Origin of the sequence: Vibrio gazogenes (assembly GCF_002196515.1) — a bacterium.
GTDB classification, from domain to species: domain Bacteria; phylum Pseudomonadota; class Gammaproteobacteria; order Enterobacterales; family Vibrionaceae; genus Vibrio; species Vibrio gazogenes_A.
Genome location: NZ_CP018835.1, coordinates 2,997,846 through 3,113,188, shown reverse-complemented (window position 1 = coordinate 3,113,188; position 115,343 = coordinate 2,997,846). Strand labels below are relative to the sequence as shown.

Genomic DNA, 115,343 nt, shown 5'->3' with positions numbered 1-115,343 from the left:
TACAAGAGGCGACACAGCAGGACTATGGTGAATTGATGCAGACGATTGAGCACCAATTCGGTCGTCTGGACGGCGTTCTGCATAACGCGGGGTTACTGGGCGATCGTTGCTCGATTGAACAAATCGAACTGGCGACTTATGACACAGTCATGCAAGTAAATGTCCGTGCTCAGCTCATGATGACTCAGGCACTATTACCGCTATTACGTCAATCAGATGATGCACGACTTGTGTTTACAAGTTCAACGGTCGGACATCAAGGGCGCGCTCATTGGGGCACCTATTCAATCTCAAAATTTGCCACGGAAGGGATGATGCAGATTCTGGCGGATGAACTCCGTGAGACCAATATTCGTGTCAATGCAATCAATCCGGGCGGTACTCGCACCGGCATGCGTGCACAAGCATTTCCATCTGAAAATCCGGATACCTTGAAAACACCAGAAGATATTATGCCGCTGTATCTTTATCTGATGGCGCCCGAAGGCCGGGAAGTTCATGGCGAATGCCTCGCCGCGCAGTCGAAAGATTAACGGCTCTTTCAGATGTGCCATTGTGTTTTAACATCGGCACAAATTCGAGATGTTCAATACGAAACCGGGCCATCTCATCGATGACCCGGTATTTTAAAAATGCTTAACCGACAGATCAGGGTAAAATTTCACGTAATCGGTCTTGTGCAACCTGAACTAACATATCCGGCTGAAACTTTGATATAAACCGGTCACATCCAACTTTTTTCACCATCGCTTCGTTAAAACTACCACTTAATGATGTATTTAAGGTGATATGCAGATCTTTCATTCGCTCATCGTTACGAATTTCATAGGTGAGTTTGTAACCATCCATTTCCGGCATCTCTGCATCCGTGATCATGAACAGAATCTCTTGGCTGACATTCTTGCCGTCATCGCACCATTTTCGCAACAGGTTATATGCTTCTAATCCATCCCGACATTCGATGATCTCTAACCCCAACTGAGACAAGGTGCCTTTGATTTGATTTCTGGCTGTTGCCGAGTCATCAACAATCAACACCTTACGCCCCACCATTTCTGGCATGAGGTTCTCATCCAGAACTTCCGCAGAAATCGACACATCATAATGTACGATTTCGGCCAGTACCTTCTCGACATCGATAATTTCAACGATATGAGCTTGGTCCTGTTCTTTCACCTGTGTGATTGCCGTCAGGTAATTAGCCCTTCCCGCGGTTCGTGGCGGAGGCTGAATCTCTGTCCAGGCGGTATTAATAATATTGCGCACTTGCCCGACTAAAAAACCCTGAACAGACCGATTATATTCCGTAATAATTAAGTTCTGTTCTTCTGACTCTATTTGAGAGGCAGGAAAACCAATCGCCCTTCTCAAGTCGATAACAGGAACCGGTTCTCCGCGCAAAGAAGCGACACCCGTAATGTGGGGATGTGCTCCGGGCATTTTGGTTAACACCGGAACTTTGATCACTTCTTTGACTTTAAACACATTAATCGCAAAAATCTGTCGACTGTTCAATCTGAAAAGGAGCAGTTCAAGGCGATTTTCTCCGACGAGATTCGTGCGCTGGTCAACCGTATTTAAAACACCTGACATACGAGATTCCACCAATTAAAAACTGTTAATAGTATATACCTAAACGCTTTCGGGTGCTGTGTAATACACTTTAGTACCCAGTACTTTGTATTGATTGACACGAAACATCTGACTTTCCGTATCTGTATATGCAAACCATCGCCAATTAACAGAGTGATCTGACAGGTCGAGAAAGTCATCAAAATGCCTGATTATAACTGTGAAACATATTAAGCGATAAAGCTAGGAGAATACATCAGAAAATAGACAACGGTGGGGAAACTCGCAGTGATCTTACCTCTGACCTGTTACTTCACTTAACGATCAACAATAGTCATCAATAATGAACCATCGTATAAAGCTTGCTTGATGAGCGCAGCTCCGGGCATCGTTGACTGTTTATAAAACCGTGATTCCATGATTTTGACCTGCTCCCGGTAAGCAGGGTTACATTGGCTTTCGATATACTTAAGCATCGGAGGATAGACAATCGCTTTAGCCTGATTAATGACACCACCGATGAGCACCTTCTCCGGATTAAACATATTAATGACGATAGCAATGGCCTGACCGAGGTGTCTGCCCAGTCGATCCATAATATCACACGATAATGGATCCCCTTGAGCGGCTGCGATACAAATATCCTCAATTGAAATTTCCGTCAGACGACTCAACGACGATTGTTCGCCGTTCGCAATTCTTGACATGGCTTGCTCACGTAAAGCCTTTGAACTCGTCACTGTTTCCAGACAACCACGATTCCCACAATCGCAAAGTAAACCTTGCGGATCAATCTGGATATGTCCCAAATCACCGATGTTGCCATGTTTGCCCTGCAATACGCGTCCATTCACAATCACACCCGCATTCAAACCATTGTGAATGGAAATTAATACAGAGTTATCGTCATCCTGAGAGTGGCCGAACAGCTTTTCGGCCAGTGCCCATGCCCGAGTATCATTCGCAATGAAGACCGGTAACCCCGTCACCTGATAAATCTCAGCCCCCAGCGCAAGGTGATTCACATGATAATGAGGCATTTGCAGAACAACCCCATTCTCTGCATCGACCAATCCTGGGAGTGTCACTGCAATCGCGGTCACACGCTCAAGTTGCTGAGTGTAGGTCAGAAAAAATTCTTCGATCTCGTGAAACAATCGGGCCAGTAAATCATCCTGATCCACTTCATGAATATCAATTTTGGTATCGATCAGCACATCACCACTTAATTCATGTAGTGCTATTGTCAGATAGCCCCGCCCCAGACGAATCGAGAGAAATTGCCATCCTTCATTTCTGGTTTGCAGGCCAACCGCAGGACGGCCACGACTAATTGCTTCTTGAACAGTTGTTTCATGGATAAGATGAGCATCAATGAGCTCACGCGTGATCTTGGTGATACTCGCCGGAGCAAGCTCACTCTCTTTAGACAGATCAATACGTGAAATAGGACCTTTTTGATCAATCAATTTGTAAACACGACCAGCATTAATTTGCTTGATGTGGTCAATATGGCCGGGCTGAGCCGTATACATGATGTGCTCCAGAAATCAACAACCTGCTAATTTTTTTACTTTGCAAAGTAATTGTGAAGCGATTTGGTATGTGACCGTGACAAGCATCACGTACGATCAATCAAGTTTGTGTTGAGAGTCAAATGTTCACTCATCCGAAGCATTCTAAATTTACGATGATTTTTACAAAAATGTTAAATTTTTATTCATTCCGCCAGCGCTTTGAGCGTTCTCACGTATACTTACATGGCTCACTCTATGATTCTCAGTCAGGAGCAAATCATGCAAAAAAAAATCCAACGAAGAACGAAAATCGTAACAACTCTTGGTCCTTCAACTGATCATGGTAATAACCTTGAAGCTCTGATCAATGCGGGCGCCAATGTTGTTCGTCTGAACTTTTCGCACGGAACCGCAGACGATCATCGCCTTCGAGCAAGAAAAGTCCGTGAGATTGCGGCCAGACTTGGGCATCACGTGGCCATACTGGGAGATCTTCAAGGGCCAAAGATTCGTGTGTCTACTTTTACTCATGGGAAGATCACACTGAATGTCGGCGATCGATTTACACTAGATGCTGATATGCCCCCCGGTGCGGGTCATCAAGACGCTGTCGGAATTGATTACAAAAACCTCCCCAACGATGTTCAATGCAACGATATTCTTTTGTTAGATGACGGACGGGTTCAACTGCAAGTCATCATGGTTGAAGGACACAAAATTCATACGACCGTCACGGTCGGTGGACCACTCTCCAACAATAAAGGTATCAACCGTCAGGGTGGTGGTCTTTCCGCTCAGGCGCTCACCGAAAAAGACAAACAAGATATTCTGCTGGCAGCCGAGCTTGATGTGGAGTACCTGGCTGTTTCGTTTCCCAGAAATGGTCAAGACATACAGTATGCACGAAGTCTGGCTCGGGATGCCGGGTTAGAAGCCAAGATTGTCGCCAAAGTAGAACGCGCAGAAACAGTCTCAAACCAAACCAATATTGACGATATCATCATGGCATCTGACGTGATTATGGTCGCACGGGGAGACTTAGGCGTTGAAATCGGTGATCCGGCATTAGTCGGAGTACAGAAGAAACTCATTTACCGAGCAAAAGCGCTGAATCGCGTTGTGATTACCGCCACCCAGATGATGGAGTCAATGATTGAGAACCCGATGCCAACCCGGGCAGAAGTAATGGATGTCGCCAATGCTGTCATCGATGGCACTGATGCAGTGATGTTATCCGGAGAAACGGCAGCAGGGAAATATCCTGTCGAAACGGTAAAAGCGATGGCCGAGGTCTGTATTGGTGCAGAAAGTGTGATGGAAGTGAAAACTCAGAGCTATCGCCTAGAAAGCACATTCGTCACGGCAGAAGAAACCGTCGCCATGTCGACGATTTATGCTGCCAACCATATGGATGGCATCCAAGCGATTGTGACGATGACTGAGTCAGGCAGAACAGCATTAATGACTTCGCGCCTGAATTCAGAACTTCCCATCTTTGCCCTGTCAAATAATGAAAAAGCGTTAAACCGTTGTGCGCTGTATCGCGGGGTGATTCCTTGGTATTTCGATAGCCACCAAGAATCAGCCTATGAAATTGCGCTCGAAGCCCTTTCCGGTCTCAAAGAGAAAAAGCAACTGGCATTTGGTGATATCGTGATTATCACTCAGGGTGATGTGATGGGCGTCGAAGGGACGACAAACTGTATGCGGGTTTTGCCTGTCTTTTAGATTCTTCTTTCATTTGCAGATAATTGAGCCCCATAGGGCTGCTATGATTCCAGCAGCCCTGATTTTGAGGCTTTCAATGACTGACCGCTCAATGCCCGGGCATTATCCCAACTTCGTATAAAGTTGTAGCCCGCTTGTAATCCTTGCTCATAGTCCCATAGTAAATCGCTTTTCCTACTCAGCAACGTGTTGGAGCGAAGTGGCTGTTCCGGTGCAATCTGAATCACGAACACATCATCTGGCGGACGTTTTAAGAATTCAAGGGTTAAAGCATATGTCTGGTAATGAACCATCAACATATCCGTCAGACGTGTATCCATAGAACCACCAATTAAATGACTCATTCGATACAGTTGTTCCGAACCAAATAACCAACGCCCGCCATTCAACATTTCTTCCTGAGGAACCAGCGACATTTTCTGACGTAAATAATTACGCCAGTCTTGACGCCACTGTGTGACTTTCTGCTGCCATTGATTTTGCAGGTAGCTAAACGACTGGTGCAACCAAGCCTCACTCGGTTTCGGGGGTAACTCCGCAGACTGTAATCCTGCTTTGTTATTGGTGACAGATTCAGTCCGAATCACAGCGATAAAACGGGCTCCCTGCCGCCATGCTTCCTGAACAGGAATCGATGCTGAAATTCCGCCGTCAACGTAGGATTCACCATTGATATTGATTGGATGGTGGCATAGTGTCGGGATGGCACAGGAAGCCAACAGTACCTCTTTCCAGTTTGGCTGAACCATGGGTAAGTAATGATCGATTAACGTCTCTGAACTGGTGACTGCCGCATATGCCTTTCTTTCTCCTAAGACCTGACGCCCCATATCCAAATCGAGCCGATACGGATAATCAACGATCCGCTCAAGTGCCCACGACAAATCGACGTACTGCTTTTTCCTGATGTAAGCAAACAGATTAAAAAATGAAGAGTCTGTGGTTAAGTCGGTAATAAACGCTTTACCAAGCCCATGCTGACGGCAGAGAAATGCACAAAGGTTTAATGCGCCGGCAGATGTACCGTAATAGACATCAAACGGGTCAAAATTGGACAGATTAAATGCATCCAGAACACCGGCAGTAAAAATGCCCCGCTGACCGCCACCTTGAGCAACCAAAGCATTTTTCCCACCAATGAACCGAGACAAGCGGTCACAATCATCAATGACCTGCTGTTCAGAAATTACACCAACGTTTTTTCCCATAGGCGGCTGTTGTAATTTAGTTAGCAATGGCAATCAAACCAGAACCAATTAATACCGCAAAAATAATGCCTGTAATGACAACAGCATATTTCAGATCGACGTCCATACACACCTCCAGTATCTCGGGTTATCAGACCCTATTCATGAAAAGAAGAAAGATCATGCTAGTTATGGCACCAGCATCTATATCTATCTAATAAGATGGCAATTACTGTCAATTATTTAATCATACTTATGAAAAGGATATCACAAATATGACTCGAATAAATCTATCCCCTTGACACCAGACGCTCCCATAAATCCGGCTTGGACATAATGACATAACAATCAACACGACTAAGAATTTGCGGTGCAAACGAGTAATACACTAGTTCTTGAGTAGAAAGCAGACAGAGCGACAATGATATTGATAAGGATTAAAAAACCACATAAAACACCAAAAACAGACATACTTATCACTTAAATACAAAATAAATAATACCATCACCTATATATGACTTAAAAAACAAAATATAAAACCACAACATAAAATATTCATTATGTTTACAATCTATTGCCTTTCTATTTATAAATCTGTAATCTCGATAGCGTTGTACAGGTGAACATCTCACATGTCGCACACACACATCACAATACACAGAACAATATTCTGAGATATCACTTAGAAATAAAAATATAATTCTAAATATTAGTGATTATAAGTAACAAAAATAAGTTAAGGGGATCATTCACCTTTCCTATATTTTAACTAACTATAATCTAATAATTAATGATCGATGCAAGTTCATCACTCAGAAAAGCATTACCAAAGGAGTATCAAATGAAGCGAGAACAATGGGGATCTCGTGCCGGTTTTATCTTAGCTGCGGTCGGATCCGCTATTGGTTTAGGTAATATCTGGCGCTTTCCGTATATGGCTTATGAAAATGGAGGTGGCGCATTTTTTATCCCTTACCTTTTCGCCATGCTCACAGCCGGCATCCCCTTCATGATTCTAGAATTCAGTATGGGGCAGAAACACCGCGGTTCCGCACCGAAGACAATTTCCCAGATTCATTCAAAATTTGAGTGGCTTGGTTGGTTCCAGGTCGGCGTTGCTGCTGTCATCGGTGTTTATTATGTAGCCGTAATCGGCTGGGCTATCTCCTATTTTGGTCTTTCGTTCACCCAAGGTTGGGGAACAGAAACCAATACTTTCTTCTTCAGCAATTATCTAGGACTTGGTGAAAATACGCCAACAAACTTAGGTGGTATCCGCTGGAACATTGCCTTGACTGTTGCACTCGCTTGGGGGATTACCTACATAGCGATTATTAACGGTGTGAAATCAGGGATTGAGCGCGCATCTAAAATTATGATGCCGATTCTATTCATTATGGTACTGGTCTTGATTGGGCGTATGTGCATGCTCCCCGGCGCATTAGATGGCATCAATTATATGTTCAAACCAGACTTCAGTAAGATATGGGACGTTAAAGTTTGGGCAGCCGCATACGGTCAAATATTCTTTACCCTGAGTATCGGCTTTGCCATTATGCTGGCTTACTCCAGTTACTTACCGGAAAAATCAGATATCACAAACAATGCATTTATGACGGTATTGATTAACTGCGGATTTTCGATTCTTGCAGGTATCATGATTTTTTCCGTGTTAGGCTATATGGCCCAAGAGCAAGGAAAAGAGCTCACGGATGTCGTTTCATCTGGGGTTGGACTTGCATTCGTTACTCTCCCTGCTGCAATCAATTTATTGCCAGCACCCTATATTTTCGGCCCATTACTGTTTTTTGCACTCGTTGTTGCCGGTTTAAGCTCTCATATATCGATTATGGAAGCCGTCACATCAGCTATCATTGATAAAACCAAATGGCGTCGTAACAAGGCCGCAAGTATTGTCATCGGGACAGGCTTTATTGTGTCAATGGCTTTCGTCACTGATGGCGGTATCTTACTGCTCGATCTGGTCGATCACTTTGCAAACAATATCGGCATCATGACTGGCTGCTTTGTCGAGATTGTGATGATGACTTGGTTATTCAAAGTATCTGATATCCGTAAGTATGCAAATGCTAAATCTGACTTTTCTATTGGTGCCTGGTTTGATATTTGTCTGCGCTTTATTACGCCGGTCATATTGGCGACGATTCTGGCGACGAAACTTCACACATTATTGACGGAAGGTTATGGCGGCTACGATCTCACTATCGGTTGGGTTCTGATTCTTGCTCTGCTCGTTGTCGGTATTTTAATTAACCTGAAAAGTCGTCCTCAGGAGGGATAATATGGATATCAGCGCAATCATTATGATGGTTATTGGTCTCGGTATTACATGGGGTGGTGCATTCATCTGTATGAAGAAAGCAATGCGTCAGTCTGACTAAGTTTCAATAACAACGCACAAATGATTAAGGCCGATAGACGAACATCTATCGGCCTTTTTGATGATTCACGCTGAGAACACAGTGGCACTCACCCAGCGATTTCGATGTCTGACAACATTCGATGCTCTAGAATTGATAACTTACACCGGCTGCGGCACCAAGCTGAAGCTCGACATCATCATGTAAATCAAGCTCTGGATGAACCTGTCCATAAACATGAATGCGATTTTTATAGGTCCAGTCCACTCCGAGAGGCAACCTGACACCAAAATCGTTATCGTCATCCCCCCACTCAGTCCATCCACCAGCACCTACATACCAATCAACAGGTATATTCGGCTGTTCAAATTGTCCTTTTTTAAACAAATAGTCAGCACTCATACCATCGTTACCTGCGGAGATACGATATTGATCATTCAACTCCAATACAGCACTCAATCCCTGATCGATACCAATCCCGACAGCAACTTGGGGAGATGATGTGGCTGATGATGCAGCATAAGCAAATGATGACAACGTCAGGGCACCGATAGCAATAGTCATTATTCTCATCACACGACTCTCTTATCAACATGTATAAATCAGAGTTACTTTACTCACTGAAGAGTCATTAATGTCATGAATGAGTCAACGTAAAACAAAGATATTCATAGAATTCAATTTATTGTCTCTGTGGGAATATCTCCAGCATGAAAGAAATAATATCACCGGGTATACGAAGATGTCGTCGGCTACTTTAATCTTCAGGCTCTGGATAGAAACCAGTGATCACACGCTTACAGTTCACTGAAATTCACCATTAAAAAAGGGAGCCGAAGCTCCCTTTAGTAACAGAATGAAATACATCAAGCCATTAGTTATGGCCGCGCATCCACTCGTCCATTTCTGTTCTTAATACATCAGAACGAGTACCGAAGATAGCCTGAACACCACCTTTCACAACGACAACACCAGCAGCACCCAGTGATTTCAGTTTATCTTGGTCAACAGCATCAGTATTATCAACTGAAACACGTAAACGAGTGATACATGCATCCAAGTTTGTGATATTCGCTTTGCCACCAAATGCAGCAACAAGAGCAGACGCCATTTCCGAATCACCAGTCACCACGTCATCTACCGTATCGTCTTCACGACCAGGTGTTTTGATATCCAGAGTGCGGATAACAACAGTGAATACAACATAGTAAATCACTGCATAAACAAGGCCTACGCCGACAAGCAGAAGCATTTTCTGTGCATGTGCTGATTGCACGACAAAGTCAATGAAACCATTAGAGAATGTATGGCCGTGAACTATACCCAAATAGTTAGTGATGACATATGCCAAACCAGCCAGAAGCGCATGAATACCATACAGTAGTGGTGAAACGAACAAGAATGAGAACTCGATTGGTTCAGTAATACCTGTCAGGAATGAAGTCAATGCAGCAGATGCCATGATACCCATGATTTTTGCACGGTTTTCAGGTTTCGCACAACGCGCAATTGCAAAAGCAGCAGCAGGTAGACCAAACATTTTAAACAAATAACCACCAGCAAGCTGACCAAACCCATTACCCGCTGCACGAGAAGCATCATCAGCAGTCAAGAAACAAGTCATGATACCGTGAACCACTTGACCTGCATTGTTTGTACATGTGCCTGCTTCATAGAAGAATGGTACGTTCCAGATGTGGTGCAAACCAAAAGGAATAAGAGAACGTTCAACTACGCCGTAGATACCAAATGCCAATACTGGGTTTTGTTGCGCTGCCCAGTCAGAGAACGCTGCAATGGCAGAGCCAACTGGAGGCCAGATAAACGATAGTACCACACCTAGGATAATCGATAGGAAACCGGTGATAATTGGCACAGCACGCTTACCGGCAAAGAAACCTAGATAATCTGGTAATTGAATCTTGAAGAAACGGTTAAATGCCCATGCGGCAAGGGCCCCCGACAGGATACCACCAAGAACCCCTGTATTGATGGATTCTACACCCATCACAGTTGCCATGACTTTCAATGTCGCAACCATGATACCGTAACCAACGATCGCAGAAAGTCCAGACACCCCGTCATTGTTTGTAAAACCTAATGAAACACCGACAGCAAACAACAACGCCATCTGTCCGAATACCGAACCACCAGCCTGCTCCATCAGATGAGAGATGACTTCTGGTAACCAACTAAAATTAGCGGCACCAACACCAAGTAATATACCTGCAACCGGCAACACTGATACGGGTAGCATCAGTGATTTACCAACTTTTTGCAGTTCCGCAAAAAGGTTCTTAGACATATTTTATGCTCCTGAGTAAGTTATTAGAATTTAATTAAACGAGAACTTCATGGCCACCCCCGTCGCCATTCCCCAAGTTCTCGTGGAAAGTTAATCACATAGGCATTATATTTTCCGGCTCTAAATATATATTGACGTCTCTCAAACTTTCCAGAAAGTTAGCAACTTTAGTTTCAAAGTAATATATAGATCACAGTCACAGTAAGCACTATGAAATGGATTACAGCACATGTAACTCATTAATAAATATAAAATATTTTACCAAACGATCTAATTTTTCATCAAAAATAAATACCCTTCTTATGTTAATTATCATTACAAATTAACTTTTATCTGATTTGTGTCGACTAAATCAGTGAAACAACTAGCTAAAAATCTATTTTTTTGAGTATCAAATTAATTTAATGCACCATTACGGTGCATGGTAATACTTTTAACAACAAACTTTATTTCTATAGAAAAAAAAGATCCAAGAAATTCTTGGTGGTTTGATGCGCAACTTCACTGACAGGTATATCTTTTAACTGCGCAATACACTTCGCCACTTCAGTCACAAAAGCCGGTTGATTCTCTTGTCCTCGATGTGGGACAGGCGCCAAATAAGGAGAATCTGTTTCAATCAACAAACGCTCTAGCGGCAGGTCTTTCACAACAGATTTCAATTCCATCGCCTGACGGAAAGTCACGATCCCAGAAATTGAAATATAAAAACCAAGATCCATCGCTGCCTGAGCAAATGCCATATCTTCGGTAAAACAGTGAATCACACCACGACATTGCTCCGCTTTTCCTTGACGCAACAATGCCAGCGTATCTTCTCTTGCGTTACGAGTATGAATAATCAGAGGCTTATTCAGCGCAACCGCAACTTCAATCTGCTGCATGAATCTCAGTTTCTGTAACTCTGCCGTCTCCGGACGATAATGGTAATCAAGCCCCGTTTCACCGATAGCAATAACTTTGGCATGATTGGCATATTCATAAAAAGTATCTAGCGCAAAATCACTCTCAACATCTAGTGGGTGGACACCACAGGAAGCATGAACCCAGTCGAATGGTTCGATCATTTTCAGCATTTGGGGGAAGGATGCCAGCGTCACGCCCACAGAGAGGATTTGCTCAACCTGAACATGACGCGCTTTATTTAAAACATCCTGGATATCCAGATGTAACTCATCGTAATTGAGTTTATCTAAATGACAGTGGGAGTCGACAAACATGGGGCTCCTTTAAATTTTGATAACCAGTCAAAAACCAGTAGTTCTGAGTTTAAACCACGGTGTATTTCCAAACGATGCCGTAGCGTAATCAATTCTCGGTATTGTTGGTAAAGCATACTATAAGAAAGGTATTGCGCAACTTCTTCACTCTTTGGTAGCACAATCTTATCTTGGGTCTGAAAATGAAATTTCTGCGCATCAGTCAGTAAATACCATAGCCAAGTCAAGCGTACTAACGGAGACGTCTGGATTTCGTCAACCAGTGCATGTATAGATTGCAAAGGTGAACGCAGAAAGTGACAGAACAATTCAACCAACCGTAAATAATTTTCGTGCTCTTGTGACTGAATAAAATGAAGGACTCGAATCGGGGCATAATCATTTAGTTTAACCATGTATGGTGCAATTTCCTGCCCCGTTTCTTTTGCGAGCCATTCTGTGACCACAGTATGGGCAGGCTCAGACACATGTAACTGACGGCACCGACTTAAAATGGTTGGTAGTACGCGATCAATACAATCCGTAACCAACATAAAGCAACAGTGGCTTGGTGGCTCTTCCAGGGTCTTCAGTAAGGCATTTGCCGCAGATTCATTCATAAGATGTGCAGGTTGAATCACAATCACCCGATAGCCACCAAACTGAGAAGACTCCTGCGCAATCTGATTGATCTGTCGCACCAAATCAACGGTAATTGATTTCCCCGCTTGTTCCGGCTTCACCCAGTGAAAATCAGGATGACTTTGAGAATCCATCAATTGACACCCATGACAATAACCACATAATTCAGAGCCATGAGCACATAAAAGTGAACGAGCAGCAGCTTCGATAAAAGTCGCTTCTCCCATTCCTTCTTTAACAACCAGCAAGGTCGCCGGTGAGACCGAGTGATGAGCAAGCACCTGACACCATTGTTGCCAGATTTGCTGAAACCAAGGGTATAGTGACATTTGTATGCGTCCCTATTGTGCAGATAACCAATTCATTAACACATGTCGTATATCTTTCTGCACCAGCGCTAACGGTTGCTCCGCAGAAATCACCTGAATTCGTTCATCATGATTTGCTAACTGTAAATATCGAGCCCGAGTCCGCTCAAAAAAACTCAAATCCATTTTTTCAATGCGATCAAGTTCTCCGCGACCTCTGGCCCGCTCCAGCCCAATTTCAGGATTGATATCAAGATAGAGCGTGAAATCTGGTTCAAACTGAGCCAGAACCGATTCTCTTAAGGTTTGGATCATCGCTGGGTCAATCTGCCGCCCGCCGCCCTGATAAGCCTGAGACGACAAATCATGCCGATCACCAATCACCCACTGTCCGGCTTTGAGCGCGGGTTTGATGACACCTTCAACAAGTTGTACCCTGGCAGCATAAATCAGCAATAATTCAGTCATATCATAAATGACCTCACCTTCATGCTCTTCCTTGACGAGACGACGTAATTTCTCAGCAATCGGTGTTCCTCCCGGCTCTCGTGTTTTTACGACAGAAGAGACACCGAAATCTTTCAGCGTATCAACTACGGTTTGGATCGCTGTGCTTTTCCCAGCACCTTCTAACCCTTCCACTACAATAAATTTCGCTTTCATTTCTTCGTTCTTAATTGTTTCAAATAACGTTTTACCGCAGCATTGTGTTCCGCCAATGATTTAGAAAAAACATGGCCGCCATTTCCACTTGCGACAAAATACAGATAATCACTGACTTCAGGGTTTAACGCAGCATGAATGGCGCTCCTCCCGACCATCGCAATCGGGGTCGGTGGCAAACCGCGAATCACATAAGTATTGTAAGGTGTGGGAGTGAGTAAATCTTTTTTCCGGATATTCCCATCATAGCGTGAACCCATCCCATAAATGACCGTCGGATCGGTCTGCAACCTCATTCTTTTATTCAGTCGATTAATAAAGACAGAGGCAATCAGTTGTCTCTCATCTTTGATCGCTGTTTCTTTTTCAATAATAGAAGCTAATGTCAATGCTTCGTAGGGAGAATGCAAAGGTAAACCATTTTGTCGCTTCTCCCAGGCATGCTGAAGTACCGAGTTTAACTTTTGATTCGCTCGTTTCAAAATGTCGATATCACTGGTACCAGCCGTATAGTGATATGTCTCTGCAAGGAATAAACCTTCTAATTTTGGCTCGTCTATCGACAACCGTTTGGCAATGTCGGTTTCTGACATCGACTGGATTTTATGTGTCAGATGAGATTCTGTCGCCAACTTCTTCAAGACATCTTGAAAACGGCTGCCTTCAATCAGGGTAATCGTGAATTGATATTCATCTCCGGCGGTGAACCGTTGCAGTACATTGTGCAACGTTTCTCCTGACTGCACTTGATAAGTCCCGACTTTAATTTTGGCCAGTGCAGGATAGAATCGATGCATCAGATGAGCAGCAATAGAAGGGTGTAACCAAGATTTGTCTTCAAAAGTTCTCAGAACAGAGCGCAATGACTCACCCTGATGAATCGTCACAAATTGCTGTTCCGTTGGTAATTGGAGTGGCTGAGTGAGGTAACTATCCACTTTTTGATAAAGGAAGATAACACTACCAATCACGATCAACGCAACAAGACCGCATCCAAATAATATTTTTTTTAACACCAGTTCACTCTCTTTTGTAAATCTCGCACCCGCTCTCCCAGCACAAAGCACGCTGATTGAATCTGAACGACAGGTGCAACCCCCAGAATTGAATTTGTCATAAAAATTTCATCAGCACTAAGCAGATCATCCAGAGAAAAGTGGTTGATATTGAGTGCGAGCCCCTGCTGAGTCGCGCTATCGAGTACCACTCGTCTCATCACTCCGGCAACACCAGCCAAGGTTAAATCCGGTGTATGGAGCACATTATCCCGAAACCAGAATAGATTTGCCATTGTTGTCTCAATCACTTGATCGTGCAAATCCAGTGCAACTGCATCTATGTAACCGGATGTCTCAGCTTCAGCCTTGAGTAAAACCTGTTCTAAACGATTATTATGTTTATGCCCAGCCAACAATGGGTTATGCCCGAGACGTCGCTGGCAGACACCTAACGAAACACCATCTGAAATCAGTGCATCATAATGTTTCGGGTAATCAAATGACTGGACGGTGACTCGCGGTGAGGGAATTGCGCTAGGGCTATATCCCCGGCCGCCACTCCCACGACTGATATGAACTTTGACGCCTGCTTTAGGAGCGACCACCACAACCTGACTGATCCATCGCGTGACTTCATTCCAATCCGGATATGGGATCTGTAATATATCCAGACAATCTTCCATTCTTTGCTGATGATACAGCCAGTGCTGCACCTGACCATCGATGGTCAGAATCGTTGAAAAACAACCGTCTCCGTATTGAAAAGATCGGTCATCCGCAGGTATCGATGAAACTGGCATCCCGTCAATCAAAATCATATCTGCATCCTACAAAAAGAAAACGGCTTAATGCTATGCATCAAGCCGTATCAATACAAGTAGATAAGTGACAACTTACACTTTTTTAAAGATTAAAGTGCCGTTGGTTCCACCAAACCCGAAAGAGTTACAAATCGCATATTCCATATCGACCACCCGACGTGCAGTGTGCGGTACTAAGTCAATATCCAAATCATCTTCCGGATCATCGAGGTTAATGGTCGGCGGAACGATTTGATCGACAAGCGACATGATAGTGATAATGGCTTCAACAGAACCAGCTGCACCAAGAAGATGCCCTGTCATCGATTTTGTCGATGATACAAGAACCTGTTTAGCACCTTCCTCACCTAACGCACGTTTCACACCTTTTAATTCAGCAAGATCACCTGCTGGTGTCGACGTTCCGTGGGCGTTGATATAACCAACTTGAGTACCGGTAATTCCTGCATCACGCAGTGCTGCTTCCATCGCCAGTGCACCACCAGAACCATCAGTACTTGGTGAAGTCATGTGGTAAGCATCACCAGACATGCCAAAACCAACCAATTCTGCATAAATTTTTGCACCGCGAGCTTTCGCGTGTTCATATTCTTCAAGCACGATAACACCAGCGCCATCACCAAGAACGAACCCATCGCGCCCTTTATCCCATGGACGAGATGCTTTTTCTGGTTCATCATTGCGAGTTGATAGTGCTTTCGCTGCGCCAAACCCTGCGATACCGAGCGGTGTTGAAGCTTTTTCTGCACCACCTGCAACCATTGCATCAGCGTCACCATACGCGATCATACGCGCGGCATGTCCGATATTATGCAACCCTGTTGTACAGGCAGTGGAGATAGCAATATTTGGTCCGCGTAATCCGCGCATGATTGATAAATTTCCGGCAACCATATTCACGATTGTCGAAGGCACGAAGAAAGGACTGACTCTACGTGGCCCTTTCTCAACCAGAACCTGATGACCAGCCTCAATCAGATCTAAACCACCAATACCAGAACCGATCGCAACACCAACCCGTGCTGCATTTTCTTCGTTTATTACAAGACCTGAATCGTCTAATGCTTGTATACCCGCGGCTATACCATATTGGATAAATAAATCCATTTTTCGGGCATCTTTTTTAGACATATAGTCTTCACAGTTAAAGTTCTTCACTAATCCTGCAAAACGAGTTGAAAAGCCTTCAGTATCAAAGTGATCAATGCTAACAATACCACTTTGTCCTGCAAGCAAAGCTTTCCAAGAAGATTCTACTGTGTTGCCTACTGGTGATAACATCCCCATACCAGTAACAACGACACGACGCTTGGACACAATCATATTCTCCGGAATTGAAAAAGTTCTATAGAAGAGATGAGACGAGTTAATTAAAACTCAGGCGGCCAGATAGCCGCCTGGAGAGATAGATTACTGAGCGCTATTAACGTAATCGATCGCAGCTTGAACAGTTGTGATCTTCTCAGCTTCTTCATCAGGAATCTCAGTGTCGAATTCCTCTTCAAGAGCCATAACCAACTCAACTGTATCCAGGGAATCTGCACCTAGATCTTCAACGAAAGAAGCTTCGTTTTTAACTTCCGCTTCGTCTACACCTAGCTGTTCAACAATGATTTTCTTTACGCGTTCTTCGATGTTGCTCATTTTTCTTTTCCTTTACAGATTTCGCTTAATGCGATGTCCCGTAGTTTATTAGAACTAGGGAAAGTTGCAAGAGGGTCATCGCTGGTCAAACCACAATTTTTACGATTTTAACCGAAGTTCAGACCATTTTTGATATAAATCATGCATAAATACTAAACACTCACGGTGATAGTGCTTATAAACATCGATAATTGCATTTTATCCACTTTTACAAACACTTTCACCATTGGCTTAGATCATGTACATGCCACCATTGATATGTAACGTTTCTCCACTGATATACGCTGCTTCTTCAGAAGCTAAAAACGCAACAGCCGCTGCAATTTCACGAGGAGAACCTAATCTGCCTGCGGGAACTTGAGCGAGTGTAGCAGCTCTTTGCTCATCATTCATAGCGTTTGTCATATCAGTTTCGATAAAACCAGGTGCAACAGTATTGACTGTAATACCACGAGAAGCAACTTCTCTAGCCATCGATTTACTAAAACCAATTACACCAGCTTTCGCAGCAGAATAGTTTGTTTGTCCCGCATTCCCCATGGTTCCCACAACAGAACCCACATTGACAATACGACCACAACGTTTCTTCATCATGCCACGTAGTACTGCTTTTGAAAGACGATAGATAGAAGTCAGGTTGGTCTCCATGATTTCTAGCCACTCTTCATCTTTCATGCGCATCAGTAAGTTATCGCGAGTAATGCCGGCATTGTTCACGAGAATATCGATCACTCCAAACTCCTCACCAATGGCCTTCAGAACTGACTCGATAGAATCAGGATCTGTGACATTCAGTTTGAAGCCTTTACCCTTTTCACCTAAATACTCACTGATTGCAGCGGCACCATTGTCACTGGTTGCTGTTCCGATAACCGTTGCACCACGTTCTACAAGCAATTCAGCAATAGAACGACCAATACCTCGGCTGGCACCTGTAACCAATGCAATCTTACCGTCTAGATTCATGAAATTACTCATGTTTCTTTTTCCCTATGATGACTGAACTGAACTCAATGAAGCAGTATCGTTTACTGCCCCGGCAGTCAGTGTTTTAACAATTCGTTTTGTCAGCCCCGTCAGAACCTTTCCCGGGCCCACTTCAAATAATTTTTCGACACCTTGGTCATGCATTTTTTGTACAGTTTCAGTCCACCGGACTGGATTATACAATTGACGAACAAGTGCATCTTTAATCTTTTCCGGATCGGTTTCAGCAATCACATCAACATTATTGATCACTGGAATTTCAGGTAAATTGAACGTCATCGCTTTCAATGTCTCAGCAAGCTTATCCGCTGCTGGCTTCATCAATGCGCAGTGAGATGGTACTGAGACTGGCAATGGCAGAGCACGCTTCGCACCCGCTTCTTTACAAAGTTCGCCTGCCCGTTGCACGGCATCTTTTTCACCGGCAATCACGACTTGTCCCGGAGAGTTAAAGTTTACCGGAGATACAATCTGTCCATTTGCAGCCTCGATACATGCATTCGCAATAGCATTATCGTCGAGGCCAATGATAGCAAACATCGCACCACTGCCGGCAGGAACAGCTTCCTGCATCAGTTGGCCACGTAATTCAACTAATTTGATTGCTTGGCGAAAATCAATCACACCAGCACAAACCAAAGCAGAATATTCACCAAGGCTATGTCCGGCCAATATTGCAGGCATCTCTAATCCCAAAGATTGCCACACCCGCCAGATTGCAACCGAAGCAGCAAGCAATGCAGGTTGAGTCCGAAAAGTTTGATTCAGGTCTTCGGCTGGTCCATTTTGCACCAGTGACCATAGGTCATATCCCAGAGCATCAGATGCTTCAGCAAATGTCTGTTGAACCACATCATATTGCTCACCCAATTCAGCAAGCATCCCAACCGTTTGTGAACCTTGACCGGGAAACACGATAGCAAATTTGCTCATTTTTCATTCCTCTTGCCAAACAATCCCCGCCACGGAGCATAATCACGCCATGCGCTGGATTGTTTTTCAGTATTAAAATACGACGAGTGCAGAACCCCACGTAAAACCACCGCCAAAAGCTTCCAACAACAGTGTCTGACCACGTTGGATACGTCCATCCCGAACTGCTTCATCTAGAGCTGTGGGTACTGAGGCCGCTGATGTGTTGCCATGCCGGTCTAAAGTCACAACAACCTGCTCCATCGACATGGAAAGCTTTCGTGCCGTTGCAGAGATAATTCTCAGATTGGCTTGATGAGGCACCAGCCAATCCAGTTCCGCTTTATCCATTTGATTTGCTGCCAATGTATCTTTAACAAGCTGCGACAATTGATTCACTGCCACTTTAAAGACTTCATTTCCAGCCATATAGACCCATTTATCGGAATCACCGCCAGATTGTGGCGTTTCCAAAGATAACAGCGGGCCATACTCACCATCAGAATAAATATGAGTTGATAGAATCCCGGGCGTTTCACTGCGACCAAGCACAACAGCACCAGCCCCATCACCAAAAAGAATAATGGTTGAGCGATCAGTCGGATTACAGGTTTTTGACAATACATCAGAACCAATCACGAGGACGTTTTTACACATCCCTGATTTGATATGTTGATCAGCCACTGACAACGCATACATAAACCCTGAACAGGCTGCCGCTATATCAAAAGCCGGGCATCCTTTGATACCAAGCTGTGCCTGAACCTGACAAGCTGATGAAGGAAATGAATGACTACCACTGGTGGTTGCAACGATAATCATATCGATATCATCTTTAGAAACAGCCGACATCTCCAACGCTTTTACCGACGCCAAATAAGCCATATCGGCTACCGTTTCATCTTCTGCAGCAACACGCCGTTCTTTAATGCCTGTGCGTGTAACAATCCACTCATCACTCGTATCTACCATTTTCTCTAAGTCTGCGTTAGTCCGCACCTGAGATGGCAGGTAGCTGCCTGTACCTAATATTTTGCTATACATGAAGACTAATAATGCCTCTCGAGTAAAACTGCTTCTAATCGTTCGCTAATACGACTGGGTACTTGCTCTTTAATTTCGTGTACCGCCTCTCCTATCGCATTGGCGAAAGCGGATATATCAGCACTACCGTGGCTTTTCACCACAATGCCACGCAATCCTAACAAACTTGCTCCGTTATAGTGGTCGGGGTTCAGGTTTTTTAATCCAATAAATAGCTCAGAAAATAATTTTCTTGCGATCCAACCCTTTATTGATGAACCAAACATTTTATTTTTTAGCTGATCAATAAATAGCTGGGCCGTCCCCTCACAGCTTTTCAAACAGACATTGCCAACAAAACCATCACAAACCACAACATCGGTCAGATCATTGAATATCTGATTACCTTCAACATTGCCAATAAAATGGATTGACTGTGTTTGTCTTAGCATATCAGCGCATCGTCTGACAAAATCATTACCTTTAATGTCTTCTTCACCAACATTTAAGACAGCCACACGTGCCTTATGTCCCAAATGAACTTCTGCCAAAGCACTTCCCATAACAGCAAACTGAAATAGAGAATCAGCATCACAGGAAACATTTGCGCCTAAGTCTAACATCCACAAACGTTTTCCTGACACTGTCGGAAGAGCAGAGATTAACGCAGGTCGATCTATCCCGGGGAGCAACTTCAAACGAAAACGTGACAGTGCCATCAGCGCACCAGTATTCCCTGCGCTGACACATGCGTCAGCAACTTGCTCTGTTACCAAGTCAATCGCCATTCCCATAGAACTATGCATAAAACGCCGCAGAGCAAGAGAAGGCTTTTCTGAATTTGAAATGACTTGATCACTATGAACAATGCTCACACGCGAGCTGTCAGAGTAACTTAACTGAGACAATTGAAAGGTGATTGCGTTCCGATCACCGACCAAAATCACTTTTAGCGCTGGGAAACGCGACAGTGCCTGCACGGCGGCAGGCACTGTTACGCGAGGTCCGAAGTCCCCGCCCATTGCATCAAGTGCAACGGTATAATATTGCAAAGGTCAACCTTACTTGTTGATTACCTTTTTGCCACGGTAGTAACCATCTGCGGTTACATTGTGACGTAGATGAGTTTCACCTGAAGTTGCATCTACAGACAAAGCAGCTGTAGTCAACGCATCATGTGAACGACGCATACCACGCTTAGAACGTGTTTTACGGTTTTGTTGTACGGCCATGGACCCTACTCCTATGTTAATGAATGCTCAGCGATAAAAACTAGCGCTTCAAGCTCTTTAATACGTCAAATGGATTCGGTTTATCTTCCGGAACTTCATCAGGAATATCACCAAATACCATATTGTCTGAATCAACACGACAGTCTGATGGATCATGCATCGCAACTTGGGGTAAACCAATGATGAACTCGTCTTCAACCAATTGAATCAGGTCTACTTCACCGAATTCATTCCGATCTACCAAATCGTATGATTCCGGTGCATCTTCACTTTTCTTCCCTAAGTTTGGGGTATAAGTGAAATCCACATCACAATGGTGTGGAAAAACCTCATTACAACGTTGACACTGCAAATCAACTTCGATGTTAGCTTTACCAGAGATAACAACGAGTCGCTGCTCATCAAACCCAAATGACAATGAGACATCAGCGTCACATTTTACGCCTTCGACTGCTTCCTCTAAGCGCTTAAAAAGACCGACTTGAATGATACCATCATAGTCGAGTCGTTTCTGAGCCGCTTTTATCGGATCAACCGTTCGCGGGATTTTTACCTTTTGCATAGGGCGCGAATATTATCTTCCAAATCAAATTTAGTCAAAGAAAAAGGGAAAAAAGTTAGCTTTTTTTCGCCATTCCGATCCACTTACGGTGATCTCCATAGCATTATCATATATTCTCAGCACAACACCAAAGAATTCATTAAATATCGATATGAGTCATTACCAACTTGTTTTAGCTTCTACCTCAAAATATCGGCGCCAATTGTTGGAAAAAATAGCCATTCCTTTTCTTTCTATCGCCCCAGAGTGTGATGAAACACCATTGACTGATGAATCACCACAAGCACTGGTTCAACGTTTAGCACAGCAAAAAGCACAAAGCTGCCCTCAAAAACAACCGAGTCTGGTCATCGGCTCAGACCAAGTGTGTGTTGTGCAGGGACAAATCGTCGGGAAACCACAGACTAAAGAACACGCAATTCAGCAGTTGATGGCTCAATCGGGGGATAAAATAACCTTTTATACGGGCCTTGCGGTACACAACAATGTCACTGGGACAACCCAATGTATTGTCGATCAATTCAATGTCCACTTCCGACAATTAACGCTCAATCAGATTGAACGTTATATTGAAATGGAACAACCGCTTGACTGTGCCGGTAGTTTCAAAAGCGAAGGTCTGGGGATTGCTTTATTTAAGCGCTTGGAAGGCGACGATCCCAACGCACTGGTGGGATTACCCCTGATCAAACTCATCAACTTACTTGAAGCGGAAGGCATGACGGTGCTATGAACGCAACTTTGCCAACACGCCCTCAAGTTTGTTCTCCATCGGTGCCACAATTTCCATCGTTTCACCGCTCGTTGGATGAATAAAACGTATCTGTGCCGCATGTAAAAAGAGCCGATTCAGTCCTAATTTTCCGGTATAGGCGTCAAAGCGGGGATCACCATAACGGTCATCCCAAGCAATCGGATGGCCTGCGTATTGTGTATGCACTCGAATCTGATGAGTCCGACCAGTCACTGGACTCGCCTGAATTAGTGTGGCCTGAGAAAAGACTTCGATAACTTTAAAACGAGTTTCCGAAGCCTTCCCTTGTGGGTTCACTCGAACAATACTATTGACTTCGTTTTTTAACAGAGGTGCATTGATCTTCCGGCATGTTGCTTCCCACCGTCCCATCACAAGAGCGTAATAGTATTTCTGAACAGACTTTTCCCGAAATTGAGCTTGTAAATGACGAAGAGCAGAACGCTTTTTCGCTATCAACAGAATGCCTGAAGTATCTCGATCAATTCGATGAACCAATTCCAGAAAACGGGCTTGTGGCCGAAGTGCCCGCAACGCTTCTATCGCGCCAAACTTTAACCCACTGCCACCATGAACGGCTGTCCCCGAGGGCTTATTAAGCACAAGTAACGCATCATCTTCAAACAAAATGCACTGCTCTAGTTCCGATACTTTTTGCAGTTTGGTACTCAATGGTTCTTGTGGCGTGTCACTCTGCGGTAATGTCACAGGTGGGATCCGAATAACATCACCGGGTTGTAATTTATATTCAGGCTTGATCCGCTTCTTGTTCACACGCACTTCGCCCTTACGCAGAATGCGATAAACCACACTCTTCGGAATATCTTTCAATTTATTACGCAGGAAGTTATCAATTCGCTGGCCGGCTATATCTTCATCAATATTGACAAACTGGACTTGGGTTCTGATTTCACTCATTTGCTTATTGTTTATAAAAAGAAGTTGCTGATACAGGCGATCCGCTCAACCTAGTGCTTCATCACAGGGCATAGGCATAATCGTTGATTGGGATAGCAATAGTGGCTTAAAAGCGCGCATCATACTACCTTGATGTTCGATATCATAGTGATAAATATTTTGTGATTCAGGCCTTCTCTTGCCCTAATTTCGAATAAACGTATACCAAAGCTGCAATTTATCAATCATCTCAGCTTTCGGTATCCATTTTTTAGGTTTATTTTTTATAAAGCAGATTGCTGAAATACGTTGCCACTGCTATAGTTCGTAGCTGCAATGGACAAACTGGCGACGTTTTAACTCATGGCGCCATGTTTTGAGCATTTTGGGTAGAAACTTACGGTTCTTTGTATGCTGCAAATGGCGTAAGACAGACATGACCGTAACTTCTTATTGTTCTACTCATCGTCATTCATGTTGAGTATCTACCGCACACTGCGGCTTATCACTGGTGAAACAATCAGCGGGTGAGGACTGAAGTGCCTTTTTGAGCGTCCCTTCCAGCCGAGAGGCTGCAAACAAAGCCATGGGATCAGGCACCATGAAGACGAAATGCAAGCAATAAGAACAACAAATAATCAAAACAAAAGAAATACAACGAGATTTTTAAATGAAAAGAATGTTAATTAACGCAACTCAAAAAGAAGAGCTGCGTGTCGCGCTGGTCGATGGTCAGCGACTTTTCGATCTGGATATAGAAAGTCCCGGACACGAATCAAAAAAAGCCAATATTTACAAAGGAAAAATCACCAGAGTTGAGCCAAGTTTGGAAGCAGCATTTGTTGATTATGGTGCTGAAAGACACGGTTTCCTTCCCCTCAAAGAAGTTGCGAAAGAATATTTCCCAGCCGGATACACTTATCAAGGACGTCCTAGTATTAAGGAAGTTCTGAAAGAAGGTCAGGAAGTTATCGTTCAAATCGAGAAGGAAGAACGCGGTAGTAAAGGTGCTGCACTGACAACATTTGTCTCTCTGGCTGGTAGTTATTTAGTTCTGATGCCGAATAATCCTCGTGCCGGTGGGATTTCCCGTCGTATCGAAGGTACAGAGAGAACAGAACTGAAAGAAGCGCTCAGTACACTTGAACTCCCCCAAGGTATGGGCCTAATTGTCCGCACCGCTGGTGTGGGCAAAAGTGCTGAAGAGTTAGAATGGGATCTAAATGTTCTGCTCAATCACTGGGGTGCGATCAAACAGGCTTCCGATTCAAATCCCGCACCATTTTTGATCCATCAGGAAAGTAATGTTATTGCACGTGCAATTCGCGATTATCTACGTCGTGACATTGGCGAAATCTTGATCGACAGCACGACCATTTACGAACGTGCGCTAGAACATATTCGCCTTGTCCGCCCCGATTTTGTCAATCGGGTGAAGAAGTATGAAGGTGAAGTGCCACTATTCAGTCATTATCAAATCGAAAGCCAAATTGAATCCGCATTCCAGCGTGAGGTTCGTTTACCTTCCGGTGGCTCGATAGTGATCGATCCAACAGAAGCACTCACATCTATCGATATCAACTCTGCTCGTGCAACTAAAGGTGGTGATATCGAAGAAACAGCGCTGAATACCAATCTGGAAGCTGCTGAAGAAATTGCCCGTCAACTTCGTTTACGAGATTTGGGTGGCCTTGTGGTTATCGACTTCATCGATATGACGCCTGTTCGTCATCAGCGTGAAGTTGAAAACAAACTCCGAGAAGCCGTTCGTGTAGACCGTGCCCGAGTTCAGATTGGTCGCATCTCCAGATTCGGACTCCTTGAAATGTCCAGACAACGACTGAGCCCTTCTCTGGCAGAGGCAAGTCACCACATTTGTCCTCGTTGTTCTGGAACAGGCGTTGTTCGGGATAATGAATCTCTAGCACTCTCTGTACTGCGATTAATTGAAGAAGAAGCACTGAAAGATAATACCTCACAGGTACTTGCAGTTGTTCCTGTGCCGATTGCATCTTATTTATTGAATGAGAAACGTCGCTCAATCAATCACATTGAGCGGATTCAAGATGTCAAAATCACCATCGTGCCGAACTCTGATATGGAAACACCTCATTTTGAGGTCATCCGGGTCAGAGAGGGTGAAGAACAGGAAATACTCTCTTACCTCGTGCCGAAACGGATGGACAGCATTCGTGAAGCTGAAAGTAAAGATGTTGTCGAACCTGAAGTGAAACAGCGACGTATTGAAGAGCCGGTATTAAAAGGATTTGCTGCGCCAACAACATCAGCACCGCAACCTAAAGCACCTCAGGCTCCAGCTCAAAACACACAGCAGAAAAGTGAACCGAAAGAACCGGCACAATCGGGGCTGTTCAGTCGCTTGATGAAAGGTTTTACGAGCCTATTCGCTGGTTCAGAATCGGCTCAGCCAGAAAAACCGGTGACCGAGACAGAGAAACCAGAACAGGAACAACGTACAGAGAACAAAAAACCTCGTCGTTCCCGTGAACGCAATCATGAGCAACGTAGACGTCCGCGCCAGCAACCTCAGGATAGCAACAAGTCCAAATCAGATAATGCGGACTCAACAGAAGTAAAACAACAAACTTCTGATGAGAAGAAACCGACGAAATCTCAACCTCGTAAGCCAAAACAAGAAAAGCAGGATAAGCGCGGTAATAAAGATTCTGCGGCCAAGTTAGCCGAGGAAGGACAAAAGATTGCTCAGGATGCACAATCCGAAGCGAAAAAAGACTCGCGGGATACCCAAGAAAAAGCAGTGGTCGCGAAAGAACGTCGCCAACGCCGTAAACTGACCAAACAGATTCGTCTTCAGTCTCAATCAGCTGACGAGACGTTGGTAAGCCACGAGCGAGTGTCTGAACAGGAAGCGTTGAACCAAAACGTCACTCCTGTAACCGTGGACGAGCAACCACCAGTATCATCGGTGCAACCATCATCGGAAAAGATGCCACAAAGTCAGACCTCGAATAGTGATGTGAATGAAAACGCGAATACCGAAGAGCCTAAACAGCGTCGGAGTCGCCGTTCACCTCGCCATTTACGTGCCAATGGACAACGTCGTCGTAGAGGAAGAGAACGCAGACCAAACCCATTCCGCTTACGGAAAGGTGGTGTTGCATCTCCGGAAATGGCGATGGGCAAAGTGATGCCAAGCTACGGTTTGAAGAAATCTACACCACAACCGGTTAAACCCGAGCAATCAGCAGCTCAGCCAGATGCACCGGCACAACTTAGTGGAGTTGCATTCCCTGAGATGGCAATGGGTAAAGTGATTATTCGTTCCACAACTGGATCCACAGCACCGGAAATTGCCACATCAGAAAATGCACCGAAAGTGACCACAGAGAACACGGTTTCTGAAACGGTTAGTGCTCCTGAAGTCGCGACGGTTGTCACTCAAGATGCGACTCAAACTACGAGCGAAACCGATAAGGTGAGCATGACGACAGAAAGCACAGGCGATGCACAACCATCTCCTGCGCCAGTTGAGACGGAAATCACCAATGAAGTCACTGCTGAAGCAGCAGAACAGCAAGAGACTCCGGATGAGCGCTCTCATGAAATACCAGAACAGACTCAGGAAAGCGTAGAGCAATCTGTACAGCCAACACCAGCAAGCGTCATAGCAGTGAAAGGTCATGCATTTTCACCAATGACCAAAGCTCCCGGAAGCGGCGAACTGATACAGGTTCTGCTTGAAGCAGCACCTTTGCGAGAACAACGCTATCCATTAAAAGGCGCTGGTAGTCATGCTGCAACCAATCATGCAAGTTCGGCAATGGCAAAACCACTGCCGTTATCATGAGTTGATTTGCATAAACATTTATCTTCAAAGAGCTGCTAAAAGCAGCTCTTTTTTTATCGAATGACCATGGTAGATAGCAGGCTGATAAACCGATTCAGTCCTGAGTTCCACCCCATCACCAACGTACAGAATAGTTGACCTCTATCACGCTTTTCTGTAGCATTCGCCAACTTATGCCCAAGTCGGACTCAGACCGAAATACTGTTTGAGTCATAAGACCACTTGCGGTACATGAACCCGACATACTTAGTTCATATTGCTTGGTTAGAATATTTAGATCAAACCTATAAGAGCTATATCGGTTTTTGTTCAGCCACTAACAGAAAACAACCATACTCATGCTTGAATTCCCGAATCAATCAACATATTCAATTAAAAATGATGTCCTTTCCGGACTCACCGTCGCACTGGCATTGGTCCCTGAGGCCGTTGCTTTTGCATTTGTTGCAGGTGTTGACCCGATGGTCGGTCTTTATGCCGCATTCATTGTCGGTCTAATTACTGCTATTTTTGGTGGCCGCCCAGGGATGATTTCAGGTGCGACTGGTGCAATGGCTGTCGTCATGGTTAGTCTGGTCTCAGAACACGGCATCGCTTATTTATTTGCCGCTATTCTATTGGCAGGCATTATCCAAATCAGTGCGGGTATATTCAAACTCGGAAAGTTTATCCGAATTGTGCCCCATCCTGTCATGATCGGTTTCGTCAATGGACTTGCTATCGTCATCTTCCTCGCTCAGCTAGGACAGTTCAAAGTGCCATCATTGAATGGCGTGATGACTTGGCTACCTTATGATCAAATGTTACTGATGTTAGGCCTTGTCGCTTTAACCATGGCCATCATCTTTTTCCTACCAAAGATAACAACTGCGATCCCCTCTTCTCTGGCGGCTATCATTGTGGTCACGTTACTGGTTCAGGGACTCGGTCTGGAAACGCGTACCGTCGTTGACTTTCTACGCACCATGTCTGGGAATGATTCAGCAACGCTTGCAGGGACTCTCCCTTCATTCTCCGTACCGGATGTACCTTTTACATTTGAAACACTCAAAATTATTCTGCCCTATTCTATTATCTTAGCGGCTGTCGGATTGATTGAGTCTTTGCTGACACTAACCGTACTGGATGAAATGACCAATAGCCGTGGTCAGTCAAACCGTGAGTGTATGGGACAAGGTCTGGCAAACATCACTTGTTCATTCTTTGGTGCTATGGGTGGCTGTGCAATGATCGGTCAATCGATGATTAACGTAAACTCCGGTGGCCGAGGACGCCTGTCCGGTATCGTCGCTGCGATCATGCTACTATGCTTCATTTTGTTTACATCATCACTCATTGAAATGATTCCATTAGCAGCGCTGGTCGGTGTCATGTTTATGGTCGTGATCGGAACATTTGAATGGGCAACCTTTAAACTTGCCAGAAGAGTGCCAAAGAAAGACTTTTTCGTCATTGTACTTGTGACCATTGTTACCGTACTTACCGATCTAGCGATTGCTGTTGCTGTCGGTGTCATTACATCGGCACTGATGTTTGCATGGGATCATGCAAAACACATTTATGCAACCAGTCATACCAACGAAGACGGTTCCAAAGAGTATAAGATCCATGGCCCTATTTTCTTTGGGTCTGTGGCGAACTTTCTAGAACTATTTGATGCACATCAGGACCCAGAGCACGTGATTGTTGATTTCGGCCAATCACGCGTCACTGATCACTCGGCCATTGATGCGATTGAAACACTTGCCGAGCGTTATGCTGCGGTTGGAAAAACCCTTCATTTACGTCACCTAAGTCAGGATTGTCGTAAGTTGCTTCATAAAGCCAGCAGCTTGATAGAAACGAATGTGAAGGAAGATCCAACTTACAAAGTTGCAACCGACGTTCTCGCAGGATAGCGCAATAGCTATTTCCTGAGGTGATTAAAAAGCCGTTGTTTCATCCCAGAAACAACGGCTTTTTCTTATCTATGATTTTGCCTTATTCATCACATTCTTATTTATAAATAAGTCGTACTGAACTTTCCTTATTTCGCACAAGCATCCAGCTTCCGTCTTAGAACCGATGACATTAGAAATATCTGCATATAAAAAATGCCCCGGCCAAAGGTCGGGGCATCTGCATCGTTTATATAGAATGAATGCAATTAAGCTTCAGACTTCTCTTTTTTCGCTGTCCGTTTTTTGGGTGTTTCTGCGGCAGCTTCTTGATCGGCTTTCTTCTTGATAACGGTTGTCCCTTCAACAGTCTCACCTTCAACATAAGCGCGACCGTAGTAAGAAGCCAGCAATACCTCTTTCAGCTCACTGATTAACGGATAACGAGGGTTTGCACCGGTACACTGGTCATCAAAAGCCTGAACAGACAATTCGTCCAGTTTAGCAAGGAAATCAGCTTCGTTAATCCCTGCCGACTGAATAGACAGTGGGATATCAAGGTTATGTTTCAATTCTTCCAACCAACCTAATAAACGCTCAATCTTCTGCGCAGTACGGTCACCGGCTTGAGACAGACCCAAATGGTCGGCAATCTCAGCATAACGACGACGAGCCTGAGGGCGGTCATATTGAGAGAATGCAGTTTGCTTGGTTGGATTGTCATTCGCGTTATAACGCACAACGTTCGCAATTAATAAGGCATTCGCCAGACCGTGAGGTACGTGGAATTCTGCACCGAGTTTATGCGCCATTGAGTGACATACACCTAAGAAAGCGTTGGCAAATGCAATCCCAGCAATTGTTGCTGCATTATGCACTTTTTCACGAGCAATCGGATCATTCGCCCCATTGGCATAGCTTGATGGCAGATACTCTTTCAACATCTTCAGCGCTTGTAAAGCCTGACCATCTGAGTATTCGTTAGCAAGGACAGAAACATAAGCTTCCAATGCGTGCGTCACTGCATCATAACCACCAAACGCAGTAAGAGACTTCGGCATGTTCATCACCAGATTCGCATCAACGATTGCCATATTTGGCGTCAGTTCGTAGTCAGCAAGTGGGTATTTAGCGCCGGTCTTGTCATCTGTTACAACCGCAAACGGTGTCACTTCAGAACCAGTACCAGATGTGGTAGTGATACATACCAATTCAGCTTTTTGGCCCATTTTCGGGAATTTGTAGATACGTTTACGGATATCCATAAAGCGCATCGCCAACTCTGCAAAATGAGTTTCTGGATGTTCATACATCACCCACATAATCTTCGCAGCATCCATTGGAGAACCGCCACCCAGCGCCAAAATCACATCCGGTTGATAGCTCGCCATTTGTGCAGCGCCTTTTTCGACAACAGAGAGTGTCGGATCAGCTTCAACATCAAAGAATGTCTGAACTTCCATGCCTTGAGCTTTCAGTAGGCTCACAACATCGTCAGCATAACCATTGTTGAATAAGAAACGGTCTGTCACTAGGAATGCACGTTTTTTACCTTCAAGGTCGCCCAGTGCGATAGGCAGGCTACCACGACGGAAATAGATAGACTTAGGTAATTTATGCCACAACATGTTTTCAGCTCGCTTAGCAACAATTTTCTTGTTGATCAAGTGTTTAGGTCCGACGTTTTCTGAGATAGAGTTACCACCCCAAGAACCACAACCCAGTGTTAAAGAAGGTGCCACATTAAAGTTGTACAGGTCACCGATACCACCATGAGTTGTTGGAATGTTTACCAGAATACGAGCTGTTTTTAACCGGTCACCGAAGTAACGGATACGATCTTTATTCACATCCTGATTGGTATACAAACCAGATGTATGACCGATACCACCGATTTCTACCATTTTCACCGCTTGGTCTACTGCATTTTCAAAAGAGCTTGCGCGGAACATACCTAACGTTGGCGATAATTTCTCATGAGCAAACTCGTCATCGTAAGAAACTTCACCGATACCTTCACCGACAAGAATCTTCGTATCCGCGGGAACACTCACGCCTGCCATTTCAGCAATCGCTGTTGCTGGTTGACCAACGATTTTAGCATTCAGTGCACCATCGATAAGCAGCACTTTACGAACTTTATCTGCATCAGACTTGCTCAACACATGAGCTTTATGCGTTGCAAAACGCTCTTTAACTTCATCATAAACTTCATCCATAACAATGACAGCTTGCTCAGAAGCACACACAACACCATTATCAAATGTTTTTGACATCAGAACAGAAGCGACAGCACGCTTGATATCAGCAGTTTCATCAATCACAACAGGCACGTTACCGGCACCAACACCAATTGCGGGTTTACCTGAAGAGTATGCAGCCTTAACCATGCCCGGTCCGCCCGTTGCAAGAATCAGTGCAATCCCTTCATGCTTCATCAGTGCATTCGATAGCTCAACAGATGGCTGATCAATCCAGCCGATGATGTCTTTCGGTGCGCCCGCAGCAACCGCAGCATCAAGTACAAGTTTCGCTGCATCATTGGTTGAATTCTTAGCACGAGGGTGAGGAGAAAAGATAATACCATTACGCGTTTTTAGAGAAATCAGAGATTTAAAGATCGCAGTAGAAGTCGGGTTCGTGGTTGGGACAATACCGCAGATAATGCCGACAGGCTCTGCAATCGTCATTGTTCCCATATTTTCGTCTTCTTCCAATACTCCGCAGGTTTTGTCATCTTTGTACTTATTATAAATGTACTCTGATGCAAAGTGGTTTTTGATCACTTTATCTTCAACAATCCCCATACCAGACTCAACCACGGCTTGTTGGGCCAGAGGGATACGAGCTTGGTTTGCTGCCAGTGATGCTGCTCGGAAAATTTTGTCAACTTGCTCCTGAGAGTAAGTCGCAAATTCTGCTTGAGCAGCTTGCACACGCGCAACAAGAGCATTTAGTTCCGCCATATTTGTTACAGGCATAGTGAATCTCCTAAAATTAAAAAAATGTTAAAAACTTTTTATTAAGACTGTCACCCGGTCTAAACGGTCAAAATCCAGATTTTCCTCAGAAACACGCTTAGTAAATAGCTTTCATCTCTGAGTATAATCTTTCAGTATTTGAAAACATTGACCCAGATCAGTTCTAAAAAACAATTCCTTCACTTGTCGAAATATTACCCGAAAAAAATATAACCTTATGAAATAAAACAAAAAATAAATAAAGAGACCGGTTTCATAGAGAAATACTATCGAAGCATAAAATAAAAAAACTACAATTTTATGTAATAAATTTTCATGGCAATACCATATAGAAAGATCTAATCCGTCATTTTCGTGCTACTGGTAATTATATAGGCCATGATTGAGAACACCATTTATAAACACCTTTTTTTACAATATCCCTACATATGAGACACAAGATGGCCTGTAGATCTCAGTCCTTGTTCCGATTATTCCAGTGCGGGAAGTTCCATTTCGGTGCTCTCTTATGACACTGATGCAAAAATCATTGAGTAGATGACTTCTCATTCATACCACGGGATAATCATTGAACAGCTATCAAATTGGCGGACAATGTTGCAGGACTTCTAATGGACGGGAGGCGGATCAATTTTCTGTCAAAACGGACATCACAGATTAGATACGTCACTACAATTCATGAGCCACATTTAAAACAAGGCTTATCACGCAGATTTATCAATGGGAAAGCGATGACTAAATCCTCAATAAGAACAAACCTTTATGTCATTATCTTCGGGACACATACTCGGGCAGGGAAAGTGTTTGACCTCTGTCTGATTGCGATAATAGTGAGTTCCCTACTGGTTTTAATTCTAGAGTCGATTCCAGAAATTAATGCCCAATGGCACCAACAGCTCCGCTACTTTGAGTATGGCTTCACCATACTATTTACAGCGGAATATCTCGTCCGACTCTATTGCTCTCCTCACCCCAAAGCCTATGCGAAAAGTTTTTACGGGATTGTTGATTTACTCGCAATCCTACCCACATATCTCTCGCTACTCTTTCCGACCATTTCATTTATGGCTGTGATCAGACTGATCCGAGTGATGAGGATTTTCAGAATTCTCAAACTGGTTCGCTATCTACAAGATTCCAATCTCCTGATGCGTTCACTCTTCATGGCCCGTCGGAAAATTTTTATCTTCTTTAGCTCCGTTTCAATCCTGGTTACGATTTTCGGAGTGTTGATTTATGTCATTGAGGGGCCGGAACATGGATTCTCAAGTATTCCGAAATGTATCTACTGGGCAATCGTCACGATTACAACGGTCGGATATGGTGATCTGGTGCCTCAAACACCACTTGGTCAAGGACTTGCTTCGCTCACGATGTTATTGGGTTACTCGATTATCGCAGTCCCGACAGGTATTATTACCGCTGAGCTAAGCAAAGAGATGAACATTCATCGTCAATTGGTCAAATGCCCGAACTGTTCTCAAACCGGGCATGATACTGATGCGCTGTACTGTAAACACTGCGGCAGCCAGCTAGCCGATCCGGATAAACGCGTCGTGTCCGGCAACCCCTCGTCACACAGATAAAAAAAGAGTGCACCGAGTGCACTCTTTTTCTTTTAGGCAAGATAGTCAACGTCACATTGTGATCATTAACGTTTTTATTTTTCGTTCAGAATGATTCGTAAAGTACGACGCAATGGTTCTGCTGCGCCCCACAATAGCTGGTCACCGACAGTAAATGCATTGAGGAAGTCATCCCCCATCGACATTTTACGTAAACGTCCTACAGGAACAGATAATGTTCCGGTCACTTTGGTTGGTGTCAGTTCCTGAGCGGTGATATCACGCTCATTCGGAATCACTTTCACCCAGTCATTGTGAGAGGCGATAATCTCTTCGATTTCGTCCATTGGCACATTCTGCTTTAATTTAATCGTCAGCGCCTGAGAGTGGCAACGCATGGCGCCGATACGTACGCAAGTGCCATCAATCGGAATCGGAGAACCTTGCAGATCGAGAATCTTGTTCGCTTCAGCACCGGCTTTCCATTCTTCTTTACTTTGGCCGTTATCACGTTTTACATCAATCCATGGAATCAATGAACCAGCCAACGGTGCACCAAAGTTATCACTCGGGAAAGAGCCTGACCGCATGGTTTCGACAACCTTGCGGTCAATATCAAGAATGGAACTGGCGGGATTTGCCAGCTCAGAGCTGACACAATCGTTAATCACACCCATCTGTGAAATCAACTCACGCATATTCTGCGCTCCGGCACCGGATGCAGCCTGATATGTCATGGCACTCATCCATTCCACCAGACCTTTCTCAAACAGTCCGCCTAAGCCCATCAGCATGAGACTCACGGTGCAGTTTCCACCGACATAGGTTTTGGTTCCTGAGTGAATAGCTTGCTGAATATGCTTCAGGTTAACCGGATCAAGTGTAATCACTGAGTCTTCAGCCATCCGTAATGTCGATGCAGCATCAATCCAATACCCTTTCCAGCCGGCATTTCTGAGCTGCGGATAAACTTTCTCGGTGTATCCCCCGCCCTGACATGTAATGACAGCATCCAACTGTTTCAGGCTTTCAACATCATAAGCATCCTGCAGTAACCCAGCATCTTTCCCGTAATCAGGGGCCGCGATACCAACTTGCGAGGTGCTGTAAAATACAGGTTCGATATGATTGAAATCACCTTCCTCAACCATCCGCTGCATCAGTACAGAACCGACCATACCACGCCACCCGACTAAACCTACTCTCATTGCACAAACTCTCCATGTGTTTCTGATTCAAATCTAATCCACCATCTATAAGCGGTTCAGAACAAAATCTCAAGCTCAATTTGGATTTTCTCGACAATTTTTCCTATTTATACCCAAATGACCTCAAGATGCAGTTTCAGCGAGAATCTCTAACACAGTCTCTGAGTTCAGTGAACTCGCCCTTCGGGAGTGCTTCAATCGGCGCCTTTCTGCGTCAAATGCCATTGAAATGGGAAGGCCATTCCTGCCGACATTTTCCTTGAATGACGCCGATTGAAGACACTCTGAATCCTGCATCTTGAGGTTACTTGGGTATATTACTGAAATCTGCATATTTAATCGAATAACCGACAAAACCATAATTTCAAAAAAATGGCGCTCCTGAGAGCGCCATCAATCCATTGCTTTATCACAATCAGAATTTATAAGTGACATCAAAATAGTGGCCGATACCGGTAGAACGGAGACTGTCCGAGTTCTCGATACCGTAGATGTCTTTATATAGTTTCATGCCATAACCGACTGCATAACGGTCTGAATGCCAGTAGATACCATTGAACATTGCACCACCAGTTCCTGAATCTGCGTGCTCTGCCTGCATTCCGAATTGCCAGTCGATATAACCCTGATAAGAGATAAATGAACCATTTTCGAATGTATAAAACGGCTTAAACCAGTTGGTCGCCAGATGATAACCATTCCAGTCTTTTTTATTTCCGAGATAAGTGGCATAGAGGTTCAACCCAATTTTACCGAGCCAAGGAACTTCAACATCAGAACCCAGACCGATTTTCTGGTTGTTTACATCATATGTGCTACCGTTCGCACCATCCCATTCAATCAGAGATGCAATATACAGTTCCTTCACCGGACCAAAAGAAAGATCTTTCCCGGTTAATGCATCAAGAGACATACGCGGGGCAAATTTCATGAACATTTTGCTTCTTTTATCTGCTTTATCACTATCTGGATCACTGGTCAGGTTAAATACATCAACATAACCATACAGGTCAAACAGACCGGAACGGCCACCGAACTCCATTTCCATATAGTCGTGATCAGACTTACCGGGCAGCTCATTGACGGCTCCCATCAGATTAAATTGCAACCATTTATAATCATTTTTATGAATTCCATCTGAATAATCTTCAGCAAGTGCAGGCGTTGAAATTGCTGTTAATAAGCTAAGCGCCAGAAGTGATTTACGCATATTGAGGTCTCTATTTCTGTGTTGATTACAATCCATTAGCGCAATCCATGCACTAATAACATTTAATTATTTATTAAAATAATATCGATTTGTATCTCAAATAAAAGTGCAATATCTGAAATATATAAAAAATATAAGTGATCTTGATCTTATTTTAATTTGAAATATGGAACTTTTATTACAAGTAAGAATTGAATTTTATGTGCAATCATACACATTCACTCATCTCAACATCACCTCCTGACGGGCGCTTTCTCTGGATATAACTAAGTCGATGAGATGTTCGGAGAAGAGGAGCAGAAGCAGAAAAAGGCAAAGGCAAAGGCAAAGGCAGGTGAATGAAAACTCAAAAGGCTCCCGAGTAAGGAGCCTTCATTCTATATTGTATTAACGGTTTCTTGTCAGTTGATCACGCAAGTTGGGAGGCGTCCCTTTGATGGTCAGTGTATCTGACGCCGGATCATAAAAAACGCGCTCACCAAGTAACAAACTATCGAAGCTCAGATTTAACCCACCACCAGAACCTACATATTTTGTCAGTTTGCGAACTGTAGAGCGATCCGCCGGAAAACTCTCTTCCAACTCATAACCATGGCTTTGAGTATAATCCCATAGCGTCGTTCCGTTGGTATCATCCGGCAGCTCTTGCGATAAATCCTTCAACTGAACTTCATCGCCCGATTTAATCTGTTCATTGCAGTAATCATAGACCTGCTTTTTGTAAGTAATTGTTTCATCTTTTTCAAACTGAGCATCACTACAAAAATCTTCCACAGCTTGCATCAGCACTAAATTCTGCTGTTTTGAATCCAGACCGACATCGGCTTGAAGAAAATCGAGAAAAAAGTCGGCAACTTTGCGGCCAACCCGCCCTTTAATATAAGTCAGATAACGATTGGAATCCGGATCTGACTGGTAAAGCGAAAGATCGATACGGGCAGCGATATCCATTTGTCGGATATCCAGATAATCCGTAGCACTGATATCCAATCCTTCGGTGATTTTTAGGCTCTGATTCATCGGTAAGAGACCGATGAATAGGTATTGCGTCGCCAGTGACTGATACTCAGCCATCACCAAAATCCCTTCGTCAGCAAAAGGGGACTTAATCAGTTCATCTTTGAGTTTTCTGGCACTGGACTGTGAGAAATCATAAAAACTTAAGTCCCCACTTTTGAGCTCACGCAACCAGTTTTGAAATTCACTGTCTGATTGGAAACAGCCAAATCCTTTCGAAGGCTTGGCACTGAAAACTCGGTGCAATTCAGCGACCAGATTTTCCGTTGAAGCATTGTTTTCTAATGACTGAGAGCGATAGTTGACAACCAGTTCATCCGATTCATTTTTCAGTAACTGGTGTAGTATTACATTGGAGAGATCAAGACTCATAGCGAATTTATCATCGTTGTGGTTTCAGTTGACAGGTATAGTAGGTTATCATAAGCCGTTTTTACTATCATCGTTAGAGTCTATATGCCCATTACATCAAAATATAGTGATCAACAAATTGAAACGATCCTGACTGAAATTGCTGCCGTTTTTGATAAACATGATGCGTCTCCGGATCTGGTTCTGATGATCGCCGGAAATATCGCAACAAACGTCTTGAATCAAAATGTTGCAGAGAGCCAGAGAAAAGCCATTGCAGAGAAATTCGCTCAAGCGTTGATATCTTCAATCGACAGTACGATTCACTAACAGAACGGATAAAACGAAAAGAACATGGTAGAGAGTGAAAACACCTACGGAGAGCGGGTATCCCGCCTAGTTGGCTGGGGACACTGGTTTGCGTTTTTTAATATCATCGCAGCCATGCTGATCGGTACACGTTATATATCCCAGTCCCCGTGGCCAGAAACATTGTTGGGACAATTTTATTTGGCTGTTTCATGGGTCGGGCATTTTGGCTTTCTCGTTTTTGCCCTCTACCTGTTGGTGCTGTTCCCGCTGACGTTTCTTATCCCTGCACGCAAGTTATTCAGGTTTGTTGCAGTTTGTTTTGCGACGATCGGACTCACTGTCCTGCTCATCGACACGCAGTTGTATTTCAAACTCAATCTCCATTTAACCCCTGTCGTATGGGAGGTGCTATTTAGCGATAATTCCAAAACGACAACCAACGATCTTCAGCATCTGTTTGTCTTGTTACCTCTGATTTTTGCCATGGAAATCGGCTTGTCCGAATGGGTATGGCGTAAACAAAGACGCTTGTCGCATAAGCACATAGGCCGCCCTCTGGCGACCATTTTCTTTATTAGTTTTATTACAAGTCATCTCATTTACGTTTGGTCGGATGCTTCTTTGTATACACCGGTTACCAGCCAGAAATCGAATTTCCCACTGTCTTATCCGATGACAGCAAAATCATTTATGGAAAGACATGGCCTGTTCAATCGGGACGATTATCTCAAACGTCTGCACGAGAAACAGACCCACAAATCAGTACTGGTTAACTATCCGTTAGAGCCAATCAAATTTGATCGCCGGATTAACCCGCTTAATATTCTGGTCGTGAGTGTCAACAACTTACGTGCTGATATGCTCAGCAAGCAATATATGCCGATGGCGACAACTTTCGCCAAAGATAATCTGAACTTCAGTAATCATTACAGCTCCAGTAATGACATGTTTGGTATTTTCGGATTATTTTATGGCCTTCCCAGCAGCTATGCATCGAGCATTAAAGTCCAAGGCACATTGCCGGTTCTGCTCGATACTCTGGAAGATCAGAAATACAACTTTGGGCTTTTCAGTGGTAATAACTTCAGCGATCCACTCTATGCTGAGACCGTATTCAGAGGATTGCCGTTAAATCACACCCCATTCACGAAAGACGCCAGCAGAGATGAACAAACGATTGATGCTTGGTCAAAATGGGTATCAAATCAATCAGGGCGCTGGTTCAGTTATTTAGAGCTGACGACGGTTCAGGAGTTTGATGCACCGGATAATTCATTCGGAAAATCCACACAAAACAAACTCAAAAATAACTATGAGTTGTCGGTTGAAGCAGCCGACCATGAGATTGGTCAGCTGATTAAGAAAGCATATGAAATGGGAATCATGGACTCTACCATTGTTGTCATTACATCCAACCATGGCACTGAGTTTAATGAAACCAACACCAACAGTTGGGGCTCCAATACCAACTACAGTCAGTATCAATTGAAAGTACCGATGATTATCCACTGGCCGGGCAAAGTCGCTGCCGACTATACCCAGCGCACCAGCCACCTCGATTTTTCAGTGACACTGTTACAAGATTTACTCGGTGTTTCTTCAAATCCGAATGACTACAGTAGTGGTCAGAACTTGTTTGACGAAAACAAAAGACGTTGGATTTTAGCCGGAGATGCCCGAGAATTGGCCCTAGTGACCAAGAATCAAACAACAGTCATCGATAAGTTTGGGAATTTCAAAGTCTATGATAACAATTACCATCGATTGCCGGATACCAATCCAACGCTACCGGTGCTCATGCAAGGGTTGACAGAACTGAAACGGTTCTACAGCAAAGACAATTAAATCAACCTATTGCTTGACTCGTTTCATTAAAGGCGTTAGATTACAAGCCATCGGACTGTAGCGCAGCTTGGTAGCGCACCGTCATGGGGTGTCGGGGGTCGGAGGTTCAAATCCTCTCAGTCCGACCATACACCTAAAGGGAAGTTTTCTTATGAAAACTTCCCTTTTTTCATTCTACTAAGCATAAAAAAGCCGCCTTAACTGATAAAAGTCTAATCAAACTCGCATAATACTGATAAAAATCAATTTGAAGACTTTACAAGCAAAGCAATCATGGTTATGATTTTTGCACTTAAGGAGAGATGGCTGAGTGGTTGAAAGCACCGGTCTTGAAAACCGGCGTACGTTAGTAGCGTACCTAGGGTTCAAATCCCTATCTCTCCGCCACATGTAGAAAGCCCGAGCCCTTGATAGACAAGAACTCGGGCTTTTTCATTATGGTAACTTTTTGGCATGATACGATCATGTTCCTACTCAAAGACCGCAATACAACTGACTACGCTCGTTACTGCTTTTCAAAAGACCTAGTCGAAATAGGTTTTCCAGCAGAGCTAAGATTCTCCCTTAGCACCAAAAGGCGTTCAGACGCTATAGACCGATTGATGGTTGTCATGAGTCATATTCGAAGCTTTATATCGACTTGTGATACTAAGGGTGATATTCCAAGTACGATCCAAAGATTAAGGTCTGAGCTAAAAGCCATCCGTCGGGTTCTACCCATATTTTACGGACACATCTATAAAGAGGCATACTATGCCTAAAAGGAGTGTCTATGACCAAGCGAAGAAAATATTCTGCAGAATTCAAACGCGAAGCCGTTGCGCTGACTCAGCAACCGGGTGTGAGTTGTCGTCAGATAGCATTAGATATCGGCATCAACCCTAACTTATTAAACCGTTGGAAACGAGAGGCGGAGCAGTCACAAGATAAAGCATTTCAAGGCACAGGCTCTCCTCGTGATGAAGAAATGGCGAGGCTAAAACGCGAATTAGCTAAAGTGAAAAAGGAACGTGATTTTTTGCGAGAAGCGGCAACGTTCTTCGCCAAAGAGTTACCGTAAGGTATCTTGCGATATCGCGTTGCCGCGATGTGTTTTCTGTTCGCCTCATGTGCCGTTGTTTGCGCGTCTCCCCTAGTGGTTATTACGCTTGGGTGGAACGTCAGCCAAGTGCGCGTGCTCTTGCTAACGCAACGTTATTAAAACGAATGCGCGAACTCCATGATGATAGCGGCGGCATTATCGGCGCACCACGTATGCACGAAGATCTGCAAGCCGAAGGGTTGAAAGCGAGCTTAAATCGTGTGGCCAGGCTGATGTCAGCGAATGGACTTTATGGCTGGCCGCGAAAAAAAGGTCGAGGGGCAAAGCGAAAGTCCGTACGTCCTGATGGTTTAAAGAATCATCTTGAGCGGGACTTTCATGCTTTGGAGCCGGAAACCAAATGGGTCACAGACATTACAGAAATTGGGACACTTGAAGGGAAACTTTATCTGTGTGTAGTGCTTGACCTGTTTAGCAAGCTCATCGTTGGCTGGTCGATGCATCATCGACAAGACCGTCATATGGTGATTCGAGCCGTCGAAATGGCGGTTTGGCAGCGACAGGAAAGACATCATATCATCTTACATTCAGATCGTGGCACACAATTTACCAGCGGAGACTATCAGCGCTTTCTCAAGCAAAAGAACTTAAACAGCAGCATGAGTGCTGTAGGCCATTGTGCAGATAACGCGGCTTGTGAAGGGTTCTTCGGTGTGATGAAACGGGAACGAATCAACTATCGACAATACCGGACAAGAAATGAAGCCAGAGCAGATATTTTTGATTATATCGAACGGTTCCATAATCCAAGAATGAGACGTAGACTGGCGAATCAAGACAGCAAGTTTACGTCTTTACTAAACCGTCCGTGAAAACGGGGTAGAACCCTGTTGTCATTAGTTGACCTGCGTTGAGTAATGATTAACTATGTATCAAGTTGATTATGGTGTGTCAGATGCAAAGTGTCGGCAGTTTGTTAACTGCCTAATCAAAGACCGACTTCTATAAAGGTAAGTTTAGCCAAACTTGGTCGGAATTAATGAAGAGTTTAACGGATTACACAACGTGCTTTAGGTAGACATTGTCTGCCTAATACCAGTTAAGTTTTAAAGAGAGAGTCTGTGGAGATAATAAAGATTATTGGGATTGTTCTAGGGTCTAGTGTGTTCGCAGCACTTGTAACAGCTTTTTTTACGAGAAGGTCACATGAAGAGACTATTGCTCTCAAATACATTACTGAAGAAAGAGCCAAATGGCGAGAAAAAATAAAAGAAACAATGGTTTCCTTGAATGAAGCAGTAAACTCACCACAGCTTAATGGAGAACGACTTTCTAAAACGAGAAAAGCATCTACATATTTGAAGCTTAGTTTGAATCCAGAGCCTGAGCATACCATAGATAGAGAAATTTTAGAGTGCATTAAAAGGCTCTGTAACGAACCAAACTATGAGCGCTTTTGTATTCTGGAGGAACGAGTTTCTATATTGCTTAAACATGATTGGGAAAGAGCAAAAAGCGAAGCACGCACCCCCATGCCAAGCCTTACATTAGCGACATTTATGATTGGTCTAGTCTGGTGTGTTTTTTATTTTTTTATCAAAAATACGTCTGTTTACGCCCTAGTCCAAAAAGTTTCTTATCTTGCAGGTGCGTACTCAGAAATTGCTATATCTCTTGCGGTAATAACTATGGTTACCTCATTGTTGATTTGGTGCAAAAGAAAAGTTGACGAACTTTGTCTTGAGCGAAGGGCAATGAAACTTAACAAAGCATTGCAGCGCCCAAGCCGCTGAATGCGCCTTTAGATTTACAATCAAGTTTAAGGTGGAATATGAGCAAAGAAATAGATGGTGTATTCATTTATGCCGATGAATCTGGTCATTCAGGTAAAGAAATTTTCTGTGAAAAATCACCTCTGTACTATCAAGGGGCATTGATATCTACAGGAGATATAGAACCTATAGTGTCACCGATAGTTGCAAAGTATTGTGATGAGAATAGCTTGGAAAGGTTGCACGGTTTCGAGCTTGGTGAGCAAAAAGTTAATGCACTCTGTATAGAATTATTAGATGCATTAAAGGATACAGATTGGCAGTTCCATTACACAGTAATCGAGAAGCGTTACATTGCCCCTACAAAGTTCGTCGATACCATCTTTGATTCATATGATAATCCAGCTGTACATCCGTTGTGGTATTTGACAGATCTATTTAGGCATACGCTGTGTGTATTGATCGACGATATGATGGAAGAGGACGAGCTTGATAAAAAGTTTTGGAGTTCCTACTTACTTGATGACATAGATGGTTTAATAGAAATTTCTAAGGTTCTTTTAGAACGTGCCCCATTCATTTTCGATGCTCGAGCTTGTGAAGTAGTCACCGAGGGTTTGACTTATGCGATAGACAATCCAGAAATATTCGCATTAACAGCAGCAAAAGGCAAAAGTGCCTATAAAAAGGAAACGCCAAATATTGTGGCTTTTTCGAGCCTTCTTACTGCTATTCATCGCTTTTGTAAACCAAGAAGCTTAGGGGTATCTGCTTTAGTTCACGATCAAAGTGATGAATTTAAAGGAACAATGCGCGAGTACCACAAAATATTCTTCGGTGTAGATTATGAGGACGACAAATTTGGTGGTATTCCACAGTTTGAAAGGGTTGAATATGAGCTTGGGGAGTTCAAACTAGAATCGTCTAAAAAGTCTCCGGGCTTACAAGTCGTAGATTTATTCTTGTGGTTAATTCAAAGGGATATCAAAGACCAAAATTTATTGTTAACCAAGAGTCAAATTCTTGAAAATGCTGAAGACTTCCGGATATCACGAGGAATGTCATTAGCTATTATCAAAGCTAGGCAACTTCAGCTTATGCAACAAGAGCTATCGCCCGAAGAGTTAGAAGCGGGAAAGAGGTTGAATCAAAAAATTCTTGATAATCAGTCAGCTAAAATGAAAAAGTGATTATATACAAACAATTTAAGAGTAATTTGTTAGGGCGCGCAGATTATTGGGGAACTTGATGGATATTAGTATATTAGCAGCGATAGCCGCAGCAATTTCTGGAGTTGTATCATTGATAAGCCACTGGCTTTCAGCTCGTAAGCTTGAAAGAAAACGTAAAGAGTACGATGAACTAATACAAGAATACAAAGCGAAAATTACAAGTGATAAATTAGGAAAAAACGATCCTGAATTTTACAAAAAGTGGCGAGAGGTCGCTGCAAAAAATCTCGTCGGTCAAACGACAAGTGAGATTGTTACTTACAAAATGTTGCTGAATTTAAACAAAAATATCAGAGTATTAGGACGAGCAAGTTCATTAAATAATAAAAGTAATTTCTATAAAAGAATTTGGATTTTTCTAAACTCAGGTTTGGTAAATACGGTATTAGACAATTCAATAGAAAGCAAGAGCGTAAGCGAAATTGATAAGAATACTGTAATTGGTATGTTACTTGGTGACAGGATAGAAAAAGACACTAAAAGTTATATTTTTCTTGCTATTGCTCTTGTAACTTCTTTTTTATTCCCTTTGTTCTCTGGCCTAAAAGTAAACTTTTGGGTAGTCGGTGCCGTAATAGTGATGTTTTCGTTGCTGACACTAAATCATAAGGTTATCGAATACCGTGTTTGTAAAGGGTATTACGGAAGTAACGAGTACGAAGTTAGAGAAGTTATATCATATATTGAAATGCACTCAGATCCTGACGATTTTGATAGTACAGGAAGAAAAAAAGTGTTCCAAGCGGATCTTCCAGAAGAAAATGAAGAATTTGTTGGTTTGATTGAAGGATTAACCGGATGATAGACATGGATGCAGTAACAAAGTATTTAAAAATATCCACAGATATTTTATTTGTTAAAAACCCAGTGGCAACAAGTATGGGAACTCTGTTTGGTATAATAACGCATGGTCTTTTTGGATTGTTTTCACCAGTTATTCAATCTATTCAATCTATTCAAGTTATTTCTTTGAACGTATTTCATTTTATCGCATTAGGCATCTTTGGGTTCAACATAAAAGGTTGGAAAAACCAGTACAAGGTCAGCTTGGAAATCGAAAATGCAATTGCATTTATCAATCAGCAAGAGAAGAAGGGATTAATCTCTGAACTTGAAGCTAGACAACAATACAGAGCATTGATAAGTCAGGCTGTAAAAAACGTTGTTGTCAAAAGTGAAAGTACAGTTTCACCCCAGAAATAGCGCTCTAAATAACAAGTCGCTCAAGACAGCCTAATAAACGTTTGTCATTACGATAATTTTGAGGATATATGCAAGTTTCAAGAAGAAGTAAATTTTCCTTAGCACAACTGTTGAGTGTAATAGAAAAACCAACCGTTTTTGTGATATTTGATAAATTTGGTTTTACACCACGAGCAGTAGCATCTCCAGCAGGAATAGCCGAAGAACTACTTTCTGCCTCAGACACACTTTTGTCTGATGTCATCTTAGAGGTTGTACATACAGCGAGAACGTTAAGAAATAAAACCAGTCCCAAATATCAGTTCGATGATCAATTTAAGATACTGGAAAAATCTTTACTTCTTGATGGATATCAAATTGAGTCTAACTCAGTTAAAGCACTAGATCCAAATTTTGTGGGTAGAGAACCAGTTGAAGATGCATTGATTAAAGAAGCTCAAAAGTCGTCCATCGTACATAAGCAAGATATTGTCAATGCTATAACGCGTTCGGCTGATGATTTTATAAAAGCCCAGCCAGATTATAACGGTAGTTTAACTAATATTCGTATTGCACTAGAAACTCTGGTCAGAGAAATTGCTTTCGATAAAGGCTTCTCGACAGTAAGAACAGGTAACACTTGGGGGCCTTCACTTAATTACCTTAGGACAAAAGGTTTTATCGACCAAAAAGACGAGAATGCTCTTTCTTCTGTGTACACCTTTATTAGTAACGGGGCTCATATACCTTTAGGATTTAGCCAAGAAGAATTTGTTCGCCTTGGAAGAAACTTATGCTATTCAATGTGTTACTTCGTTATCAAGAAATTTAATGCCTAACACGGTATTAGTTCGTAAGGAGATACTGAATGATCGGCGATATTTTTCTCGTAAGGGGTGGTAGTAAATTTTCTTCTGCATTAGTTGGTGCACAGAAATTGATTTACAACGGCGTGAAGATACGATCATGTTCCTACTCAAAGACCGCAATACAACTGACTACGCTCGTTACTGCTTTTCAAAAGACCTAGTCGAATTAGATTTTCCTACTCTCCCTAAGCACCAAAAACGTTCAGAAGCGATAGATCGACTGGTGGTTATAATGGCAGTCCATTTAAAATTATTTGTGAGACTTTAGTCTATCAGGTACGTTTTGAATGTGATCCTCCCAATTTACCACATCAATTTCATAAACGACTTTGTTGCGAACGCTCTCTCCGGCTGCGTGCATGGCTGATTTAGAGCCGGTGATTAACGGGTGCCATTCGGGCAATGGTTGATGCTGAGCTAACAAACGATAAGCGCAAGTTTCCGGTAACCAGTGAAATTCATCGATATTTTCCCGGGTTAGTTTCAGACACTCCTCACCGGATTGAAAACGGTTCGGGTAATCCTTGCAGGCACACGTTTTACTGTTCAACCAACTACAGGCCACATTGGTGTAGTAAACTTCTTCGGTATCTTCGTCCATTAGCTTATGTAAGCAACATTTGCCACAGCCGTCACACAGCGATTCCCACTCGCTTTCGCTCATCTCATCCAATGATTTGGTTTGCCAGAATGGAATAGTCATGTTGGTACTTCTGTGGTTATGGATTCGGATACGGTTTATACCTGCCTGAGACAAAGAGTTCAAGCACAAACGTATACCAATCGGGATCCAGTCTGTTATGATCGGTTGGTTTGAACAATGATGGCTCTCAGAGGATTTATGGAATGTCGTTTAGGCTGTGGCGCCTGCTGTATCGCACCAAGTATTTCTTCCCCGATTCCGGGAATGCCTGACGGCAAACCAGCCGGGGTTCGCTGTATCCAATTAGATGAGAATAATCTCTGTAAACTGTTCGGCTCCGCTGCTCGTCCTCAGGTATGCAGTGATTTCAAAAGTGATGTGGCAATCTGTGGTGCCAGCGCTCAAGAGGCGCTAACCATTATCAGTGATCTGGAAAACACCACGTTTTCCCCATTGAAGCAGTCCCACTGATTATGCAATAGGATCATGTTTGAATATGGCGGCTTAATCTCTGCATCCTAACCAATGCAACATGCGAGACATTCGATATGGCGAATATCTCGCATAATGAATCGCTGAAACCACGAGATAAAATCAGGAAAGTCGCTGACGCCCCATGAGCGAGTGAGACAGTGTCGTCCCGTCAACCAACTCCAGCTCACCGCCAACAGGCACACCATGCGCGATACGGCTTGCTGAAACATGATGTACTTGACACAAATCGGCAATATAGTGTGCCGTTGCTTCTCCTTCGACAGTCGGATTCGTCGCCAGAATCACTTCGGTAATATCACCTTGTTGCAAGCGAAAATCGAGCAGATCTAAACCGATATCTGCCGGGCCAATCCCATCTAAGGGTGATAGATGTCCCATGAGAACAAAGTAACGGCCCGAAAACTGCCCTGTTGCTTCAACAGCAGCAATGTCCGCAGGACTTTCAACCACACAGAGCTGGCCGTTCTCCTGCCGTTTGGGGTTTTTGCAAATATGGCAAACATCTTCTTCAGTAAATGTTCGGCACGTCTGACAATGACCAATTTCTGTCATTGCCTGACTCAGCGCATCCGCTAAGCGGAGCCCCCCTTGACGATCACGCTGTAACAAATGAAAAGCCATGCGTTGTGCTGATTTGGGGCCGACCCCGGGCAGACAACGCAAGGCTTCCATCAGATGTTCCAGCATTTGACTGGTACGCATAAATTTACTGAACCATTAAAATGGCATCTTCATACCAGGAGGAAGTTGCATTCCACCCGTCACGGATGACATTTTTTCTTTTTGGGTTTCTTCAATACGACGGGCAGCATCATTAAAGGCAGCAGCAACCAAGTCTTCAACCATTTCTTTATCGTCTTCCATCAGACTTTCATCAATTTCGACCCGACGAACGCTATGACCGCCAGTCATGGTTACTTTAACCAGACCCGCACCAGCTTCACCAGTGACTTCCATATTTGCAATTTCTTCCTGAAGCTTCTGCATACGATCTTGCATTTGCTGGGCTTGCTTCATCAGGTTGCCCATTCCGCCTTTACCAAACATGTTTATCTCTCTGTCATTGATATATTACACATACTGTGGGGGTTCCCTGCCGGGAATTCAACCCCCTTCTTAGGCCTACGTTTTACACCTGATTCTGACGCTCATTTTTACGTCAGCACAGGAGAAAAATTAAGCAAATTAAACCGGACGGACACTCTCTTGATCCAACTGAGCCTGAAAACGTTGCTGGATAAATTGAACATTGGGATCATCATGCAAACTGGCAAACGCCTGTTCCAGTTTTACCTGGTAGCGCTGCTCCCGGCGTTCCAGTGGCGTCACACCATCATCTGCCACTCGAATCTCTAATGTACAAGTCATTCTCAGCGCGTGTTCTAACGCTTCTTTCAAAATAGCTTGGGCTTTATCAGTATTCAAATGCGCCTGATGGGCACGTAATGATAGATGAACCGTATTGCCTTCCAGTTGATAGGATGCATTTAAAGCTAACTGCTCGATAAGTTTCGGTAAATTCAACTGCGGTATCAGCGCAGCCCATTCATCTTCTTGAATAACCTCATCGGTCAACCTAGCCGTCATTTCCGGCGTTTTTTCATGGGCCAGCGCCTGCTTCAATGCTGCCGGTGTGACAGACTTATCAACTGATTTTTTCGGAACTTCAATTGTGGGACGCCACTGATACGGCTCATTTGCATCAACCGCAGCCTCGGCATCCAACACAGAATCCACAGCCGACGGCATCAGAAGATCTTCATTCCGCTTTTGCATCAACCGATCAAAAACCGAATCTGGTTTTGTTGATGCCGTCTCAGACTTTTTTGGCGCAGTCCCTTTTATAGATGAATCTTTTGTCGATGAACCAGACGACTGGACAGACTGACGTTGAGAACGCAGCTGATGTCTCAGGCCAACGCGTGGCGTGGATGGATTGCTGTCATGCTCTGCTGGTGCGGCTGACGCGTCACGATCAGCCGGAGCCGGGGACTCGGCTTCAGTGGCCGGCTGAGGCTGAGAAACAGGTTGCGTATTTACAGCCGAATCCAGTGCAGTGTGAGTACTTTCAGGCGTCTCACGTTGATATCCGGGCTGATGAGGGTGAGAAGGTGTTGATGTAGCAGGTGCTGCCGTTGATGCGCTCAGATGATGCTCATTCCCCACCGGTGCCGGTTTTTGCATTGTGGCATCAGAACTGACATCGGTGTTGATCCCCTGAAAAGGAGAAACCGCAACAGGACGAAAGGCCATCATTCGCAGTAATACCATCTCCAGACCAATGCGCGGAGTCGGCGAGAGTGGTAAATCATCCCGTCCTTTCAGTGCAATCTGATAAAACAATTGCACATCTTCAGCACTGAGGTCTTGCGCCAGTTGCTTGATTTTTTCTGTATCGGGCTGCAATTTGTCTAACGTCGAAGGCAGCATTTGATACATCGCAATACGATGAATTTGAGTGGCAAGCGATTGCAACAATGCATCCCATGCAATGCCATTTGCCGCAATTTGTTCGACATAGGCCATCACGGTCTGAGGTTGCTTGTGGCTTAATGCCTGCAACAGATGGAGAGCCTGATCAGTATCAATGGTTCCCAACATGTGAGACACAAGACTTGCCTGAATCTCCCCATCTCCGAGTGCAATCGCCTGATCCGTCAGACTCAGCGCATCTCGCATACTCCCATCGGCTGCATGGGCAATCATTCCCAAAGCACGCGCCTCAGCAGTGACTTGTTCCTCATTGAGGATGAATGCGAGCTGCTGCTCAATGTGATCGATCCCAATCGGTTTTAAGTGAAACTGCAAACAGCGGGAGAGAATGGTCACCGGCAATTTCTGAGGATCCGTCGTTGCCAATAAGAATTTGACATACTCTGGCGGTTCTTCCAGCGTTTTGAGCAGTGCATTGAAACTGTGGCGGGACAACATATGGACTTCGTCGATCAGATAAACCTTAAACCGACCCCGTGCAGGCTTATACTGCACGTTATCCAGCAATTCGCGGGTATCTTCGACTTTCGTGCGTGACGCGGCATCGATTTCAAGTAAATCGACAAACCGACCCTGTTCAATTTCCTGACAAGCAGCACACTGCCCGCAAGGGTGGGCAGTAATGCCGGTTTCACAGTTCAATCCCTTAGCAAATAACCGCCCGATGGTGGTTTTCCCTACCCCTCTTGTGCCGCTGAAGAGGTAGGCATGGTGCAGTCGATTTTGTGCCAATGCGTTTTCTAAAGCGGTCAGTACATGTGCCTGTCCGACAACTTCAGAAAACTGCTTAGGTCGCCACTTTCTTGCTAATGCTAGATAACTCATAAGTTATTCCGTTTACACTTTCTGTTCATCATTCAAATCTCTGCTGATCATGAATGATCGTCAACCTCAGTGACCTTCGAAATCACAAATACTGAAAATCTCTAAGTCCAAAGCTTCCAAACGCTTGTCGCCACCTAATTCCGGCAAGTTAATCACGAAACCGGCATGTTCAGCTTTACCACCGAGTCGCCGAATCAGTTTAGTCGTCGCTTCAATCGTGCCACCGGTAGCCAACAAGTCATCAATAATCAAAACTTGATCATTTTCTTGAATTGCATCGACATGAATTTCTAGCGTATCCATACCGTATTCCAGCTCATAAGACTCAGAAAGTGTCTTTCTCGGGAGTTTTCCCGGTTTACGAACGGGCACAAATCCGATTCCCAACTCAATCGCTAACGGTGCACCAAAGAGAAATCCTCGAGCTTCCGTTCCGACCACTTTGGTAAATCCCATATTTTTATATCGTTCGACCAGCAATTGAATCGTGGCCCGATATGCTTGCTCATCTTCCATCAGGCTAGTGACATCTCGAAACAGAATGCCTGGCTTCGGATAATCAGGGATACTCTTAATGCTGGATTTAATCAGTGAAATTGTGTCTGTAGTCATCATCTATGTCTATTTGTCTGGATACCCGCCTCAAACTGGCTTGTTGAATGACGTTTGCGCGGTCTCAGTAAAAAATAAGCATACCACTGCAAATTGGTGGTGCCTAAAAAACAAACGCCCACTCGAAGGGTGGGCACACTTCCCGCTCATGCTAGTGATTTTCTTCGGACTTCGCAACAGGCTCTCAACCGGAATCCTGCGAAAAATGCATCATGCGATGATGAGAAACAAAAGTAATGTCGTTTTATGATGCAGTTTTTTGACTGATATTCAATGAGAATGAGCTGACACCGAGACGACTGACAGAGATCTCGGAACTTTCTCGCAATGGTAAATCCTGGGTGATGAAATTTTTCCGGCAATTATCGCCAAGCGAAACACCACCAGCGATACGCTGGCTATTTTGACCGTTGCTCCAGAAGCAATCCATGCCCGCAGGCAAAATCGACAACGTTCCGTCACTGAGATTTGCAATACCAATCATGGCTGAAATTGAACAAGCGCATTCAGTACAGCTTATTCCCTTTTCCAAGATATCAGCCAGATCTTTCAAATCAGCCCCCACCGATTGCAGGCTGCGCAGGTAGTCATGAAACAGAGCCCGAATCAATAAAGTCGTTGCGATGCCATCACACGACTGAGACTCTGAATCAACAATATAGAAAGCGTATTGACCGTTCATCAGCCAAGCATAATCAAACACGAGGGGCATGGTATCAGCAGACTGGAGTAAACGATAACTACACCGCCATACGCCTTGACTGGTATCATTTTCCGGTAATAACGCATTGAGCAGTTCTTTGGCAGCACTCAAATTCTGCTGTAAATATTCCAGATGCCAATATAATTCTTGCTCTTCCGGAATCTCACTACCATCTTCGACTTGAAACCACTGGCTGGAGAAATCACGTTGATCCGAGACATGGCTATGTGTATCACTCAAGGTATTGGTAATCGCTTGTCCTAAATGAGAATAATCGCTGATCGGCTTAGAAAGAAAATCTTTAATCCCATGTTTCAATGCGCGTGCAACATCGGACATATCATCCGTCGCTGAGATGACAATCATCGGTAAACAGGGATAGGCCAGACTCACTTCTTCAACAAATTCTAACCCGTTCAAAACTGGCATCGAAATATCACAGATCACTAAGTCAGGGCGTTGAACTCTTAACTGTTTCAGCCCTTCCAAACCATCTTCAGCTTCATGAACGGTACATCCTTGTGACAAAAGGTAACCACAGGTAATCCGACGAAAAACCGGATCGTCATCCACAACAAGGATCGTTTTATTACTTAATGGTGTTTGCCCAGAAAATTTCTCTGAGTCAGGAAATTCGGGTTTAAACATACTAACTGCCTCACAAACGCAAAATGTGGAGAAAGTGAGTTTAAAAGCTTCGCTAGGTAAACACCTCATCACGAATTTTATTATTGAGAATTATAATAGCTTTTACTAAAAGTAGCCGCTTCGGGCTGTTAGTACAAACATTTCACTTTCGTTTTGCATCCTATACTATACATTAAAACACTGGTTCAAATAGTCATGCACCACAACAAATATTATTTTCAAACGCAAAAATGAGCTTCAAATTCGATGTTCCACTGCCATTCTTACGGATATACACTATGTTTGGAAAATGAGTTTTCGATAAACATGTTGATATGCCTCAAACTTTGACAATTCAGTTCCGTGTATATAGGTGAAACCCGTTAATTAACCGTTATATCAGGAAACTATGAAATTAGACGATTTAAATCTATTCCGCTTGGTAGTCGAGAATGGAAGTTACACAGCGACATCACGGAGAACCCTGATACCGGTGGCAACTATCACCCGGCGTATTCAGGCGCTTGAAGATTCGCTGAACTTAAGGCTACTTAACCGCCACGCTCGAAAATTATCGCTGACCGAAGCTGGTGAGCGTTTCTTCAAAGAGTGTTCTCCTCTTTTACAACGTTTATCCATCGCCGCTGAAGAAATCAGTGACGAATGTCGGGGAGCATCTGGCAAGATAAAAATATCAGCGCCCTCCAACCTGACGAAACGCATGATGATGCCGATGTTTACGGCTTTCATGCAAAACTTTCCAGAGATCAACCTTGAGCTCACCACCAGCAATCATGCTGACCAGCTCGACCCCACCGAGTGGGATGTCATTTTTCGAGTCGGACCTCAACGTGATTCTTCGCTCATTGCCCGCAAAATTAATGAAGTCAAAGACATTCTGGTCGCGAGTCCGACTTATCTGGCGAAGCACCCGGCACCACATCACGCAGAAGAACTCATCCATCACTCTCTGCTGAAAGGGAATCCGCTGCTAAAGTGGCAACTCACGAATACCAAGGGAGAACACGTGACGAACAATGAGCGGGGACGGTTTCAGGCCAATACACTGGATGTCATCCGAATGGCCTGTTCTGAAGGGTTAGGCATTACGCTCATGCCAGACGTCATGATCAAAGAATATCTGGAAACCGGTGAATTGATTCAGATTCTGGAAGACTGGAGCGCTAACTCCCGGGACATCTATATGCTCTACAATCACAAAGACCATCTGCCAGAGAAAGTCAGGCTCTTTATTGATTTCATCATGTCATACCATATGGATCCATAACGCCATCTGGTCGGTTCAAAAATCAGTGAATCACCCCGACACAAACTCATCAGGATGATTCACACTCGTTAATCTATTTTGTTAAACATGAATACTTAGCGTTAAGGCATTGATAGCTAGACTTGTCTTATAAGTATTCAACAAAACGGGATAAATTTCGGTCAGGCACTTTCATCGGTTCAAGCAACGGTGTGCCTAAATAGAGAAAACCGACAATCTCATCATCACCTGCCAAACCAAAAGCCTGATGGACTAACGGATGGAACATCCATTTACCGGAACGCCACACCCCTTGAAACCCCTGCGCCTGCGCTGCCATTTGCATCGCCTGTACGGCACATCCGGCCGACAAATGTTGCTCTAATGCCGGGACTTTTTCATGCGGTGTGACTTTCGCGATCACAGTAATCACCATTGGTGCTCGGAAAGGTGCATTTTTGACTTTTTCAAGCTGCGCCTCATCACCCTGATCAGCAATCACCGCTTGCACTAAAATATCCGACAATTTTTTTAATCCGTGCTCTTGGGCAATCACAAAACGCCAAGGCGTTAACCCGCCATGATCGGGGGCCCGAAGCCCGGCCCGGATAATATTTTCCAAGACATTCCCTTCTGGCGCCGGTGCGCCTAATTTCGCAACGGAACGGCGATTTAGCAGTAACTCTAATGCATCCATGTTTCGTCCTTATGGCCAACAGTTTACAATCCGAGTTAGCATACACTAGCTTTATCGCCACTCCAATGGTTCTCCGGGAAGCCGCAGCAGCACTCGCATATTCGTCCGACTCCGGCATGGGCTATCAACCGCCCTGTCATTTGGTCTGCGGATTTTCGGCTGAATAAAACAGTTGCTGATGCTCCAGACGCGCCATTAACGCAGGACATGGCTGACAAAGATCACCAGATAACGTCTGCATTTGCTCGACAATCTGCTTTAGCCCGATCTGATCCATATAACGGAAAGGTCCCCCTAAAAATGGTGGGAAACCAATCCCGAAGATGGCACCGATATCCCCGTCACGAGCATTGCGAATCACCGATTGGTCAAGACACATAACGGCTTCATTTAAGAGCGGTAGCACACAGCGCAATGCAATATCGTGCTGACTGAGTGAAACTTGTTCGCGAATTTTTAGCTGACGGTAAATCGAACGATCCGGCTGTTTCTTCTTACCCTTATACCGATAAAATCCTAATCCGGATTTCCGTCCTTTTCTTCCATCACTAATTAGCTGTGCCAATGCTGGCGGAGTGAGGAAGCGCTCACCCAGCTCTTGAACGAGAATTGGTGAGATCTTAAAAGCCACATCAAACCCGACTTCATCAAGTAACGTCATCGGACCAACCGGAAAACCGAAATCAACCAACGCCTGATCAATTTTTTCAATCGGCTCACCATCAATCAAGCACTGTACCGCCCCATTAATATAGAGGGCGAGAATACGATTGACATAAAATCCGGCTCGGTCCTGAACCACGATCGGTGTTTTCCCTTGTTGATAAGCTAACCGAACAACCGTTGCAATCGTTTCGGGAGCGGTGCTTTGGTGAGGAATCACTTCAACCAACGGCATTTTCTCTACCGGGCTAAAATAGTGTAAACCGACGATATTCTCTGGCCGGGCTGCATGAGCCGCAATGTCATGAATCGGCAAAGAAGAGGTATTTGACGCAAAAATGGTGTCCTCTCGGGTATGTGATTCGACCGATGCCACCATTTCTTGTTTCAGTTTTAAATCTTCAAAGACGGCTTCAATCACAACATCAGTTTCGCCAAAGCCGGAAAAATCAACCCCGCCAGAAACCGTCGCCATAGCAGCCCGCACATCAGCTTCAGAGAGATATTTGCGCTGACATTTCTTATTCAAACGTTGATAGATATACTGAAATGCATGAAGCACGCCCTGATGGCTGACATCTTTGATTCTGAGTCTCTTTTTCGCCTTATCGACCGTCACATAACCAATACCGGCCCCCATCAGTCCACCACCTAAAATCGAGACATGCTGGGCCTCTTTCACCCGCTCATCCGCTTTCATTTCTCGTTTGAGCGCAGATGTGGCAAGGAAAATAGACCGTAATGCCTGAGATTCGCTGGTCATCGCCAAACGACCAAATGTTTGAGACTCTTTACTCAGTCCGACACTCATACCTTCATCCAAACCTTGTTGGATGACATCTAAAATGGCATCAATCGCAGGATAATGATGCTTCGCCTTCGCCTGTGCTTTCTTGCGAGCCTGTTCGATCACCCAATGGCGAACGGTTTTCAACGCCAGCACACCGTTCGTCAAGCGCTTTTTCCAGCTTGAACGGATCTGAAAGTCCGTCGGTTTCTCGATGATCATCCGCGCAGCGTTCAATAACCCATCTTGCGCAACACAAGCGTTGACCAGACCCAGTTTCAACGCTTTTTTACTCCGAACTTTTTTGCCTGTCAGAACCAGATCGAGTGCGGGCAGTAATCCGATCAGACGCGGGAGTCGTTGTGTACCACCTGAGCCGGGTAGCAAACCCAACTGAACTTCAGGCAAACCCAAAGCCGTGGTTGGGTCATCACTGCATACACGATAGTCACATGCTAATGCCAGCTCAAGCCCGCCTCCCAGACATACGCCATGAATCGCAGCGACAACCGGAAACGGCAACGCTTCAATTTTGCGGAAAATATCCTGCCCCATCTTTGCCAGACTCGCAGCATCTTCGGCCGATTGGCACTGCTCGAACATGGTGATATCTGCACCGACAATAAAATTGTCCGGTTTGCGGGAATAAATCACTAAACCTTTAACGTGCTGCTCCGCTTGCGACAGTTCCGTCAGAATGGCATCAATCTCATCGCTAAATGATGCTTTTAGTGTATTCATGCTTTCCTCTGGCACATCCAGCGCCAGCCAAGCGAGATCATCTTCAATCGTCAGATGAAAACTTTTCTGCTCAGAATGATGCAATTCAGCCATGATCAACCTCCAGTACCAATGCAGAACCCAAACCACCGGCAGCACACGCTGTCACCAAACCAAAACCGCCATTTCTGCGATTCAGCTCATGCAGTAGCTGTGTGACCAGTCTGGCACCGGTTGCTGCGAACGGATGACCATACGCAATCGATCCTCCCGAAACATTGAATCGTGTCATATCCACTTCTCCGATAGGGTGACTGCGTCCGATTTGCTTGGCAAAATCCGGGCTGGCAAACATTTTCAGATTCGCCAGTACCTGAGATGCAAACGCTTCGTGCATTTCGATCAACGAAATATCCGCTAATGTTAGCCCTGCTCTTTCTAAAGCAAGCGGTGTTGCATGTGCCGGCCCCATCAACATGTCCCGTTTAACAGGGATGGCTTGATAAGCATAGGATCGGAGATAACCTAAGATTGGCAATCCTAATTCTTTCGCGCGCTGCTCACGCATAATTAACATTGCTGCAGCACCGTCGGTTAAGGGCGTACTGTTGGCAGCGGTGACAGTCCCGAAGCGACGATCAAACGCAGGCCGTAATTTGTGGTACGCGTCTCGGGCGGTTTCTGCCCGTAAGTTATTATCCTGATCCAGCACTGCCTGATAAGGCTTCGGATAGGCTGTCATCACTTCAGCGCTCAACTTACCCGATGCCCACGCGGCAGCGGCTTTCTGATGAGACAGAAAAGCCAATTCATCCTGATCCTCGCGACTGATTTGATAAGTCTTTGCCATTTGTTCAGCCGTGTCACCCATCGACAAACCGGTAGAATACTCGGCGATAGCGGGAGGAACCGGTAATAAATCGCGAAATGTCATCCGTTTAAATGCCTGAATCTTTTTCGTCAGCGTTTTCGCTTTCGAGCTGGCTAATAATGCCGACGCCAATGTTTTCGATACGCCGATTGGCAGGACAGATGAAGAATCAGCACCACCGACAATTGCAATCTCCGTATGACCACAAAGAATACTCTCTGATGCTGCGGTCAATGCCTGTAAGCTTGTCGCGCAGGCTCGTGTCACACTGTAAGCATCGGTATGAACATCCAAACCGGCATTCAACACAATCTCCCGGGCAATATTAGGGGCTTCCGGCATTTGGATCACCTGCCCAAAAACAACCTGATCAATCAATCGTTTATCAATACCGGTGCGTTGTAGTAATTCATTCACCACCATCGTGCCTAACTCAATCGCGGTGACCTGACGGAACGCTGTCCACTGACGGGCAAAAGGAGTACGGATACCGCTGACAATCGCGACCCTTTCTCCTGCGTGTGTCCGGCATAGTTTTGTCGCCATATGATGTCCTTATAGAGTAGAGGTCTGACCTGTTGCAATTGTAGCTAAGTTGTTAACAGATGCCAAACAACCACTTCATTTTCTTTTGTAAAATTTTCTTTTGTAAAAAGAGTGACTAAGCACATTTTGAATATCGGTGCTCTCTGGCGGGAGGTGCTCGGGTGAACAGGCCATGGGGTGAAAGTCATGCCCTCTCACAAAAGCAGCGAACCCCATATGAAAATCGAAGCAAAAAAAAACCACACAAAACTGTGTGGTTGGAATGTATAAAGCAATTAACTTACGCCAATTGAAAAATCAGTTTCCTGATTAGGAGAAAGTAAAGTCAGCCTTCAAAAGGAAGTGTCATCTTGCTCAACATGTTAACCTGACGGCTAACCAGATGACATGAGCTACTATAATGACTTTCTGTGAATAATTTTTGAAATAGATCAATTTTGTTTTGATTTACAGAAAATAGCCTTGATTCTTTCAGAAGCACGCAGAAACCCCAAAAAATGTATGGAAAATTACTACATATGAGAATCGCTCAATGGCCCTGTATGACATATCCATCAGTATAACCTTATCATTCCACACTAAAATTATGACAAATTGATGATTTAATCACCTAACCCCGATAGAGCATATACTCTAAAAAGTAACTTTTTCACCCCAATTCATGCCATATAGCTACCAGATCGGTAATTTTATACCATGAATTTAAACTGGTCGGATTTCTATGCCCTACACTAGTCACTAGTATCAGCCGCCAACTAAGTAAATACTCTAATAATACTGGGGTTATTTACTGGATAAGGTCCATTTAGAGACCGTTAAAAAAGGAAATTTATCTTATGAACAATACGCGCCTGTTTCAGAAAACCCTGATCGCAGTGGCAGTGTCAGTGACCGCCCAGCAGTCCTTTGCCGCAGGTTTTCAACTCAATGCACAATCAGCGACCGGACTCGGCCGTGCTTTCGCTGGTGATGCCGTCATCGCAGACAATGCCTCTGTGATTGCGAAAAACCCGGCCGCCATGGCTCTGTTTGATGATGTTTCCCTGTCACTTGGGTTTGAAAGCATCACCACGCTGATCGATGTGGACGATGCAACTTACACTAATTACCGCAATAGCTCTCAACAAACCAATGCTGACTACTCTGATGCGGGGGGCACATCGTTTGCACCGAACATCTATCTCGTCGTCCCAGTCAATGAAAAATTTGCCTGGGGGCTCAATGCCTATTCTAACTTCGGGACCAAAACTGAATTTGATAGTAATTATGCCGGCTATGAATTCGGTGGTAAGACCGACGTAAAAAGTTTTAACTTCGGGGTGGTCGGTTCTTATCGAATCAATGAACAATGGAGTCTTGGTGCCGGTTTGGATCTGATCTACGGACAAGGTAAGTTCAAACGCCCACTCAGTCCGCAGGCACAGGCTGTGGCACAAGCACTCAACTTGAGCTCAGGTGTCGGCACTGACCTTGATGCGGACGGCTGGGCTGTCGGCTACAATCTGGGTGCCGTATACGAATATAATGAGAACAACCGTTTCGGTGTCGATTATCACTACAGTCCGGACCTCAAAGCGGATGGCGATGTTGAATCTGTAAAGTACTCCCAAGCCAGTGGCAGTGTCTCTGATACGGTCGTGATGCCGCTGCCTGATTTTGCCGAATTCTCCGGTTATCATCGTCTGAATGACGATTACGCAGTTCACTATAGTATTCAGTGGATCAAGTGGTCTGAATTCGATGTCCTCGCAGCCGAGACCAGTGGCACGATTAATAATTATCAGTGGAAAGATGGCTGGCATTATTCACTGGGTGGCACCTACTTCCTGAACCAAACCTGGACGCTACGTGCCGGTTATATGTACGATACTAGTGCCCAAGACGATGTCCGCTCAATCTCTGTACCCGACTCAGATCGCCAGTGGTTTTCTGCCGGTTTCACTTATCACTTGGATGAAAAATCGAATGTCGATTTTGGCTTCACTTACTTAATCGGTGAAGATGTGTCCGTCACTGAAGATAATAAAATTTTTGGCAAGATCACCGGCACTACACATGCTGACGCAGTTCTGCTGGGACTACAATACAGCCGCAGCTTCTAAGACCTGACATTGTCCGCTGTATAAACACAAAAATCCGCCGCTCTGGCGGATTTTTTTATCCGGTGACGGATTATAACTTTCTTAACACCGCTTCTGCTGACTCTTCCAACAAATCTAACACTCGTTCAAATCCGGCATCACCGCCATAATAAGGGTCTGGTATTTCATCTTCCGTTGACTGACCGTGACTGAGAAACAGCGATAACTTATGTTGATGCTCTGCGGGGCATCTGGCCTGTAAATCAGCGAGGTTATCCCGATCCGCGGCAAGAATCATATCAAACCGTGCGAAGTCATCGCTTGTCACTTGTCTGGCACTCATCCCAGCAAAACTGTAGCCGCGTTGTTCTCCGGCTATTTGCGCCCGTCTATCCGGTGAGTTTCCCTGATGATAAGCAATGGTTCCGGCAGAATCGACGTCAACCGCGATGCCCATTTGCGCAGCTTTCGCTTTGAGCACGGCTTCTCCTGTCGGAGAACGACAAATGTTGCCCATACAGACCACCAGAATTGATTGTTTATGTTGACGCATGGATGACCCTTGTGATGATTGCTTGTGATTGAATCGTACTTGAGTTACATGCTGGTATCAAATTCGCAGTTTTTGAACGAACAATGTTCAAGCCAATGACCAAGTTTGCCGGTGGCCCAGTCTGTGAGGACTGACCATACTGAAGCTATGGTTTTTGCAGTCGCAGCATTACGCTATGATACCGCTATTGCGCCCATGAAATAGGAATCTGACACCATGTCAAATGAAGATAACCAATCTGATCGTTATCAGGCACGCCAGCAACGAATCAAAGAAAAAGTTGATGCGAAAATTGCATCAGCAACTGAAGAACGCGGAATTGTGATCGTGATTACCGGTAATGGAAAAGGCAAGTCAACATCCGGTTTTGGTACGGTTGCCAGAGCCGTCGGACATGGTCTGAATTGCGGTGTAGCGCAGTTTATAAAAGGCACATGGGATAACGGAGAACGCAACCTACTGGAAAAGTTGGGCGTCACATTTCATGTCATGTCAACCGGGTTCACTTGGGAAACGCAGAATAAAGATACGGATACCGCTGCCGCACAGGCTGTGTGGGAACAATGCCAGCAGATGTTGCAAGATGAAACGCTTAACGTGGTCTTGTTAGATGAACTGACATATATGGTCAGTTATGGCTATGTGGCACTGGAAGAGGTTCTCACTGCCCTGCAACAACGACCTCCGATGCAAACAGTCATCATTACCGGTCGTGGTGCACATCGAGAACTGCTTGATCTGGCAGATACTGTTTCAGAAGTTAAAAATGTCAAACACGCTTTTCAAGCCGGTGTAAAAGCGCAGCAAGGGATCGACTGGTAACAGTGACTCGATACAAATAACGCAACAGGGACAGGCTTTCGCCTGTCCCTGTTTTTTAACGCAGCTTCATCGTCGCTTTATTGGCATCACAGATTTACGCTTGCGCGCGAATACATTATAAAAGTCCCTTAAGCAGCTTGTTCAGCGCTTTTTTGGTACGCTCATCTTTGATTTTGCCATCCAGCTTTTCCAAACCCCTATCAAGTTCTTTTTCCACTTTCTGTTTCACAACATCATCGAAAACCAACTTATATTTAGGTTGTGTCCAGCTTCCCTTGACCTGAATCGGAATAGTGACATCTTTCAGCTCATTGATATCTTTTCCGCCTTGGCCTTTCAGGGTCCCGACAATCGATGCACGGACAACCACATCCATTGTTTGCGCCACATAATTCACGTCACCTTGAGTATGTACACGCAATAGCGGAGACTGTAACGCGCTTTCTTTGATGGTGGCAACACCTCGGCTTAAGTGAAGTGTCGCACTGGCGGCACTAAAGTCTGTTTTCTGCACACCTTCGGTGTCATCCAGCGGTTTGCCTTTCAATTTGGCGTAGCCCTGACGAATGATCTGAGCGACATTGATACCGTTGACTGCACCATCCTGCAATTGAACTTTCACTGTCCCGGCAATGTTCTCTTTAAGGCGTTTTTCACTTAAACCCCGGCCGCGCAGATCAAGTACAACTGAGCCTTTACCTTCAAGACGGTCATTGTCAGCCACTGCTTTTAACACCGGTTGAATCTGAATCCCTTGCAAGGACTGCTGGATCTGATAAGTCGCAGGTGCAACGCTGGCATTGAGAACCCCATTCCCTTGTAAATGGCCTTGATATAGGTCGGCCTGCAACTCAGAAAGTGTCAGCACGCCATGCCGCAGATTCACTTTGATCCCCAAGTTATTTAACGTCAGTTTCTGCGCTGTAAGCCCGGCAATATTTAGCGTCCCGTCGAGATCAAATGCTTTGAGCGCCGTCAGGTCCGGTTCTTGAGTTGACGCGGTTTGTGGCGCTTGTGTCGTCGAATTCACAGCAGCCACCGAGGCTTGAGCAGATGACGCATCTTGTGTGGCAGCCCCAGTGTCCGTTGCTGGTGGTAAAAACGGGCTGAGATCAATCTGATCGCCCTGAAGCCGGAAATGAATCGCAGGCTTATTCCCCAGATGAAGCGACGTGTTACCTTGTAATTTCACATCCGCCACTTGGAGTTTTAAATCGCGCATATCCAACTGGCTTTCAGGCAGATTCATCCGAAGATTTCCCTGCACTGCAATCGGTAACGGACTCACAGGGAGTTGTGCGCCTGTGAGCTTTAATTGTGTATCCAACCCATTGACCCGAACATGCTGATATTTTGCATCCAGATTCAATGTGCCTTTCCCGGTAAAATTGATGTCATTATCGGCAAGTTTACCTGCAACAGACATCTCAAACGGTGCATCCTGACCGACTTCGAACATCGGTAAAGACAACGTCAGAGTACGCACATCGTTCGTTTTATCCTGATAACTGCCCTTCACCGAGATCTGGCGTAGCGCATAGTGGCGATAATCAGCGGATAAACGAAACTCCCCCTCTCCCGCGACCGAGAATTGTTGCACGGCCCGTTTCCCCTGAACAGACCAGGAAAACGTCGTCCACTGGTTTGGGGCAAAAGCACTCACCGTCAGATTCACATCCTGAAGCGAGAGTTGATTTTCTGGCTGAGCCTCATTGAGTACCGCGATACGAGCTTCGCGGATATCGACGCCAGCCACGCGAACCTGCCATGACTGCGCCTTTTCAGTCGACTCAGTTGAATCCGTTGATGTCTGCTGCTCTGGTGTGGCAGCATCAGTTGGCTTCGCCGTGTCCGTTTGCTGTGCTTGCTGCTGATGAAGCAGACGATCTAAATTGGTGGTGCCGTCCCGCAAGGTTTCGATCTGAATATCAGCACCGTCCAGATTGATACTGCCGATGTCCAACTCTTTATCCAGAAGTGGCATCACAGCCACATCAATAGACAGGTGTGATACGTGCAGTAAATTTTGTCGCTGGAAACCTGTTGGATTTTTCAGTGATACATCATCAACCTGAAAACCAATCGCAGGAAAAAACTGCCAGTGGATATCACCGCCAATCACAACATCCATTCCCGTTGCTTTCTTCGTTTGCTCGACAATCAGCGGCTTGAACTGATTCGGGTCAACGACGGTGACTAATGTGACGATGCCAGCGGCAATCACAGCGCAAATTATCACAACCGCAAGGAGTAATTTTTTCATTGGCAATTTTCCTGATCACTTATTTTCCGGATCTCTTAGAGGGAACTAAGACCGTTGAACGATAAGAATGTTTCTTAAGATAGGTATTTTATAATCAAATGACAACCATATGCACTTTGTCCTTCCCTGTTCAAGGTCAGACTCATGTCAAAAATACGCTTAATGACGTGTCAGCGCTCACCGTCAGTTCCGTGATTCACAGTCAGTTCCATTATTCACAGTCAGGGGCAAATCATATCGCAGGAAAAGTCATCGGGTGGCGGGAATAAAAAATGGCACGCTATCAGGTGCCATTTCTACGATGAACAGAAAGTCAGTTCAATGCCCGGTTCAGGACTTGAGCAACTTAGCAATATGGGCTTTCAACACATCGATGGCAATCCGGTTTTTCCCACCACGCGGAACAATGATATCTGCATACTGCTTAGACGGTTCAATAAACTGTAAAAACATCGGTCTGACCGTTTCCTGATACTGCTTCAACACCGAATCAAGTGTTCGTCCCCGCTCTTCAACATCACGTTTCACGCGACGCAGCAGACAAATATCTAAAGGGGTATCCATAAAAATAGTCGCGTGCATTAATTCTCTCAGACGCGGCTCAGTCAACAACAGAATGCCTTCCAGAATGATGACCTTTTTCGGATTCATACACTGCGTATTGTCTGTGCGGGTATGTTCGGTATAACTATATTCGGGGACATCAACCGACTCTCCCTGAACCAATTGCTGTAAATGTTCACATAATAAATCATGGTCCAGCGCACTCGGATGGTCATAATTGGTTTTGACCCGTTGCTCCATGCTCAGATGACTTTGATCCTTATAGTAGCGATCTTCGGTAATCACACCGATTTGGTGGTCGCCGACTTTGGCTCGCAATTCACGGTAGATGGTACTCGCGATAAGACTTTTCCCTGAGGCAGAAGCGCCAGCAATCCCTATAATGACGCATTGATTGTGATCAGACATGATTGTTCACTCGATACATTTGACAAAGAAACCAGATAAGCCGGCGTGATTATAGAGACAAGCGCCACCGGATGCCAGATTGACACGGTTAAAAAGACATAATTTATCTTTTCTTTCATCAAAGTAGCATTCAACACAGACAATCCCTGTCCGATCAATACAAAACTTATTTCAGATGAGTGAAGGGGATCGCATCCGGAATCACCTGACCATGCCAATACAAATGGCTGGCAATCCGCTCAGCCATCGCCAGATAAAGCTGAGAATGCTCGCTTTCAGGTCGTGCGACAACGGTCGGGCAACCTGTATCAATATCTTCTCGAACCTGCCGGTGTAATGGGATTTTCGCCAGGAGACTCAAGCCATATTCCTGCGCCATTTTCTCCGCCCCGCCTGTTCCGAAGAGGTCTTCACGGTGACCACACTGACTACAGATGTGATAACTCATATTCTCCACCAACCCGACGACAGGGACATTGACCTTTTCAAACATCGCCACACCTTTGCGGGCATCCGCGAGTGCCAAATCTTGCGGTGTGGTGACCACCACCGCGCCAGTCAACGGCATCTGCTGTGATAAGGTAAGTTGGATGTCTCCGGTGCCCGGTGGCATATCCACCACCAAGTAGTCTAACGACGGCCATTCGGTCTCATTGAGCAGTTGCTGAAACGCTTTGGAGGCCATCGGGCCTCGCCATACGGCAGCATCATCCTGACTCATCAGATAACCAATTGAATGTGAATACAAGCCGTGTGACAGAACCGGTTGCATCCAACGTTCATCACGAACCGCCAGTTCTGCATGGACCGTTCCTAACATCATTGGCACGGATGGCCCATAGATATCGGCATCCAAGATGCCGACACGGGCATGAGAGGCAGCCAGCCCCAAGGCCAGATTGACCGCGGTTGTGGATTTTCCGACACCGCCTTTTCCAGAAGTGACTGCAATAATATTTTTGACCCCTTTGACAGGAGACGCGACTTGGGTCTGTAAGGTTTTCGGCACGATGTGAACACAAATGTCACCGGCAACCGGTCGATCGGTTTGCGCAGCAAGCCATTGACGTAGCTCGTCCGCCAGTGTATTCGCAGCAAAAGGGAGTTCAATGTGATAGCGGTCATCTTCATGGGTGTAAACCAGACCCGGTTGGGATGCCCAATCGGAACGCAAACAAGGGTGAGAAAATTGATTCAACCAGATACAGAGTTGTTGGGGAGGTGTAAGCTGCCGCATAGATTACCTTCTTGACCGGATACGATTTCAATCGACACACTGACCTGTGACGACACGTTCATCAGGCAGCGCCAAAAGCCTATGCTAACACCACAGTAAACCAGACAGAACCCCTGCAAGAGAAAGGAATAACGCCTTGGCGTTATTCCTGTCATCAGGTAGTATTAGCAGTCACAAATTTTTGATACATCACTCCGACAACCTCAGAATCACATATCAAGCTTTCATACGACTATATTTTGAGGCCATCCGAGTATAACAGACAGAGCGAAAGATAAGTTATGGCAACTGAACCAAGAAAAATTCTGGTAACTTGTGCCCTGCCGTATGCCAACGGTTCTATCCACTTGGGTCATATGCTGGAGCATATTCAAGCGGATATCTGGGTACGCTACCAACGCCTACGCGGCAATGTCATTCACTTTATCTGTGCAGATGATGCACACGGTACCCCGATTATGCTGAAAGCACAGCAGATGGGGATCACGCCAGAAGAAATGATTGCTTCGGTCAGTCAAGAACACCAGAAAGATTTTGCCGGTTTTGATATTAGCTTTGATAACTATCACAGCACTCACAGTGAAGAAAACCGTGCGCTTTCTTCGCTGATTTATCAACAACTCAAGACCAACGGCTTTATTTCCAGCCGGACGATTTCCCAACTGTACGATCCTGAAAAAGAAATGTTTTTGCCTGATCGTTTTGTCAAAGGCACCTGCCCTAAATGTCACTCAGAAGATCAATATGGCGATAACTGTGATGCCTGTGGCGAAACCTACAGCCCAACAGACTTGATCAATCCAAAGTCTGCCGTGTCCGGTGCGACACCGGTCATGAAAGATTCTGAGCATTTCTTCTTTGATTTACCCCAATTTGCAGACATGCTGAAAGCGTGGACACGGTCTGGTTCTTTACAAACAGAAATGGCCAATAAAATGCAGGAGTGGTTTGAATCCGGTCTGCAACAGTGGGACATCTCACGCGATGCACCTTATTTCGGTTTTGAGATCCCGGGCGAAAGCGGCAAATATTTTTATGTCTGGCTCGATGCACCGATCGGCTACATGGGGTCGTTTAAGAATTTATGTGATCGACGCGATGATCTGGATTTCGACGAATACTGGCACAAAAACAGTCAGGCCGAACTTTACCACTTCATCGGTAAAGACATTGTCTACTTCCACAGCCTATTCTGGCCAGCCATGCTGGAAGGGTCTGGTTTTCGTAAACCGAATAACGTATTCGTTCACGGCTATGTCACGGTGAACGGCGCGAAGATGTCGAAGTCCAAAGGGACATTCATCAAAGCGAGTACCTATTTAGACCATCTTGACCCAGAGTGCTTGCGTTACTATTACGCAGCTAAACTCAATAACCGCATTGATGACCTCGATTTGAATCTGGAAGATTTCACCCAACGGGTGAACTCGGATATCGTCAATAAAATCGTCAATCTGGCATCACGCAATGCAGGTTTTATCAACAAACGTTTTGCAGGACAACTGGCAGCGACTTGTGTCGAACCAGAACTGTATCAGACATTTATTGATGCTGCTGAACATATCGGTGAACTGTATGAAAACCGAGAGTTTGGCCGGGCGATCCGCGAGATCACCGCCTTGGCGGATAAAGCCAACCAATATGTTGATGAAAAAGCACCATGGGTGATTGCCAAACAGGAAGGAAAAGAGCAGGAGCTACAAGCGATCTGTTCCATGGGTCTGAACCTGTTCCGCGTCCTGATGACTTACCTCAAACCCGTGATGCCAGCGCTGGCAGCCCGTAGTGAAGCATTCCTCAATCAAGAACTGAGCTGGGATGCCATCCAACAACCTTTGGTTGATCATGAGATTGCAGCGTTTAAAGCCCTCTTCAGTCGCATCGATCCAAAACAGATTGAAGCGATGGTCGAGGCTTCCAAAGAAGCGGTTGAGGCCGAGAGAGCCATCATTCAGGCATCCGCTCAGGAAGAGACGGAACTCAGTAAAGACCCAGTTGCACCCGAGATTGAATTTGATGATTTCGCCAAAGTGGATCTTCGTATTGCGAAAATCTTATCTTGTGAAGCGGTTCCTAAAGCGGATAAGTTACTCAAGTTCCAGCTGGACATCGGTGGTGAGGTTCGTCAGGTCTTTTCCGGAATCAAAGCTGCTTATCAGCCTGAAGAGCTCGTGGGTAAATATACTGTGATGGTTGCCAACCTGAAGCCTCGGAAAATGAAGTTTGGCTTATCTGAAGGCATGATTCTCGCAGCCGGTCCGGGTGGAAAAGAGCTCTGGATACTCGAACCACATGAAGGTGCCCGTCCGGGTATGCGCGTCATGTAAAATTAGCATCAATATCAATACTTTAAAGGCCTTATCGGTTTCCGATAAGGCCTTTTTTATCAATGCGCATCCACACACGTAAACCGTTTCTCCCCAAGATTACCATTTACGCACAATAACGGTGCATAATAATTGTAAATGAAAGGTTAAGAACATGATTTTTAAAATAAAAAAATCTGGCACTAATTCTGCTAATCTTTCATCACAAGGATACAAAGGTGTCTTGACCTTTGTGGGGGCGACTTGTTTATTTTCAATCCGATTGGCGGAGATTTGTAGCGTGTATAACGCTATTCTGCACAACGGTCAACAACCACAAAATCAAGCCATCTCTCTAACAACAAGGAGTTGGTTATGTTTGTCATTATTTCGATGCTGATTTCCATCAGTATACTCGGATTCATGTTTTATCTTGCCAAACAACGTGAATCTACCCTGCAACGAAAGTATGAACTGCTTGTTGATTTACGTCAGGTGCTGTATCTGTGCCGCCAGCATCGAAGTGCCACACATCATGTTCTCATGTTTGGTGAACACAGAGACGTTGAAATCGAGCATCTTGCCGGACTGCTGAGTGAGAAAACCACTCACCTCATTTCCATTGCTCATTTTGATAACAAGCCAATGTATCGAGTGCTTCAACTCAAACTGAAAGCGCTCATTCAGGATTGGTCGGAACGGACGATTTCGCGCAATCAAATGATTCACGGTAAAGCGATCCGCCACTGTATGTTTCTTATGGATGAAGTCATGCTGGCTTGGTTAATTGACGTCAGTCGGGAAGATTTGAGTGATGAATATCATATGAACTGGCAGCAAGTCATTGATGCGATGGACGCTTTGACACAATTTAGAATTTGTATTGAAGAGATGAACACACCTGAAGGACAAACACGTTTACAGCACTGTGCTGACATACTCTCGAGAAAAGTGAACCAGTTAACGATGGTGAGTCCCTTATCAATCTCATCCCCGACGTGTACCAAAGCGCTGGTGATTTTATCCGATGTAGGGAAAAACCCTGACTCTCATATCAGTGCCGAAGCGATGTATCAGATGAGCGAAGATATCTCGTTGAGTATTGCTCATGTTTACGACCATATGCTGGGAGAGCTCATTGAGACACTGTATCTGCCTCTCCCAAAGTTACTCACCGCCTAGACCAATAAAGGCGTCATGTACCATCGCACATGACGCCCCGAAATGTTTAGGTGAGAATTAAGCGAGCAAAAGCGCTGCGGCTTTGACGACAACACGGATCGATTTTGCTTCAACCTCTTTAATAATCGCATGATCCGGAATTTCTTTGAGTGTCCGGTTGATAATCACACCACCCACACATCCCGCTTGCAGACCAGAACTGGCGCACATGGTAAACAGCGTTGCGGATTCCATCTCAAAGTTCATCACGCCCATCGCTTGCCACTCTTCGACTGAGCCCTGAAAACGGCGCGTTACCCGACCAGAATACGTGTCGTAACGCTCTTGACCCGGATAGAATGTGTCACTCGACGCTGTAATTCCCGTATGAACCGGAATGCCTTCATTATCAGCAGCCTGCTTAAGTGCACTCATCGCAGCAAAATCTGAGACAGCCGGGAATTCCATCGGAGCAAAGTGCAGACTTGCACCATCTAAACGAACAGCACCGGTTGTCACGATCATATCCCCGATCTGAATATTGGGCTGAATCGCGCCCGTTGTACCAACACGTAAGAAGCTGCGAACGCCTAACTGTGCCAGCTCTTCTACTGCAATTGAAGTCGATGGTCCACCGATACCTGTTGAACAAACAATGACAGGTTTACCCTCAACTTTTGCGCGATACAGGGTAAATTCACGATGACTCGCCAAAAATTCTGGAGAATCCATTTGGTCAGCAATTTTCTTAACGCGTTCAGGGTCACCAGGCAATATCGCCAGTGTTGCACCATTCAGATCTTCTTGCGTGACTCCGAGATGAAAAACTTTATCTGACATTATTGTCTCCTTCATTGTAATCTTGGTTGAAATACTCAAACTTCAGTATCATGGAATGCTCAAAGCACTTTAACCAAGATTTAGCCCTCAAGTGCCAACCTAGATCACACATAATGAATATACATAACATCATATTTCATCAATATGTGACACAGATCTTGAGTGGGTACCAAAAAAGCCTGCGAAATAACATTTCGAGGCTTATTGAACACAATGAATCCACCGATCCGATCAGCCGAATTTATACCTGCCGTTTAAAGCAACTATGAAGATTTTTATTAATCGCTTTCAGTACAGCACGCCGATTAATCACACCAACTAATCGCCCGTCTTCAACCACAGGATAAGTTGAGCGCCCATCACGCATGTGATCGGCTAACTCGATAATCGGTAAGTCCGGACTGACGGTATCAACCACTTGTGTCATACAATCACCGACCATATGGGAGTCCTGACAGAAATAACTGACTTTCACCAACTTATCGAGTAGATCCTGCTCCGATAAAAAGCCAATTACTCTGCCATGATCATCAATCACTGGACCACTAAAAAAATCATTAAATTCAATGACTCTTTCCAATGCAGCAGATAATGACATGTCAGCTTTGAAGGTAATCGAATGCTGCGTCATATAATGTCTAACTTTGAGTGATTCCATCGTTCTCTCCTTCGAGCCTTTCATCTGGGCCTTTAAGGTAAGTGTTGACTAATTTCAGCTAATTGCTAAATAGAATCACTCAATTTCATTCATCATTGTTAACAGAGAAACAAAAAACAGACAGAGAAAAACAAAATCAATGAATTTGGGGTTAAATCACAATAATTATTGGAAATTACTGCCATTTTTCAGCAGCTAATCGATCCGAATCTCGACTATCTAACCAGCGTTCGCCACGACTGGTTGTTTCTTTTTTCCAGAAAGGGGCCTGAGTCTTCAGCGTATCCATAATAAAAGCACTGGCCGCAAAGGCTGCATCACGATGGTGACTACTGACACCAACAAAAACAATTTGCGCACCAATCGCCAAATCACCAATGCGATGGATCACGCGAATTGCCAGTAAAGGCCAGCGTTGTAACGCTTGCTCACAAATGGTATTCAGCGCTTTTTCGGTCATGCCGGGATAGTGTTCAAGATGTAACCCTGTCACCTGATTGCCCAGATTCATATCCCTAACTTTGCCGACAAATGTCACAACCGCACCAGCATCATCTCCCTGAGACAGCGCCTGATATTCATCTTCAACACAAAAATCATCGTGTTGAACAGCAACGGAGTATCCCATATCAACCTCCTGTTACTGGCGGAAAAAATGCAATTTCATCACCATCATCAATCGCTGTATCCAGTGAAACGATAGTTTGATTAACTGCAGCCAACAAACGATCAGAATTCATTGCCAACGCCCACTTCTCCGAGCGCTTCGCCAAATCGCATCTCAGCGCATCAAGGGTTGCGAACGTACATGGCAATTCAAGTTCTGCCTGCCCGACCAGCTCTCGGGTCTGAGCAAAAAATAGGACTTTAATCATGATTCCACCTTAAAATGGCCAGACTTTCCTCCGGACTTTTCCAGTAATCGAACCGGGCCGATAACCATGTCCTTCTGAACAGCTTTACACATATCGTAAACCGTCAGCGCTGCAACAGATGCAGCGGTCAGTGCTTCCATTTCAACACCTGTTTTTCCCGTCAGCCGACACAAAGACTCGATTCTGACACACGACGCCGTCTCGATTGCTGTCAAGCGCACTTCCACCTTCGATAACAACAGAGGATGACAAAGCGGGATCAGTTCCCAGGTTCGTTTTGCGGCTTGAATCCCAGCAATCCGGGCGGTGGCAAAGACATCCCCTTTATGATGCTGACCGGAAAGGATCAATTGCAATGTGTCTTCCGCCATGTAAACCAATGCTTCCGCCCTTGCTTCACGAACAGAATCAGCTTTGTCGGAAACGTCCACCATATTGGCTTCACCAGCGGCATTAATATGGGTAAGTTGGCTCATGTTTAACTCCCGTGTGGCTTATAAATGGGGCATAAAATTGCATGGCCGGTGTGATGCATCCAACTGCTGGCAAATAATTTTTGTCCACGCAGTCTTGCAGGCACCGGTTGAACCCGGCATCGCAAAAATGACTGTATGGTTGGCAAAACCGGCAACCGCCCGTGATTGAATAGTCGAAGTACCAATCTCTTCATAAGAAACCATGCGAAATAACTCACCAAATCCTTCCACTTGTTTATCAAACAGGGGTGTTAACGCTTCCGGTGTACTGTCTCGTGAAGTAAAGCCTGTCCCACCGGTGATTAAAACCACCTGAACATCTTCATCCGCAATCCACTGGGAAACAATTGCGCGAATTTTATAGCGATCATCAACCACGATCTGTTTATCCGCGAGCTGATGTCCGGCTTGCTGGAGCTGTTCAGCCAAATAACCGCCGGATGTGTCATTTTCCTCCGTTCTCGTGTCAGAAACGGTTAAGACCGCAATTTTTGCCGGTCTGAATTCAGTTTGAGCATGTCCCATAGAGGTTTACCTATTTTGATCATTGATGATAGCGACATGGTTTGCCATATGAACGGTTTGCGCCATACGGATGTCGCATCGTTGGAATTGATGTTCGTTATCAACAAATAACTCTCTGCCCAATCCGGTCAGCGCTATGGGCGATAACGGTAAAGACGGCCTAACCGCCAATCGATGCTAAGTGCGGTGTCATACCCGCGTGACCATCATGTAAGAAATGGCTCACGGCTTTTTCACCCAAAGCCTGCTGAATCCGCTCAATCAGCGCTGATTGCTGCTCGTCTTGCTGAAGTAAATCACGCAATTCAATCCCAGATTCACCAAACAGACACAGATGCAGCTTGCCTTTCGCTGAAACACGCAGACGATTACAGCTCGCACAGAAGTTTTTTTCATAAGGCATGATGAAGCCAAGTTCTCCCTGATAGTCAGGATGCGCTAAAACTTTAGCAGGTCCATCATGACAAGCGCGCACCTTCGGAATCCATCCTTCACCGAGTAGTTGCTGATAAACGCTCTGCCCCGAAACATGATGTTGCTGGAAGAAATCATCCATCGTTCCAGTCTGCATCAATTCAATAAAACGGAGCTGGATCGGCAAATCACGGATCCAATCCAGAAATGCGGGTAACTGACGATCATTCAGCCCCTTCAATAAGACGACGTTCACTTTGACTTGGGAGAAACCGACTGCCAACGCTTGTTCGATACCGTCCATGACCTGTCGATACTTATTTTCACCGGTAATTTGATGGAACATCCTCGGATCGAGGCTATCAACGCTGACATTAATATTGGTCAACCCGGCCTGACGCCATTCCGCTGCTGATTTTGCCAGACGGAACCCGTTGGTGGTCATCGCCACTTGTTCAATGCCGGGAGTAGAGGAGACGAGATGGATGATATCGGTAAAATCCCGACGTAGTGTCGGTTCACCACCGGTTAACCGCACTTTAGAGGTTCCGCAACTTGCGAATGCGGTGACAACCCGCTGAATTTCCGGCAATGATAAAAACTGAGGCCGCTGAGCCTCTGCCTGATATCCGTCCGGTAAACAGTAGGTACATTTAAAATTGCATACGTCCGTCAACGACAGACGTAAATAGTAAAATTTACGCTGAAAGCTATCTTCAAATTGAGCCATGGAACACCTTTCCAAACACGGGAGGCAAGATCATTTCCAATCCCACCCTCGGGTCATCAACATCGACCACAGGTTTAACAAGCCTATTCCATCCGGAACTTAGCCCGTCAAACTCGGAGCTATGGCAACTATGAGACATGTGTCATCACAATTAACATGTTTTTCAGTTTACAAATTTTTTTGAACAGATCCTACTTCCATATCAAAAAATTTGAGTGTTCCAACCAAATTTTCACAGAAGAAGTATTCTGGATCAAAAAATTCAACTAATCTTAATCGCGGTTCACTGATAGATAATGATAACAATGAATTCTTATCAAAAAAGACTCTACCAAGAGAAAAAAGTTGTTGCGATTGGCGGAGGACATGGACTCGGGCGTGTATTAGCTGCGATCCGCGATTTTGGTTCCAATGCAACCGGCATTGTTGCAACAACGGATAACGGCGGCTCGACGGGACGGATCCGTCACTGTCAGGGTGGAATTGCCTGGGGAGACACGCGGAATTGTATCAACCAGCTGATTACCGAGCCCTCGACCGCTTCGATGATGTTTGAATACCGCTTCCGAGGACAAGGTGAGCTTGATGGACATAATTTAGGGAATCTGATGTTAACTGCGTTGGATAACTTATCCGTCCGGCCACTTGAAGCGATTAATTTGATTCGTACCCTGCTCAATGTATCGATCAATATCCTGCCAATGTCAGAACACCCGGCCGATCTCTCGGCACATGCCATTAATGGCAATATCGTCACGGGAGAAACCAATGTGGATGAAATGACCGAAGAACTCATACGGCTAGAACTTTCTCCGCAAGTGCCGGCAACACATGAAGCAATCGAAGCAATTCATCATGCAGATGCAATTCTGCTTGGCCCCGGTAGTTTTTTGACCAGCATCATGCCGCCGTTATTACTGCCTGAGTTGGGTAAAGCGATTGCGAAAAACCGCCAAGCCGTTCTGATTTATATTGACAACCTCGCCCCGGAATACGGGCCTGCCCAGAAGATGGATCTCAACCGAAAACTCATTTGGTGCCAACGGGCTTGTGGCGGACGACTGGCGGATTTGATTTTGTGTGAGACACCACCTGATCGATATCCCGCAGATTGTCAGATAATTACTCGTAACCTTGCCTCCCCGGATAAAGGATGGCGTCACGAACGGGAAAAACTGAAGCAAGTCATTGAAGAACAGCTCATCAACGAGCTATATAACAAATAATATCAGCAACGAGCAATGATGAGATACGTTCATCATTGCTCGTTGGGATTAGCTAAGATTCATGCTGAACTAAAGTCATATAAGATGTGTATGTCTCACGGAGCTGTTTGATTAGATTCTGTTTTTCCTGTTTGGTATTAAGCAGTAACCCTTGTTTCCCTCGGGTATCAATATCAATCGCCATGTCACATAAACGATCAGCGCCAAAGCTCGCGGCACTACTTTTAAGTGCATGGCTGATCTCTTTCAATAGCTCAAGCTGTTCTTGCTCTGCACTTTCCGATAACGTCGCCTGATAGTTTTCTAACTCGCCGAGGAAAATATCCAGTAGTACAGGAATATTGTCCTCTCCTATTTCCCGTGACAATGACGAAATCGTTGCTTGATTCATGATTTCACTCATATCTATGCTTTCTCTTCTGCATTCCAAGACTGTAACTTACGGTAGATGGTTGAAGGACTCACTTCCAGATAACCTGCGGCTTTCGGAATATTTCCTTCACAGGCATCAATGGCATTTTCGATTGCCATTTTTTCAGTCATCCAGAGCGGAAATATCTCATGGACTGAAGGTTTCCTCTCTTCCATCATCGGTTGAACCAAACGAAGATAACTTTCTTTCGGTTGATTCAATGGCGGTGGTAACATACTCAGCGTAATTTCTTTGCCATGATTCAGTACCACAACATTACGTAAAACATTCTGCAATTGACGAACATTGCCCGGCCATTCGTACTGTCTAAAACGTTCCACGACTTCAGCGGCAAGGCGAACAAAATCTTTCTCTTCTTCTTTGGACATATAACCGAGCAAAGAATATGCGATTTCGATGACATCATCACCACGCTCCCGAAGGGGCGGCAGGTGAAGCGGGATGACATATAAACGATAATATAAATCTTCCCGGAAACGACCCTCCTGAACCTCTTTCCACGGGTCACGGTTTGTCGCACACACAAAGCGAACATCAACACTTTTCATTTTTGATGAACCGACTTTCTGGAATGTACCGGTTTGGATAAACCGCAACAGCTTCGTCTGTAAGTCCAAATCCATCTCACAGAGCTCATCCAGAAATAGCGTTCCGCCATCAGCGAGCTCCGCAGCGCCTTGTCGATCCGTTGCTGCCCCTGTAAAAGCCCCTTTCACGTGACCGAACAGTTCACTCTCAATTAAATCTTTCGGAATGGCTGCACAGTTAATCGCAATAAAAGGTTTATCACCTCGCCGACTTGCAGCATGAATGGCTTCAGCACATACTTCTTTCCCGGTGCCACTTTCTCCAGTGATAAAGATACTGGCCTTACTCGCTGCCGCAGAGTCAATCGTTCGATACACGGCCTGCATAGTTTGACTACTGCCGATGAATCCCTGATAGTTTTGGCTGCGCGGATCATCGGAATCACTCTTAATTTTTGAAGCTTTACGAATCGCATTATTGACTGTAACGCGTAATCGGTCAGCTTCGCATGGTTTAATGAGAAAATCCTGAGCACCGTAGCGCATGGCTTCAACAGCCGTATCAATTGAGCCATGAGCCGTCATGAAAATGACGGGGACATCCGGGTATTTCCGTTTCACCTCATGTAAGACGTCCATCCCTGTCATATCCGGAAGCCGTAAATCAAGCAGAATCAGATCGGGTTCTCTTTTTTCAAGACTCTCTAACGCCTCTTTCCCCGTACCGACAATATTGATGTCAATATTCAGAGGCTCAAGATAGGTTCGATACAGCACAGCAACAGACGCTGTATCTTCAACCATCAGTAGATATCTACTTTTTTGTGGTAACTGTTCAGATTGCATAACTTAGCCAACTCAAAATTGCATTTTGCATAATGTTCGCATCGAGAATTGCATATTGCAAATATTTCTTCAAAAAAACCTGAAAGAACCTCTCAAAACAAGCATTTTAACAGTCTATAGTTGGCATAGTATATGCTTATAGTAATCTTGACCCTCACGGGTCACCTAGCCAACTGACGTTGTTAGTGAATAAAGTTATTCACATTCTGACAGCCAATAGATACCTTTCTATTGGCTATTTTTTTATCTACAATTTTTACCGATATATCCAGTTTAGCTGTTGATGATAAATTGTTCGCGAAGTTTCTCGATTTCATCCCGTTTTTGCGCTGCCTGTTCAAATTCAAGATTCTGCGCATATTGGTACATTTGTGATTCCAGCTTACTGATCTCTTTTTCAAGCTGTTGTGGCGTGAGAGAACCATATTCAGAATCTGGCTCTGCGACTTGAGACAATGGCCGCTGCGGAGCTTTACGCTTCTGTCTGGATTTGGTGATATCACCAATTTCCAGGATATCTTTGACATCTTTACGCAATGCTTGAGGCTCAAGCCCCATCTCTTCATTATAGCGCTGTTGTTTTTCACGACGACGGTTCGTTTCATCTATCGCCCGTTTCATCGAACCAGTGACCCGATCAGCATACAGAATCGCTTTACCGCGAAGATTTCGGGCTGCACGTCCGATGGTTTGGATCAAAGAACGTTCTGACCGTAAGAATCCTTCTTTGTCTGCGTCAAGAATGGCAACCAAAGAGACTTCCGGCATATCCAATCCTTCTCGCAACAGGTTAATTCCCACCAGCACATCGAATTCACCCAAGCGAAGATCGCGAATGATTTCGACCCGCTCAACAGTATCAATGTCAGAATGCAAATAACGCACTTTGACATGATGTTCCTGCAGATACTCGGTTAAATCTTCCGCCATCCGTTTGGTTAGTGTTGTCACCAACACCCGCTCATCTTGAGCACTGCGAAGCCGTATTTCAGATAATAAATCATCAACCTGAGTGGTAACCGGACGAATTTCCAGCTCCGGATCCAACAATCCAGTGGGTCGAACCACCTGTTCCGCAATGTCTCCGCCAGATTTATCCACTTCATAAGCACTGGGGGTAGCCGATACAAAAATCGTCTGGGGTGCTAATGCTTCAAACTCTTCAAATTTTAAAGGCCGGTTATCTAAAGCTGAAGGCAAGCGAAATCCAAATTCAACCAAGGTCTCTTTTCTGGAGCGGTCTCCTTTATACATCGCGCCGATTTGAGGCACTGTCACATGCGATTCATCAATAATGAGAATCCCATCGTGAGGTAAATAATCAAATAATGTAGGTGGCGGCTCACCCTCATTTCTACCACTCAGATAACGGGAGTAGTTTTCAATCCCAGAGCAAAACCCCAATTCATTCATCATTTCGACATCAAATTGCGTACGTTGGGAAATCCGTTGTTCTTCCAGCAATTTATTATGCTCAATAAAGTAGGCTTGCCGGGTTTTCAGCTCCGCTTTGATCTGCTCAATGGCATCAAGAATCCGCTCTCTTGGCGTGACGTAATGGGTTTTCGGATAGACCGTATAACGCGGTAAATCTTTCTGAATCACAGCACCGGTTAGTGGATCAAACAAGCTGATGTGTTCAATTTCATCATCAAACATCTCCACCCGGACCGCTTCACTTTCAGATTCAGCCGGAAAAATGTCGATCACTTCACCACGTACCCGAAATTGCCCCCGTTCAAACCCGACTTCATTGCGAGAATACTGCAACTCAGCTAAGCGTCTGAGCATTGCCCGCTGATCAACCACATCTCCCCGACGTAAGTGGAGCATCATTTTCAAATAGGAATCGGGATCGCCCAAACCATAGATAGCGGAGACAGAAGCAACAATAATGGCATCTTTTCTTTCCAGTAAAGCTTTGGTAGCAGATAAGCGCATTTGCTCAATATGGGCATTGACAGAAGCATCTTTCTCAATAAATGTATCCGTAGTGGGTACATAAGCTTCCGGCTGGTAATAATCATAATAAGAGACGAAATACTCAACCGCATTGTTAGGGAAAAACGCCTTCATTTCTCCAAACAACTGAGCGGCCAAGGTTTTGTTTGGCGCCAATACAATAGTCGGACGCTGTGCCTGGGCAATGACATTTGCTAAGGTAAATGTCTTTCCCGACCCCGTCACACCAAGCAATGTCTGGTGTGCCAGACCGGCATCCAACCCCTCTAATAATTGCTGAATCGCTGCCGGCTGATCTCCGGAAGGTTGATACGCAGAAACCAGTTCAAATGCTTTACTCATCTTTCCCTCTGCATCATCTTATGAAATCATTGTCTGCTCCTTCCACGACAGGATATGTGGAAAGAAATATCGCTTATTGTCGCTGCCTTCCCAATAAAGTAGCAAGAAGTTATTTTACAAAACAAATCACACTGTCCTAAAATGATCTAGCTATCTGAAAAATGTTTTGATATATTGCCTACCCTCGCGCGAAAACCTACGTTTTTCTCTCAAAAACAATCCACTACTTTTCCCCAAAACTGGCACATAAATTAACATTTCACTCATTTAATTATCATTCTCATTACATCTATAAATGCTGTGAATAAATAAATAATTCATTTAATAACAACAAGTTACAACCAAAAACAGTCAAAATCCAAATCATCATTTGTTCGATAAAGATGCGTTTCCAGATTTAATCAAGTTTCATCAACACACTTATCCACAAATTTAGTGGATAAGTAAATAAAGCCTTAGAGCCGTAAGGGGTACAAGAAAGTAAAGTATTTTTTCTGCTGTTTTCTGAACTTTTTTTGACGCACAAACATTGACACATTCAGTCAGGATAAGTACCATCCATCCCGTTTTCATCATTCCCCCTTAGTTCAGTTGGTAGAACGGCGGACTGTTAATCCGTATGTCGCAGGTTCGAGTCCCGCAGGGGGAGCCAAATTCCAGAAAAAAGACGTCCTAGGACGTCTTTTTTTGTATCTAAACGCCTTTTCCTGACTCGTACTAGCTTAGAAGTTTAGGTACACAAATAGGGACATTGTCCGTATGTCCCAATTTACGGTGTACCAATCATGGCAAGATCCACAAAACCTTCAACAGATACACAAATCTCTGAAGTGTTTAGTCCAGCAGGAGTAGCACCGAATTAGCCTATGTATCCAACCATGAGGGTCACACTGCGCCTAAAAGGCTACGTTCAAGAACACCAATAGCTTTCAATTTAATAATATTGACATCATATAAAAAAGGGCTTGCCTTTCAGCAAGCCCTAAACAAAATCATACTGTTTATTGACATTCATCGTTTGGAATTACAACGATTAAACAACTCTTTGGCAAACGTAAGATAAACCAATAGAACCCAGTTGCGCCTTCTGTACCATGCCGAAAACATCGTGTGGTTGGTATAGGCTACTGTCATACACAACAACAATGCTTTCATCACCTCTTTCCAAAAAGTGTTGTTCACCATAATCGGTGTAACGCGTTGCTCCCACTGCTACCACTAACTGACGAGGAAAGTTTGCTTGCTTAAGCAGTGCATGAATATTTTCCATCGGACCACGGTCTACTTGATGGTTCATCCGGTCACGAATCCACTCCAACAGATTATTATAGAAATAGGAGTATTCGTGTACCGCGCAATCTTCACCATAAGCGAACAGTTGCTCCCCTCTCTTGTGAAAACTCGCGATTCTAAATCTGTCGATATCACTATTCGGTGTGAGTTGCTCCAACGCAATCAGTTGAGTCGCCAAGCCTTTTGATGCTGCGCCCCAGTTTTTCTTTTCACTGATTTTGTTCGCGTCCGGGCGTCGTATCGAACAATCATTAAATGCGCCAAAATGCGTAGGCGTTAGCTGCGAGACTTGACTATCTTCATAAGTAACATCACAGATCAGCGCCAGCTCTGGCTCAATTTGTAAGTTCAGGATGTCATTGGGCAATTTGGTCGTGTTCGCACTTAATGGATAAGCAGACAAATACGGATGTTCAATACGAGGCACATAAATGGGAAACAATGCTTGGGGTTTGTTGGCGTTCACATCACCGTAGAGGGCAAAATCACTAGCCTCGCCTGCTTGCTGTAAGTGACCGGCGAAGTTTCCCGCAATGCCTAAGACCACCGCATCTTCAAAATTATTCATACGTTTACTTGTTCCTAATTAATGATTAATCGTTATTGGAGATGATACACCTCATCAAATCATCAACTTCAGCCATCGGGTTATGCACGATTAAGATCAGTAACACTTGCCACAACGTTTGCTCTACAGATGCACCTTCAAACAGCACTTGGAAAACTATTCACGCACAACTACGCTTGATAACTTGGCAAAAATGAATCGCCCGCAATTTCTTTACCTTTTAACCATTTAATCGTATCACATACGAGCCCAACCCAAAAATCATGCCCCTAATGAACGTTCACTCATCCCAGACCTCTATCGCTTCCTGCAATCATTCATCTGTTTTACCAATCTTTGCCACCACTTTTAGCACTTGTTTATTCAGATTTGAGGCTTCCCAAGCGACCACGATCCGGCTGGTCAACTGTATACCTTCAATACTCGCGACGACCGCGGAATCGTCCAAGTGTTCCGCCAGTGAATATGGCACAATCGCAATCCCCAGCCCGGCCTGCGCCATCGCAATCGTCGTGCGCAGTTGCGGCGCGGAAAATTGTGGTTCGAGCCGTATACCGGCATCTGCGAAAAGTGTATTCATTCCATCAAACAGAGCGGGGCCGGTTTCACGTGGAAACAGTAAAATTTTCTGCTCTCGGAGCTGTTTCATCTGAATACGCTGAAACTGCGCTAACGGATGCCCCTTAGGAATCACCGCCACAAACGGATCCTCAAACAACGTCCGGCGCTCAAAAGACTCACTGGCATAACAAGGCAGCCGCATAATCGCAATATCTAACTGTTTATTCTTCAATTGTGCGGCCAACTCCGACATCGGCAACTCGGCGGTTTTCAGATTGAGCCCCTCATTCTGAAGACAACCCATTTTTTCCAGCACCTGAATACTGGTTGAAGTGGACGTTGCGAAACCAATTTTTACTTCTGTATTTTCACCCCGGGCAATCTGCCTGACTTTCGCCATTGCCCGCTCCACATCAGTGAGCAAATTCACCGCATCGGTATAAAACACTTCTCCAGCCTTAGTCAGCTCTACCCCTCTGGATAGACGTTTAAACAAGTCTACACCTAGCTCATGTTCCAGCTTTTTAATCTGCTGACTCAATGGTGGCTGTGCAATCCCTAGTTGTTCAGCAGCTCTTGTAAAATGGCGCGTCTGAGCAACAGCGACGAAATACTTCAGGTAACGGAATTCCATATTTTTTCCATATCAAAATAAATCTTTTTTATATTGGATTTAGTACTGTAAAGAAGTCAATCTAAATATACACTTGATTGCACAACTGGATAAACTCATGCGCAGATTCTATAACCCTCAGTGTGACTGTTCGCTCGATATAGCGAAAGAATTTGCTGAATATCATCACGTAACCAATGATGGTGAAATTTTTCAGACGTCGTTGATGAGCGCGTTGATTGCCGGCGTTTACGAAGGCTCAACGACCGTAGAACAGTTACTGGAACACGGCGATTTTGGTTTAGGAACATTCAACCAACTGGATGGCGAGCTCATTGCTTTTGATAAGAATGTTTTTCAGCTCAAATCTGATGGTTCAGCCAATCCAGCAGACATGGCACAAAGAACCCCTTTTGCCGTGATGACTTTTTTCAAAGCAAGTATCGAATTACCACTGACATCACGGATGTCCCGCGAAGCTGTTCATCAACTAATCGATGACATGATCCCAAGTGACAATGTGTTCTGTGCAATACGCATTGATGGCACCTTCGACTTTGTCCGCACCCGCACCGTGCCAAAACAAAACCGCCCCTACCGACCCATGCTTGAGGTCGTCAAAGAACAACCCACATTTCGTTTCGCACAAAGAAAAGGCGTTATCGCCGGATTTCGCAGTCCCAAATACACCACGGGTATCAATGTTCCCGGCTACCACGAACATTTCATAACCGATGATCATCAAGGCGGTGGCCACATTCAAGATTACAGTATTTCATCCGGATTCCTCCAGATCGGCAAAGTGTCGCGATTGGTGATCGACACGCCGGCTTCTACAGAGTTTCTCAAAGCCAATCTGGCTCCGGAAGATATTCGTACCGCCATCGATAAGGCGGAAAAATAACAACGTCAGGCAAAATAATAAGGATTAAAAAATGCAAACTAAACCTTCAACCAGAAATGGCGCTCAGTTGATTGCTCAACAACTGGAGTCCCTCGGTATCAAGTATATTTTCGGGATTCCCGGTGCAAAAATCGATCGGCTGTTTGATGCAATTGAAGATACCAACATTCAGATGGTTCCGGTCCGCCACGAAGCCAACGGCGCCTTTATGGCGGGTGTCGTCGGCCGACTCACCGGTAAAGCCGGTGTAACAATGGTGACCTCCGGTCCCGGCTGCGGCAATTTAGTCTCCGGTGTTGCCACCGCAAATTCAGAAGGCGATCCACTGATTGCCATTGGTGGCGCAGTCAAGCGCGCTGACCAACAGAAACAAACCCACCAAAGCATGGATACGGTCAGTATTTTCCGGTCAATTACGAAGTTCAGTGCAGAAGTTCAACATGTAGACGCTGCCAGTGAAATTGTCGCAAATGCATTCCGCATTGCTGAATCAGGCCGCCCCGGCGCTTGTTTCCTCAGTCTGCCTCAGGATATTTTGTCCGAACAGACGCAGACCGATATAATTATTCCTTCTGCGTGCGTTCAACCTGGTTGTGCTGATATAACTGCGATTGAAGAAGCGGCTCATCGAATCGATAAAGCCAAACGCTGTGTCGTCTTGCTCGGCCTGCACGCCAGCCGCAGAGAAAACGCAGCTTCCATTGCACGTTTTCTGCAAAAAACGTATTTACCGGTTGTCGGAACCTATCAGGCTGCGGGCACCGTTGATATCAATTACTACCATCACTTTGCCGGTCGCGTTGGTTTGTTCAACAATCAGCCCGGTGACGTTTTGCTACGCGATGCGGATCTCATCCTGACCATCGGCTTTAGCCCGATAGAATATGACCCCGAGTTATGGAACAGTAAACGCTGCCCGGTGATCCATCTTGATATTGAACCGGCCGAGTATCAGCTCAACTACCAACCATGCGTGGAAATCGTCGGCAACATCGCCCAGTCATTGGATCAGATGGCGAATCGTATCTCTGACTATGCTCGCCTCTCTCCGATGGCGCTGTCAGTATTGGAAGATGTCGCTCAGCAACGCCAGATCATCAAAGCTTATCCCAATGTATACCACCAGCAAGGGTTTCATCCACTAACACTGATCAAAGCGATGCAATCAATCATCGCCCCCGATACGACTCTCTGTCTCGACATGGGCAGTTTCCACATCTGGATTGCCCGATACTTGAGTTGTTTCCGCGCGCGTCAGATGCTGGTCTCCAACGGACAACAAACCATGGGCGTCGCACTGCCATGGGCGATTGGCGCCAGTTTGCTCAACCCCGGCAGTAAAGTGGTTTCCGTTTCAGGAGATGGCGGCTTCATGCAATCAAGTATGGAACTGGAAACCGCTGTTAGGATGAAATGCAACATACTTCATATTATTTGGGTCGATAACGCCTACAATATGGTTGAGATGCAGGAACTGAAAAAATACCAGCGCTTCTCTGGCGTGAAATTCGGCCCGGTCGATTTCAAAGCGTATGCCGAATCATTCGGTGCCAAAGGATTCGCGGTGACCAATCCACATGAACTGGTGACCACGCTGAAACAAGCGATGGACGTTGAAGGCCCATCGGTCTTAGCCATCCCTGTCGATTACAGCGATAACTATAAACTGATGATGCCACGCACAGAGAAGAACCAAGATCCCGTTTTTACGACTCATCATTTGGAAGGAGAAATTGCATGAGAGGCCTAAACAATAAAGTAGCCCTAGTCACTGGAGCCGCCAATGGTATTGGTCTGGCTATCGCAAAACGCCTCTACGCAGAAGGGGTTAACATTGCTCTGGCGGACTGGAATGAAGAACAGCTTGCTAAAGCCATTGAAGATTTTGATAAACAACGTGTCTCCGCTCACACCATCGATGTTTCTAACCCAGACAAAGTGGAAGCGCTGATTGCCACTGTCGTCGCCCGTTTCGGAAAACTCGATATTCTGGTGAACAATGCTGGTGTACATGTTCCGGGCTCGGTTATTGAAGGCAGTATCGATGACTGGAAGAAAATATCTTCAGTCAATATTGACGGTGTTGTCTATTGCGCTAAATTTGCCTTACCTGAATTGCTGAAAACTAAAGGCTGCATGATTAATACCGCCTCTGTTTCCGGCATAGGCGGTGACTGGGGTGCGGCATTCTATTGTGCCAGTAAAGGGGCAGTCGTGAACCTGACTCGTGCGATGGCACTGGATCACGGTGCCGATGGGGTTCGTATCAATGCCGTCTGCCCGAGTCTGGTGAAAACCAACATGACCAACGGCTGGGCGCAGGACATTCGCGATAAATTCAATGAACGAATTGCGTTGGGCCGAGCGGCCGAACCGGAAGAAATTGCATCAGTGGTCACTTTCCTCGCAAGCGATGACGCCTCGTTCATTAACGGCGTGAACCTACCAGTAGACGGTGGGGCGACTGCATCTGACGGTCAGCCTAAAATCGTATAACCATAAAACCGACAGTTCAGTCAAAGAGATTGTGCCTCTCTGAATTGTCGTATACCAATGCTTCAAAGTCGGGGGGATTAGCACGACATTACGCTGTGCTTCATCCCCTGTATTTGGGTTCAATGAAACCAAATATTGTCACCATATCCCCACGGCCAGCCCCATGCTTCGCTTGAATCTATCCCTGTCATGCAGTCCCTCGTGAACGCCGGATCCGACAACCAAACCTGCAATTGAGCATATGACTCAGTGACAAAAAGACTCTACATCCTAAAAAACCATAGACTTCCTTGGTTGTTATTCCGCATATAAAACTGGATAATAAGAAGATCATTAAAATCACAAGCGGCAAATTATGACCGAATACCTTTTGTTGCTCATCGGCACTGTACTGGTAAATAACTTCGTACTGGTTAAATTTTTGGGCTTATGCCCGTTTATGGGTGTGTCAAAAAAACTGGAAACAGCAATCGGCATGGGTTTGGCAACAACCTTTGTGCTGACTCTGGCGTCGGTTTGTTCCTACTTAGTCGAAAATTATATTCTTACACCATTGGGAATCGACTACCTACGCACGATGAGTTTCATTCTGGTGATAGCGGTGGTCGTTCAGTTTACAGAGTTAGTTGTGCATAAAACTAGCCCGACACTTTACCGTCTGTTAGGTATCTTTTTACCTTTAATTACGACCAACTGCGCAGTATTAGGCGTTGCCTTACTCAACATCAACGAAAATCACAACTTTATCGAGTCGGTCATTTATGGATTCGGCGCGGCGGTCGGCTTCTCTCTGGTCTTGATCCTGTTTGCATCAATGCGTGAGCGAATCAATGTCTCTGATGTCCCAACGCCATTCAAAGGGGCATCCATCGCTATGATTACCGCAGGATTGATGTCGCTTGCTTTCATGGGCTTTACTGGACTGGTTAAACTGTAATGAACGTCATTCTTATTGCCATGATTGCACTGGCTGTGCTCGCTGCAATTTTTGGTGCAATTCTCGGTTATGCATCGATCCGCTTTAAAGTTGAAAGCGATCCGATCGTTGATCAAATTGATTCGATTCTGCCGCAAACCCAGTGCGGTCAGTGTGGTTATCCTGGTTGTCGTCCTTACGCACAAGCAATCGCCAACGGTGATGAGATCAATAAATGTCCTCCTGGCGGTCAGGCGACGATTGAAAAACTCGCTGACTTAATGGGTGTCGATGTGCCTGAACCCGCCCACGATTTGAGTGATGCCGTCAAACGGGTCGCTTTTATTCATGAAGATATGTGTATCGGCTGTACTAAATGTATTCAAGCCTGTCCGGTGGATGCGATTGTTGGTGGAACCAAAGCACTCCACACCGTCATTAAAGACGAATGTACAGGCTGTGATCTTTGCGTGGCGCCCTGCCCGACAGATTGTATTGAAATGATCCCGGTTCAGACCACACCTGAAACATGGAAATGGCAAATGAACGCAATTCCTGTCGTCAATGTGACGGACACCAAGACGAACGAAGACGCTTCCTTATCTAACCATAATCACAACTAGAGACTGATATGCTGTCATTAATCGAACAAATTAAATCAGGCCGGTTATGGGATTTCCCGGGAGGTGTTCATCCACCGGAAAATAAACATCAATCCAATCAAACGCCACCAGCGGCAGCAACGCTCCCGGAAGAACTGGTACTTCCCCTGAAGCAGCATATCGGTAAACCCGGCGACTTATTAGTATCCGTCGGTGATACCGTTTTAAAAGGGCAGCCGCTAACGCAATCGATGTCCGTATTTCATCTGCCCGTGCACGCGCCGACATCCGGCACCGTCACGGCCATCGAGCCACGGACAACCGCTCATCCGTCCGGCTTACCGGAGCTTGCCGTCGTTATCCAACCGGACGGTCAGGAAACATGGTATCAACATAGCGCCTACCCTGATTATCATTTACACGCACCGGAAGCCTTGATCGATATCATTCGTCAAGCCGGCATCTCAGGGATGGGTGGCGCAGGTTTTCCTACTGCCAAAAAAATTCTTTCCGGACTGGCCCGCACCGACATCTTAATTATCAATGCTGCGGAATGTGAACCTTATATCACTGCCGATGATGTACTGATGCAGCACTATGCACAGGAAATTATTCAGGGGATAGCGATCCTCGCCCATATTTTGTCCCCCAAACTCATTATCATCGGTATCGAAGACAATAAACCGGAAGCAATTCGTGCTCTGGAGACTGCGGCAACCGGCAAAGACATCGTTATTCGAGTCATCCCGACCAAATACCCGTCCGGAGGCGAGAAACAGCTCATCAAGATCCTGACCAATCTTGAAGTCCCGGCTGACAAGCTGCCGGCCGATATCGGCCTGATGGTGCAAAATATTGGCTCTGTGTATGCAATTCAACGTGCAGTAATTCACGGAGAACCCCTGATTCAGCGCGTCGTGACGCTGACGGGAGCGACATTTGAACAACCCCGTAATGTTTGGGCATTGATAGGTACCCCGATTCGCCACCTGCTGGAGACACACCATTATCATCCCGATAAACACTTACCTCGCCTGATAATGGGTGGGCCTATGATGGGCTTTACGCTCCCACATGCCGATGTCCCGCTCACCAAGACCACCAACTGTCTTCTCGCACCGACGCGACGGGAAATCTCACCGACTCAGCAAGAAATAGCCTGTATTCGCTGCGGTCAGTGTGCGGACGTTTGTCCTGCATCTTTGCTTCCGCAGCAATTACAGTGGCACGCAAAAGCTGAAGAATATGATAAATGCGAGACGCTCAACCTAAAAGACTGTATCGAATGTGGCGCATGTGCTTATGTCTGCCCGAGTGAGATACCACTCGTCCAATATTATCGTCAGGCAAAAGCTGAAATCAGAACACGGAAACAAGAAGCCGAAGCTGCTGAACGAGCCAGAATTCGTTTCGAAGAGAAAAAGGCCCGGATGGAACGGGAGAAGCAAGAAAGAGAAAATCGCTTCAAAAAAGCAGCGGATAACCGTCGTCAGGCAATGGTGAAAGAAAATGGCGGACAAGATGCTGTCGCCGCTGCGATTGAACGGGTGAAGTCTAAAAATGCCCAGACGAAATCCGAGGCGAAACCGGCAGTTGCAGCAGCGATCGCCCGAGCCAAAGCGAAACAAGAAGCCGCCCTTCAATCCGGGGCCGATGAACCGGATAATCGTGAAATGATGAAGCTCCGCGAGGAGCGCAAACGTCAAGCCAGAGCACGTAAAGCAGAAAAAGATGCCGAACGAACCCCGGACACTTCGGTGACAGCAGCGCAAGACAAAGACAGTGGCGGCGCTCAAAAAGCCGCCGTTGCTGCGGCTATCGCCCGCGCCAAAGCCAGAAAAGCGCAGCAACAGGCGCAATCCACACCGGACGAAACATCGTCCGCTGTCACTGACTCGGAACCAGAAACGGCCGAAACAGCGCAAGATGCGAAAAAAGCTGCCGTTGCAGCAGCCGTCGCCCGCGCCAAAGCCAGAAAAGCACAGCAACAGGCGCAATCCACACCGGACGAAACACCGTCCGCTGTCACCGACTCGGAACCAGAAACGGCCGAAACGGCGCAGGATGCGAAAAAAGCTGCGGTTGCCGCAGCCGTCGCCCGCGCCAAAGCCAGAAAAGCACAGCAACAGGCGCAATCCACACCGGACGAAACTCCGTCCGCTGTCACCGATTCGGAACCAGAAACGGCCGAAACAGCGCAGGATGCGAAAAAAGCTGCCGTTGCAGCAGCCGTCGCCCGCGCCAAAGCCAGAAAAGCACAGCAACAGGCGCAATCCACACCGGACGAAACACCGTCCGCTGTCACCGACTCGGAACCAGAAACGGCCGAAACGGCGCAGGATGCGAAAAAAGCTGCGGTTGCCGCAGCCGTCGCCCGCGCCAAAGCCAGAAAAGCACAGCAACAGGCGCAATCCACACCGGACGAAACTCCGTCCGCTGTCACCGATTCGGAACCAGAAACGGCCGAAACAGCGCAGGATGCGAAAAAAGCTGCCGTTGCAGCAGCCGTCGCCCGCGCCAAAGCCAGAAAAGCACAGCAACAAGCACAATCATCATCCGCGTCTGATACGGAGGAAAAAGAGTAGTGGCATTTTTTATCGCAAGTTCTCCGCACACGCATCAAAAACGCAGCACTTCAGACTTAATGAAGTGGGTTGCGATTGCGGCTTGTCCCGGACTCATCGCACAAACCTATTTCTTTGGTTGGGGCACTTTCATTCAGCTTATTTTCGGTATCATGGTCGCTGTCGGACTGGAAAGCCTGATCATGAAAATCCGTCAGCGCTCTCCCGCCAGTGCTCTCAGGGATTACAGTGCGTTAGTCACAGCTTGGTTGCTCGCGGTTGCAATTCCGCCTTTGGCACCGTGGTGGATTATGGTTATCGGCTTAATTTTTGCCATTGTGATAGCCAAACAGCTCTACGGTGGTCTGGGACAGAACCCGTTTAATCCGGCCATGATTGGCTATGTGGTGTTATTGATCTCTTTCCCTGTCCAGATGACCAGTTGGCTTCCGCCACACTCACTGTCTGCGGAAAGTACTTCATTATCCGATGCTCTTTCGGTTATTTTTAGCGGGTTTAATGATCACGGTCTTTCCCTGCAACAACTGCGGGTCAGCGTCGATGGTGTCACCATGGCTACGCCGCTCGATGCGATCAAAAATGGCTTTCGGACCGGTCATTCAATTGCTGAAGTTTTAACGCATAAGCAGTTCGGTAGCATTGCCGGGATTGGCTGGGAATGGGTCAACGTTGCTTATCTGCTCGGCGGCCTGTTGCTGATTCGGGTGCGTGTGATCCAATGGCATATCCCAGTGGCTTATCTCACCGGATTAATTGTCATCAGTAGCCTGTGCCAGCTGTTTGGTGTCGAGACAACTACATCGCCATTGATTCACCTCTTTTCCGGAGCCACCATGCTCGGTGCATTTTTTATCGCAACCGACCCTGTAACAGCATCGACCACCGTGAAAGGCCGTCTGTGCTATGGCGCATTTATCGGTGTGATGATCTTCATCATTCGCAGTTGGGGGGGCTACCCTGACGGGATTGCCTTTGCGGTCATTCTCGCCAATATGTGTGTACCGTTGATCGACTATTACACACAACCAAGAACCTACGGACACTGAGGCGCAAAATGCTAAATGCAATACGAAAAAACGGAGTGATCCTCGCTGTTTTTGCCTGTGTATCAACAGGTGTGGTTGCGATCACCCATTACTTAACCCAAGACAAAATTGAACAACAAGAGCAAAAGCAACTGCTCACAATTTTGGCTCAGGTCATTCCCCCTCAAACGCATGATAATGTCCTTTCCGGATCGTGTACGGTCGTGAATATTCCCTATTTAACCGGGCAACCGACACTGCATGCCTATATCGCCAAACAAAATGATATGCCGACGGGAATAGCGATTGAAACTATCGCTCCCGATGGTTACAACGGTGCGATTAAACTGATTGTCGGAGTCAATAATCAAGGTGTCATTACTGGGACACGCGTTCTTGTTCACCATGAAACTCCGGGACTCGGAGATAGAATTGATCGACGCATCAGTGACTGGATTCTGTCATTTACCGGCCAACAAGTAACCGCTGAAAACGAATCGCAGTGGAAAGTCCGCAAAGATGGCGGACAGTTCGACCAGTTCACTGGTGCAACCATTACACCAAGGGCTGTGGTCAAAGCCGTCAAGAAAATCACACAATTTGTTGATCAAAACCGCGAGCAGCTTTATCGTCAACCTTACAATTGTCACGGAGGCCAATCATGAGTCAATCGCAGGAATTGATGAAAAATGGTTTGTGGAACAATAACCCAGCCTTAGTCCAATTACTCGGGTTATGCCCGCTTCTCGCGGTCTCTTCCACCATCACCAACGCGCTGGGGCTGGGAATTGCCACTCTCGCAGTGCTCGTTAGTTCAAATGTCACCGTTTCTCTGGTCAGAAACCATGTGCCGAAAGAAGTCAGAATCCCGGTCTTTGTGATGATCATTGCAGCACTGGTGACCTGCGTCCAACTGCTGATGAATGCATTTGCGTTTGGCTTGTATTTGTCATTAGGAATCTTTATTCCGCTCATCGTCACCAACTGCATTATTATCGGTCGCGCTGAAGCGTTCGCATCTAAAAATGATGTGCTGCCCTCTGCATTGGATGGATTCTGGATGGGCGCGGGCATGACCTGCGTACTGGTCGTGTTAGGAGCAATCCGAGAACTACTCGGTAACGGAACACTGTTTGACGGTGCAGACCTTCTACTGGGGGAATGGGCCAAAGTTCTCCGGATCGATGTATTACATCTAGACAATAGCTTTTTACTCGCACTCCTCCCGCCGGGCGCATTTATCTGCGTCGGTTTTTTGATTGCCCTCAAAAGCTGTATTGATAAATATCTGGCTTCTCGGCAACCCAAACAAACCAAACCACAAATTGAGAGAGCCCGGGTCACGAAAGTGACTCAATAATGACAACAACAGAATGATGACCATGACACCTCAGTCACACTTATTTCAATGGGAAGCAACAGCGTCATGAATAAGCAAAAGCGGATCGAGATTCTCGAACGATTACGGGAGAATAATCCCAAACCACAAACTGAACTCAATTGGGATACGCCCTTCGAACTCCTGATAGCAGTGCTGCTTTCCGCTCAGGCAACAGATGTCAGTGTCAATAAAGCCACCGATAAGTTATACCCGGTCGCCAACACACCGCAGGCGATTCTGGCGCTGGGTGTCGATGGGTTGAAAGACTATATCAAAACCATCGGCTTATTTAATTCTAAAGCTGAGAACGTGATTAAAACCTGCCGGATTTTACTTGAAAAATATCAAGGGGAAGTCCCGGAAAACCGAGAGGCTTTAGAATCACTGCCCGGGGTCGGGCGTAAAACAGCCAATGTCGTCCTCAACACGGCTTTCGGCTGGCCAACCATTGCCGTCGATACTCATATCTTTCGCGTTTCCAACCGGACCAAGTTTGCTTCAGGCAAGAATGTTGACGAAGTCGAACAGAAACTCCTGAAAGTGGTGCCTAAAGAATTCAAAATCGATGTTCATCACTGGCTGATTCTGCACGGCCGCTACACCTGTATCGCCCGCAAACCGCGCTGTGGCAGTTGTATGATTGAAGACCTGTGTGAATATAAGCAAAAAACCGAATAATCAAAGAGATGGCGCTATGAATATTTCAGCTACGCCCGCAAAACGACTTTATCAGGAAATCGGTCTGATTCTTCAGCAGCGCATCTTTTCCGGAGAATTTAGCATCGGTGCTCGCTTACCTCCGGAAAGAGATATTGCCGAAGCCATGCAGGTCAGCCGTTCAGTCGTCAGAGAAGCGATTATCATGCTGGAACTGCAAGGACTGGTAGAAGTGCGTAAAGGCTCTGGGGTTTATGTCATTGCTCTATCTCATCAGGCTCCCCAACCCTCTCAGCCATCAATGCCCAAAACGCGTTCGGATATCGGACCCTTTGAGCTATTACAAGCCCGTCAGATCATTGAAAGCCAGATTGCCAGTTTTGCGGCAACCAATCTGACTAAGAATGATTTTTCCAAACTCCGCGAAGCTTTGGATATTGAACGTAAGCAGTTGGAAACCGGTCATGGTGATTATGATGGCGATGAGCAATTCCATTTGGCCATCGCACATGCCTCACAAAATAGCGTGCTATGCGATATTGTCCGGGAGCTTTGGCAACGGCGAGATGAAAGCCCGATGTGGCGTCAGCTTCACGCCCGTATCACCAATGAAAACTATCGGGGTGCTTGGCTGGAAGACCATGAGAAAATCCTGTTTGCCCTACAAAGGCGTTCTCCGGAAGCTGCAAAAGAAGCGATGTGGCAACACCTCGAACATGTCAAACAGACTCTATTTCATTTATCTGACGCCGACGATCCACAATTTGATGGGTTTCTTTTCCAGTAAGTCAGTGCGTTCGTCCACTCAGCGCCCAATAAGCAACGAACATCGCGAGCGGAGCATCGGCATCATTTGCGCTTGTTTGACATGTTCTTTAAACTGATAAAACCGCTCGTCATCCGATGAGCGACTCAAAAATAATATCCAGTCATTTCAGGAGTAAGCAATGTCCAACAATCGAATTTTACATACCATGTTACGTGTCGGAGATTTAGAACGCTCAATCAAATTTTATACCGACATCATGGGAATGAAATTGCTGCGTAAAAATGAAAATGCGGAATACAAATATACACTCGCGTTTGTCGGCTACAGCGATGAGTCAGAAGGAGCAGTCATTGAACTGACTTACAACTGGGGCGTTGAAGCGTATGATTTAGGTAATGCCTATGGACATATTGCTATCGGTGTCGATGATATCTATCAGACCTGTCAGCTCATCAAAGATGCTGGCGGTGACGTCACTCGCGAACCCGGTCCGGTCAAAGGGGGAACGACCCATATCGCCTTTATCAAAGACCCGGATGGTTACATGGTGGAATTAATTCAGAATAAACAGGCGGGTGCTGGTCTTCAGGGTTAATCGACCTCGCAGTCACTTGATTGTTCTCGTCACCGAGACGAACAAAGCAATGTGACAACAGGCAGCTCACTGGGCTGCCTGTTCTTGTATCGCACAATCACACTTGTGTCCGGCCTAACGAAATCACCACGCGGCGATTCTTTTCTTTACCAATCGGTGTCATGTCATTCGCAATGACCCGACGTTTACCATACCCTTCGACCTGAATCCGCTTCTCTGGTAATCCCAGCGATTTGAAATAGTCACGCAGCACTTCTGCACGTTTCTCCGACAGACTCTGACTTTCATTCTTTGAGCGGGAACCATCGGTATAAGTGGAGACCAAAATCAGATCGATGTCCTGATTATAACGAATATATTCAGCAATCTGCGCCAAACGCTTTTGTGACGCTTTATTCACCTGAACACTATCTCGGTTATAATGCAAAATCGTGAATGAAATATCTTCGAAACTGTACGGCAGTAAACGACTAATACAGTTACTAAAGTCATTGAACTTACTGTGGAATAACACTGAAGACAATGAAACTTCAATCAAACGATCCCGATCTTGCCACGCCTGATAACTGAATGTCGGGTTCCGGCCTCTCTCCAGTTCACTGAGTAAGTTCCAGGCTAACTGGCCGCCGATATAACCATCAAATTGTTTAAAAAATTTCAAATGAGAGATAGATTCCGCCCGGTCTCCCGGACGCCACGCTGGTGGCATCGACACCAGAGAAACATTCCGCGTTTCTCCCATCGGACGCAGCATCTTCAACTCGAAATCGAGATTCAACTTTTTACTTGCCCGAGAAGAAAACTCAGCATTACCGTAAGACGGGATCGGATGCACAAGCCGACACTCAAGCGGCGTATCAGACACCATTTCCCATTTTGACTGTTGAGGCGTTGCCACATAATGCTTTTGCATCGCATATCCGACACTCCCCCAGAGACTCAAAATCGTCCCCAAACCGGCTATCAACCCATACTTTATCGACATGCTATTCTCTCAAACATCTGGTTCCCAAACAGACAACCGAAGTGGCAACCTCTTGCCACATCATGTTGGAACATGAAAGGAAATGCAAAAACCTCGCCAATCTGCGTGGCAATCCATGACTCTCAACATTTTAATCAATATCTGCGGTTTTTATCAGGCGTATAATCTGCAATAATGCGAGCCCTGATACATAGGTTATGGTCAAAATGACGGAAGTAAACAATAAACAGCGTTTAAAAGATCGCTTTCGGGGATACCTGCCTGTAGTCATCGATGTCGAGACAGCAGGGTTTAATTCGGAAACAGATGCGCTTCTTGAGATTTGTGCGATCACACTCAAGATGGATGATGAAGGCCAGCTTCAGCCGGCAACCACACTCCATTTTCATATCGAACCCTTTGAAGGTGCCAATCTGGAAAAAGAAGCACTGGAATTCAATGGTATCCATGACCCATTCAGCCCACTTCGCGGGGCTGTCAGTGAAATGGAAGCTCTGAAAGAAATCTATAAACAGGTACGTAAAGAACAAAAGGAAGCCGAATGCAGCCGGGCGATCATTGTGGCTCATAATGCAACATTCGATCATCGTTTTGTCATGGCAGCCAGTGAACGCAGTCACCTCAAACGCGTTCCTTTTCATCCCTTTGCTACATTCGATACTGCCACTTTAAGCGGCTTGGCCTATGGGCAAACCGTGCTTGCAAAAGCCTGCCGTACTGCTGGGATTCCATTTGATAATAAAGAAGCCCATTCAGCACTTTATGACACCCAAAAAACGGCAGATCTTTTCTGCGGGATTGTCAATAAATGGCAGTCATTAGGCGGCTGGCCGCTACCCGATACCGAATCACAAGAAAACTAACCTTAACTCAAAATACTACAACACGAGAATTGTATGAACCCTGTCGTTATTTCAGTCTGTATCATGCTGATACTTGCGCTGCTTCGTGTGAACGTTGTTGTCGCACTGACATTTAGTGCGATCATTGGTGGGCTCGTATCAGGCATGAGTCTGAACGAATCGGTCGCTGCGTTTGAAAGTGGTCTGGGTGGCGGTGCAACGATTGCACTCAGTTATGCCATGCTCGGTGCATTTGCTGTCGCCATCTCTAAATCCGGTCTCACCGATTTAGTCGCACATACAGTCATTCGCAAAATTCATGGCAAAGAGCAACAGGAAACACAGACCGGCTTGAAATATGCTATCTTGTTCGCCCTCATTCTGGTGACCATGTCTTCCCAAAACATTATTCCGGTCCATATCGCGTTTATTCCGATTCTGATTCCGCCACTATTGGGCGTTTTTGCCAAACTCAAATTAGATCGCCGCCTGATTGCCTGTATTCTTACATTTGGCCTCATTACCCCTTATATGGTTCTGCCTATTGGCTTCGGGGGGATTTTCTTAAAAGATATTCTCCTGAGAAATATCCAAGAGAATGGTTTGGCCAATATCACTGCAAGCCAGATCCCAACCGCGATGTTACTCCCTGGCACTGGCATGGTTGTGGGACTTTTAATTGCCGTATTCTTTAGTTATCGCAAACCCAGAGAATACCGTAAAACTGAATTGACCGTGGTTCATCACAATCCAGAACATACGATTAATGGGCGATATATTCTGACGGCAGCTATCGGTATTATTGCAGCTCTCAGCGTGCAGTTGTTCACCGGCTCGATGATTATTGGCGCACTCACTGGCTTTATGGTGTTTACCTTTGGTGGCGTTATCGCTTGGAAAGAGACCCATGATGTCTTTACTAAAGGGGTGCATATGATGGCGATGATCGGGTTCATCATGATTGCAGCCGCTGGTTTTGCCGCCGTGATGAAACAAACAGGCGGGGTCGAATCGCTTGTCTCATCACTCTCTCATAGTATTGGGGACAACAAGCCGTTGGCCGCCCTGCTGATGCTGGTTGTCGGGCTATTAGTCACCATGGGGATCGGCTCTTCATTTTCAACCATTCCCATTATTGCAACGATTTATGTCCCGCTGGCGGCAGCTTTCGGTTTCTCACCGATGGCCACAATCGCCTTAGTGGGTACAGCCGCTGCATTAGGCGATGCCGGCTCTCCGGCATCTGACTCTACACTCGGTCCGACATCCGGCCTCAATGCAGACGGACAGCACGAACACGTCTGGGAAACCGTGGTTCCCACGTTTATTCACTATAATATCCCTCTGATTATCTTCGGCTGGATTGCTGCGATGATTCTGTAGTGACATCATTACCTTTATCGCACTGAATAATTCAGAACGAACCCCATAAAAAAGGCTTCCTCACGGAAGCCTTTTTTATCATATGGTGTACAAACCAACGTTCACTACTCGATTCTTATCTGAACCGGATGGGGTGTTGTGGACTGAGAGTCATACTCTCAGTTTTCTTCATTATAGAGTTCGAGACTTGCCAACTCTTGTTGAATCTCTTTCTGTTCTTTCGCGTCGTCGTTTCTCATCGCTTCCAGATAGTCCAGATAAGCCTGATCAATATCCCCAGTCACGTACTCACCGTTAAAGACTGAGGTTTCAAAGCGACTGATATTCGGGTTCCCGATACCAACAGCACTGACAAGATCTTCAATCGTCTGGAAAATCAGTGCGTCCGCACCGATTTGACGGCAGATGGATTCATTATCCCGACCATGAGCAATGAGTTCATTGGCACTTGGCATATCAATACCATAAACATTCGGGAAACGAATTTCCGGAGCAGCAGAAACCATATAAACTTTTTTGGCGCCAGAATCACGAGCCATTTCGATAATCTGTTCCGATGTTGTGCCTCGGACAATTGAATCATCGACCAGTAGCACATTTTTATCTTTAAATTCAGAACGAATCGCATTGAGCTTTCTGCGTACTGATTTCCGGCGTTGTTGTTGACCCGGCATGATAAATGTCCGGCCGACATAACGGTTTTTGACAAACCCCTGACGATACGGTTTATCTAACGCCTGTGCGATTTGCAGGGCAATATCACAAGAGGTTTCAGGAATCGGAATCACAACATCAATATCGAGATCAGCATACTCCTGTTGAATGCGCTCACCCAGTTTTTTGCCCATTTCGACCCGTGCACTATAGACCGAAATTTGGTCGATAAAAGAATCCGGACGAGCAAAATAAACAAATTCAAAAATACATGGGTTCAACTGAGGATTGTCAGCACACTGATGGGTGTAAAGTTCACCTTCAAACGTGACGTAAATAGCCTCACCCGGTGCAACATCCCGCATGAACTCAAATCCAACCGCATCTAATGCAACAGACTCAGATGCCACCATATACTCAGTTCGTCCGCCGACATCACGTTTACCCAAACACAATGGACGAATACCGTTTGGATCGCGGAACGCAATCATGCCATGACCGATAATCATCGCAACAACAGCATAAGCACCTTTAATCGAACGATGCACACTGGTAACCGCTCTGAAGACATCTTCGGCGGTGACATTCCCTTTTACGGTATCAATTTCATGTGCCAGAACATTCAACAACACCTCAGAATCAGAAGTCGTATTGACATGACGGCGATCTTTCTCAAACAGCTTATCTCGAACATGCTGGGCATTGGTTAGATTACCATTATGAGCCAGTGTGATACCAAACGGTGAGTTGACATAAAAAGGCTGCGCCTCGGATGCACTTGAGCTCCCCGCTGTCGGATAACGGACATGTCCAATGCCAACCGTTCCTTGAAGGCGCTGCATATGCTTTGCAGCAAATACATCGGTAACCAATCCATTTGCCTTACGCAGACGAAAACGATTGCTATCTATGGTACAAATACCCGCGGCATCTTGGCCGCGATGCTGTAACACGGTCAAAGCATCATAGATGGACTGGTTGACAAGCGTTGAACCAACAATTCCAACAATACCACACATGTCTTAATCCTCGATTTGCGACATTATATCGGCCGGTTTAAACCGTACCGGTAAGAAAACTAGATGATGTTTTCAAATGTTCGAAAAACTGCACAATGATCCACCGAAACTGTGGCACCAACTGTGAATTTTCCCACCATTTTGAACTTGGAAACGCGGTAAACGCATCCATAAAAAACAGAACCGCAGCAATGATCAGAACACCTCGAAGTCCGCCAAATACGACACCAAGAACCCGATCCGTCCCTGACAGCCCTGTTTTTTGTACAAGCTGGGCAATCACATAATTCACCAATGCACCCACGACTAATGTTGCAATAAACAACGTCGCAATCGCAGCACCATTACGGAACATGTCATCCTGAATATTCGAATAATAAACAGCCAGCTTTGGGTAATAGTGGCTTGCAATAAAAAATGCAAGCAGCCAAGTCGCCAGTGACAATGCCTCTTTCGCAAAACCACGAATCAGGCTGATCAATGCCGACAGGCCAATCACACTTAAAATGACAATATCTAACCAGTTCATACATTCACTCATTCTAAGATGGCGCGCATTTTAACAGAAAAAATGACGACGCAAACGTTTTCTTACGGATTTAACGGTTTAAATTTGAGCAATTGACCTTTTGCTCCGGTAATTTTTTCCAATTCAGCCAGTTGTCTTTCCATTTTGCTTTTTGACACATCAGGTCCAATAATCACACGTGTATAACCATTTTCCTGTTTGGTATGTGCCTGATAACCCCGTTTTTGCAAGTCTGCTACAAGTTTTTTCGCATTATCGCTATTTTTGAGTGCCATCAGTTGAATAATCCAGCCACTGCTCTGAAAATCATTTGACTCAGACGATGCCTGAACTTGAACCGGAACGACATCATTCGATGATGTCGCTTTCGTGTCTTCATTCACCGTAACGGGTGAATCCGGTAAGGAAAGCTGATCGGTTTCAGGCTCTAAAATTTGGTATTGTTCCGTGTCTTGATCAACATCGGGCTTCAGTGGAATACTGGCAACATCTTCTTTGTAGTGTGATTTCTGTCCATCCAAAATATCCGGAAGAATAATGACACCAAGTGCAACCAATACAACGGTTCCAACTAAACGACTTTGGAATCGACTTGCCATCTCTGTTTACACCCCTCGTTTATGCCAAAAATCTAAAACTTCTCCAACTGTGTGGAACGAACCCGCGACGATAATGGCATCATTTTCATGGGCTCGTGTCATCGCAGCTTTAAAAGCCTGAACCGGTGATTCATAGGTTTGACTCGCAACGGGAATATAGCGATTCAACTCACTGGCAAAAGCAGCGCGAGGCCCTGTCAAAGAAGCCGGATACCAATAATCAACCGCCGGAGATAAAGCAGTGATCGTTTCCTGAATATCTTTGTCATGTAACATGCCAATGACTAGGTGAATTTTCTTGCCCGAGAAACACTGCTTTATATGTGATGTCAGATATTGGGCAGAATGAGGGTTATGCGCAACATCCAGCATAATTACCGGCTTCTGGCTAATCAGTTGCATTCTGCCAGGTAGCGAGGCGCTCTTTAATCCTTCAACAATATCCATATCACTAATATCAAGCCCGGCACATCCAAGTGCCATCAACGCGGTTGCAGCGTTGGGTAATGGTAATTGTGGCTTTGGCAGGTCACGGAGGTCAAAAGCACCATGCTGCCAATGCCATACATCTTCTGCAACCTGATAATTAAATTGAATACCAATCTGAAAGAATTCCGCATCAACTTCATCAGCATAGGCGGCAACCGTTGCGGGGGGATAAGGCTCACCGCATACCGCGGGCTGACCCGCGCGAAAAATTCCCGCTTTCTCGTACCCGATCGGTCCCAGATCATCCCCCAACCAATCAATATGGTCGATGGCCAGACTCGTGATGACTGAAACATCATGATCAACGACATTGGTCGCATCTAACCGACCACCTAAGCCAACTTCTAAGATTGCAACATCGACTTGTTCTTCTTGCAGTAACCGCAATGCAGCCAGTGTCCCGAACTCAAAAAAGCTCAGACTCGTTGTGCCCCGCTGTTTTTCAATAAAATCAAACGCGCGCGTATGGTCTTCATCGGCTAATACTTTGCCGTTGATCCGAACACGTTCGTTATAACAGATAAGATGTGGAGAACTATAGACGCCCACGGAGTAACCGGCAGCAAGTAAGATAGCTTCGATAATCGCACAGGTAGAACCTTTACCATTCGTGCCAGCAACCGTAATAATGGTTGGCGCAGGTTTTAACAGGTTGGCTCTCTGAGCCACAACCTGAACGCGATCAAGGCCTAAATCTATGGATGAATGATGGATACTGGATAAATAATCAAGCCACATCGATAACGGAGATGTGGCTTGTGGCATAGCGTTCTGACTCATTAAACAAGCATAGTATTGAGATATGGGAGAACTACTTTACTCTTTTTTTTCGGCTTCTGGTACCGCATAAGTACTATCATTTCCGGATTCTGTCGCCTGTGCTGGGTAATTCATCATCTTACCCAACAAGCTCGCAACCTGAGACCGCATTTCACGACGATCAACAATCATATCAATCGCACCATGCTCTAACAGAAACTCGCTGCGCTGGAATCCTTCAGGAAGATCTTCACGTACCGTCTGTTCAATAACACGACGACCAGCAAAACCAATGACCGCTTTCGGCTCACCAATGTTTATATCACCGAGCATCGCCAAGCTTGCAGAGACACCACCCATCGTTGGATCTGTCATGACAGAAATAAACGGTAAGCCATTTTGGGATAAACGTTCCAACGCGGCACTGGTTTTCGCCATTTGCATCAGAGACATCAATGCTTCTTGCATTCGGGCACCGCCACTGGCAGAAAAACAGATTAAGCCACACTTGGCTTCGATCGCTGCTTCTACAGCTTTCACAAAGCGAGCGCCAACAACAGAGCCCATTGAACCGGCCATAAAGGAAAACTCAAATGCACAAGCAACAAGAGGATAGCCGCAAAGCTCTCCTTTCATAACAACCAAAGCATCTTTTTCACCGCTCGCTTTCTGCGCTGCTGCAAGCCGCTCTTTATAGCGTTTTGAATCTTTGAATTTTAATTTATCCTGCGGCTCCAGCGTCTCACCGATTTCTTGACGGTTACCTTCATCAAGAAACTTTTCCAGACGACGACGAGCGCTCATCCGCATATGATGATTACACTTTGGACAAACTTCTAAATTACGCTCTAACTCAGCATAATAAAGAACTTGTTCACAAGACGTACATTTTGTCCAAACACCTTCAGGAATCGATGCTTTTCGCGAACTGACAATATTGCTTTTCTCTAAAATTTTTTCAAGCCAACTCATGTGGAAGACCCTTACTCCTCTCCCCTGCAACTGCAAGAGAAAATTATTCGACAATAAACACCCAGAGGATTAAATCACATAAACCTCTGCATGTTGATAAAAAACTGGTTGTACCTTCGTGAAACGACGTTACAACGATTTGAACCCGACTAGCATGATTCGTTCAATGTATCCGGTAAAAATAACGGACCAACAGGTTGCTCTGGCAGATTGAATGCTTGTGGATATTCGACTTCAACCAAATAAAGCCCTTCTGCTTTTGCTGTTGCAGCCGCAAGTTTCCGATCTTTAGCTTCTAATAGCCATTGAATCCATTCAGGTTCTTGCTCTCCTCTACCGACAGCAATTAAGCTTCCCGCGATATTTCTGACCATATGGTGTACAAACGCATTGGCTTTAATATCAATCACAACATAACGATTGTGGCGAGTAACTTGCAAATGCATGACATTCCGCCACGGGCTGCGAGACTGGCAATGTACGGCTCTGAAGGAAGTAAAATCATTTTCTCCCAGCAACAACTGCCCAGCCTGGTGCATCCTCTCAACACATAAATCACCATGATAATGACTGACACCAGCCGACAAAATGGCCGGTCGCAAATTATCATTGTATATCACATACCGATAACGCCGTGCTGTCGCTGAAAAACGAGCATGAAACGAATCCGGAACTTCCTGTGCCCATCGTACAGCGATGTCTTTGGGTAAGTTCGCATTCGCACCCATCGTCCATGCAGCTGTTTTTCGCTGAGCCTCGGTATCAAAATGAACAACTTGTCCCGTACCGTGGACACCAGCATCAGTCCGTCCAGCACACTGAACCTCAATCGGATGGTTCGCAACTTGGCTCAGTGCTTTTTCCAAAGCTTCCTGGACACTAGGAACTTCTCGCTGCCGCTGCCAGCCATAATAATGAGCGCCGTGATACTCAACACCTAAAGCGATTCTCATCATCTACTTCTCTTGTCAAACAGGGGCGGCAGTATAATCGTAAATTGAAAAAAATTCTAATCAACAACCCGCGATGTTCCTTGGATATCCACAGAGAACAGCCGTTGGGAGACATTCGACCTACCCATTAGTTTTTTCGGTTCAGCTCATCAATCAAACGTTTTGCAGCCTGACGAATATCATCGTTTCCATCAACAATTGCTTCTTCCAACAATTTCACCGCACCTGCCTCATCATTCATTTCGATGTAAATCTTCGCAAGATCCAGCTTTCCTGCCGCTTCGGCATTGCTGTCGACATCAACATTCGTAATATCCCCGATGACATCCGGGAATTCATTTAACCCGACATCCAGCTTAAGGTCGACATCTTCAAAAGGATGATCATGCCCTTCAACTTGAGACATCAGTTCATCAATTGTTAAATGACGCGGCTGTTCAGGCTCGTTATAGAATAAGTCGTCCTGAACTTCCCAATCTTCCGAATCGGCCTGTGGTTCATGTGTTTGATTTTCACTTCGCCAAACATCAAGTTCCTCTTCCGGGACTTCATCAGGAATCGACGCTTGTTGTTCAGGAGAAAGCTTGAATCCATTCCAATCTTCTCCACCCATACTCAGCATCGACTCAAAATCCATCCCCGCGCTGGCAATCCGATCTTCATCTAGATTTGGCTCAAAGACATACTGCTCTGGCTCAGCGTTTTCATCCAACAACGCATCCAGCGCATCTTCATCAAGAGAATGTCTAGGGAAAGGCTTAAGACCCGCCTCTTCATCGACAAAATCAGAAGATTCAGTGGATAAATCAGTTTCTGGAGTCACATCTGATGTCATCTCGGAAATATCAGTCTCAGATGGCGATGGGTCGGCTTCACTCAGTGCCGCCGTTTCATCGAATTCTGGTAATGCTTCATCATCGATAAAGTCGGATAAATCATCAGTCTCTAGTGGCTCAGAGGCTAACTCATCTGTGTCAACAGGCGATGGGTCGGCTTCACTCAGTGCCGCCGTTTCATCGAATTCGGGTAATGCCTCATCATCGATAAAGTCGGATAAATCATCAGTCTCCGGTGGCTCAGAGGCTAACTCATCTGTGTCAACGGGCGACGCATCGGCTTCACTCAGTGCCGCTGTTTCATCGAATTCTGGTAACGCATCATCATCGATAAAGTCGGATAAATCATCACTCTCCGGTGGCTCAGAGGCTAACTCATCTGTGTCAACGGGCGACGCATCGGCTTCACTCAGTGCCGCTGTTTCATCGAATTCGGGTAATGCCTCATCATCGATAAATTCCGATAAATCATCAGTCTCCGGTGGCTCAGAGGCTAACTCATCTGTGTCAACGGGCGACGCATCGGCTTCACTCAGTGCCGCCGTTTCGTCGAATTCAGGTAATGCCTCATCATCGATAAAGTCGGATAGGTCATCAGCCTCCGGTGGCTCAGAGGCTAACTCATCTGTGTCAACAGGCGATGGGTCTGATTCACTCAGTGCCGCTGTTTCATCGAATTCGGGTAATGCTTCATCATCGATAAAGTCCGATAAATCATCGCTCTCCGGTGGCTCCGCTGCGGCTTCAGCTTGCGTCGCTTCCGGCTCAATGGCTTGCTCTGTGTCGATATCCGCTTCAGGAGCATGAGCCTCTTCAATGACAGGCGTCTCTGCGGGGGATTCTGGCACTTCACTTGACTGGTCGACGGCGGAATCAATCTCAGAGGTTACATCTGAGTCACTCTGCTCAGGAGCGTCTGTATCAACTGGCGGTGCATCAAATTCATCCAGAGCCGTCGTTTCATCAAATTCTGGTAACGCATCATCATCGATAAAGTCGGATAAATCATCAGTCTCTAGTGGCTCAGAGGCTAACACATCTGTGTCAACAGGCGATGGGTCGGCTTCACTCAGTGCCGCTGTTTCATCGAATTCTGGTAATGCTTCATCATCGATAAAGTCGGATAAATCATCAGTCTCCGGTGGCTCAGAGGCTAACTCATCTGTGTCAACGGGCGACGCATCGGCTTCACTCAGTGCCGCTGTTTCATCGAATTCGGGTAATGCCTCATCATCGATAACGTCGGATAGGTCATCGCTCTCCGGTGGCTCCGCTGCGACTTCAGCTTGCGTCGCTTCCGGCTCAATGGCTTGCTCTGTGTCGATATCCGCTTCAGGAGCATGATCCGCTTCAATGACAGGCGTCTCTGCGGTGTATTCTGGCACTTCACTTGACTGATCGACGGCGGAATCAATCTCAGAGGTTACATCTGAGTCACTTAGCTCAGGAGCGTCTGTATCAACTGGCGGTGCATCAAATTCATCCAGAGCCGTCGTTTCATCAAATTCTGGTAACGCATCATCATCGATAACGTCGGATAGGTCATCGCTCTCCGGTGGCTCCGCTGCGGCTTCAGCTTGCGTCGCTTCCGGCTCAATGGCTTGCTCTGTGTCGATATCCGCTTCAGGAGCATGATCCGCTTCAATGACAGGCGTCTCTGCGGGGTATTCTGGCACTTCACTTGACTGGTCGACGGCGGAATCAACCTCAGAGGTTACATCTGAGTCACTTAGCTCAGGAGCGTCTGTATCAACTGGCGGTGCATCAAATTCATCCAGAGCCGTCGTTTCATCGAAATCAGAGAGCTCATCCCCAACACCAATCTCATCATCGTCCGGTGTCGATGCAGAAGATAGTTCTCCCTCTTCATCAATATCCCAATCTGTATCTTGCGGCACCCCAAACTCATTCGCCGTAACGGATTCATCTTCATCAACCTGTTCACTGCCTTCAATTTCAGGATTAAAATCAAAGTCGTTCGTGTCCTCTTCCGATGACTCGCCAGAGGTAGGAGCTTCAAAATCGACTTCCTCTAAGAGCGGGTCTTTATCTGGTGCGGAACTAATCAGATCATCAATAAAACCTTCACGGTTAAAATCATCATCTTCTTCGATACTGTGCTGTTCAATTTCTAGTAATTCATCAAATAACTCAGTTCCATCATCAATCGGGGTTGTCACTTCTTCATCGAGATCGGCATCAGTTTCCAAGTCTTGATCAAGGTCGAGCGTTTCAAAATCAAATAGATCGTCATCACTCTCATCAGCTTCATCTGCTAAGTCAAAGCCACCGAGATCTTCTAACTCTTTATCCCAATTAAGCTCGTCGTCGGTGTCATCCGATTCATCCAGTAACTCATCCAGCAACGCGGTCGTTTCATCTGTAATCGTTTCTGATTCATCTTCGGATGTGTCAAATGCACCAGTATCAAATGCTTCATCTAAGAATGAATCATCCTGACTATTTGCTTCTAATTGCTCCAGATCGGCCTGTTGCTCAATACTGTCAAATAAAGCATCCAGCTCGCTATCAGAAGCCACCCCTACATCGCCTAGATCGAACTCATCCTCTTGCTCTTCTGCCAACAAATCATCGAGCATGGATTGATCAAGCTCTGTCGTATCCAAATCATCGTCAAGCGAGTCACCATCGAGTAACGTCTCAATTTCATCTTGAGACATCCCGACTTGATCGCCACTAGAAAGGTCGAAATCTTCGTCTTCAGCTTGTTCTTCCTCATCCGCCCCTAGAGACGCATCCTCAAGCGCACGCTCCATTTCTTCCAGACCGACCGCTTTATCTTCGCTGTTGACGCTAATACCATTTGCACTCGCAGAGAAATCACTGTCGAGATCCGTATCAACTAAGTCACCATCATCATCGATGCTGGCAAACAGATCTTCCTCACTCTCATCCCCCAAATCCAAATCAAGATCGACATCATCGAGTTCAGCAAAGACATCATCAACATCAGCTTCGTCCTGAGCTTCATGCTCTTCTGCTTCAGGGTCGGTCGTGCTAAAGAGATCATCGTCAAGTGACAGGTCATCAAGTTCATCATCGTGATCACCGACTTCGCCTGCATCCCCGCCGATACTAATCGGTTTATCACTTACATCCTTCGTTTCAGTTGCTGTGTCAGATGATGTATCCGATGTTTTTCTCCGGCCGAGCAACCACATGACCAGTAAAGCGATCAATAATCCGGGAATAAGCGCAAGTGCACCGACTGTCCATCCATTTGACAATAGTTTGTCGAGTGATGTCGGTGCCATCCGCTCAGCTTCCGCACGTTTTCTGCGTTCTTCAGCTAGCAATTTTTCAACTTCAGTACGAACTTTATTTTCATCGCCCAGTTCACTCTTCAGATCACTCACTTCTGACTGCACTTTTGACAACATGAGTGTTAAACGGTGATTTTTCTCTTCAAGAGCCAGAATTTCTGAATCTGTACCGGTCGCATCTGATGATGAAAATGACAGCACACTCTGAGGTGCTTCAGTCTGAGTTGGCTGTTCTGACGGGATGATTTTGTCTGTCGCCGGACTCACTTGCTGCGTATTGCCCTGTTGCTGCGTGGGCTTCGTGTCCGGCTGTGCTGCCGGTGGCGTGTCTGCTTTGACAGATGTCGGCTTCACGGTGCGTGCGCTTGCCGCTGACGACGAACTGGTTGTTGCGAGACGGCTTGCCTGATCTAACCGTTGCTGATGAGCCTGCATGACTCGTGTCGCTTCTTCAGTTGTGACATTCCGAATCTGAGCGAGAGATGGAATACGTAACCGACTTCCCGGAATTAAGCTGTGAATATTTTGCAGTTCAAATGATTCAGGGTTTAACTGATAGAGAGCAAGTAGTGTTTGCTGAACAGTGACTTGATTTGATGGTCTGAGTTTTGAGGCAATCGACCATAATGTTTCTGTTGCGGAAGTGGGGCCATAAAATTTTGAAGGCTCATTATTTGATTGCGCGGCAGAAGACCTCACCACTTCACTATATTGGGGTGATGACTGCACCTGACCTGTTGGCCCAAGCAGACGAATACCTTCTGCATGAATAAGAGAAACCTGACCCACGGCTGCTATTACACATGGTAACAACAGACGTTTTAAAAATTGACGCATATAAAGCTCAGCTATGTGCTTAGGTAATAGTAAATTCAATAATCTGTTAAATATATCGGATTACACCAGCAAAACTATAGGTTATCCGGAAAAAAACTGTTTTCCCTACAATAATTGCGCGCATCTCACACATTTTCCACTTTCTGATTCACCATGGGTTCCCCGTTCGTGCTCAAATGACATGAAACAGAAGCAATTGAAGTCGTCACAACGGTATGATTTGAACCGTAAAAAAGCCAGCAGATTGCTGGCTTTTTCTTATTCATCAAAGGGTATCAGACTGCCTCAATCTTCGCCCAAGTGTCTCTTAAACCGACAGTACGGTTAAAAACCAATGATTCGGCTGAAGAGTCACGATTATCGGCACAAAAATAACCGATTCGCTCAAACTGATAACCAAACTCTGGTTGAGCTGACACCAAACTCGCTTCCACAAAACCTTGCTGGCGAATCAGAGAATCAGGATTCAGAACTTGTGTGAAATCCTCTTCTGCCGCAGGGTTCGCAACCGAGAAGAGCCGATCATACAACCGAAATTCGGCGGGAGCACCTTGACTTACAGAAACCCAGTGAATAACACCTTTGACTTTTCGTCCATCGGCTGGGTTTTTCCCCAAGGTATCGGCATCATAAGTACAATAAATCGTAGTAATTTCACCGGCACTGTCTTTTTCAACCCGCTCAGCTTTAATCACATAAGCACCACGTAAACGGACTTCTTTGCCAAGAACAAGACGCTTATATTTCTTATTTGCTTCTTCACGGAAATCTTCACGTTCAATCCAAATTTCCCGACTGAAGGCAACTTGGCGACTCCCCATTTCAGGCTTGTTCGGATGGTTGGCAACGTCCAGCATCTCCACAGCGTCAGCGTCAAAATTTTCAATCACAACTTTCACGGGATCGAGCACAGCCATGGCTCTGGGCGCATTTTCATTCAAGTCGTCACGAATACAAGATTCCAAAGAACTAAATTCAATCATATTGTCTTGTTTCGTCACGCCGATGCGTTTACAGAATTCACGAATCGATGTCGGTGTAAACCCACGACGACGCAAACCAGAAATCGTTGGCATCCGCGGATCATCCCACCCGGAAACGAATTTCTCAGCTACTAATTGATTCAGCTTCCGTTTCGACATCACTGTATATTCAAGATTTAGACGACTGAATTCATATTGTCTCGGATGACAAGGAATCGTGATGTTATCCAAGACCCAATCATACAAACGTCGGTTGTCTTGAAACTCCAAGGTACACAGGGAGTGAGTAATGCCTTCCAATGCATCCGAAATACAGTGAGTAAAGTCGTACATTGGATAGATACACCATTGATCACCGGTCTGGTGATGCTCAGCAAAACGGACTCGGTATAAAACCGGATCACGTAAAACCATAAAAGAAGAAGCCATATCGATTTTGGCACGTAAACAGGCTTCACCTTCCTGAAACCCACCTGTGCGCATTTTTTCAAATAACGCGAGGTTTTCTTCTACACCGCGATCACGATAAGGGCTTTCTTTTCCCGGATGATTCAAAGTTCCCCGGTACTCACGGATTTGCTCTGGCGTCAGCTCTTCAACATAAGCCAGGCCTTTCTCAATTAATTCAATGGCATAATGATATAATTGATCAAAATAATTGGATGAATAGCACACCTCACCAGCCCATTGAAAACCTAACCAGTTGACGTCTTTCTTAATCGACTCAACATATTCAATGTTCTCTTTCTCTGGGTTTGTATCATCAAAACGTAAGTTACACTGGCCCTGATAATCCTGAGCAATACCGAAATTCAAACAGATTGACTTAGCATGTCCGATATGAATATAGCCGTTCGGCTCTGGTGGGAATCGGGTATGCACACTGGTATGTTTGCCTTCCGCCAAGTCTTTATCAATAATTTGACGGATAAAGTTCGATGGACGAGCCTCAGCTTCACTCATCTATAACACCTCAATAATTTTGTATTCTCAGGACTGTGACTCATCTGTGTTTGAATGCAGACAAGTACACCACGCATAATTTTGCTGTTAGGGTATAAAAATTAACACCCCTAATGATCCACAATTCTTCGTGATTACACAATATGATTCCGGGATAATCTTAAGATTATTTCCTGAGATCGATCATTTTAAATCGATAAAGCGGTATTTTCGGTTTTTGACTCTGGATACAGAGTAAGAAGTCCAATGACCATTCGCATACGGTCAATATTGCGAAAAAGTAGACGGAGATGGCAAAAGATTAGTGACCAATGCCACAGCTCCCGCAGCTTCGACTGGAGAGGACTTTATTTTTAGCGATAAGGCAGTATATTACCGTTTTGGCAGGAGATTCTCTCAGACAATGAACTGCCTTGAACACCAGCCATCATCGTACGAATAAACTCAATGAATATACCGTCGTCTGTCGGTATAGAGAAAAAGTACCATAGACATCACGCAACCAAATCGACACAATAAACACCGTGAGTGTGTGGTTAGGCTATCATCGACCAAAATTTTTACAATCCGATGACAAGATTAAAAAACGGGCAATACGAGCAGCATAAGCAATGAATGATACGCAAAAAGGTAATGTAGATTTAGTCAAACAACTTAATAGTGCCGCTGTGTATCGGCTCATCGATCAACAGGGCCCTATTTCTCGCATTCAGGTTGCAGATATCAGTCAGTTAGCACCTGCCAGTGTCACTAAAATCACCCGTCAACTATTGGAAAAAGGCCTGATTAAAGAAGTCGCACAGCAGGCATCGACAGGCGGACGCCGGGCCATCTCTCTTGAAACTGAAGTGCTTCCTTTTCATTCTGTCGCTGTCAGGTTAGGCCGCGATTACATTCAGATCAGTCTTTATGATCTGGGCGGAAATGAAATTGTTTCCGATTATCATGAATTTCAATATCTGCACCAAAAAGAACTCATTGAAGGGTTAATTCATTACATTCGTCACTTCATCCGAGAGAAACAAACTTATATTCAGCAATTGATTGCGATTGGTGTCGTTCTCCCCGGTCTGGTTAACCCGGAAACTGGCGTGGTTGAATATATGCACAATGTCGATGTTGATGAACTCGCGATGGGAGATATCATCAGGAATCACTTTGGTGTCGAATGTTTTATCGGCAACGATATCCGCGGGCTTGCCCTCGCAGAACACTATTTCGGCTCAAGTCAGGACTGTCAGGATTCGATTTTAATCAGTGTCGGGCGAGGAACTGGGGCGGGGATGATTGTCAATGGTCGAATTTTTCTCGGGTTTAACCGAAATGTCGGAGAAATTGGGCATATTCAGATCGATCCATTGGGAGCACAGTGTCAATGCGGTAACTTCGGATGCTTGGAAACGGTAGCCTCCAACCCAGCAATCGTTCAACGGGTCAGACAGTTTCTTGACCAAGGCTATCAGTCAACACTTGCTGAATTGGAGCAGATTACAATTAACGATATTTGTGATCATGCCAATCGGGGGGATGAACTGGCGCGCCAAACTTTGATAAAAGTGGGTGATCATTTAGGTAAGGCTGTCGCGATTACAGTCAACTTGTTTAATCCGCAAAAAATCATCATCGCAGGTGATATTACAATGGCACAAGATTTGATCTTTCCGGCTATCGAACGCAATGTACAGAATCAATCGCTGAAAGCATTCCATAAAAACCTTCCCATTGTGGCTTCGCAGGTTTATAAACAACCACCGATTGCTGCATTTGCCATGATTAAGCGGGCAATGCTGAATGGGGTTTTACTCCAAAAACTTCTCGAAGAGTAAGCACAATATTCATCGATCTAGGTAACCAATCTGGTTTGGTTACCTTGTTCTGTCCCCATCCCAATAGGTTGCCATCTGAACCAATCGAATACCACTGAACAAATAACAATCAAAATCCATTTAATTTTAAAAAATATCTAATGAAAATACACTTGAATTAAATGAAATTCACATCAATTCCACTTTTAATAAAAACCCATACAACCAAGGGTTGTCTTTTCTAGAAAAAGTGGCACATTAACATTCAAAGCAAAAAATCATAAGGGAATGAGTATGTGTTCTATATTTGGCATCTTAGATATAAAAAGCGATGCATCGAAGCTACGTCCACTGGCATTGGAAATGTCCAAAAAACTTCGTCACCGTGGTCCGGACTGGTCTGGGATTTATACATCAGATCATGCAATTCTGGCGCATGAAAGACTGGCTATCGTGGGCCTGAACAGTGGCGCTCAGCCAATCTACAGCCCGAATAAAAAACATATACTCGCCGTCAACGGTGAAATCTATAACCACAAAGAAATCAGAGCCCGTTACGAAGATAAATATGACTTCCAGACCGATTCAGATTGTGAAGTCATTCTGGCACTTTATCAGGATATGGGTGCCGATTTACTCGAAGAGCTCAATGGCATCTTCGCTTTCATCCTGTACGATGAGGAAAAGGACCAGTATTTAGTCGGTCGTGATCATATTGGTATTATTCCGCTCTATCAGGGTTTTGATGAGCATGGAAACTACTATGTTGCCTCAGAAATGAAAGCATTGGTTCCGGTTTGTAAAACCATCAGTGAATTCCCTCCGGGTTGTTATTACGGTTCATCCGATCAAGAACCGGTCCGCTACTATATGCGAGATTGGAACGACTATAGTGCCGTTGAAGAGAGTGTGACAGATAAAGAGCAACTGACACAAGCTTTGGAAGCAGCAGTCAAACGCCAGCTCATGACCGACGTTCCTTATGGCGTATTGCTGTCTGGTGGGCTGGATTCATCCATCACTTCCGCAATCGCGAAACGCTTCGCGGCAATGCGAATTGAAGACGATGAGCAGTCAGCAGCGTGGTGGCCCCAGTTGCACTCATTTGCAATTGGTTTAGAAGGCGCTCCGGATCTCAAAGCTGCCCGGGAAGTTGCGGATAAAATCGGTACAGTTCACCATGAGATGACCTATACCATTCAAGAAGGTCTGGATGCTATCCGTGATGTGATTTACCACATTGAAACATACGATGTCACAACCATTCGGGCATCAACACCGATGTTTTTGATGGGACGAAAAATCAAAGCAATGGGCATCAAAATGGTACTTTCCGGTGAAGGCGCAGATGAAATTTTCGGGGGATACCTTTATTTCCACAAAGCACCGAACGCACGTGAATTCCATGAAGAAACTGTCCGCAAACTACTGGCGCTGAACATGTTTGACTGTGCGCGGGCCAACAAATCTCTAGCAGCGTGGGGTGTTGAAGGACGCGTTCCATTCTTGGATAAAGAATTTATTGATGTTGCGATGCGTTTAAACCCGAAAGATAAGATGTGTGGTAACGGAAAAATGGAAAAACACATCTTGCGTGAATGTTTTGAGCACTATCTGCCAGATTCAATCGCTTGGCGGCAGAAAGAACAGTTTTCAGATGGTGTCGGCTACGGCTGGATTGATACCCTTAAATCAGTCGCAGAAGAAAAGGTCACCGATCAACAGATGGAAACAGCACAGTTCCGCTTCCCTTACAATACACCGACCACCAAAGAAGGTTATGTATACCGGGAAATTTTTGAAGAACTCTTCCCACTCGAATCCGCAGCAAAATGTGTTCCGGGTGGCCCGTCTGTTGCCTGTTCATCGGCAAAAGCAATTGAATGGGACGAATCATTTAAAAACTGTATTGACCCATCCGGACGCGCGGTCAAAAACGTTCACCAGGAAGCTTACTGAGTTTCGATTTTCAATCAGTCGCCACAAAAAACAGCAGGAGAAATCCTGCTGTTTTTTATGGTAATCGTCATGACACTTTGCCAATCTAAACAATCAAATCGGCCTAAGACAGCTCCAGATCTCGATTATCAAAGCTCATTGCAACGGTCTGACTAATCATCTTCACCAACATGATCGAGCGCGTCTCTCCGTCCGATTCCTGATAAATCGCATCAATTCCGGCAAACTGCCCCCCTTTCACCCGAATGACCTGCCCACGCTGTGGCATACTCTGCTGAAGAGACTGAGGGTTGGATTCTAATATTTTCAAGTGTTCGACCAACGCTGCACTCACTTCTTTAGGATGCTGACCGAAACGGATGAAGTCAGCCACTCCTCTCGTCGAACGGACTGACACAAAACTGGGACCGATCTCATAGTCAAAACAAACAAACATATAAGAAGGAAACAGTGGCTCAAGTAAGGTTTGCTTTTTCCCCCGAAAAATCTTCTCGACTTTAATCTCTGGGTAATAGCATTCAACCCCCTGATTTTCCAAATGGCATTTGGCCCGCTGTTGTTCTCCGCGCTTACAATACAGTAAATACCATTGTTTCATATCCTAACAACCTTTTTGATCCCCCATATATAAACCCTAGCAACAGTTTTAATGAAGGTACATGAATAAACAATTATTCATGTTCGTTTGTTGAATGTTTCACCAGTTCAGCGAATAAAGACACATAGGTATCTGAATCGTTCAGACAACCGATAAAATTATAGACTTCACCACCAGCTTGTAGAAAAGTCTCTTTGCCCTCTTGCGCGATTTCTTCCAAAGTTTCCAGACAATCCACAGAGAATGCCGGAGAAATGATATCCAGCTTCTTGACCCCATTCTGAGGGAGATTTTCTAAGGTCTTATCGGTATATGGTTGCAACCACTCTTCTCTGCCGAAGCGAGACTGATAAGTCGTACCGATTTGGTGAGTCTCTAGCCCCAACTCAGCGGCAAGTAACCGAGTCGTCTCAACGCAATGCTGTGGATAGATATCTCCGTTATCTGCGTATCGCTGTGGAATACCATGATAAGAACAGAGCAGATAATCTCCCCGACCATGATTTTCCCAAGAATGCCGGACTTGCTCGGCCAATGCTTGAATATAGAGGGGATGCTGATAATGATCACGAATGATATGAAGTTCAGGGACAACGGTAAAAGACTTCAACGCATCGGCCACGGCATCATAAACCGCAGCGGTGGTTGTGCCTGAATATTGGGGATAAAGCGGTAATATGGTGACAGACTCAACCTGCTGTGCCATTAAACGTTGCAATCCATCCCGAACACTTGGCTGACCATAGGTCATCCCAATCTCCACCGGCATATCAAGCAATTTTGCTAATTTGTCACGCTGACGCATTGAGTACACCATCAATGGAGAACCACCATCCATCCAGATCTGCTGGTATAAACGAGCAACTTTAGGCGCACGAATGGGTAAAATCACACCATGTAATAATGGACGCCAGACCCAAGGAGAAAGATCAATAACACGCGAGTCAGAAAGGAACTCAGCCAAAAACGCTTTCACCGCAGCAGGTGTTGCTGCTGCTGGTGTTCCCAGATTAACTAACAATACACCCTGTTTTTTTGCTTGATACATCACGTCAGATTTCACCTATTCAGTAAAATAATCTTCAAAAATGCTATGAGTTACACTCT

Annotated in this window: 98 protein-coding genes, 3 tRNA genes, 1 pseudogene and 1 riboswitch (1 of these 103 only partly in view); of the genes and pseudogenes, 42 read left to right on the top strand and 60 right to left on the bottom strand. The window is 45.3% G+C overall.

Annotation, left to right across the window (positions count from 1 at the left end):
- Window positions 1-533, top strand: the 3' portion of a protein-coding gene (locus BSQ33_RS14240; protein WP_021019554.1) for a YciK family oxidoreductase. It extends 211 nt beyond the left edge of the window; the window shows 533 of its 744 coding nt (coding positions 212-744); the start codon falls outside the window, past its left edge; its stop codon occupies window positions 531-533.
- 115 nt (window positions 534-648) lie between these two features.
- Here the strand turns inward: BSQ33_RS14240 and BSQ33_RS14235 are convergent, their stop codons facing one another.
- Window positions 649-1,593 carry a chemotaxis protein CheV gene (locus BSQ33_RS14235; RefSeq protein WP_021019553.1) on the bottom strand — a complete coding sequence of 315 codons (945 nt, stop codon included), beginning with the start codon at window positions 1,591-1,593 and terminating at the stop codon, window positions 649-651.
- A 296-nt stretch (window positions 1,594-1,889) separates the two neighbouring features.
- A complete protein-coding gene (gene mlc / locus BSQ33_RS14230) occupies window positions 1,890-3,107 on the bottom strand; it encodes an ROK family protein (RefSeq protein ID WP_088134359.1) in 1,218 nt (405 codons plus the stop codon).
- A gap of 261 nt (window positions 3,108-3,368) precedes the next feature.
- Between mlc and pyk the strand changes: the two genes are divergently transcribed.
- Window positions 3,369-4,817 carry a pyruvate kinase gene (pyk, locus tag BSQ33_RS14225; protein ID WP_088134358.1) on the top strand — a complete coding sequence of 483 codons (1,449 nt, stop codon included), beginning with the start codon at window positions 3,369-3,371 and terminating at the stop codon, window positions 4,815-4,817.
- Window positions 4,818-4,858: 41 nt separating this feature from the next.
- Here pyk and BSQ33_RS14220 read toward each other — a convergent pair whose 3' ends face one another.
- Entirely contained in the window at window positions 4,859-6,025 is a 1,167-nt protein-coding gene (locus BSQ33_RS14220; RefSeq protein ID WP_021019550.1) for a patatin-like phospholipase family protein, read from the bottom strand.
- A 16-nt stretch (window positions 6,026-6,041) separates the two neighbouring features.
- Entirely contained in the window at window positions 6,042-6,131 is a 90-nt protein-coding gene (locus BSQ33_RS21600; RefSeq protein ID WP_021019549.1) for a YnhF family membrane protein, read from the bottom strand.
- 714 nt (window positions 6,132-6,845) lie between these two features.
- Here BSQ33_RS21600 and BSQ33_RS14215 point away from each other — a divergent pair.
- Both BSQ33_RS14215 and BSQ33_RS14210 read left to right on the top strand, forming a co-directional pair.
- Window positions 6,846-8,306: a sodium-dependent transporter gene (locus BSQ33_RS14215; protein ID WP_021019548.1), complete on the top strand. Its 1,461-nt coding sequence runs from the start codon at window positions 6,846-6,848 to the stop codon at window positions 8,304-8,306.
- 1 nt (window position 8,307) lies between these two features.
- Window positions 8,308-8,406: a MetS family NSS transporter small subunit gene (locus BSQ33_RS14210; protein ID WP_021019547.1), complete on the top strand. Its 99-nt coding sequence runs from the start codon at window positions 8,308-8,310 to the stop codon at window positions 8,404-8,406.
- Between the two features lie 126 nt (window positions 8,407-8,532).
- Here BSQ33_RS14210 and BSQ33_RS14205 read toward each other — a convergent pair whose 3' ends face one another.
- The 15 genes from BSQ33_RS14205 to yceD form a co-directional block, all read right to left on the bottom strand.
- Entirely contained in the window at window positions 8,533-8,958 is a 426-nt protein-coding gene (locus BSQ33_RS14205) for a hypothetical protein (protein ID WP_027694067.1), read from the bottom strand.
- Between the two features lie 301 nt (window positions 8,959-9,259).
- Window positions 9,260-10,690, bottom strand: coding sequence for a PTS glucose transporter subunit IIBC (ptsG, locus tag BSQ33_RS14200; protein WP_021019545.1), 1,431 nt, complete (start codon window positions 10,688-10,690; stop codon window positions 9,260-9,262).
- A gap of 452 nt (window positions 10,691-11,142) precedes the next feature.
- Window positions 11,143-11,910, bottom strand: a complete 768-nt coding sequence (locus tag BSQ33_RS14195) for a TatD family hydrolase (RefSeq protein ID WP_021019544.1) — start codon at window positions 11,908-11,910, stop codon at window positions 11,143-11,145.
- A complete protein-coding gene (holB, locus tag BSQ33_RS14190; RefSeq protein ID WP_088134357.1) occupies window positions 11,883-12,860 on the bottom strand; it encodes a DNA polymerase III subunit delta' in 978 nt (325 codons plus the stop codon). Before holB ends, BSQ33_RS14195 begins: the two co-directional genes overlap by 28 nt.
- Before the next feature lie 12 nt (window positions 12,861-12,872).
- Window positions 12,873-13,502 carry a dTMP kinase gene (tmk, locus tag BSQ33_RS14185; RefSeq protein WP_021019542.1) on the bottom strand — a complete coding sequence of 210 codons (630 nt, stop codon included), beginning with the start codon at window positions 13,500-13,502 and terminating at the stop codon, window positions 12,873-12,875.
- A complete protein-coding gene (gene mltG / locus BSQ33_RS14180; protein ID WP_198298188.1) occupies window positions 13,499-14,521 on the bottom strand; it encodes an endolytic transglycosylase MltG in 1,023 nt (340 codons plus the stop codon). Before mltG ends, tmk begins: the two co-directional genes overlap by 4 nt.
- Window positions 14,512-15,318, bottom strand: coding sequence for an aminodeoxychorismate lyase (pabC, locus tag BSQ33_RS14175; protein ID WP_088134355.1), 807 nt, complete (start codon window positions 15,316-15,318; stop codon window positions 14,512-14,514). Before pabC ends, mltG begins: the two co-directional genes overlap by 10 nt.
- Window positions 15,319-15,393: 75 nt before the next feature.
- Window positions 15,394-16,638 (bottom strand): beta-ketoacyl-ACP synthase II, encoded by a 1,245-nt coding sequence (gene fabF / locus BSQ33_RS14170; RefSeq protein WP_027694065.1) that lies wholly within the window; start codon window positions 16,636-16,638, stop codon window positions 15,394-15,396.
- A 93-nt stretch (window positions 16,639-16,731) separates the two neighbouring features.
- On the bottom strand, window positions 16,732-16,965 hold the full coding sequence (gene acpP, locus BSQ33_RS14165; RefSeq protein ID WP_014204679.1) for an acyl carrier protein: 234 nt from the start codon (window positions 16,963-16,965) through the stop codon (window positions 16,732-16,734).
- A gap of 231 nt (window positions 16,966-17,196) precedes the next feature.
- Window positions 17,197-17,931: a 3-oxoacyl-ACP reductase FabG gene (gene fabG, locus BSQ33_RS14160; protein WP_088134354.1), complete on the bottom strand. Its 735-nt coding sequence runs from the start codon at window positions 17,929-17,931 to the stop codon at window positions 17,197-17,199.
- 24 nt (window positions 17,932-17,955) lie between these two features.
- Entirely contained in the window at window positions 17,956-18,885 is a 930-nt protein-coding gene (gene fabD / locus BSQ33_RS14155; protein ID WP_021019537.1) for an ACP S-malonyltransferase, read from the bottom strand.
- 72 nt (window positions 18,886-18,957) lie between these two features.
- Window positions 18,958-19,908 carry a beta-ketoacyl-ACP synthase III gene (locus BSQ33_RS14150; RefSeq protein ID WP_021019536.1) on the bottom strand — a complete coding sequence of 317 codons (951 nt, stop codon included), beginning with the start codon at window positions 19,906-19,908 and terminating at the stop codon, window positions 18,958-18,960.
- Window positions 19,909-19,913: 5 nt separating this feature from the next.
- The gene (gene plsX / locus BSQ33_RS14145) at window positions 19,914-20,939 is read right to left on the bottom strand and encodes a phosphate acyltransferase PlsX (RefSeq protein ID WP_088134353.1); all 1,026 of its coding nucleotides are present in this window, start codon (window positions 20,937-20,939) and stop codon (window positions 19,914-19,916) included.
- Between the two features lie 9 nt (window positions 20,940-20,948).
- Window positions 20,949-21,119, bottom strand: a complete 171-nt coding sequence (gene rpmF / locus BSQ33_RS14140; protein ID WP_021019534.1) for a 50S ribosomal protein L32 — start codon at window positions 21,117-21,119, stop codon at window positions 20,949-20,951.
- 40 nt (window positions 21,120-21,159) lie between these two features.
- Window positions 21,160-21,681, bottom strand: coding sequence for a 23S rRNA accumulation protein YceD (yceD, locus tag BSQ33_RS14135; RefSeq protein ID WP_088134352.1), 522 nt, complete (start codon window positions 21,679-21,681; stop codon window positions 21,160-21,162).
- A gap of 151 nt (window positions 21,682-21,832) precedes the next feature.
- Between yceD and BSQ33_RS14130 the strand changes: the two genes are divergently transcribed.
- Entirely contained in the window at window positions 21,833-22,414 is a 582-nt protein-coding gene (locus BSQ33_RS14130) for a Maf family protein (RefSeq protein WP_088134351.1), read from the top strand.
- Here the strand turns inward: BSQ33_RS14130 and rluC are convergent.
- Complete coding sequence (rluC, locus tag BSQ33_RS14125; RefSeq protein WP_088134350.1) at window positions 22,409-23,353, bottom strand: 23S rRNA pseudouridine(955/2504/2580) synthase RluC; 945 nt, start codon at window positions 23,351-23,353, stop codon at window positions 22,409-22,411. The two genes, BSQ33_RS14130 and rluC, sit on opposite strands and share 6 nt — an antisense overlap.
- Before the next feature lie 649 nt (window positions 23,354-24,002).
- Here rluC and rne point away from each other — a divergent pair.
- Together rne and BSQ33_RS14115 are read left to right on the top strand one after the other, a co-directional pair.
- Entirely contained in the window at window positions 24,003-27,161 is a 3,159-nt protein-coding gene (gene rne, locus BSQ33_RS14120; protein ID WP_088134349.1) for a ribonuclease E, read from the top strand.
- 338 nt (window positions 27,162-27,499) lie between these two features.
- Window positions 27,500-29,059, top strand: a complete 1,560-nt coding sequence (locus BSQ33_RS14115) for a SulP family inorganic anion transporter (protein WP_088134348.1) — start codon at window positions 27,500-27,502, stop codon at window positions 29,057-29,059.
- A gap of 248 nt (window positions 29,060-29,307) precedes the next feature.
- Here BSQ33_RS14115 and adhE read toward each other — a convergent pair whose 3' ends face one another.
- Window positions 29,308-32,019 (bottom strand): bifunctional acetaldehyde-CoA/alcohol dehydrogenase, encoded by a 2,712-nt coding sequence (adhE, locus tag BSQ33_RS14110; protein WP_088134347.1) that lies wholly within the window; start codon window positions 32,017-32,019, stop codon window positions 29,308-29,310.
- Between the two features lie 731 nt (window positions 32,020-32,750).
- On the opposite strand from adhE, the gene BSQ33_RS14105 reads away from it, so the two are divergent.
- The gene (locus BSQ33_RS14105; protein WP_027694064.1) at window positions 32,751-33,605 is read left to right on the top strand and encodes an ion transporter; all 855 of its coding nucleotides are present in this window, start codon (window positions 32,751-32,753) and stop codon (window positions 33,603-33,605) included.
- 74 nt (window positions 33,606-33,679) lie between these two features.
- Here BSQ33_RS14105 and asd read toward each other — a convergent pair whose 3' ends face one another.
- The 3 genes from asd to yejK all read right to left on the bottom strand — a co-directional run bounded on the left by asd (window position 33,680) and on the right by yejK (window position 37,391).
- Window positions 33,680-34,792, bottom strand: a complete 1,113-nt coding sequence (gene asd, locus BSQ33_RS14100) for an aspartate-semialdehyde dehydrogenase (RefSeq protein ID WP_021019525.1) — start codon at window positions 34,790-34,792, stop codon at window positions 33,680-33,682.
- A 415-nt stretch (window positions 34,793-35,207) separates the two neighbouring features.
- Complete coding sequence (locus BSQ33_RS14090; protein WP_088134345.1) at window positions 35,208-36,002, bottom strand: outer membrane protein OmpK; 795 nt, start codon at window positions 36,000-36,002, stop codon at window positions 35,208-35,210.
- Between the two features lie 387 nt (window positions 36,003-36,389).
- Entirely contained in the window at window positions 36,390-37,391 is a 1,002-nt protein-coding gene (yejK, locus tag BSQ33_RS14085; RefSeq protein ID WP_088134344.1) for a nucleoid-associated protein YejK, read from the bottom strand.
- Between the two features lie 84 nt (window positions 37,392-37,475).
- Here yejK and BSQ33_RS14080 point away from each other — a divergent pair, with 84 nt between their 5' ends.
- The 10 genes and pseudogenes from BSQ33_RS14080 to BSQ33_RS14035 all read left to right on the top strand — a co-directional run bounded on the left by BSQ33_RS14080 (window position 37,476) and on the right by BSQ33_RS14035 (window position 45,594).
- Window positions 37,476-37,700 (top strand): YejL family protein, encoded by a 225-nt coding sequence (locus BSQ33_RS14080; protein WP_021019522.1) that lies wholly within the window; start codon window positions 37,476-37,478, stop codon window positions 37,698-37,700.
- Between the two features lie 24 nt (window positions 37,701-37,724).
- Window positions 37,725-39,527, top strand: coding sequence for a DUF3413 domain-containing protein (locus tag BSQ33_RS14075; protein WP_021019521.1), 1,803 nt, complete (start codon window positions 37,725-37,727; stop codon window positions 39,525-39,527).
- Window positions 39,528-39,578: 51 nt separating this feature from the next.
- Window positions 39,579-39,655: transfer RNA gene (locus tag BSQ33_RS14070), tRNA-Pro, on the top strand.
- Between the two features lie 168 nt (window positions 39,656-39,823).
- Window positions 39,824-39,914 (top strand) — tRNA-Ser (locus BSQ33_RS14065).
- 385 nt (window positions 39,915-40,299) lie between these two features.
- Window positions 40,300-41,452, top strand: a pseudogene (locus BSQ33_RS14060) (IS3 family transposase).
- Window positions 41,453-41,690: 238 nt separating this feature from the next.
- Complete coding sequence (locus BSQ33_RS14055; RefSeq protein WP_088134342.1) at window positions 41,691-42,362, top strand: hypothetical protein; 672 nt, start codon at window positions 41,691-41,693, stop codon at window positions 42,360-42,362.
- Between the two features lie 38 nt (window positions 42,363-42,400).
- On the top strand, window positions 42,401-43,531 hold the full coding sequence (locus tag BSQ33_RS14050) for a DUF3800 domain-containing protein (RefSeq protein WP_088134341.1): 1,131 nt from the start codon (window positions 42,401-42,403) through the stop codon (window positions 43,529-43,531).
- A 58-nt stretch (window positions 43,532-43,589) separates the two neighbouring features.
- Window positions 43,590-44,375 (top strand): hypothetical protein, encoded by a 786-nt coding sequence (locus BSQ33_RS14045; protein ID WP_088134340.1) that lies wholly within the window; start codon window positions 43,590-43,592, stop codon window positions 44,373-44,375.
- A 5-nt stretch (window positions 44,376-44,380) separates the two neighbouring features.
- Window positions 44,381-44,776, top strand: coding sequence for a hypothetical protein (locus BSQ33_RS14040; protein ID WP_157721398.1), 396 nt, complete (start codon window positions 44,381-44,383; stop codon window positions 44,774-44,776).
- A 68-nt stretch (window positions 44,777-44,844) separates the two neighbouring features.
- Window positions 44,845-45,594 carry a hypothetical protein gene (locus BSQ33_RS14035; RefSeq protein WP_088134338.1) on the top strand — a complete coding sequence of 250 codons (750 nt, stop codon included), beginning with the start codon at window positions 44,845-44,847 and terminating at the stop codon, window positions 45,592-45,594.
- Window positions 45,595-45,874: 280 nt separating this feature from the next.
- On the opposite strand, the gene BSQ33_RS14030 is transcribed toward BSQ33_RS14035, so the two are convergent.
- The gene (locus BSQ33_RS14030; protein ID WP_021019520.1) at window positions 45,875-46,327 is read right to left on the bottom strand and encodes a YcgN family cysteine cluster protein; all 453 of its coding nucleotides are present in this window, start codon (window positions 46,325-46,327) and stop codon (window positions 45,875-45,877) included.
- 138 nt (window positions 46,328-46,465) lie between these two features.
- Between BSQ33_RS14030 and BSQ33_RS14025 the strand changes: the two genes are divergently transcribed.
- On the top strand, window positions 46,466-46,738 hold the full coding sequence (locus BSQ33_RS14025) for a YkgJ family cysteine cluster protein (RefSeq protein WP_027694063.1): 273 nt from the start codon (window positions 46,466-46,468) through the stop codon (window positions 46,736-46,738).
- A gap of 123 nt (window positions 46,739-46,861) precedes the next feature.
- Here BSQ33_RS14025 and recR read toward each other — a convergent pair whose 3' ends face one another.
- From recR to BSQ33_RS14000, 5 genes are all read right to left on the bottom strand, one after another.
- The gene (gene recR, locus BSQ33_RS14020; protein ID WP_021019518.1) at window positions 46,862-47,464 is read right to left on the bottom strand and encodes a recombination mediator RecR; all 603 of its coding nucleotides are present in this window, start codon (window positions 47,462-47,464) and stop codon (window positions 46,862-46,864) included.
- A 15-nt stretch (window positions 47,465-47,479) separates the two neighbouring features.
- Window positions 47,480-47,809 (bottom strand): YbaB/EbfC family nucleoid-associated protein, encoded by a 330-nt coding sequence (locus BSQ33_RS14015; protein WP_021019517.1) that lies wholly within the window; start codon window positions 47,807-47,809, stop codon window positions 47,480-47,482.
- 138 nt (window positions 47,810-47,947) lie between these two features.
- The gene (dnaX, locus tag BSQ33_RS14010) at window positions 47,948-50,080 is read right to left on the bottom strand and encodes a DNA polymerase III subunit gamma/tau (RefSeq protein WP_088134337.1); all 2,133 of its coding nucleotides are present in this window, start codon (window positions 50,078-50,080) and stop codon (window positions 47,948-47,950) included.
- A gap of 66 nt (window positions 50,081-50,146) precedes the next feature.
- Window positions 50,147-50,692 (bottom strand): adenine phosphoribosyltransferase, encoded by a 546-nt coding sequence (gene apt / locus BSQ33_RS14005; protein WP_088134600.1) that lies wholly within the window; start codon window positions 50,690-50,692, stop codon window positions 50,147-50,149.
- Between the two features lie 244 nt (window positions 50,693-50,936).
- The gene (locus tag BSQ33_RS14000) at window positions 50,937-52,043 is read right to left on the bottom strand and encodes a response regulator (RefSeq protein WP_021019514.1); all 1,107 of its coding nucleotides are present in this window, start codon (window positions 52,041-52,043) and stop codon (window positions 50,937-50,939) included.
- 388 nt (window positions 52,044-52,431) lie between these two features.
- Here BSQ33_RS14000 and BSQ33_RS13995 point away from each other — a divergent pair, with 388 nt between their 5' ends.
- Entirely contained in the window at window positions 52,432-53,310 is an 879-nt protein-coding gene (locus BSQ33_RS13995) for a LysR family transcriptional regulator (RefSeq protein WP_088134336.1), read from the top strand.
- A 127-nt stretch (window positions 53,311-53,437) separates the two neighbouring features.
- On the opposite strand, the gene BSQ33_RS13990 is transcribed toward BSQ33_RS13995, so the two are convergent.
- From BSQ33_RS13990 to fadI, 3 genes are all read right to left on the bottom strand, one after another.
- Window positions 53,438-53,986, bottom strand: coding sequence for an NAD(P)H nitroreductase (locus tag BSQ33_RS13990; RefSeq protein WP_072962774.1), 549 nt, complete (start codon window positions 53,984-53,986; stop codon window positions 53,438-53,440).
- Between the two features lie 136 nt (window positions 53,987-54,122).
- A complete protein-coding gene (fadJ, locus tag BSQ33_RS13985) occupies window positions 54,123-56,270 on the bottom strand; it encodes a fatty acid oxidation complex subunit alpha FadJ (RefSeq protein ID WP_088134335.1) in 2,148 nt (715 codons plus the stop codon).
- Entirely contained in the window at window positions 56,263-57,573 is a 1,311-nt protein-coding gene (fadI, locus tag BSQ33_RS13980) for an acetyl-CoA C-acyltransferase FadI (protein ID WP_088134334.1), read from the bottom strand. Before fadI ends, fadJ begins: the two co-directional genes overlap by 8 nt.
- Before the next feature lie 836 nt (window positions 57,574-58,409).
- Between fadI and BSQ33_RS13975 the strand changes: the two genes are divergently transcribed.
- On the top strand, window positions 58,410-59,675 hold the full coding sequence (locus tag BSQ33_RS13975; protein ID WP_021019509.1) for an outer membrane protein transport protein: 1,266 nt from the start codon (window positions 58,410-58,412) through the stop codon (window positions 59,673-59,675).
- A gap of 70 nt (window positions 59,676-59,745) precedes the next feature.
- Here the strand turns inward: BSQ33_RS13975 and BSQ33_RS13970 are convergent, their stop codons facing one another.
- A complete protein-coding gene (locus BSQ33_RS13970) occupies window positions 59,746-60,207 on the bottom strand; it encodes a low molecular weight protein-tyrosine-phosphatase (RefSeq protein ID WP_088134333.1) in 462 nt (153 codons plus the stop codon).
- Window positions 60,208-60,423: 216 nt separating this feature from the next.
- On the opposite strand from BSQ33_RS13970, the gene cobO reads away from it, so the two are divergent.
- Window positions 60,424-61,029, top strand: a complete 606-nt coding sequence (gene cobO / locus BSQ33_RS13965) for a cob(I)yrinic acid a,c-diamide adenosyltransferase (protein ID WP_088134332.1) — start codon at window positions 60,424-60,426, stop codon at window positions 61,027-61,029.
- A 115-nt stretch (window positions 61,030-61,144) separates the two neighbouring features.
- Here cobO and BSQ33_RS13960 read toward each other — a convergent pair whose 3' ends face one another.
- The 3 genes from BSQ33_RS13960 to apbC form a co-directional block, all read right to left on the bottom strand.
- A complete protein-coding gene (locus tag BSQ33_RS13960) occupies window positions 61,145-63,292 on the bottom strand; it encodes an AsmA family protein (protein WP_088134331.1) in 2,148 nt (715 codons plus the stop codon).
- Window positions 63,293-63,622: 330 nt separating this feature from the next.
- On the bottom strand, window positions 63,623-64,264 hold the full coding sequence (udk, locus tag BSQ33_RS13955; protein WP_021019505.1) for a uridine kinase: 642 nt from the start codon (window positions 64,262-64,264) through the stop codon (window positions 63,623-63,625).
- A gap of 166 nt (window positions 64,265-64,430) precedes the next feature.
- Window positions 64,431-65,501 (bottom strand): iron-sulfur cluster carrier protein ApbC, encoded by a 1,071-nt coding sequence (gene apbC, locus BSQ33_RS13950; RefSeq protein WP_088134330.1) that lies wholly within the window; start codon window positions 65,499-65,501, stop codon window positions 64,431-64,433.
- Window positions 65,502-65,782: 281 nt separating this feature from the next.
- On the opposite strand from apbC, the gene metG reads away from it, so the two are divergent.
- Window positions 65,783-67,828 carry a methionine--tRNA ligase gene (gene metG / locus BSQ33_RS13945; RefSeq protein ID WP_021019503.1) on the top strand — a complete coding sequence of 682 codons (2,046 nt, stop codon included), beginning with the start codon at window positions 65,783-65,785 and terminating at the stop codon, window positions 67,826-67,828.
- A gap of 354 nt (window positions 67,829-68,182) precedes the next feature.
- Entirely contained in the window at window positions 68,183-68,989 is an 807-nt protein-coding gene (locus BSQ33_RS13940) for a hypothetical protein (RefSeq protein WP_021019502.1), read from the top strand.
- Window positions 68,990-69,046: 57 nt separating this feature from the next.
- On the opposite strand, the gene udp is transcribed toward BSQ33_RS13940, so the two are convergent.
- From udp to moaA, 7 genes are all read right to left on the bottom strand, one after another.
- Complete coding sequence (gene udp, locus BSQ33_RS13935; protein ID WP_021019501.1) at window positions 69,047-69,808, bottom strand: uridine phosphorylase; 762 nt, start codon at window positions 69,806-69,808, stop codon at window positions 69,047-69,049.
- A gap of 241 nt (window positions 69,809-70,049) precedes the next feature.
- A complete protein-coding gene (locus BSQ33_RS13930; protein ID WP_021019500.1) occupies window positions 70,050-70,466 on the bottom strand; it encodes a CBS domain-containing protein in 417 nt (138 codons plus the stop codon).
- 175 nt (window positions 70,467-70,641) lie between these two features.
- Entirely contained in the window at window positions 70,642-71,094 is a 453-nt protein-coding gene (gene moaE, locus BSQ33_RS13925; RefSeq protein WP_021019499.1) for a molybdopterin synthase catalytic subunit MoaE, read from the bottom strand.
- Between the two features lies 1 nt (window position 71,095).
- The gene (gene moaD, locus BSQ33_RS13920) at window positions 71,096-71,341 is read right to left on the bottom strand and encodes a molybdopterin synthase sulfur carrier subunit (RefSeq protein ID WP_021019498.1); all 246 of its coding nucleotides are present in this window, start codon (window positions 71,339-71,341) and stop codon (window positions 71,096-71,098) included.
- Window positions 71,338-71,817, bottom strand: coding sequence for a cyclic pyranopterin monophosphate synthase MoaC (gene moaC / locus BSQ33_RS13915; RefSeq protein ID WP_021019497.1), 480 nt, complete (start codon window positions 71,815-71,817; stop codon window positions 71,338-71,340). Before moaC ends, moaD begins: the two co-directional genes overlap by 4 nt.
- Before the next feature lie 18 nt (window positions 71,818-71,835).
- Complete coding sequence (moaB, locus tag BSQ33_RS13910) at window positions 71,836-72,342, bottom strand: molybdenum cofactor biosynthesis protein B (RefSeq protein WP_021019496.1); 507 nt, start codon at window positions 72,340-72,342, stop codon at window positions 71,836-71,838.
- 160 nt (window positions 72,343-72,502) lie between these two features.
- Window positions 72,503-73,486: a GTP 3',8-cyclase MoaA gene (moaA, locus tag BSQ33_RS13905; RefSeq protein WP_088134329.1), complete on the bottom strand. Its 984-nt coding sequence runs from the start codon at window positions 73,484-73,486 to the stop codon at window positions 72,503-72,505.
- Window positions 73,475-73,617, bottom strand: a riboswitch (molybdenum cofactor riboswitch). Its footprint overlaps the gene before it by 12 nt.
- Window positions 73,618-73,791: 174 nt before the next feature.
- On the opposite strand from moaA, the gene yvcK reads away from it, so the two are divergent.
- Window positions 73,792-74,712 carry a uridine diphosphate-N-acetylglucosamine-binding protein YvcK gene (gene yvcK, locus BSQ33_RS13900; RefSeq protein WP_088134328.1) on the top strand — a complete coding sequence of 307 codons (921 nt, stop codon included), beginning with the start codon at window positions 73,792-73,794 and terminating at the stop codon, window positions 74,710-74,712.
- A 52-nt stretch (window positions 74,713-74,764) separates the two neighbouring features.
- Here yvcK and luxU read toward each other — a convergent pair whose 3' ends face one another.
- The 3 genes from luxU to uvrB all read right to left on the bottom strand — a co-directional run bounded on the left by luxU (window position 74,765) and on the right by uvrB (window position 78,822).
- Window positions 74,765-75,103: a quorum-sensing phosphorelay protein LuxU gene (gene luxU / locus BSQ33_RS13895; protein WP_420070613.1), complete on the bottom strand. Its 339-nt coding sequence runs from the start codon at window positions 75,101-75,103 to the stop codon at window positions 74,765-74,767.
- Window positions 75,104-75,117: 14 nt separating this feature from the next.
- Window positions 75,118-76,518, bottom strand: a complete 1,401-nt coding sequence (luxO, locus tag BSQ33_RS13890) for a quorum-sensing sigma-54 dependent transcriptional regulator LuxO (RefSeq protein ID WP_021019492.1) — start codon at window positions 76,516-76,518, stop codon at window positions 75,118-75,120.
- Between the two features lie 273 nt (window positions 76,519-76,791).
- Window positions 76,792-78,822 (bottom strand): excinuclease ABC subunit UvrB, encoded by a 2,031-nt coding sequence (gene uvrB / locus BSQ33_RS13885; RefSeq protein WP_021019491.1) that lies wholly within the window; start codon window positions 78,820-78,822, stop codon window positions 76,792-76,794.
- 576 nt (window positions 78,823-79,398) lie between these two features.
- Here uvrB and BSQ33_RS13880 point away from each other — a divergent pair.
- A tRNA-Asn gene (locus BSQ33_RS13880) sits at window positions 79,399-79,474 on the top strand.
- Between the two features lie 381 nt (window positions 79,475-79,855).
- On the opposite strand, the gene BSQ33_RS13875 is transcribed toward BSQ33_RS13880, so the two are convergent.
- Both BSQ33_RS13875 and BSQ33_RS13870 read right to left on the bottom strand, forming a co-directional pair.
- A complete protein-coding gene (locus tag BSQ33_RS13875) occupies window positions 79,856-80,683 on the bottom strand; it encodes a DUF5718 family protein (protein WP_021019489.1) in 828 nt (275 codons plus the stop codon).
- A 313-nt stretch (window positions 80,684-80,996) separates the two neighbouring features.
- Window positions 80,997-81,878, bottom strand: a complete 882-nt coding sequence (locus BSQ33_RS13870) for a LysR family transcriptional regulator (RefSeq protein WP_021019488.1) — start codon at window positions 81,876-81,878, stop codon at window positions 80,997-80,999.
- A gap of 97 nt (window positions 81,879-81,975) precedes the next feature.
- Between BSQ33_RS13870 and budA the strand changes: the two genes are divergently transcribed.
- The 12 genes from budA (at window position 81,976) to gloA (ending at window position 93,787) form a co-directional block, all read left to right on the top strand.
- Window positions 81,976-82,761 carry an acetolactate decarboxylase gene (budA, locus tag BSQ33_RS13865; protein ID WP_021019487.1) on the top strand — a complete coding sequence of 262 codons (786 nt, stop codon included), beginning with the start codon at window positions 81,976-81,978 and terminating at the stop codon, window positions 82,759-82,761.
- Window positions 82,762-82,792: 31 nt separating this feature from the next.
- Window positions 82,793-84,502 (top strand): acetolactate synthase AlsS, encoded by a 1,710-nt coding sequence (gene alsS / locus BSQ33_RS13860; protein ID WP_021019486.1) that lies wholly within the window; start codon window positions 82,793-82,795, stop codon window positions 84,500-84,502.
- Window positions 84,499-85,257, top strand: coding sequence for an SDR family NAD(P)-dependent oxidoreductase (locus tag BSQ33_RS13855; RefSeq protein ID WP_021019485.1), 759 nt, complete (start codon window positions 84,499-84,501; stop codon window positions 85,255-85,257). The genes alsS and BSQ33_RS13855 overlap by 4 nt, the downstream gene beginning before the upstream one ends.
- A 355-nt stretch (window positions 85,258-85,612) precedes the next feature.
- Window positions 85,613-86,194, top strand: coding sequence for an electron transport complex subunit RsxA (gene rsxA, locus BSQ33_RS13850; protein WP_021019484.1), 582 nt, complete (start codon window positions 85,613-85,615; stop codon window positions 86,192-86,194).
- Window positions 86,194-86,796 carry an electron transport complex subunit RsxB gene (rsxB, locus tag BSQ33_RS13845; protein WP_088134326.1) on the top strand — a complete coding sequence of 201 codons (603 nt, stop codon included), beginning with the start codon at window positions 86,194-86,196 and terminating at the stop codon, window positions 86,794-86,796. Before rsxA ends, rsxB begins: the two co-directional genes overlap by 1 nt.
- Before the next feature lie 8 nt (window positions 86,797-86,804).
- Window positions 86,805-89,360 (top strand): electron transport complex subunit RsxC, encoded by a 2,556-nt coding sequence (gene rsxC, locus BSQ33_RS13840; protein ID WP_088134325.1) that lies wholly within the window; start codon window positions 86,805-86,807, stop codon window positions 89,358-89,360.
- Window positions 89,360-90,406: an electron transport complex subunit RsxD gene (gene rsxD, locus BSQ33_RS13835; RefSeq protein ID WP_088134324.1), complete on the top strand. Its 1,047-nt coding sequence runs from the start codon at window positions 89,360-89,362 to the stop codon at window positions 90,404-90,406. The genes rsxC and rsxD overlap by 1 nt, the downstream gene beginning before the upstream one ends.
- Window positions 90,407-90,414: 8 nt before the next feature.
- A complete protein-coding gene (rsxG, locus tag BSQ33_RS13830; protein ID WP_021019480.1) occupies window positions 90,415-91,050 on the top strand; it encodes an electron transport complex subunit RsxG in 636 nt (211 codons plus the stop codon).
- Window positions 91,047-91,745 carry an electron transport complex subunit E gene (locus tag BSQ33_RS13825; RefSeq protein WP_021019479.1) on the top strand — a complete coding sequence of 233 codons (699 nt, stop codon included), beginning with the start codon at window positions 91,047-91,049 and terminating at the stop codon, window positions 91,743-91,745. Before rsxG ends, BSQ33_RS13825 begins: the two co-directional genes overlap by 4 nt.
- 66 nt (window positions 91,746-91,811) lie before the next feature.
- Entirely contained in the window at window positions 91,812-92,444 is a 633-nt protein-coding gene (nth, locus tag BSQ33_RS13820) for an endonuclease III (protein ID WP_021019478.1), read from the top strand.
- 16 nt (window positions 92,445-92,460) lie between these two features.
- Window positions 92,461-93,210, top strand: a complete 750-nt coding sequence (locus BSQ33_RS13815; RefSeq protein WP_021019477.1) for an FCD domain-containing protein — start codon at window positions 92,461-92,463, stop codon at window positions 93,208-93,210.
- Window positions 93,211-93,370: 160 nt separating this feature from the next.
- Window positions 93,371-93,787 carry a lactoylglutathione lyase gene (gloA, locus tag BSQ33_RS13810; RefSeq protein WP_021019476.1) on the top strand — a complete coding sequence of 139 codons (417 nt, stop codon included), beginning with the start codon at window positions 93,371-93,373 and terminating at the stop codon, window positions 93,785-93,787.
- 97 nt (window positions 93,788-93,884) lie between these two features.
- On the opposite strand, the gene motY is transcribed toward gloA, so the two are convergent.
- Window positions 93,885-94,772, bottom strand: coding sequence for a flagellar protein MotY (gene motY, locus BSQ33_RS13805; protein WP_021019475.1), 888 nt, complete (start codon window positions 94,770-94,772; stop codon window positions 93,885-93,887).
- A gap of 206 nt (window positions 94,773-94,978) precedes the next feature.
- Here motY and rnt point away from each other — a divergent pair, with 206 nt between their 5' ends.
- A complete protein-coding gene (gene rnt, locus BSQ33_RS13800; RefSeq protein ID WP_027694058.1) occupies window positions 94,979-95,635 on the top strand; it encodes a ribonuclease T in 657 nt (218 codons plus the stop codon).
- 33 nt (window positions 95,636-95,668) lie between these two features.
- Window positions 95,669-96,997, top strand: coding sequence for a Na+/H+ antiporter family protein (locus BSQ33_RS13795; RefSeq protein WP_021019473.1), 1,329 nt, complete (start codon window positions 95,669-95,671; stop codon window positions 96,995-96,997).
- Window positions 96,998-97,155: 158 nt separating this feature from the next.
- Here BSQ33_RS13795 and purF read toward each other — a convergent pair whose 3' ends face one another.
- The 8 genes from purF to glnS all read right to left on the bottom strand — a co-directional run bounded on the left by purF (window position 97,156) and on the right by glnS (window position 109,874).
- Window positions 97,156-98,670, bottom strand: a complete 1,515-nt coding sequence (purF, locus tag BSQ33_RS13790; RefSeq protein WP_021019472.1) for an amidophosphoribosyltransferase — start codon at window positions 98,668-98,670, stop codon at window positions 97,156-97,158.
- Between the two features lie 37 nt (window positions 98,671-98,707).
- Window positions 98,708-99,199: a CvpA family protein gene (locus BSQ33_RS13785; RefSeq protein WP_021019471.1), complete on the bottom strand. Its 492-nt coding sequence runs from the start codon at window positions 99,197-99,199 to the stop codon at window positions 98,708-98,710.
- Between the two features lie 62 nt (window positions 99,200-99,261).
- Entirely contained in the window at window positions 99,262-99,798 is a 537-nt protein-coding gene (locus tag BSQ33_RS13780) for an SPOR domain-containing protein (protein WP_021019470.1), read from the bottom strand.
- Window positions 99,799-99,804: 6 nt separating this feature from the next.
- Window positions 99,805-101,067, bottom strand: coding sequence for a bifunctional tetrahydrofolate synthase/dihydrofolate synthase (gene folC / locus BSQ33_RS13775; RefSeq protein WP_088134323.1), 1,263 nt, complete (start codon window positions 101,065-101,067; stop codon window positions 99,805-99,807).
- A 36-nt stretch (window positions 101,068-101,103) separates the two neighbouring features.
- Window positions 101,104-102,018 carry an acetyl-CoA carboxylase, carboxyltransferase subunit beta gene (gene accD, locus BSQ33_RS13770; RefSeq protein ID WP_021019468.1) on the bottom strand — a complete coding sequence of 305 codons (915 nt, stop codon included), beginning with the start codon at window positions 102,016-102,018 and terminating at the stop codon, window positions 101,104-101,106.
- 149 nt (window positions 102,019-102,167) lie between these two features.
- Window positions 102,168-102,971 carry a tRNA pseudouridine(38-40) synthase TruA gene (gene truA, locus BSQ33_RS13765; RefSeq protein WP_088134599.1) on the bottom strand — a complete coding sequence of 268 codons (804 nt, stop codon included), beginning with the start codon at window positions 102,969-102,971 and terminating at the stop codon, window positions 102,168-102,170.
- A 127-nt stretch (window positions 102,972-103,098) separates the two neighbouring features.
- Window positions 103,099-107,928 carry a FimV/HubP family polar landmark protein gene (locus BSQ33_RS13760; RefSeq protein ID WP_088134322.1) on the bottom strand — a complete coding sequence of 1,610 codons (4,830 nt, stop codon included), beginning with the start codon at window positions 107,926-107,928 and terminating at the stop codon, window positions 103,099-103,101.
- A 275-nt stretch (window positions 107,929-108,203) separates the two neighbouring features.
- On the bottom strand, window positions 108,204-109,874 hold the full coding sequence (gene glnS / locus BSQ33_RS13755) for a glutamine--tRNA ligase (protein ID WP_088134321.1): 1,671 nt from the start codon (window positions 109,872-109,874) through the stop codon (window positions 108,204-108,206).
- A 611-nt stretch (window positions 109,875-110,485) separates the two neighbouring features.
- Between glnS and nagC the strand changes: the two genes are divergently transcribed.
- The gene (nagC, locus tag BSQ33_RS13750; protein ID WP_021019464.1) at window positions 110,486-111,700 is read left to right on the top strand and encodes a DNA-binding transcriptional regulator NagC; all 1,215 of its coding nucleotides are present in this window, start codon (window positions 110,486-110,488) and stop codon (window positions 111,698-111,700) included.
- 273 nt (window positions 111,701-111,973) lie between these two features.
- A complete protein-coding gene (gene asnB / locus BSQ33_RS13745) occupies window positions 111,974-113,638 on the top strand; it encodes an asparagine synthase B (protein ID WP_088134320.1) in 1,665 nt (554 codons plus the stop codon).
- 103 nt (window positions 113,639-113,741) lie between these two features.
- Here asnB and rfaH read toward each other — a convergent pair whose 3' ends face one another.
- Window positions 113,742-114,236: a transcription/translation regulatory transformer protein RfaH gene (gene rfaH / locus BSQ33_RS13740; RefSeq protein WP_021019462.1), complete on the bottom strand. Its 495-nt coding sequence runs from the start codon at window positions 114,234-114,236 to the stop codon at window positions 113,742-113,744.
- A 73-nt stretch (window positions 114,237-114,309) separates the two neighbouring features.
- Window positions 114,310-115,284 (bottom strand): ferrochelatase, encoded by a 975-nt coding sequence (gene hemH, locus BSQ33_RS13735; RefSeq protein WP_088134319.1) that lies wholly within the window; start codon window positions 115,282-115,284, stop codon window positions 114,310-114,312.
- Window positions 115,285-115,343: the final 59 nt, after the last annotated feature.

Coding starts and splice junctions, on each gene's coding strand:
- acpP (WP_014204679.1), bottom strand. CDS start 16,965: ATGAGCAACATCGAAGAACGCGTAAAGAAAATCATTGTTGAACAGCTA.
- rfaH (WP_021019462.1), bottom strand. CDS start 114,236: ATGAAACAATGGTATTTACTGTATTGTAAGCGCGGAGAACAACAGCGG.
- BSQ33_RS13825 (WP_021019479.1), top strand. CDS start 91,047: ATGAGTCAATCGCAGGAATTGATGAAAAATGGTTTGTGGAACAATAAC.
- moaA (WP_088134329.1), bottom strand. CDS start 73,486: ATGGCTCAATTTGAAGATAGCTTTCAGCGTAAATTTTACTATTTACGT.
- BSQ33_RS14205 (WP_027694067.1), bottom strand. CDS start 8,958: ATGAGAATAATGACTATTGCTATCGGTGCCCTGACGTTGTCATCATTT.
- rsxA (WP_021019484.1), top strand. CDS start 85,613: ATGACCGAATACCTTTTGTTGCTCATCGGCACTGTACTGGTAAATAAC.
- BSQ33_RS14035 (WP_088134338.1), top strand. CDS start 44,845: ATGCAAGTTTCAAGAAGAAGTAAATTTTCCTTAGCACAACTGTTGAGT.
- motY (WP_021019475.1), bottom strand. CDS start 94,772: ATGTCGATAAAGTATGGGTTGATAGCCGGTTTGGGGACGATTTTGAGT.
- BSQ33_RS13760 (WP_088134322.1), bottom strand. CDS start 107,928: ATGCGTCAATTTTTAAAACGTCTGTTGTTACCATGTGTAATAGCAGCC.
- pyk (WP_088134358.1), top strand. CDS start 3,369: ATGCAAAAAAAAATCCAACGAAGAACGAAAATCGTAACAACTCTTGGT.
- BSQ33_RS14130 (WP_088134351.1), top strand. CDS start 21,833: ATGAGTCATTACCAACTTGTTTTAGCTTCTACCTCAAAATATCGGCGC.
- fabD (WP_021019537.1), bottom strand. CDS start 18,885: ATGAGCAAATTTGCTATCGTGTTTCCCGGTCAAGGTTCACAAACGGTT.
- BSQ33_RS14115 (WP_088134348.1), top strand. CDS start 27,500: ATGCTTGAATTCCCGAATCAATCAACATATTCAATTAAAAATGATGTC.
- luxU (WP_420070613.1), bottom strand. CDS start 75,103: ATGAATCAAGCAACGATTTCGTCATTGTCACGGGAAATAGGAGAGGAC.
- mlc (WP_088134359.1), bottom strand. CDS start 3,107: ATGTATACGGCTCAGCCCGGCCATATTGACCACATCAAGCAAATTAAT.
- fabG (WP_088134354.1), bottom strand. CDS start 17,931: ATGAATCTAGACGGTAAGATTGCATTGGTTACAGGTGCCAGCCGAGGT.
- BSQ33_RS14090 (WP_088134345.1), bottom strand. CDS start 36,002: ATGCGTAAATCACTTCTGGCGCTTAGCTTATTAACAGCAATTTCAACG.
- rne (WP_088134349.1), top strand. CDS start 24,003: ATGAAAAGAATGTTAATTAACGCAACTCAAAAAGAAGAGCTGCGTGTC.
- rluC (WP_088134350.1), bottom strand. CDS start 23,353: ATGAGTGAAATCAGAACCCAAGTCCAGTTTGTCAATATTGATGAAGAT.
- BSQ33_RS13960 (WP_088134331.1), bottom strand. CDS start 63,292: ATGAAAAAATTACTCCTTGCGGTTGTGATAATTTGCGCTGTGATTGCC.
- tmk (WP_021019542.1), bottom strand. CDS start 13,502: ATGAAAGCGAAATTTATTGTAGTGGAAGGGTTAGAAGGTGCTGGGAAA.
- gloA (WP_021019476.1), top strand. CDS start 93,371: ATGTCCAACAATCGAATTTTACATACCATGTTACGTGTCGGAGATTTA.
- moaB (WP_021019496.1), bottom strand. CDS start 72,342: ATGGGACATGCTCAAACTGAATTCAGACCGGCAAAAATTGCGGTCTTA.
- uvrB (WP_021019491.1), bottom strand. CDS start 78,822: ATGAGTAAAGCATTTGAACTGGTTTCTGCGTATCAACCTTCCGGAGAT.
- nth (WP_021019478.1), top strand. CDS start 91,812: ATGAATAAGCAAAAGCGGATCGAGATTCTCGAACGATTACGGGAGAAT.
- BSQ33_RS13780 (WP_021019470.1), bottom strand. CDS start 99,798: ATGGCAAGTCGATTCCAAAGTCGTTTAGTTGGAACCGTTGTATTGGTT.
- BSQ33_RS13875 (WP_021019489.1), bottom strand. CDS start 80,683: ATGAATAATTTTGAAGATGCGGTGGTCTTAGGCATTGCGGGAAACTTC.
- BSQ33_RS14235 (WP_021019553.1), bottom strand. CDS start 1,593: ATGTCAGGTGTTTTAAATACGGTTGACCAGCGCACGAATCTCGTCGGA.
- holB (WP_088134357.1), bottom strand. CDS start 12,860: ATGTCACTATACCCTTGGTTTCAGCAAATCTGGCAACAATGGTGTCAG.
- moaD (WP_021019498.1), bottom strand. CDS start 71,341: ATGATTAAAGTCCTATTTTTTGCTCAGACCCGAGAGCTGGTCGGGCAG.
- luxO (WP_021019492.1), bottom strand. CDS start 76,518: ATGCAATCTGAACAGTTACCACAAAAAAGTAGATATCTACTGATGGTT.
- rsxB (WP_088134326.1), top strand. CDS start 86,194: ATGAACGTCATTCTTATTGCCATGATTGCACTGGCTGTGCTCGCTGCA.
- BSQ33_RS14045 (WP_088134340.1), top strand. CDS start 43,590: ATGGATATTAGTATATTAGCAGCGATAGCCGCAGCAATTTCTGGAGTT.
- udp (WP_021019501.1), bottom strand. CDS start 69,808: ATGTCAGATAAAGTTTTTCATCTCGGAGTCACGCAAGAAGATCTGAAT.
- apt (WP_088134600.1), bottom strand. CDS start 50,692: ATGACTACAGACACAATTTCACTGATTAAATCCAGCATTAAGAGTATC.
- yceD (WP_088134352.1), bottom strand. CDS start 21,681: ATGCAAAAGGTAAAAATCCCGCGAACGGTTGATCCGATAAAAGCGGCT.
- rnt (WP_027694058.1), top strand. CDS start 94,979: ATGACGGAAGTAAACAATAAACAGCGTTTAAAAGATCGCTTTCGGGGA.
- BSQ33_RS14075 (WP_021019521.1), top strand. CDS start 37,725: ATGGTAGAGAGTGAAAACACCTACGGAGAGCGGGTATCCCGCCTAGTT.
- udk (WP_021019505.1), bottom strand. CDS start 64,264: ATGTCTGATCACAATCAATGCGTCATTATAGGGATTGCTGGCGCTTCT.
- BSQ33_RS13975 (WP_021019509.1), top strand. CDS start 58,410: ATGAACAATACGCGCCTGTTTCAGAAAACCCTGATCGCAGTGGCAGTG.
- fadJ (WP_088134335.1), bottom strand. CDS start 56,270: ATGGCTGAATTGCATCATTCTGAGCAGAAAAGTTTTCATCTGACGATT.
- glnS (WP_088134321.1), bottom strand. CDS start 109,874: ATGAGTGAAGCTGAGGCTCGTCCATCGAACTTTATCCGTCAAATTATT.
- accD (WP_021019468.1), bottom strand. CDS start 102,018: ATGAGTTGGCTTGAAAAAATTTTAGAGAAAAGCAATATTGTCAGTTCG.
- BSQ33_RS14210 (WP_021019547.1), top strand. CDS start 8,308: ATGGATATCAGCGCAATCATTATGATGGTTATTGGTCTCGGTATTACA.
- moaC (WP_021019497.1), bottom strand. CDS start 71,817: ATGAGCCAACTTACCCATATTAATGCCGCTGGTGAAGCCAATATGGTG.
- metG (WP_021019503.1), top strand. CDS start 65,783: ATGGCAACTGAACCAAGAAAAATTCTGGTAACTTGTGCCCTGCCGTAT.
- BSQ33_RS13990 (WP_072962774.1), bottom strand. CDS start 53,986: ATGGATGCATTAGAGTTACTGCTAAATCGCCGTTCCGTTGCGAAATTA.
- cobO (WP_088134332.1), top strand. CDS start 60,424: ATGTCAAATGAAGATAACCAATCTGATCGTTATCAGGCACGCCAGCAA.
- BSQ33_RS14220 (WP_021019550.1), bottom strand. CDS start 6,025: ATGGGAAAAAACGTTGGTGTAATTTCTGAACAGCAGGTCATTGATGAT.
- rsxC (WP_088134325.1), top strand. CDS start 86,805: ATGCTGTCATTAATCGAACAAATTAAATCAGGCCGGTTATGGGATTTC.
- BSQ33_RS14030 (WP_021019520.1), bottom strand. CDS start 46,327: ATGACTATTCCATTCTGGCAAACCAAATCATTGGATGAGATGAGCGAA.
- ptsG (WP_021019545.1), bottom strand. CDS start 10,690: ATGTCTAAGAACCTTTTTGCGGAACTGCAAAAAGTTGGTAAATCACTG.
- purF (WP_021019472.1), bottom strand. CDS start 98,670: ATGTGTGGTATTGTTGGAATTGTTGGTTCAACGCTTGTCAACCAGTCC.
- BSQ33_RS14025 (WP_027694063.1), top strand. CDS start 46,466: ATGGAATGTCGTTTAGGCTGTGGCGCCTGCTGTATCGCACCAAGTATT.
- BSQ33_RS14215 (WP_021019548.1), top strand. CDS start 6,846: ATGAAGCGAGAACAATGGGGATCTCGTGCCGGTTTTATCTTAGCTGCG.
- BSQ33_RS21600 (WP_021019549.1), bottom strand. CDS start 6,131: ATGGACGTCGATCTGAAATATGCTGTTGTCATTACAGGCATTATTTTT.
- BSQ33_RS13970 (WP_088134333.1), bottom strand. CDS start 60,207: ATGCGTCAACATAAACAATCAATTCTGGTGGTCTGTATGGGCAACATT.
- dnaX (WP_088134337.1), bottom strand. CDS start 50,080: ATGAGTTATCTAGCATTAGCAAGAAAGTGGCGACCTAAGCAGTTTTCT.
- BSQ33_RS14195 (WP_021019544.1), bottom strand. CDS start 11,910: ATGTTTGTCGACTCCCACTGTCATTTAGATAAACTCAATTACGATGAG.
- BSQ33_RS14040 (WP_157721398.1), top strand. CDS start 44,381: ATGGATGCAGTAACAAAGTATTTAAAAATATCCACAGATATTTTATTT.
- recR (WP_021019518.1), bottom strand. CDS start 47,464: ATGCGTACCAGTCAAATGCTGGAACATCTGATGGAAGCCTTGCGTTGT.
- yejK (WP_088134344.1), bottom strand. CDS start 37,391: ATGAGTCTTGATCTCTCCAATGTAATACTACACCAGTTACTGAAAAAT.
- BSQ33_RS14015 (WP_021019517.1), bottom strand. CDS start 47,809: ATGTTTGGTAAAGGCGGAATGGGCAACCTGATGAAGCAAGCCCAGCAA.
- BSQ33_RS13815 (WP_021019477.1), top strand. CDS start 92,461: ATGAATATTTCAGCTACGCCCGCAAAACGACTTTATCAGGAAATCGGT.
- BSQ33_RS13995 (WP_088134336.1), top strand. CDS start 52,432: ATGAAATTAGACGATTTAAATCTATTCCGCTTGGTAGTCGAGAATGGA.
- BSQ33_RS14150 (WP_021019536.1), bottom strand. CDS start 19,908: ATGTATAGCAAAATATTAGGTACAGGCAGCTACCTGCCATCTCAGGTG.
- fadI (WP_088134334.1), bottom strand. CDS start 57,573: ATGGCGACAAAACTATGCCGGACACACGCAGGAGAAAGGGTCGCGATT.
- BSQ33_RS13785 (WP_021019471.1), bottom strand. CDS start 99,199: ATGAACTGGTTAGATATTGTCATTTTAAGTGTGATTGGCCTGTCGGCA.
- moaE (WP_021019499.1), bottom strand. CDS start 71,094: ATGGGATACTCCGTTGCTGTTCAACACGATGATTTTTGTGTTGAAGAT.
- BSQ33_RS14050 (WP_088134341.1), top strand. CDS start 42,401: ATGAGCAAAGAAATAGATGGTGTATTCATTTATGCCGATGAATCTGGT.
- nagC (WP_021019464.1), top strand. CDS start 110,486: ATGAATGATACGCAAAAAGGTAATGTAGATTTAGTCAAACAACTTAAT.
- folC (WP_088134323.1), bottom strand. CDS start 101,067: ATGAGTCAGAACGCTATGCCACAAGCCACATCTCCGTTATCGATGTGG.
- rsxG (WP_021019480.1), top strand. CDS start 90,415: ATGCTAAATGCAATACGAAAAAACGGAGTGATCCTCGCTGTTTTTGCC.
- BSQ33_RS13930 (WP_021019500.1), bottom strand. CDS start 70,466: ATGGAATCACTCAAAGTTAGACATTATATGACGCAGCATTCGATTACC.
- truA (WP_088134599.1), bottom strand. CDS start 102,971: ATGAGAATCGCTTTAGGTGTTGAGTATCACGGCGCTCATTATTATGGC.
- BSQ33_RS14105 (WP_027694064.1), top strand. CDS start 32,751: ATGACTAAATCCTCAATAAGAACAAACCTTTATGTCATTATCTTCGGG.
- BSQ33_RS13870 (WP_021019488.1), bottom strand. CDS start 81,878: ATGGAATTCCGTTACCTGAAGTATTTCGTCGCTGTTGCTCAGACGCGC.
- BSQ33_RS14080 (WP_021019522.1), top strand. CDS start 37,476: ATGCCCATTACATCAAAATATAGTGATCAACAAATTGAAACGATCCTG.
- alsS (WP_021019486.1), top strand. CDS start 82,793: ATGCAAACTAAACCTTCAACCAGAAATGGCGCTCAGTTGATTGCTCAA.
- pabC (WP_088134355.1), bottom strand. CDS start 15,318: ATGATTTTGATTGACGGGATGCCAGTTTCATCGATACCTGCGGATGAC.
- BSQ33_RS14000 (WP_021019514.1), bottom strand. CDS start 52,043: ATGTTTAAACCCGAATTTCCTGACTCAGAGAAATTTTCTGGGCAAACA.
- BSQ33_RS13855 (WP_021019485.1), top strand. CDS start 84,499: ATGAGAGGCCTAAACAATAAAGTAGCCCTAGTCACTGGAGCCGCCAAT.
- rpmF (WP_021019534.1), bottom strand. CDS start 21,119: ATGGCCGTACAACAAAACCGTAAAACACGTTCTAAGCGTGGTATGCGT.
- adhE (WP_088134347.1), bottom strand. CDS start 32,019: ATGCCTGTAACAAATATGGCGGAACTAAATGCTCTTGTTGCGCGTGTG.
- asd (WP_021019525.1), bottom strand. CDS start 34,792: ATGAGAGTAGGTTTAGTCGGGTGGCGTGGTATGGTCGGTTCTGTACTG.
- apbC (WP_088134330.1), bottom strand. CDS start 65,501: ATGCGGCAGCTTACACCTCCCCAACAACTCTGTATCTGGTTGAATCAA.
- asnB (WP_088134320.1), top strand. CDS start 111,974: ATGTGTTCTATATTTGGCATCTTAGATATAAAAAGCGATGCATCGAAG.
- hemH (WP_088134319.1), bottom strand. CDS start 115,284: ATGTATCAAGCAAAAAAACAGGGTGTATTGTTAGTTAATCTGGGAACA.
- budA (WP_021019487.1), top strand. CDS start 81,976: ATGCGCAGATTCTATAACCCTCAGTGTGACTGTTCGCTCGATATAGCG.
- BSQ33_RS13795 (WP_021019473.1), top strand. CDS start 95,669: ATGAACCCTGTCGTTATTTCAGTCTGTATCATGCTGATACTTGCGCTG.
- yvcK (WP_088134328.1), top strand. CDS start 73,792: ATGAATTCTTATCAAAAAAGACTCTACCAAGAGAAAAAAGTTGTTGCG.
- BSQ33_RS13940 (WP_021019502.1), top strand. CDS start 68,183: ATGTTTGTCATTATTTCGATGCTGATTTCCATCAGTATACTCGGATTC.